This window comes from Streptomyces sp. NPDC087845 (genome assembly GCF_044742755.1).
GTDB lineage: Bacteria > Actinomycetota > Actinomycetes > Streptomycetales > Streptomycetaceae > Streptomyces.
The window spans coordinates 171814-287156 of the sequence record NZ_JBIUVC010000006.1 but is presented as its reverse complement, the minus strand read 5'-3'; the positions used below and the strand labels follow the sequence as shown (position 1 = coordinate 287156).

The following is a 115343-nucleotide window of genomic DNA, read 5'->3' as shown; positions in this document are numbered from 1 at the left end:
CCCCGGCCGCGACCAGCACACCGAGCCACCGCAGCAGTCGGTCCCCGGACAGGAGCAGCGAGCCCACCGTGGCCAGCAGGTATCCGCCGACGAGCAGTCCGGAATGGGGCAGGTCGAGGACGTAGCCGAGGGTGTGTCCGCGGATCCCGGCGGTCACGGACCGGGTCGCCAGCGCGTAGGCGAGCAAAACGGCGGTCGCGATCCCGGCCGCGAGGGGCACCGACAACCGGCGTCGGGCATTCGGCGGTGCGGCGCACAGCACACCCAGTGGAACCCACAACGGCAGCAGTGGCAGGGCGATGACGGCCCAGGCCAGGGTGGCGGGTCCGGCACCGCCGCCCGAGCCCCAGATCACGGACTCGATGATCTGATGGGCGCCGAGGAGCAGTGGCAGCGCCGCGAGCGGCAGGTCGCGGACCCGGCGCACCCGCGCGACACACGCCATGCCCACGACGGCGATGCCGGTGCCCGCGACGAGATCGGCGGTCGCGCTCCAGCACATGGCGCCCCCTGGCCCCGGCATCGTGGGATCGGTCTCTTCCGTGCGCGACGCTACGGCTTTTCGGGCAGGCGCCCGAGGTGACACGGCCGGTGCGCTCCACCGCGGTGGCAGCGGCGGGCGAGGACCGCGGCCGGTGCGGCGAGCGCGGGCACGGCAACGGCTCCCACGCCCTCACGGAGTCCGTGGCGGTGCCGCCGTCGAAGTCCTCCACAGCCGCCCGGCAGCCGGTGCGCGGCGCGTTCACCTGCCGGGGCGGGCGGAGTGGAGGTGTCCGGCGGCCGTGTCAGCCGGTCGCGGGGCGCGGCCGGTGGATCGCCCCGGACGTTTCCGCGAGGGGGCTGCCGGTGCCGCCCCAGCGCAGTGCGACGATCTCCGCCGCGATCGAGACGGCCACCTCCTCGGGGGTACGCGCGCCGAGGTCGAGGCCGATGGGCGAGCGCAGCCGGGCCAGTTCCGTGCCGTCGAGACCGGCCTCGCGCAGCCGGGCCAGGCGGTCCTCGTGGGTTCGCCGGCTGCCCATCACCCCGATGTACGCGGCCGGGGTGCGCAGGGCCACCTCCAGCAGCGGTACGTCGAACTTCGGGTCGTGGGTGAGGACGCACATCACGGTTCGCCCGTCGGTCTCGGTGGTGCGCAGATACCGGTGCGGCCAGTCGACGACCACCTCCGCACCGTCCGGGAAGCGGCGGGGGTCGGCGAAGACGGGGCGGGCGTCGCAGACGGTGACGCGGTAGCCGAGGAACACGCCGATCCTCGCCACCGCCGCGGCGAAGTCGATCGCGCCGAAGACCAGCATCCTGGGCGGCGGGGCGAACGACTGGAGGAACACGGTGACGTCGTCCTCGCGGCGTTCGCCGTCGGGGCCGTAGTGCCGCAAGCCGGTCGCACCCTGGGCGAGTTCGCCTCGCGCGTCGGCGGTGACGGCGGCGTCGAGCCCCCTCGCGCCCAGCGTGCCGGAGACGGTGTCCGGCCGGACGGCGAGGGCGGCCCCGCGCGGGGCGGGGCCGCCGGTCACGGTGGCGACCACCACCGGACGGTGCGCGGCGACCGACGCGGCGGCCTCGCCGAAGGCGGCGTCGTGCGCGGGCGTCACCGGACGTACGAGAAGTGTGATCTCGCCGCCGCAGGTGAGGCCGACGGCGAAGGCGTCCTCGTCGCTGTAGCCGAAGGTGCGGAGCTGGGCACGGCCGGTCTCCACCACCTCCTTGGCCAGTTCGAAGACCGCGCCCTCGACGCAACCGCCGGAGACGCTGCCCACGACCTCGTCGTCCGGGCCCACGGCCATCGCCGCGCCGGGGCCGCGCGGTGCGCTGCGGCTGACCGCGACGACGGTGGCGAGCCCGAACGGCTGCCCGGCGGCGTACCAGCGGCTGAGCGCCGGAAGGATCTCACGCATCGGCCGCCTCCGGGAGGGCCGGGGTGGGCGCGGTCCGGCCCACGTGCAATTCGCCCCTGCGGAGCAGCGGCCGGTGCGGTGCCCATGGCAGGAAGCGGGCGGGGGCGGGGCGCTCGCCGACGGCGTACCCCGTCCGCTCCGGGCGGGCGCCCCGCTCGCCTGGTCCGTCCTGCGGCCCGTCCACGCCGATCGCCCCGGTCGCCGGGTCCCTCATCCGTCGCTCCTCCCGGCCCCGGAGCTCAGGCCGTGGTGTCGGACCACGCGTACGGCGGTGCGACAGGACCGGTCGCAGGTCCGGCTCCGACCGATTCCAGTTCCTGGTCGGCGGCCCTCATCAGCTGCGCGGCGATGTCCTTCATGGCGCGGCTCGCCGCGAGTTCGTCGCCGATGGCGGGGACGTCCACGTCCTGCGGATTGCAGCGGGCGACCCCGTGTCCCACGAGCGTGTCCGAGCCGGTGTCCAGCACCGCCTCCGCCCTGGTCGTACCGTCCTCCTCGGACAGACCGACACGGACCTTCCATTCCAGCGTGCGCGTCATCGCCCACCTCCTGCGGCCGCGCGCGGTCTCGGTACGCCGCCACGACGCGGTCCTGCCCCCAGGATCCCTCCGGGCGGGCCCGTCCGCGCGTTCCGGTTCGTCCCGCCCGGGTCAGGGCACCGGAACTCGTCCTGCGGGGATCGCAGCGCCGAAATAGGATGCGGGGAGTCATTTCCCCCCAGTGCGGAGCCGCCCATGAACCGGCGTCGTCCTCCCCGTGCGGCGAGCGCCGGCGAACTGCTCACCACCCTTCAACAGCTCACCTCACGGGCGCGCCGAGAGGTGGAGCTGCAGCGGGCGCGGGTGGAACTGGCGGAGGCGCTGCAGCGGGAGATGCTCCCTTCGGCGCTGCCCGCCCTCCCGGGTCTGCAGACAGCCGCCCGGTACACGCCGGCCCGCAGCGGACTGGACATCGGCGGCGACTGGTACGACGGATTCGTGCTGCCGGACGGCGCGCTGGCGTTCGCCATCGGGGACGTGCAGGGCCACGATGTCGAGGCCGCCGCTTTCATGGGCCAGATCCGCATCGCCATGCGGGCGATAGCCGCGACCGCCGCGGACCCCGGCGAGGTCGTGGGCCGGACCAACGACCTGCTGCTCTCGGTGGACTCCGGCCTCTTCGCGACCTGCACCTTCGCCCGCCTCGACCCGGTCACCCGGGAGCTCCACAGTGCCCGCGCCGGGCACGTCGCCGCCGTGTGGGCCACCGCCGACGGACGCTCCGGTCTCACCGATGACGAAGGGGGCCTGCCCCTGGGGATCCGGGCGGGTGAGCACTACCCGGTCACCCGGCGGCGCCTGACGAGCCCCGGCGCGTTCGTCCTGGTCACCGACGGGGTGGTCGAGGGTCCCTCGTTCCCGATCGACGAAGGGCTGGCCGCGGTGACGCGGCTGGTGGTCTCCCGGGTCGCCGCCGGCGCCGACGAGCTGGCCGACGCGGTCCTGCGGGCGGCGGAGCGGACCGGGCACGAGGACGACGCCGCCGTTCTCGTGCTGCGCCACGGAGCGGCCCCCGGCGGGGAGTGACGGCCGGGTCCGGGCCCAGCGTGTCAAACAGCCGCCACCCGTCCGGGTCGGTGTCTGATGAGATGTGTGATCCGCAGCAAGGGAAGCAGCAGCGAGAGAACCATACGGGCGGTCTCGGCCGCACTGCCCGTCCTGGCCGTAGCCGCCGTCTACTACTTGGCCGGCGGGCTCGGTCTGATCCGCGGGGTGTATGTCCAGGGGGCGGTCGTCACCCCGCTCTGGCCGCCGACCGGCATCGCGCTGGGCGCCCTGATCTACCTGGGGCCGCGTGCCTGGCCCGGTATCGCGCTCGGCTCCCTGTTCGTCATCGTCACACTGAGCGACTCGGTCTCGCTGCTCACCGCCGTCGTCGTGGCGGGCAACACCCTGGCTCCCGTCTGTTCGTACCTGATACTCCGCAAGGCCGGGTTCCGCAGGGAGCTGGACCGGCTGCGCGACGGCGTCGTACTGGTCTTCCTCGGCGCGCTGGGGGGCATGGCCATCAGTGCGACCGTGGGCACCTGCATGCTGGTGGTCGACGACCATCTGCCGCTGAGCGGCTTCTGGCCGGTCTGGACGGCCTGGTGGTCGGGGGACGCGATGGGTGTACTCGTGGTCACTCCGCTGCTGCTGGTGCTGCGCAGGGTGCGGATGCCGCGGGCCACCGACCGGTGGATCGAGGCGAGTGCGCTGGCAGTCGCCTCCGTGGCGGTCTCCCTGGTGGCCACCAGGACCTCACTGGCGATGATCTACCTGGTGTTCCCACTGATCATCTGGGCGGCGCTGCGTTTCCAGCTGGCGGGGAGCGCGCCGTGTGCCTTTCTGGTGTCGGTCCTGGCGGTCGTCGCGGGTACGCAGGGCGTGGGGCCGTTCGAGGGCCACACCATCCTCCATGTGATGGTGAACCTCGCCGTGTTCAACGGCTCCGTTGCCCTGACCGCGCTGCTGCTCGCGGCCGTCGTCACCGAGCAGAGCAACATCCGCCGGAGAATCCAGCGTGCCTGCGAGGAACTGGCCGATGTGGTGGACCGGCTGACGCCGCGCAGAACACCGGGCAGCTGGCCTCCCCGGCCCGAGGACGAACTCGACGGCCTCTGACCCGCTCCCCCGGAGGCGGGTCACCGTCACGGAAACGACCGCGGAACGTGGGGCACCTCTCCGGAGGCGGGGCGGACCACCTCCGGAAGTGGCGCGCCAGGACGTCGTTGCGGAACACGCCCTCCGGGTCGAACCGGGCAGCCGGCCGTTCGATGTGCGGCAACGAACCCGGGTTGCGCAGTGCGTAGCCGTGCGTGTGCGGCACGTCGCCGGACCCCCCGAAGCGCAGCCCCGCGGCGACGGTGGCGGTCCCGGTCTTCCGGTCGATCTCGATCCTGCTCGGCAGCCCGGCCACGGACACCCGATCGCCCCGGGCACCGGCGACGGTATGGAAGGACTGCCGGGGGCCGGGCGTGTGCACCGCGGTCGAGGCGGACGCCGTTTCCCGCAGTTCGGCCTCGGAACGGGGCACGCTCAGCCGTCGCGCTCCGAAGGCGATGTCTGCGGCCCGGTTCCGGTCCGCGGGAGTCACCGCGCGTCCCCTCTTTCGTTCCCGGCCGACTGTCCTGATCCCGATGGTGCATCCTCCTGGACGAACCTGTTGGTGGAACCATGCAACCGGTGACCTACATGTCCGCACACCATCCGATTCCGGAACCCTCCAAATGTGAACAGTCACCCACAGACCAAGCGATCCAGCGCGGAACGGGACGAGTTCCGAGTCAGTGCGCATGTCTGAACTTCACTGGAACTCCAGCGAAATGGCACGTGTGTGGATATCGTGCACCGAGCGAGGGCGCATCCGTCAGTCCATGGGATCGGCGGATGCGCCCCGTTTGTGGCGATGCAACTGTGACTGGGGGGTTCATGGGGCATGTCGAGCTACCCGATTCGGACAGATCAGGACCTGTGGGACTGGCGGGGGCGCCGCGTCCACGCACTGTTTCACATCGGCCCCGCGGCAAGGCACTTGACGACCCGTGGAGGGCGCCGACCGTACAGCGTGAACGTTCGGGACCGGTCGCGGCGAAGAGAAGGGCGGGCCGGCGTCTGCCGGTTGTCGTCGGCGCCGAGCTTCTCGGCCTGGGGCTTCCGGCGTGGCTGGTCCTGCGGGCCGGTGGACAGCCGCGGGCCGCGGTCGCCGCGGCGGTGGCCGCACTGGTGTGGTCCGGCGTGCGGGCCGCGCGCGGCCGGTACGCGGACCTGCCTCCGGACGATCCACCGGGGGTACTGAGCACGGCCGGCGACTGGCTGCTGCTCGTCGGTGTGCTCGCGGTGCTGCGGACCATGACGGGTGATGTGGTCGATCCCGCGACGGCTGCCGTGGCATTGCTGCCCGGCCTGCTGGCGGGCGTAGCGGCCCTGGGGGTACGGCGGTTGCCGTGGCCGGGACGGCGGCAGCGGACCGTCCGGCGGGTACTGGTGGTCGGGGAGGCCTCGAAGGTGGAACGCGCGGTGCGGCTGCTGGGTTCCCGCGCGGACCATCCTTACCAGGTCGTGGCCGCCATACCGGTGGGGGCCGCCCCGCTGGAGTGCGAGGTCCAGGTGCCGGGCCGGCTCGCACCGGCACCGGCCGACGACGACGCGTCGACGGTGCTGGGCGGAGCGTTCGCCCATGATGCGGACCTGGCCCTGGTGGTACCCGGGCCGCAGCTCTCCGAGGAGCGGCTGCACCGGCTCTCCTGGGGGTTGCACGACGGCGGGCTCGCCCTGTCCGTGCTGACGGAGCTCTCGGGCATCGCGGCCGGCCGGGTACGGCCTGCCGCCGCTGCCGGGCTGACGCTGCTGCACATCGCACCCCCGCTGCGAGGGGGGCCGCAGATGGCCATGAAGGCCGCGGTGGACCGCGTCGGCGCCGCACTCGGTCTGCTGGTTCTGGCACCCCTGCTGCTGCTGATCGGGGCGGCGGTGCGGCTCGGCTCCCACGGGCCGGCGTTCCACCGCCAGATCCGCCACGGGCAGCACAACCGGCCGTTCACGATGTGGAAGTTCAGGACGATGGTGGTGGACGCCGAGAGCCGCAAGCAGCAGCTGACCGCCGCGAACGAGAACGACGGTCCGATGTTCAAGATGCGCCGCGACCCCCGGGTGACCGGTATCGGCCGTCTGCTGCGCCGGACGTCGCTCGACGAGCTGCCGCAACTGCTCAATGTGCTCCGGGGCGACATGTCACTGGTCGGTCCACGGCCTCCACTGCCGGAGGAAGTGTCCCGCTACGACGAACGCGAACTGAGGCGGCTGGCGGTCAGGCCGGGGCTGACCGGTTTGTGGCAGGTCAGCGGGCGTTCGGACCTGTCCTGGCAGGAGACCGTCTCGCTCGACCTGTGGTACGTCGACAACTGGTCGGTACTCACGGACATGGGGCTCATGGCCCGGACGCTGCGTGCCGTCGCCGACGGCCGTGGGGCGTACTGAGAGCGGCGGCCGTCGATGCGAAGGGTGCGGGGCAACCGGCCGTGCGGGGCCGGAGGGGCGGGCGGCCGTCGCGTTGCGGCGGCCGGCCCGTGCCGGCGGATCCGTCGGGTCCGCTCAGACCTGTGCGGTCCGCCGCTCCAACCACCACGCGTACGTGCGGGCGATCCCGTCGTGCAGCGCGATCCGAGGTGCGAAGCCGAGAGAAGTGAGCCGGGAGACGTCGAGCAGCTTGCGCGGGGTGCCGTCGGGCTTCGCCGTGTCCCATTCGATGGTTCCCTGAAACCCTGTCACTTTCTGCACGATTTCGGCGAGTTCACGGATCGTCAGGTCTTCGCCACAGCCGATGTTGACGGGCTCGTCGCCGTCGTAGCGCTCCAGCAGCAGCAGGCACGCGGCGGCCAGATCGTCGACGTGCAGGAACTCGCGGCGCGGGCCGCCGGAGCCCCAGAGTGTGACCGCGGGCGCCCCGTCCCGCCGCGCTTCGTGGAAGCGGCGGATCAGCGCGGGCAGTACGTGCGAGGACTCCAGGTCGAAGTTGTCGCCCGGACCGTAGAGATTGGTCGGCATGGCACTGATGTACGCGACGCCGTACTGCCGGCGGTAGGACTGGATCTGCACGATTCCGGCGATCTTGGCCAGCGCGTACGCCTCGTTGGTCGGCTCCAACGGACCGGTGAGCAGGGCGCTTTCGGGGATCGGCTGCGGGGAACGCCTGGGGTAGATGCAGGACGAGCCGAGGAAGAGCAACCGCTCGACACCGGCGGTGTGCGCTCCGGCGACGACACTCAGCTGGATGCGCAGGTTGTCCTCCAGGAACTGCACCGGGTACGTGTTGTTGGCCATGATTCCGCCGACCTTGGCGGCGGCCAGCACCACGGCGTCCGGTCGGACCTCGCGGAGAAATTCCCCGGTCCGTGCGGCATCGCGCAGATCGAGGTGGTCGCGATCGCGGGTGATCACCTCGTGTCCGGCGGCGGTGAGGCGGCGCACCACCGCCGAGCCGACCAGACCGCGGTGGCCCGCGACGAATACGCGGGCGCCGGGCCGTAGGAGGGGGCGGACGGATTCCTGGGGAGGGCCGGAGAGATCAGTCGTCATGGCTCGGATTGTGCCAGCAGCCACAGATCACGGTGACGTTTTGCCGCAGATCGCTCAATTCCGATATTTCGGTGGGAACCAACAGCCTTTCAGGCGAACACAGAGGGGGTAGTCGTGGCGAAGACCGCGCTCATCACCGGCGTGACCGGACAGGACGGTTCGTACCTGTCCGAGCTGCTGCTCGACAAGGGGTACACGGTCCATGGGCTGATACGCCGCTCGTCGAGCTTCAACACCGAGCGGATCGACCACATCTACCAGGGCCCGGAGGAAGAGAACCGCTCGTTCGTCCTGCATCACGCCGACCTCGCCGACGGGGTCGCGCTGGTGAATCTGCTGCGCGACATCCGGCCGGACGAGGTCTACAACCTGGGCGCGCAGTCGCACGTCCGCGTCTCGTTCGACGCCCCGCTGTACACGGGTGACATCACAGGTCTCGGCACCATCCGGTTGCTGGAGGCCGTCCGCGCGAGCGGTATCGACACCCGGATCTACCAGGCGTCGTCGTCGGAGATGTTCGGCGCGAGCCCGCCGCCGCAGAATGAGAAGACGCCGTTCCATCCGCGGAGCCCGTACAGCGTCGCCAAGGTGTATTCCTACTGGGCGACCGTCAACTACCGTGAGGCGTATGGGATGTTCGCGGTGAACGGGATTCTCTTCAACCATGAGTCCCCGCGCCGCGGCGAGACCTTCGTGACCCGGAAGATCACGCGCGGGGTGGCCAGGATCAAGGCGGGTCTGCAGACCCACCTCCATCTGGGCAACCTCGACGCGGTGCGCGACTGGGGCTACGCCCCCGAGTATGTCGACGCGATGTGGCGGATGCTGCAGTGCGACAGTCCGGACGACTATGTGGTGGCCACCGGGGAGGGGGTCAGCGTCCGGCAGTTCCTGGAGCACGCCTTCGCGCACGCGGACCTGGACTGGCGGGAGCACGTCCGCTACGACGCCAAGTACGAGCGGCCCAGCGAGGTCGACGCGCTGATCGGTGACGCCGCCAAGGCCGAGGAACTGCTCGGCTGGAAACCGGCGGTGAGGTCGCAGGAGCTCGCCAGGATCATGGTCGAGGCCGACATCCGCCAGCTCTCCGACCAACTCGCCGGAGCAGCCGTGCGGGTGGACCGATGAGACGTCCGGCCCCCGCACGCGGGGGGACCGTCGTGCCGGTCACCGGCGCGCGGACCGCTCCGGCACTCCCCCGCGAGACCCGGCCGTCGCCGCCGGCCGCGGCCGCGCCGGGGACCGCCCCGGGCGCGCTCTCCGGCTCCACCGGCCTCCCGGTGGACCCGTGCGCGCCCGCACCGGTCCGGGCCCCCGGCCCGGACCACTCACTCGCCCTCACCGGCAGCGGGGCGGACCGTCTCCGCCGCCGGTCGGACGAGGCAGGAACCGCGGCCTTCCGGCCGCTGCTCGTTCTCACCTTCGGAGCTGAATGATGAACGGAAGTACGGGGCGCAGACGCATCGGACGCGTCCGGGCACGGGCTGCGGCCGCCGCGCTCTGCCTGCTCGCCGGAGCGCTGACCGCCGCCGCGTCCGGGGGTTCCCCGGCCGCGGCCCTCACCCCGCCGGTCTCGCTGACCGCGGACGATCTCACCACCTGGCAGACCAACGGCATCGTCTGGTCGATGGCCGCGTCGGACGCCGGTGTCGTCTACACCGGCGGCACCTTCTCCACCGTCCGGCCACCGGACGCGGCCGCCGGCACCTCCGAGCAGCCCTCGGTGAACTTCGCCGCGTTCGACGCGGCGACCGGTGCGCCGACCGACTGCAAGCTGTCGTTCACCCTCTCGTCGGGGACGGCGACCGTACGTGCGCTGGCGCTTTCGCCCGACCAGAAGACCCTTTATGTCGGCGGGCAGTTCGGAGCGGTGAGCGGGGTCGGAGTGAGCAACATCGCCGCCATCGACACCGCGACCTGCACCCCGCGCCAGGATTTCAAGTTCTCCGTCTCCGCGACAGTGCGGGCCCTGGCCGTCACGGCCGACACCGTCTATCTGGGTGGTGACTTCAACAACGTGGCGGGGCAGACCCGGAACAAGTTCGCCGCGGTCACCACGGGCGCCGTGCTGAAGCCGTGGAAGGCCAACACCGACGAGGTGGGCCGGGCCGTGGAGCTGACGCCCGACGGCAAGCACGTACTGATCGGCGGTGACTTCTTCACCGTCAACGGCACCACCTCGCACGCGCTGGCCGTGGTGGACGCCACCACGGGGGCCGTCACCAAGAGCTATCCGGCCGGGTTCATTCCGAACACCTCCACGGTGCAGGACCTGACGACGGACGCCACCGGCTTCTACACCGCCAACGAGGGCACCGGAGGGGGTGTCTTCGACGGCCGGATCGCGCTGAACCTCAGCAACTTCGAGCAGCGCTGGCGGGACACCTGCCTGGGCGCCACGCAGGCCGTCCTCGTCCACAACGGCGTTCTGTACAGCGGGAGTCACGCGCACGACTGCGCGAGCATGGGCGAGTTCCCGGACCAGCCGCGCAAGCATCTGCTGGCCCAGTCCGTCGACGACCCGAAGCTGCTCCCCTGGTTCCCCGACACCAACGACGGCATCGGGGAGCCGGTCGGGCCCCGGGTGATGGCGCAGACGGACAAGGGAGGCCACCACTATCTGTGGGTGGGCGGCGAGTTCACCACCGTCAACGGCGCCGCGCAGCAAGGCCTGACCCGGTTCGCCGACGGTCCCGACACCGGGGCGCCGTGGGTTCCGAACGTCAGCCTGTCCACGGTCGCCCCGGGCAAGGTGGAGGTCAACTGGCAGACGAGCTACGACGCCGACGACGGGGAACTCACGTACCGGATCTACAAGGACGGCGCGAGCACTCCGGTGTACACCACGACGGGCCACTCGCTGTTCTGGGACCGGCCGCAGCTGAGGTGGACCGATACCGATGTCGCCCCGGGTGAGACCCACTCGTACCGGATCAGTGCCGGCGACGGCACCAACACCAGCGCCAAGTCGCCCGCCCTGTCCGCCACCGTGACGTCCGCCGCCGAGAAGTACCCCGCGAAGGTGCTGGCCGACGGCGCCTCGCTGTACTGGCGGTACGACGAAGGCACGTCGACGTTCGCCGGTGACACCGGCAAGGGGCTGGACAACGGGTTCCTCCGCAACTCCCCCGCCTACCGGCGGACTCCGGCCGCCGTCGCGGGTCCGTCGACCGCGATCGGCTTCAACGGGACGAACCAGTACGCGTACAGCAACAAGCGGCATCCGCAGCCGGCCAGGTTCTCGGTCGAGACCTGGATCAAGACGACGACCACCAAGGGAGGGAAGATCATCGGCTTCGGCAATGTGACCATGCAGAACAGCACGCAGTTCGACAAGCATGTATACATGCGCGACGACGGGCGGCTGGTCTTCGGGGTCTACAGCGGCGGCACCAGGACCATCACCACGCCGGCGGCCTACAACAACGGCGCCTGGCACCATGTCGTCGCGACGCAGGGCACCGGCGGCATGGCGCTGTACGTCGACGGGCAGCTGCGCGCCTCCAGCACCCAGTACACCGGCAACGAGAACTACAGCGGATACTGGCGGGTCGGCGGGGACAACCTGAACAACTGGCCGAGCAAGCCGACGAGCAACTTCTTCGCCGGGCAGATCGACGAGACCGCCGTCTACCCGACCGCGCTGAGCGGCTCGCAGGTCAGCGCCCACTACGCCCTGAGGACGGGTGGATGAGGAACCCGTTCCGGGCCGGTGCCGCCGTCGTCGTACTGACGGCGGCACTGGCCGCCTGCGGCTCGTCCTCCGACGGGCACCGGGGGGCGAGCAGTGCCGGGCCGTCGGCCACGCGGGCCCCTGCCGCCGCCCCGCCGGCCGGTCCCGGCACCACCGCGTCCAGCGGCCCGCCGGCTCAGCGGGCGAGCGAACCGCCGAAACTGCCCACCGATGAACTCACCCCGGCCACGGGCTCGTTCACCAAGAAGCAGAAGGAGTACCTGGTCGACCGGGTGCCCAGGGGCATCGACCCGGCGGCCGTGCTCCAGACCGGCCAGGAGACCTGCGACAGGCTCACCTATCTCGTGAAGGCCGACCGCGACGTGGCGGTCGCCGCGATCGTGACCGGCGAGATCGCCGACGCGAAACCCGCCGTCGAGCATCTCTGCACCCAGCACGGGGAGTTGGTACAGGAAGCGGCGCGGGGGTACGCGGACGGCACCTACGAGAACAAGCAGATCCGGCCGGGCCGCTACCACGACGTCTCCCCCACCGCGAACTGCACCTGGCAGATCACCGGGGCGAACGGCAGGAGTCTGGGATCGGGCTCCGCCGCCGCCGGGAAGCGGGCCGGGATCACCCTCCCGGAGGCGGCCCGCACCTTCACCTCCACAGGCTGCTACGCCTGGCTGCCCGAAGGAGGGCACGGATGAGCAAGCTGCCGATAGCCGTGGCGATCCCCACGAAGAACGAGGGGCTCAACATCGCCGAGGCGGTGAAGTCCGTGCTCGGCCACTTCGAGGCGGTCGTCGTCGTCGACTCGCACAGTACGGACGACACGGCGAAGATCGCCGAGGAGTGCGGAGCCGAGGTGGTCACGTACACCTGGGACGGCGGTCACCCGCGCAAGAAGCAGTGGTGTCTGGACCATGTCCGCACGGATCTGGACTGGATTCTGCTGCTCGACGGGGACGAGCGGCTCAGCCCCGGGCTGCTGGCCGAGCTGCGGCAGATCTTCGCCGGTCCCGGCACGCCGAAACCCGCCGCGTACGACATACCGCTGGGTTACTGGTTCTCCGGGAAGCGGCTCCGGCACGGGTACACCATCCGCAAGCGGTCGCTGACCGACCGCACGCGCTGCCGGTACCCGGAGGTGGGGGATCTCGAAGCGCCGGGCATCGGCGAGGTCGAGGGGCACTACCAGCCGGTCGCCGAGTCGGCCGGCTCGCTCCGCAATCCGATCGAGCACCAGGATCTCGACCCGGTCACGGCCTGGTTCGAGCGGCACAACCGCTACTCGGACTGGGAGGCGTGGCTGGAGCACCACCCCGAGGTCAAGGAGCAGGTGCGGAGGGTGAAGTCCCGCCAGGGGCAGCTGTTCCACAAGGCACCCTTCAAGCCCCTGGTGTCGTTCGTGTACATGTATCTGTACCGGCGGGGCTTTCTCGACGGGCGTGCGGGGTTCGACTTCGCGCTGGCGATGAGCTTCTACCGCTGGCAGATCGCGCTCAAGTCCCGTGAGGGGAAGACCGTGTGACGCGGTGGCCCTTCCGGCGGACCACGTCCTCGTAGGTCCGCCGGAGGCTCCGGGTCACGGTCTCGATGGTGAAGTCCTCATTGACCAGGTCCCAAGCAGCCTTGCCGGCCAGCGCATTGGCCTCGGGATCGAGGAGTTCCAGGACGGCCCGGGCCACCTTGAGCGCGTTCTTCCCGTCCTCGCCGACCCGGCTGTCGATCACCCGGCCCGCTCCGGCCCGTGCCACATCGGGGCCGAGCCCGCAGGTACGGGTGATGACGACCGGGGTGCCGACCGACATCGCTTCGAGGACGGATACGCCCAGGGGTTCCTCGATCGACGGCAGTACGTACACATCGGCCTGCCGGCCCGCCGCCAGAACCTCTTCACGGCCGAGCGGTCCCACATGGTCGAGGGAGTCCCTCACCCCGAGTCTGCGGGCGAGTTCGAGGGTTGCGGGCAGCGCTCCGGTATCGGGTCCGGCCAGCACGAACCGGGCGTCCGGGTGCTCTGCGAGGACCGCCGGCATTGCGGCGACGAAGTCCTCGGGACGTTTGCGCTCCTGGATGCGGGCCAGGAAGAGGACCGTCGGCGGCCGCCCCGGTTCGCGGGCCGCCTTGCGTTCCTGCGGGCGTACGCCGTTGACCAGCCGCACGGTCCTCAACGGCACCGGTGCGGCGACGGCGTGCACATCGAGGCGTTCCCTCTCGGTGAGGTGCAGCACGGCGTCGGCTCCGCGCAGCACCTTGCGCACCCCGAGCAGATCGGTCAGCTGGGCGACCCGCTTCTCGGTGGGGTCGACCATGCCGTGCGTCTGGACGACCAGGGGCGTGCGGGAGGCCAGCGCGAGCAGTGCGGCGGGCAGCGTCACCAGGTCGCGCATCAGGTGGACATGGACGAGGTCGGCACCGCGCATCATGCGACGGGCGGCGAGCAGGAGCGCACCGGAGGTGATGCCGCTGACCTCGAACACGGGAAGCAGATGGCGGGCCTGGAAGAGGTGGACCGGCACCCCCTCGACCGTGCGCGGCAGCCGGCCTGCGAAGCCGTCGCCCAGTGCCATCACGCGGGCGTCGTCGCCCCCGGCCCGCTGGACCTTCGACAGGTTGAGCGCCACCCTTGTCGGGCCACCGAACGCATGGTCCGGGGTGTGCAGTGTGACGATGTGCAGGATCTTCACCAGGGTTCCCCTCAACCTCGGCCGGCCTTTTAGAGACTAGCCATCCAAACCTCTCAAGTGGGTTGATTCGTTAGAGTGTTCACAGGTCCACGGAACGGGGAGCACATGACGTCCGCGCGTGAGGCGGCGTCGTCCGCGCCCGTACCGGAGCACGGCCCGCAGGACCTGGTCCAGCCTCCGGCGAAGCCCATGTCGTGGGCCATGCTGTCGCGTGCCCTGGCCGTTCCCCTCATCCTCGGGCTGGTCTGCTTCCTGCCCGCGGTGATCGCCGCGCAGCCGGAAGCGGGGGTCCGGGACACCGCGTACTGGCTGCAGCTCGTGCTGACCTGCTACGCGGGGGCCCGGCTCGCCACGATGGTTCTTTCCACGCGGCGGCGTCTGCTGCAGGGCGTGTTCTGGATGTTCGTGTACATCGCTATGGGGGTGGCGCCGTTCGCGCAGGCGGTCATCGGGCAGACCCCCACCCCGGTGGTCGGGCCGCGGTCGGATCTGGTGACGGCCGTCGCGCTGATCCTGGTGGGGTGTGCCGCGTTCGACCTCGGGGCGCTGCTGGCTTCCCGGCGCCCGCTGCACCGCCGGACCTCCGCACGTTCCGGGAGCGGTCCGGCCACCGCGCACCGGGTGCGGCTCAGGCTGCTGGTGGTGCTGGCCTTCGCTGCGAGCGGCTACTACATCCTGAAGCTCGGCGGGCCCGCCGTCTTCTTCACCAGCAGGCAGGAGATCAGCGCCTCGGTCGCGGTCAGCGGGGTGGCGTCGGGCCAGTCCAATGTGGGCTCGGCCTTCCTCAAGGGCTTCGGTACGGTACCCGCGCTGCTGGGGCTGCTCTTCTACACGCGTCGGCTGGTGACCTCGCGCAGGGCCCGGCGCTCGCCCTCGACGGCACTGGTCTGGTGTGCGCTGCTGGTCCTCAATGCCATCGTGAACAACCCGTTCTCCAACGCCCGTTACTGGTTCCTGACCGTACTGGTCTCGCTCCTTTTCACCGCGTTTCCGAGCAGTGCGGCGATGTACCGGTCGGTGCTCGCCATGGGAGTGGTCGGGGCACTGGTGCTGTTCCCGTACGCGGACCGGTTCCGCTACGACAGCGCCGGGTACCGGCCGGTGGATTCGTCGTCGGTCTTCGAGCCGCTCGCCACCAAGGACTACGACCAGACGGTGATGTTCGCCAACACGATCACCTGGGTCGACACCCGCGGCCACACCTACGGGCGCCAACTGGCGGGCTCCGCGCTCTTCTTCGTGCCCCGGTCGGTGTGGAGCGGCAAGCCGGAGGACACGGGGGTGCGCGTCGGTCAGTGGATGGGGATGAAGATGACCAACCTGTCGGCGCCGCTGTGGACCGAGCTCTGGGTCGACTTCGGAACACCGGGCATGGTCGGCGCGTTCGCACTGATCGGATACGCCGCCGCACGCACCGACCGGCGCTACGCGCGCGCGGTCTCCCGGGACGGCCCCGGCCCCGGCAGCGTTCTGGCCGTCGCCGCTCCGCTGATCGCCGGGTACACCTTCATTCTGTTGCGCGGACCGCTGTTGCAGGCCGTCGGGAAGCTGGCGATCGCGGCCCTCTGCCTGCTGCTGATCACCAGTTTCAGAAGCCGGAGCGGACGGCGTTCGCACTGACGGGTGGCCGCTCCGCCATGGTGCGGCGTCTCAGCCGTGCCACTCTGGTCCAGGTGGCCACCGCCTTGCAGACGGACCCCAGACACAGGCCCCAGGCCGCGCCCGGCACCCCGCCGAGCACATAGCCGCCGGTGAGGAAGGCCACGGCGGCGAGCGAGAAGACCACCTGGATGGAGAGGGTGGTACGGGGGTCGAGCATCCGGAGGGCCAGCAGTCCGCAGGTGCCCACGGCCATCGCCACGTACTGGCTGCCGGTCGCCGGGAGCAGGGCGGACGCCGTCGGCCAGGTGTCGCCGAGCAGACGGCGGCCGATTCCGTCGGACAGCAGGGCGAGTGCGGTGGCCCAGGCGGCGGCCGTGGCGGCCAGGACCGCGGCGAGCGTCGCCGTGGCGCGTACCCTGCGTCGTTCGGAGGCGAGCCGTCCGAGGAGCGGCGGGCCGAAACCGGTGGCCGAGGTGAACAGCACGTTCAGCGGTCCGAAGAGGGTCGTCGCGCCGCGCAGCGCCCCGACCACCAGGGGGTTGCCGACCGCGCCGAGCCCGAGTACGGAGAGCTGGCTGGTGGCGTTGCCCACGCCGAACTCCACCACGAAGCGCCGCCCCAGATGCCCTCGTCGCAGGAGGACCATGAGCCGCAGGGGCGTTCCGGCCACTCTGCGGTGCAGCAGGACGGCCGACAGCAGCAGGGCCGGCAGCGCGGACAGCCCCCAGGCCGCGACAAGCCGGGCAGCCGGGGCGCCATGGGGCTGCACGGCCAGTGCGCCCAGCACACAGGCCAGTCTGAGCAGGTCGCCCGCCAGTGCCAGGTGCGGCAGGTGCAGGGTGGAGAAGGCGTAGCGCATGGTGTCCTGGCCCAGGACCACCGGCAGGACGAGTCCCAGCATCAGCAGGGCACGTGCGGTGGCACCCGGCAGTGCCAGGCAGACGGCGGCGAGCGGGGCGCCGAGCCCGGCCGCGGCGAGCAGGGTGAAGGCGACCGCCGACCGGCAGGCGCCGCGTATCTCGTCGCTCCCGCCGCGCCGCAGGACGAGCGGTTGACCGGTGTAGGCGCCGAAGACCCCGAGCAGCACGGTGAAGACGAGGTAGACCGCCGAGAAGCGGGCGAAGTCGGCCGCGGTGGAGAGCCGGGCGGCAGCCACCAGCACCAGGATGTTGGTGAGCGCCGCCACGCCCTGGTCCGCGACCGAGCAGACGATCGCGGTACCTGCCTTCATCTGTGTCCCGCGGTGGAGTCGAAGGGACGCAGGCCGAGGGTCTCGGCGGGGTCACCGGTGCGCTCCGGGCCGCTGCCCGCGTCGTCGCGGCCGGGTCGGCCACCGCGCGCGCGGCGCCTGGCGGCCTTCTTCCGGGCCCGGCGCTCGTAGCGGTTCCGGCCGGGGTGGAGCAGGGCGCCGAGCACGGTGCCGCCGGCCGCTCCGATGATCTCCCGGATCCGTTCCAGGTCGCTGCGGTGCACCTCGCGCGGGTCGCAGACCACCACGACGCCTTCCACCCGGTCGATCAGCGCGACGGCGTCGGCGTACGACAGCACGGGCGGGGCCAGCACGATGACGACGGCGCCCGGCCCGTCGCCCTCGGCCACGATCCGTCCGACGGGCGCGGACGTCAGGGCGCGCGGCACGTTGTCCGTGCGCCGGCCCGCTATCAGGGTGAAGGCGCCCGAACCGGGTACGTCGACATTCATCCGGCTGTCCGCCGGCCAGGCCCGTTCGCCCTCCGCCGCCCAGCGCCGCCGGGCTCCCTGCACGGCGGGGCCGAGGTCTCTGGCCAGGGAAGGGGTGCGCAGATCGGCCTCGACCAGGAGTACGTGGCGCCCCATCTCGGCGAAGGCCGCGGCCAGGTTGACCGCGGCGGCGGCGGCCGTGTCGCCGGCCCCGCGCGGGGCCGTGACCAGGAGTCTGCGGCGTTGGGCGAACGACGGGTCGTAGGCGAGCCGGAAGGCGACCGCCCGGTACTCCTCGGCGAGCCGGCTGCCGCTCCGTCCGATGGCGAGCAGTGCGCCCGCGGACGCCCGCTCCCTGGGCAGGGTCCCGAGCAGCGGGGCCCCGAGCGAGCGGACCAGCTCCCGGGTGGAACGCACGGCCGGGTCGAAGACGAGGCGCACCCAGGACAGCAGCAGTCCGAGCGCGAGTCCGACGGCACCACCGAGTCCCAGCAGCAGGGGAAGCCCCGCGCCGGTGGGCTCCGTGGGCGCGACGGGCTTCTTCGTCAGATAGCCGGGGGTCGTGTCCAGGGCGCGCAACTCGGAGATCTTCCGGGTCAGTTCGGAGATCGAGACCACGAGGTTGGCCCGCGCGCTGGTCACATCGTTGCCTCCGCCGGTCTGCTCCGCGAGTTGGTCGCGCTGTTCGGTGAGCGGCGCCAGCTGAGCACGGTAGCCGTCGACCATGTTGGCGATGCTGTCCTCGGTGCGCTGTCTGCGGATCTCCAGATAGGCGTCGGCCAGCGCCTGTGCCCGCCCCTTCGCCAGGGCGGGGGTGCGGCCGGTGTACGCGAAGCGGAGCACGAGGGTGTTCGGCGGGTTGGTGACCTGGAGGCCGGACATCAGCGTCCCGAGCTCCACCCGGTCGCCGGCCCTGGCCAGGGAGCCGACGGCCAGAGTACCCACGGTGTCGCTGACGGCGGTCTGCCGCTCGGAGCCGATGTTGATGCCCTTGTCGGCGGAGGCGCCCGCGGCGAAGGGGTCGGACGCGGCGGAGCGTACGACGACCTCGCCCGTCGAGGTGTAGCTCTCCTCGCCGCTGAGGGCGAGCCAGCCGCCGCCCAGCAGTCCGAGGACCACGCCGCAGGCGAGCAGTGCCCGGTAGCGCAGGAGCTGGCGGAACTGGTCCCTCAGCAGCGCGGGTTCGTCCTGGTCCTCCAGGGCGCGGATCGGGTGGGTCATCGGCGTGGTCTCCCTTGTGCGTCCGCGAGGACCTCGGTGAGCAGTGCGTCGAAGCGGGCCAGGCCCGCCTCCCTGCTCAGGTGGCGTGCGACGTACCGCGGTCCGTTGGCGCCGAGCCGGGCCGCCTCGGCCGGCGCCTCGACGAGTTTGCGTACGGCTGACAGCAGCGCCGCGGGGTCCTCCGGTGTGACGAGGATCCCGGCGCCGGACCGGTGGATCTCCTGCGCGGTGCCTCCCCCGTCGGCCACCGAGGCGACGACCGGGCGGCCCGAGACGAAGTACGAGGTGAGCTTGGACGGGACGCTCATGTCGAGCACGGACGCCCGCTGGGTCACCGCGAGCACATCGGCGGCGGCGAGGATGTCCGTGAACTCCTCGGATCCGGCCGGCGGCAGGAAGTCGAGGTTGCGCAGGCCCGGCGCACGCGCCAGCAGCGCCTCGCGCTGGTTTCCGTCCCCCATCAGGACGAAGCGTATCCCCGGGGCGATCCGGGCCGCGTCGACGAGGACCTCCAGGCCCTGTTTGAGTCCCATGTTCCCGGAATGCAGGACCACGGGAATGCCCTCGCCCCAGCCGAGCCGCGCCCGGGTCCGGGCGCGGTCGGCCGAAGACGCCCGCACATGCGACCAGTTGGGGACGAGACGAATGCGCCCCGGGTCCACGCCGTACGCGGTGACGCGCGGAACGAAGGTCTCGTGGATGACGCCGACGAGGGCGGCGCCGAGCAGCGCGTACCGTTCGGCCCGGGAGGCGACGGCCGCCGCCCGTCCCCCGCCCCGGATACCGCTCTGCGCGGCGGCCGCGCCCATCAGATCCTGCACGACCGGTACGTACGGGACGCGGTGGCGGCGGGCCAGCCGGGCCCCCAGGACGCCGCCTGCGAGGCTGGGCATCTGGGAGACCACCGCGTCGGGCGGGGGCGAGAGGGGCGGCGACAGCAGGCCGTGCCCAAGGACCGTCGCCTCGAACGCGGCTCTGCGCAAAGCACTCTGACGGGGCGGCACATAGTGTCTCCGTCGATGGACGCTGACCCCGGCCCGCTTCTCGGTGACCCGCCACACGCCCCGGTAATCTGCCTCGGTCCGCCAGGACGGGTAGTGCGGCATGCCGGTCAGTACGTGGGTCTCGGCCCCCGATGCGGCCCAGTGCTCGGCGAGCTGCGCGGCGTACGGGCCGATGCCCGTCAGCTCCGGCGCGTAGTTCGTCGACACGACCAGCAGCGTGCGGCCCTCGAACGGTTTGTGACGGTCGGCATCGGACATGGACGCTCGCCTTCCCCCCGGAACATCTGTGTTCCCCCCAAGGAACAGCCCCAAAAGTGAGCTTATCCGTTCACGTGATGCGCAAGTGGTCTTCACAGTAAGGTCGTTGCACCATCAACACCGATACCGATATCCCGCTCCACCGGACGCCATGTCCGGACAACTGACGCGGGACACGGACATCACGTTCACCGTGGGGGGAGAGAACGGATGGTGCACAGGGTCGGCTACGCGCCGGGGGTCTACGACCTGTTCCACATAGGGCATCTCAATATCCTGCGGCATGCCCGCAGTCAGTGCGACTACCTCGTCGCCGGGGTTGTCTCGGACGAGATGGCCGCGCTCGCCAAAGGCCACAAGCCGGTGATTCCGCTGCCGGAGCGGCTGGAGATCGTCCGCAGTGTCCGCTACGTGGATGCGGCGTTCGTCGAGACGGTCCCCGACAAGATCGAGACCTGGCAACAGGTCAGATTCGACGTCATCTTCAAGGGGGACGACTGGCGGGACACGGAGAAGGGCAAGCGCCTGGAGCGCGACTTCGCCGAGGTCGGCGTGGAGGTGGTCTACTTCCCGTACACCGTGCACACCTCCAGCACCCAGCTGCGCCGGGTGCTGGACACGCTCGTCAGTCCGCAGTCCGGAGCGCTTTCAGCTCCCTGAACCACTTGGCGAGGAACGCGATCAGGAACAGCGCGTGCACAACGGCGAGCACCGCGTAGCCGATACGGAAGGCGGTCGGGTCGCCGAGCAGCAGGAACACCAGGCAGAACACCCCGTAGTCGGCGGGCAGCAGCGCCACGGCCCGCACCCGGGACACCGGGCCCGGGCCGGCGGCGCCCACTGCGGGCCGGACCGCCGCCCTGCCCAGTTGCTCGCGCAACAGCCCGGCGCAGAAGGTCAGCACGGCGGTGAACAGGAAGCCCAGCGGCAGGAGCAGCCAGCCCTCGGACGGCAGATCGAAGAACCGCTGGAACGCGATCAGCACGGCGGTGTGTACGAGGATCATCTTGGCGCAGTCCACGACATGGTCCAGCCATTCGCCGTCCGGGCCTCCCCGCCCGGTGAGCCTGGCCAGCTGCCCGTCGGCCGAATCGAGGGCGAAGCCGACGGCGAGGCCCGCGTACACGGCACCCGCGAGCCCCCAGGACGGCCGGACGAGCGCCACCGAGGCGATGGCCGCGAAGGTGAACGCCGCGCTGATCGAGGTGACTTGATTGGGTGTCAGTCCGAGGCGGTACGCGCCCGCCGCGAAGAACCGGCCGGCCGGGCGATTCACGTACCGCGAGTAGAGCGACACCCCCTTGGCCGTCTTCTGCGCACCGCGCAACTCGCGCAGAACCGTGCCTGTGCTTCCCATACGCCCCCCAGCGTGCCGCGGTCTCCCCCGCGGCGTCGGCGGAGCGCCGCGGACGCCGCCGGTCGGAGCCGCATCATGGCACGCGGGCCGTGTTTCGCGCGGCCACTCCCCCACTCCGGCCGACGAGCGGCGTCCGCCGGACCCGCACCGTGCGCGGGCCCGACGGACAAACACCTCAGGCGGACGCGGTGCGGCACTCCGGGTGGCCCCAGCCGTTCGGGGTCTTGGCGATCATCTCCTGTGCCGCATAAGGCTTTCCGCAAGGGCAGCGACCGGCGAACCTCGCCCGGATCGTGGCGCCGGAGCGCGCCGGGCGCGCCGCTCCCCCCGCCTTCTTCGGCGAAACGTTCTTGCTCCGGCCCTCCGTGGCCCGTGCGGGAGCGGGCGTCGGCAGCTGCGAACCGTGCACGGTGCCGGCCGGTCGCTGCGCCACCGCGGCCTCACTCGCCGCCTGATCGGCGAGGGCGTTGAGCGGGTCCCCGTCCACCTGGTGGGCGGGGACGTAGACGAAGTTCACGGCCCGGCCGGTCAGCAGCGCGTCGATGCGGGTCACCAGGTCGCGGTTGGCCACCGGCTTTCCGGCCGATGTCTTCCAGCCGTTGCGCTTCCACCCCGGCAGCCACTTCGTCACCGCGTTCATCGCGTACTGCGAATCCATCCGCACCTCGATCGGCACGGCCGGGTCCGTGGACTCCAACAGCTCCTGCAGCGCCGTGAGTTCGGCGACGTTGTTGGTGGCGGACCCGAGCGGCCCCGCCTCCCAGCGCTCCGGTCGCCCCTGCGCGTCGGCCACGACCCACGCCCAGGCCGCAGGCCCCGGATTGCCCTTCGATGCCCCGTCACACGCGGCGATGATGCTTTCGTTCATGCCCCCGATCATGCCAGCGCCGCACCACCTCCACGGCACACCGTGACGCTGAGTGACGATTCGAGGTGCGGTGAACCGGCGGCGCTGGTTCTCTGATGGAGCCCGCTCTTCCCAACCGCACAAGGAGCGATGATGAGCGTTGCACGTGAATCCGGTGACCGTGCGCAGCAGCTGCGCGACAAGGCCCGGCAGATGAACGAGGCCGCAGAGCGCACCACCGACCCTGAGCAGCGCCAGCGGCTCCAGGACAAGGCCCGGAAGCTGCAGGAGCAGATCGAGCAGCAGGGCAACATGGGCAGCGGGAACACCCGTCCGCCCAAGTAGTACCGGCCTCACGTAGTACCTGTCTCACGCGAACGGCCGACGTCCTGCCGCTCTTCCATGAGTGAGTGGCAACGCCGTCGGCCGCTTCGCTGTGCTCTGTCGCGGCCTGAAGCCGGCCCCGCTCCCGCGCGACCCTCTCGACGCCGGTCGAGCCACCACCCTGTGCCTATGGGCTGTCCCGGAACCACCGAATCCACCTGCACGCCGCCCGGTGAACGGCCCGACATCATCCGATCAAGGCCAGCACACCCATGCCCGCCGTCTCCGCTACGCGATCACGCAGGCAACCACATGGTTTCGGATCAATGGCGGCCTTGCAGATCACCATGTCCAGTCCACTGGATCGCATCATGCGATTCGGTAAATCGAAATAATCAGCTTGACCGTGCCAACGGGATCGTCAATAGTGGTCCTGACATTTCCGCGCCGACGCCATCAGTTGGAGTGGAACTCCCATTTTGAGCCGCAGCAGGAGAAGCGCTTTCCGTCGCCGATACGTGTCGCGGATATTGTTGAGCCTTTCAAAGTGAGCGGACAGCGAGAACCGTCGGCAGCCGACGAGGAACGTCAACTTCCCCGTTGCCGTCCGGCTCAATTCCACACCCTTGCCGCGCCCGCGCACGAGTGATGGCGGCCTGCTCATTGCTCACACCTCGTCGGATCGCCATCATTTCTCCTCACCCGATGGTCCTGCACCATACCGCCGCCAAGTCCGCACTCAAGGTGTACTGCAAGGCGCTCGTGGTCGATTCGGCGCCGAAGGGGAACGGTCATGCAGACGCTGGAACCGCCCGCTCGTTCGAGCCGTCTGCCGTCATTGACCGGCATGCGGTTCATCGCGGCCTTCGCCGTACTGGTCTCTCACATGGCCGGTCAAATCACAGGAACAATGCATCCTGGCCTGCCGTATCTGATCACGACCCTCGGACCGGTCGGAGTGGCTTTCTTCTTCGTGCTCAGCGGATTCATTCTCACCTGGGTCGCCGACCCGGATGACACCGCGATGCTGTTCTGGCGTCGACGTCTGGTGAAGATATTTCCCAACCATGTGACGACCTTTGCGGCCACGTTGGTGCTGATGTTCGCCGCCGGCGTGCCGATCATGGTGATAAACACGATTCCGCCGCTCCTGCTGATCGAGCCCTGGATTCCCAACTTTGACGCCCTCGGCGGGTTGACCGGTATCAACGTGCCGAGTTGGACCCTCGGCTGTGAGATGGTGTTCTACTTCGCGTTTCCTTGGCTGATCCGCTACATCGGGCGTATCCGCCCACCACGGTTGTGGTCGTGGGTGGCGGTCGTTGCCACGGCGATCGTCGCTGTCCCGTTCGCTGCTCTGCTGCTGCCGACCCAGCCGGCCACGTCATGGGACCCGACGGTTCCGGAGTTGCAGTCCTGGTTCGCGTACAGCCTCCCCTTCACCAGGATGCTCGAATTCGTTCTCGGCATCCTGATGGCACGAATCGTGATCACAGGGAAATGGATCCGCCTGGGCATGGCACCGGCGTTTCTCCTGGCGATCATCTGTGTGGTGATCCAGTCCTGCCTGCCCGGCATATTCCGTCTCTGCGCGGGGCCGACCGCGTTTGCGCTCGCCCTGGTGATCGCAGCCGGCGCCGGCGCCGACATCCGCGCTGCGCGCACGCCTTTCAGCGGCCGAATCATGGTGTGGCTGGGAGAGATCTCGTTCGCCCTCTATCTCGTGCACTACCTCGTCATCCAGTACGGCCCGATCGATGCCCTGCACGCCACGGGCGAAGCGGTGACCGCCTCCCCGACGACGAGGCTGGTCCATATTCTGCTTACCGTCGTGATCAGCATCGCTCTCGCGGCGGCCCTCTACATGACGGTCGAACGTCCCTCGGTTCGACGCTTCAGCCGCCCGGCCAGAAAGCAGGGGAGGCCGATTACCGTCCCTGACATGGTGGAAAGACAGTGACGTTCCGCCACTCCGTGCGCTGCCGCAAGCAACCTGGCCGACCCTCATGAAAGATCGAGGTTGAATTGCACAAGGCGATCCAGTGCATCGACACAATCAGCTTGACTGAATCGACGTGACCGTCGACAGTGGTTCCAACGATTCCGTGGAGCGGACATCGCCGTCAACAAGCCTATTTGATCTCACGCATGAGATTTAGATTGTTGATTTCCGTGTTGTGACTCATTGGTGCGATGCGCGTCTCTCCCGCCGGCCTGGAGATGTCCCCCATGGCGAACACCGGCCTTGCCTCCGGTACCGAAGTCCCCGAATTTCCGGTCACCCGGCCGGATTCCTGCCCCTTCGACCCCGACGAGACCTACACCCGGCTGCGCGCCGACCAACCCGTGTCGCCGGTGCGCTGCCCGGCCGGGATGAACGCATGGCTGGTCAGCCGGTACGAAGACATCCGGGACGTGCTCACGGATCCGCGGCTGAGCTCCCGCGGCGCAGGTTCGATGCACATGCTGCCGTCCTACGACATGCGCGACCCGTTGCCGGGATCGATGATCCAGTTGGACGGCGAGGAACACGCGCGGCTGCGGCGGCTGCTGATCGGCGAGTTCACCGTGCGGCGGATGGAGGCACTGCGGCCGTACATCCAGATGATCGCCGACGAGCACATCGACGCGATGCTCGCCGGGCCGAGCGGCGACTTGGTGCAGGACTTCGCGTTGCCGATCCCGTCGCTGGTGATCTGCGAGATGCTCGGGGTGCCTTACGAGGACCACGAGGTGTTCCAACGCGACAGCGAGCTGCTGATGGGCTTCGAGGCGGACGAGGCCGCCCGCGACGCGGCCAGCCGGCGGCTGGAGGGCTGCCTCGGTGAGCTGATCGGGCAACGGCTCACCGAGCCGGGAGACGACCTGCTGAGCCGGCTGATCGCCCGCGGCAACGAGACCGACCGGCCGCTGACCGTGGAGGAGTTGGCCACGCTCGGCGTGCTGCTGCTGGTCGCCGGGCACGAGACGACCGCCAACATGATCGCCCTGAGCACGTTGGTGCTGTTGGAGGATCCGGCGCGGATGGCCGCGCTGCAGGCCGCGCCGGACACGGTCGGCACCGCCGTGGAAGAGCTGCTGCGCTATCTGTCGGTAATCCAGTTCGGGCTGTTCCGGTACGCCACCGAGGACGTCACCGTCGGCGGCACCGCGGTGAAGGCAGGAGAGTGGCTGGTCGCCGCGATCCCCTCCGGCAACCGGGACGAGAGCGTGTTCTCGGCTCCGGACACCGTCGATCTCGGGCGGCAGGCCCGCACACACCTGGCATTGGGCTTCGGCGCGCACCAGTGCATCGGCCAGCAGCTGGCCCGGATCGAGCTGCAGGTCGCGCTGACCACGCTGCTGCGCCGCATGCCGGGGCTTCGGCTGGCGATGCCATTGGCGCAGTCCGAGTTCAAGCGCAACGACATCGTCTACGGTCTGCGGAGCATGCCGGTCGTCTGGTGACGCCCGAGCCGCGCCGGCGCGCCGGTGCGCTGCGGGCCCGGCGCGTGGACGCTCCGGAACCGATGGCGTCCCGGCCGCCGCAGGCGCGCGGCGAGGCGCTGGTCCGCGTGCTCGCGTGCGGCCGGTGCCGGACCGATGCGCACCTGTCGCGGGGCGCCCCGGACATGCACCGGTCCGGCGTGCCGCAGCGCCACGCGAGCCACATCGGGCAACCTGCAGCTTCCCTCAGGTGGCGGGTGGCGCTGGCCCCCTTCACAGCTGGCGGGCCTGCCGGATGGGACGCCGCCGCCCATGGAAGCAAAATCGACGAGGGCCTGCCCGAAGTCTTCGGACAGGGGATCCTTGGAGACCGGGGAGCGGTATGCGGGCGCGATGGGTCATCTGTCTGGTTGCGGCGCTGGCCGCCCTTGTGGGGGCATGCGGGACGGCCATGGCGAAGCCGGCCGGGCAGGGCAGCGAGCACGGCGTGGAATTCCGCAGCGGGGACGTGACGCTGCGCGGCACGGTGACGGTGCCCACCGGGCCGACCGGACGACGGCCCGGGATCGTGCTGGTACACGGTGCAGGCCCGGAGACACGGGCGAAATACCAGGCCGAGGCCCGGGCAATGGCGCGCACCGGATTCGTGGTACTCAGCTACGACAAACGCTCCGCGGGCTATTCGCTCACCCAGCGGTCCTACACCCGACTCGCCGACGATGCCCTGGCAGGTGTCCGGGTGCTGAGCAGGCGCGCCGATGTGGACCCCGGCAGGATCGGGCTCTGGGGATTCAGCGAGGGCGGCTGGGTCGCTCCGCTGGCCGCCTCGCGCTCGACGCAGGTCTCGTACGTGGTGCTGGTCGGCGCATCCGGGGTGCCCCCGGCCCGGCAGCAAGCGTGGTACCTGGACAACAAGCTCCGGTATGAAGGTGCTTCGGGATCACTGCTGCGGACCGTACCGGTCACCGGTACGCGCCTCCTCAGGGACGCCGGACTGTTCCCCGAGGCGGACTACGACCCACTGCCGACACTGCGGCGGCTGCGCCAGCCCGTGCTCGCCATGTGGGGCAACGACCAGCAGTCACCTCCCGCGGAAAGCGCCAGTGCCATCGAGACGGCACTGCGCGACGGCGGCAATACCGATGTGACCCTCCGTTTCTTCCCGCGCGCAGATCACAAGCTGCATGCCTCACCCGACGGCTTCAGACGGGGCGGGCAACTCGTACCCGGCTACGTCGAGACCATGGCGTCCTGGGTAGCAGGACAAGGCCACCGGGCCGACGACGTCCTGCCGCGCCAGGCCCGGCGGAGCCATGCTCTGGCCCCGCTCCCCGGATATGAGGCATCCGGGGTGCAGGCCGCAGTCTTCTTGTTCATGGCCGCCTCGTTCGCCGCATACCTGCTGGTGGAACTGGCCCGGCGACTGCGCGGGCGCCCCTGTGCTCCCGGTGCGGGCCGGGCACCGCGATGGCTGGCCGCGACAGGACTCGCCACCGTGCTCGGCTTCCTGGGCTACTTCGGGTGTGTGACGATGACGCTGACCACCGGCCCGGTCCTCGGTGGCCGTCCGGTGCTCTGGCTTGCCCTGCAACTCCTCACGGTCGGGGTGGTGCTGGCGGCCGCGGCCACAGGAACGGGCTGGTGGCAGGCCCGGTCTTCGGTAACGGGCCGGACCCGCGCCCGTCTCGGGCTGCTGGGTCTCACAAGCGCAGTGTTCGTTCCCTGGGCACTGTTCTGGGGCCTGATGATGCCGTAGTCGACGCCCTCCGGGACAGCTCGGCAGGCAGCACAAGTGCACGCCACCCCGCCCGGCACAGGACTTGATCGTCTGGAAACGTCGCATCGGCCCCGATACTCAGCCGGATCAACTCAAGCGCTCACGGGCCAACTCGGCCGCTCAGTCTCGATGGAGCACCCCGTGAGAGCTTCGGCCCCGGCGACGCCCGGACGTAGTGCTGGGCAACCGCAGCTACGACCACGACAAGTAGCGCCGCCTCGTCCGCGAACTCGGCGTGAAGCCGCTGATCGCCCGCCGCTGCACCGAGCACGGCTCCGGCCTGGGCACCCAACGCCGGTTGGTGGAGCGAGCCTTCGCCCACCTGCACCGGTTCCGCCGCCTGCGGATCCGCTGGGAGATCCGCGACGACATCCACGAGGCCTTCCTCACCCTCGGATGCGCACTCATCTGCTGGCGCCGCCTGCAGTCATTCCGTCAGGAGTTCTCACTCCCGCCCCCTACAGGACTACCTTGAAGAGAGGTCCAAGGGAGACGGCTCCCCACCTCGCCGTCCCAAAGGACGCTCAGTCGAGACAGAACTCGTTGCCCTCGACGTCCTGCATCGCGATGCACGACTCATTGACGCCATCGGCACGCAGCAGCCGCACGCGCACCGCGCCGAGCGCGACCAGGCGTGCGCACTCGGCCTCAAGTACGGCGAGGCGCTCTTCACCCACGAGCCCGGTGCCGGCCCGCACGTCAAGATGCACCCGATTCTTGGCGACCTTGCCTTCGGGAACGCGCTGGAAGTACATGCGCGGGCCCACGCCTGAGGGATCCTGGCAGACGGACCATGAACCCTGATCCTCAGGCGGCAGCGAGCGATTGAAATCGTCCCAAGTGGTGAACCCCTCCGGTGGCGGCGGTACGACGTACCCCAACACCTCGCACCAGAAACGAGCGACGCGCTCAGGTTCTGCGCAGTCGAAGGTGACTTGGAACTGCTTGATCGATGACATCGGCGCACCATAGCAGGGGGACTCTGTTGCTCATTTCCCGGTATGGATCAGCATGTTGCCGGGAGGACGGCCCCTGCTGGCCGCTGCCGTGTCGTGCGGTCGCAGGGGGTGAACCGATGTCGATGCCTCCAAGGGGTTGCCCGCCGTTCCGGACCAGACCGCGGCCACGGCTCTCGCCGCGTTTCCCGACGGCAGCCTGCCGACCCGGGTCCGCACCTACGGAGAAGGCGCCTCCCGAATGAGGGCCGGAACGAGCCATGACCGCCGTCAGAACCGGGCCATCGGCCCCCGGCTCACCGGCCGCACCAGCATCGCCGACGGCCTCTGCCACCACGCCCGCAACCCCGCCAGACCCTTGGCCGGCGCGGCCTGCCCCCCCGGGGATGGTTCGCACCGGGAATTTCGCGGGTTTCGCGGGTGGAGAGCGCGCGGCGGGTACGCGCGTGGGACATCGGTCCGTTCGCCCTCTTGTTGACGGTCGCCCGGCGGAGGCCCTAGGTTTCGGTAAGCGCTTTCCAGACGCACTCGGGAGACTTGGGACATGAGCGGTCCACTGCGCATCACGCACGCCCACGGAGACCGGATCACGGTCACGGAGGAGCGGGGCGGCATCGATCTGATCAGCTATGTCTACCGCCCGGAAGCGGCGTGGGAGGCCCCGAAGCCCTACGTCCATCCCCTGCGCACGCTGGCTGATAACGTTGTCAGCGACTATCGGCCCAACGACCACCGCTGGCACAAGGGCCTCCAGATGACGGCCTCTCATCTCTCCGGGCAGAACCTGTGGGGAGGCAACACCTATGTGCACGGCCAGGACTACCAGCCGCTGCCCGAACGCGTCGGATCGATGGCGCACACCGGGTTCGACGAGGTGGCGGCGGAGGCCGGGCGCGCGGTGATCGCGGAGCGGCTGAGCTGGCGCCACCACGACGGCACACACTGGGCGGACGAGCAGCGACGCATCGAGCTCCACGACGTGGAACACGCCGGTTCCGGCACCGACACGGCGAGCGCCGGAGGCAGCTGGACACTGACCTGGTCGAGCGCCATCACCAATCGGCGTACCGAGCCGCTGCGCTTCGGCAGCCCCACGACGCACGGGCGGGAGGCGGCGGGCTACACCGGTCTCTTCTGGCGCGGGCCGCGCGCCTTCCGGGGCGGGCGGATCCTCGGGCCGGACCGCGCGGGCCCCGGGCTGATGGGAACGCAGGCACCCTGGCTCGCCTACAGCGGTGAGCACGACGGCGCCGACGGGCACGCCACGCTGATCTTCCAGCACGCCCCGGGAAACGATCACACCGGAGAGGGCGGCGCCCACCCGGCGCACTGGTTCGTCCGCAATGAACCCTTCGCGGCCGTCGCCCCCTCCTTCGCCTTCTACGACGAACTGGAGCTCGCCCCGGGCGACACCCTGTCCCGTCGCTACCGGGTCACCGTCGCGGACGGGGCCTGGGACCGGGAGCGGATCGCCGAGTATCTCGCGAAGCATCCGTGGTGAACGGGAACACGGACCGTCTCAGCCTGTACGTGGGGCTGCCGCTCGACGATTCCGGCCGTGCCCGCCTGCGCGGTCCCGGGTCCGGGCCCGTGTGGATCGCCGAGCCGGGGACCACCTCCGCGGCGGACGCCCGCGCCCTCGCCAACGCCGACCTCGCGCTCGGCAATCCCCGGGCGGACCGGGTGGCCGAAGCCCCCGGCTGCGGTGGCCGCAGCTCGCCCCGGTCGGGATCGACCGCCGTCTCGGCCTCGACCGGCCGGTCCTCGGCCGATGGCCGGCCGTCACCGACCTGGGCGACGTCTTCGCGGACCCGGTGGCCGAGTCGTGCCTGGCGGGAGTCCTCGCGCCGCACCGCGGCATCGACGAGCTCTCCGGACTGCGCTCCCGCGGCACCTGGGCGAAGTCCGTCGTCCGGCTGCGGCCGCGGCTGCTGTCCGGGGCGCGGGTCCTCGTGCTGGGCCGGGGGTCCACCGCCCGGAGGTTCGCCGAACTGCTCGGCCCGTTCGGCTGCCCGGTGTCGCACTTCGCCTGCGGGCCATCTGCTCGCCCCGCAGATGCCGGGGCTCGGCATTCGGCTCACTCCGGAGACCGGGCAGCGGTAGCCTTCCGTAACGATGTCGTCCACCGCTGTCCGGCCGCGATGCCGCCGACCGCGCCGGGCCGGTGGAGCGCGGACTGACCCGGGGACGGGGAGACGGCGTCGGCGGCGGGGCCGGATCCTCTCGCGTACGCAATGGGAAAACGCTTTCAGTGCAGCTATCGTAGCCCTATGCAGAGCCAGGTCAATCGACGTTCCGCCCGTCCCCGCCCACCGTCCGCCGTGACGCTCCAGCAGGTCGCGCAGGACGCCGGGGTCTCTCTCGCCACGGCGTCGCGCGTCCTCAGCGACAGCGACCGCAACGTCACCCGGGAGCTGCAGGAGCGCGTCCTGGAGGCGGCCGCCCGGCTCCGCTACGTCTCCAACGCGCCGGCCCGCGCGCTCGTGCAGTCCACGACGTCCATCATCGGCCTGATCGTGCACGACGTGAACGACGCCTACTACTCCGCGATCGCGGCCGGGGTCATGGAGGTCGCCCGCGACCACAAGCTCCTCGTGATGCTGGCCGGCACCTTCCATGAGCCCGGGCTCCAGGCGGAGTACGTGGCACGGCTGCGGGCGCAGCGGGCCCGCGCCGTCGTTCTCGCCGGTTCGGGTTTCACCGGCGGCAGCCCCGCCCTCACTCAGGAGCTGGAGGCCTTCGCGGCGCAGGGCGGCCGGGTGACCGCGGTCGCGCACCAGGGTCTGCCGGTGGACACGATCATGCCGGGAAACCGCGAGGGCGGCCGGGCGGTCGCCGAGCACCTCGCCCTGCTGGGGCACACGGAGATCGGCGTGATCTGCGGACCGCTGACGCTGGTCTCCGTCCAGGACCGGCTGCACGGTTTCCTGGAGCGGGCGGCGGAGCTGGGCATCTCCGTACAGGAACGCCACCGTGTCGAGGCCGACTTCACCCGGGACGGCGGACGGGCCGCGGCGGTGCGGCTGTTCCGCGGCTCCCCCGGCATCACCGCGCTCTTCGCGCTCAACGACGCCATGGCTCTCGGGGCGCTCGCTGCACTCCGTGACGACCTCGGGCGGAGCGTGCCCGCCGATGTCTCCGTCGTCGGCTTCGACGACCTGCCGGTGGCGTGCGACGTCACACCCGCGCTGACCACCGTACGGCTGCCGCTCGAAGAGATCGGACGCCGCGCGCTGCTGCTGGCCCTCGGCGACGCGACGGCGTCGCCGCGCACGCTCGCCGTGCCGTCGCGCCTGGTCGTGCGGGCCAGCACGGCGCCGCCGCCCCGTACGACCGGCTGAGGACGACACCGGCCCCCGCGCCCGCCTCCCCGGCCGGACACCGTCCCGTGAGCCGAGGAGCGGCACCGGCACCGCGTCCGTCGCCCCGCGTCCGTCGCCGCACGCCCCGCCTCCCCGGGACCGGCCGGGAGGCCGGACCGAGTCGCCGGATTGACGCGTTGAAGTCACAAGCCGCCCACTTGACGCACTAATTGCCGATTATTTCGCTGCAACCCTCTTGAAATAACGCGTTAACCGCCACCACACTGAGATCAACGCTGATTGACGCGTCAAATCCGAGAGGGTGGTGGCTGGATGGGTACGTCCGGACCCAAGTACCAGCGAATCAAGGACGAGTTGCGGGCCGAAGTGGCACGTGACGAGTACGAGGCCGGCGCTCCTTTCATCACCCAGAACCAGCTGCGCGAGCGTTTCGGCGTCAGCTCCACCACCGCTGTCCGGGCGCTCAACGACCTCGTCGCGGAGGGGTTGTTGGTGCGACGCCGTGGTCTGGGCACCTTCGTCGCCGATCCCTCGGACCGTACCGCGGAGCCTTCCCCGGGCAACAGGTCCGGTGTGGTCGCCTGCATCATCAGCGGCCAGGGCCCTTACCAGTCCGAGGTGCTGCGCGGGGTCGAGTCCGGTTGTTCGGACCGTGGACTGCGGCTGTTCTTCTCCGACTCCGTGATCCACATGACGGAAACGGGGCACGCCGACCACGCCGCGTCCGTGGCCCGTCAGGACCAGGCGCTGCGCCAGGCCGTCGAGGACCGGGTCGACGGGATCATCCTCTACCCCGTCCAGGGGGCGCCCAACGTCGAGGTGCTGGACGAAATCCGGCGCCTGCACCTCCCCATGGTCCTGGTCGACCGGTATTTTCCCGGCCTCGCCATCGACGCGGTCACCGCCGACAACTACAACGCCGGCTACCGGCTCACCGAGCACCTGCTGGCCGACGGCCACGAGCGCATAGCGACGCTCTGGGGCGAGACGCAGTGCACCAGCGTCCACGACCGGATGACCGGGCACAAGCAGGCGCTGCGCGCCCATGGCCAGCCCCTGCTCCCCCAGTTGACGGCGTTGCGCTCCTACACGGCGCTGCCCGAGAGCGACCGTCGGCAGCTGCTGTCCGAGCTCCTCGCCGCGCCCGAGCCGCCGACCGCCCTGTTGTGTGCGCATGGCTTCGCCGTCGCCACCGCCGCCTCCGATCTGGCCTCGCTCGGCATCGCCGTGCCCGACGAGATCGTCCTGGCCGGCATGGACGACGTGGGCCCCTACGATCTGCTGCCGCTCACCAGCTTCGCCGCCCGGCTGCCCGCCAGGGAGATCGGCAGCCGGGCGGTCGAGCAACTGGTCACCCGGATCGCGGAGCGCACGGCGGGCGAGGACCCGTACCGCAGCGCCGAGCAGATCGTGCTCCCCGTCCGGATCAGGACGCGCGAGTCCGTGCCGGTCCGGCTCCGTACCGTCGCCGCCCGTCGGCCCTGAGGGAGGAGACTCCTGTGTTCGCCGCCCCCGCACCCCGTACCCGCGAACTCGGGACCGACGTCCTGGTGGTCGGTGCCGGTCTCGGTGGTCTCGCCGCCGCGCTGACCGCCGCCCGGTTCGGACACCGCGTCGTGCTCACCGAGGCGACCGACTGGCCCGGTGGCCTGTTCACCGCCCAGGCGGTCCCGCTCGCCGACGGCCACCGCATCGAACTGGACCCCGTCTCCCCCGGATACCGCGATCTGCGCGAACGGATACGCGACTTCTACCGGCGCAACTACCCGCTGTGCCCGGAGCCGTTCTCCGACCCGCTGCTCGACCCCGGCCTCAGTACCACCGGCCATCTCAGCCACGAGCCGCGCGCCGCGCTCGCCGTCGTCCAGGAGCTGCTCACCCCGCATCTCGCCTCGGGCCGGCTCACCCTGCTGCTCCGCCACCGCCCGGTGGCGGCCCAGGCGGACGGGGACCGGATCGCCGCGGTCACCCTGGAGGCCGCGGACGGCGAGCTGCTGACGGTCAGCGCCCCGTACGTCGTCGACGCGACGGACCTGGGCGAGCTGCTCGACCTCGCGGGCGTCGAACACGTCACCGGCGCCGAGTCCCGCGAGGAGACCGGCGAACCGCACGCGGCCGCCGTCGCCGATCCGCTGGACCAGCAGCCGGTCTCCTGGGTCTTCGCACTGGACCACCGCCCGGGCGAGGACCACACTGTCGACCGGCCGGCCGGCTACGACCGGTGGTCCGACGCCTTCTCCTGGGACACCAGGGAACCGGGCGGCGCCCACGCCCGCTCCGTGCCGCTCTTCCTGCACGAGCCGGACGAGGTCCCGCCGTGGGCCGCACCGCCCAACGACCGCTGGCACCAGCTGCGGGCGCTCGCCCGGAGCCGGTACCTGCCCGGCACCTTCGACAGCGACATCACCCTCGTCGACTGGGAGCAGACGGCCTACACACGGCTCCCGCTCGCCGGACGCGGGGACGAGGTACGCGCCCGTGCCGAGCAGGAGGCCCGCGAGCAGGCGCTGTCCTTTCTCTACTGGATGCAGACGCGGGCGCCCCGGCACGACGGCGGGCACGGCTACCCCGAGCTGCGCCTGCGGCCGGATGCGACCGGCACCGCCGACGGGTTCGCCAAGACACCGCATGTACGCGAATCACGGCGCATCCGGGCCGAGTTCACCCTGCTGGAGCACCATCTGACCGCTGCCGCACGGGCCGGGACGCCGGGCGCCGAGACCTTCACGGACAGCGTGGGCACCCTGCGTTCCCGGATCACCCTGCACCCGGGCAGCGGTGGCGGCGCGGGCCTGGATCTGGAGTGCCTGCCGTTCCAGCTGCCGCTGGGCGCGCTGCTGCCGGTGCGGGTGGAGAACCTGCTCCCGGCCGGGCGCAACATCGGCGCGACGCATCTCAGTGCGCCGGCGCTCGGCGAACACGCGGGCCAGTGGAGCATCGGCGAGGCCGTCGGCGCGCTGGTGTCGTACTGCCTGGAGCACCGGCTGCCGCCGCGCGCGGTCCGCGGGACCGAGCACCGGCTCGCTTCCTTCCAGAGCCGGTTGAGCGATTCACTCGGCCTCGCCCTCGACTGGCCGGACCGGCTCCGCACCGGACCCGTGACCAGTGCCCGGGCGCTCTACGCCACTCTCTGAGACCCACTGCCCTTCCTTCGGGAAGGGCACTACCCCGACCTGCTGGAAAACGCTTACCAATCTCGGCGGCTCACGCCCTCAGCCTGGACGGCCCTCTGTGACTGCGACTCCCTACCGTGTCCTGTTCGTCGGCGCGGGCAACATCGCCCGCGCCGTCCATATGCCCGCGTTCCTCGAACTCCCCTCGGACTTCTCGGTGGCCGGTGCCGTCGACGCCGATGCCACCGCGGCCCGCTCCTTCGCCACCGACTTCAGGCTCCCCCACCACTCCACCGATCTCTCCGCGTCCCTGAGCAAGATCCGCCCCGACCTCGTCGTCATCGCCTCGCCGCCCGTCGCCCACCGCGAACAGGTCGTCGCCGCCCTCGGGGCCGGGTCCTGGGTGTGGTGCGAGAAGCCGCCCGCGCTGAGTCTCGCCGAGTACGACGCCATGACCGCTGCCGAGCGCGAAGGGGGTCCGTACGCCCCGATCGTCTTCCAGCACCGGTTCGGATCGGGTGCCAAGCACGCCAAGGCCCTCATCGCCGCCGGCGAACTGGGGGCGCCGCTGGTCGCCCACTGCCAGACCACCTGGTACCGCGACGACGCCTACTACGCGGTCCCGTGGCGCGGGAAGTGGGCCACCGAGGGCGCGGGCCCCGCCATGGGGCTCGGCATCCACCAGATCGATCTGCTGCTGGAACTGCTCGGGGACTGGGCGGAGATCCGGGCCATGGCGGGCCGGCTGGCCCGCGATGTCGAGACCGACGATGTCACCACCGCCACCGTCCGCTTCGCCTCGGGCGCCCTCGCCACCGTGGTCAACAGCGCCCTTTCACCGCGTCAGCTGAGCCATCTGCGGATCGACCTGCGGGACGCCACGATCGAGCTCAACCATCTGTACGGGTACGGCAACGGCGACTGGACCTACACCCCGGCGCCGGGGGTCGAACCCGGCCGGGCGGCCGGCTGGGCCTCCCCCGCCGAGGACGTCCCCAGCTCGCACAGCGCGCAGCTGCGTTCGCTCCTGGCCGACATGCGGGCGGGCCGGCGGCCCAGGGCGAGCGCCGGGGACGGCCGCCGTTCCCTGGAGCTGATCACCTCGATGTACAAGGCGGCCCTCACCGGCCGCCCGGTCCTGGCCGGTGAGATCGGGCCGGGCGACCCGTTCTACACGGCACTGCACGGCTCCGTGCCCGGCTGGGCGCCCGAGGAGCCGGGGCGATGACAGACCGCGGGGACCACCATGTCGACCGCGCCCTGCTGCTCACCTTCGACGACCGGCATGTGCGCGAGTGGGCCGCCGCGGCACCGCTGTTCACGCTCTACGACGCCCGTGTCACCTTCTTCGTCTGTGAGCCCGACCGGCTCGACCGGGACGACCTGCGGCTGCTGCGCCGGCTCGCGGACGACGGCCACACCATCGGCTGCCACGGTCTGCGGCACGAGCGGGCGCCCGAGTTCATCGCCGCGCACGGCGCGGGCGCCTATCTCGACCGGGAGGTGGTGCCCGCCCTGGAGTCGCTGCGCCGCCTCGGCTTCCCGGCCCGGAGCTTCGCCTATCCGTGCAGTGCCCGTGACGAGAGCACCGACCGGCTGCTCCTCGCGCTCTTCGAGCGGCTGCGCGGCGGTGTGTCCGCCGACCGCCGCGCCGATCCGTCCCTCGCCGCCGAACTGCACGTCCCGGCAGCCGACATCCCCGCCCGGCGGGTCCTGCTGGGGTGCTCGGTGGACTCCGGGCGCGGGACCGTCGCGTACGGGGACGATCTGACCGGCGTGGAGACGGCCCTGCGCCGGACCGCCGATGACGGCGGCGTCACCACGCTCTACGCCCACAGCGTCGCCGACGCCCACGAGGCCAACCATGTGACCCCGGCCCGCCTGGAGAAACTCCTGGCCCTGGCCGACGGGATGTCACTGCCCTGCGTGGGCTTCGACGAGCTCCCGTGAACCACCACCCCGTCGCACACATTCATCCAGAGGGGCCCTTTCACCCATGCATGACGACCGCACACTGACCGAGGAACGGCTCGACCGTGCCCTGCGCGAGCGCATCCGCCCCGCCGTCCATCCCCGTACGGCACCCCTGGAATTCGAGGTCTGGCACGCCCCCGGCGAACCGGTGCCGTTCGCCGAGGCGGTGGCCGGCCCCTACAAGCCCGGCGCGCTCGGCGACGACTGGGGACCGGCCTGGGGCACCAGCTGGTTCCGGGTGACCGGCCGCGTCCCGGCCGACTGGGCCGGTGAGACCGTCGAAGCGGTCATCGATCTCGGTTTCGCCCGGGACCGGCCCGGGTTCTCCGCGGAGGCGCTGGCCCACCGGCCGGACGGCAGCGTGGTCAAGGCGCTCAACCCGCGCAACACCTGGCTGCGCGTCGGCGAACCGGTCGCGGGCGGCGAGGAGTTCACCTACTACCTGGAGGCGGCCGCCAATCCGGAGATCCTGGAGGGAGTCAGTGCGCTCGGCGACCGGGAGACCGCGGGCAGCGAACCGCTGTACCGCGTCGAGCGGATGGACGTCGCGGTCTTCGACCGGCAGGTCTGGGAACTGGTCCAGGACCTGGAGGTGCTCGACCAGCTGATGCGGCAGCTGCCGCTCGGCTCCGCGCGCCGCTGGGAGATCCTGCGCGCGGTGGAAGGCTGTCTGGACTCGCTGGACCTGGACGCCGTGGGCGCGAGCGCGACCGCCGCCCGGGAACGGCTCCGCCCCGTGCTCTCCTCCCCCGCGCACGCCTCCGCCCACCGTCTGTCGGCGGTGGGTCATGCGCACATCGACTCGGCGTGGCTGTGGCCGCTGCGCGAGACGGTGCGCAAGGTCACCCGCACCACCTCCAATGTCGTCGCGCTGATGGACGACCATCCGGAGTTCGTCTTCGCGATGTCGCAGGCGCAGCAGCTGGACTGGCTGCGGGAGCATCAGCCGGCGCTGTACGCGCGGGTCAAGGAGAAGGCGGCCGCCGGGCAGTTCGTGCCGGTGGGCGGGATGTGGGTGGAGTCGGACACCAACATGCCGGGCTCCGAGGCGCTGGCCAGGCAGTTCGTGTACGGCAAGCGGTTCTTCCTGGAGGAGTTCGGGGTCGAGACAGAGGAGGTGTGGCTGCCCGACTCGTTCGGCTACTCGGCGGCCCTGCCGCAGTTGGTGGCGCTCTCCGGCTCGCGCTGGTTCCTCACCCAGAAGATCTCGTGGAACACGACCAACCCGTTCCCGCACCACTCCTTCCTGTGGGAGGGGCTGGACGGCACCCGGGTCTTCACGCACTTCCCGCCGGTGGACACCTATGTGGCGGAGCTGTCCGGCGAGGAACTCGCGCACGCCGAGAGGAACTTCCGGGACAAGGGGCACGCGACGCGCTCGCTCGTCCCGTTCGGCTGGGGGGACGGGGGCGGTGGCCCCACCCGCGAGATGCTCGCGCGCGCCGGGCGGCTCGCGGATCTGGAGGGATCGCCCCGGGTGACGGTCGAGAGGCCCGCGGACTTCTTCGCCGCCGCCGAGGCCGAGTACGACCGGCCGCCGGTGTGGCTGGGTGAGCTGTATCTGGAACTGCACCGCGGTACGTACACCTCCCAGGCGCGGACCAAGCAGGGCAACCGGCGCAGCGAGCATCTGCTGCGGGAGGCGGAGCTCTGGGCGGCCACCGCGGCGGTGCGGACCGGGTTCCCGTATCCGTACGAGGAGCTGGACCGGATCTGGAAGAGCGTGCTGCTGCACCAGTTCCACGACATCCTGCCCGGCTCGTCCATCGCGTGGGTGCACCGTGAGGCGGAGGAGACGTACGCCCGGATCGCCGGGGAGCTCGAAGCGGTGATCGACGCCGCGCAGCGGGCCCTGGCCGGCGCGCCGGGCAGCGGTGGCACGGTCGTCTTCAACTCCGCCCCGCACGGGCGCGCCGGCGTGGTGGCGGGGGGCGCGGCGCTCGCGCCGGAGCAGCGGAAGCGGCCGGTGGAGGCGGAGGCGTTCGACGGTGGCTTCCGGCTGGACAACGGAGTGCTCCGGGTGACCGTGGACGCGCGGGGTCTGGTGGTCTCGGTCGTCGATCTGGTGGCCGGACGTGAGACGGTCGCCCCGGGCTGCGCAGCGAATCTGCTCCAGGTCCATCCGGATCTGCCGAACCGCTGGGACGCCTGGGACGTCGATGCGTTCTACCGCAACACGGTGACCGACCTGACCGAGGCGGACGTGGTGCGCCGCAGCGGTGACGGCGTCGAAGTGGTGCGGACCTTCGGTTCGTCCCGTGTCACCCAGCTCCTGACGCTGCGGCCCGGGGCCCGGCGCCTGGACATCGACACCGAGGTCGACTGGCACGAGCAGGAAAAGTTCCTCAAGGCGGCGTTCCCGATCGATGTGCGCGCCGATCACTCCACGGCGGAGACCCAGTTCGGGCACGTCCAGCGGCCGACGCACACCAACACCACGTGGGAGGCGGCGAAGTTCGAGATCTGCGCCCACCGCTTCCTGCACGTCGGCGAGCCGGGCTGGGGCGCGGCACTGATCAACGATTCGACCTACGGGCACGATGTGACCCGTACGGTCCGCGAGGACGGTTCCACCACGACCACGGTGCGGCTGTCGCTGCTGCGGGCGCCCCGCTACCCCGACCCGGCGACCGACCAGGGTGTGCACCGGCTGCGGTACGCGCTGCTGCCGGGGGCGACGATCGGTGACGCGGTGCGTGAGGGCTGGCAGTTCAGCCTCCCCGAGCGCCGGGTGCCGGGCAGTGCCGCGGTGGCCCCGCTGGTCTCGGTGGACGACGACGCGGTGGTCGTGACCGCGGTGAAGCTCGCCGACGACGGCAGCGGGGATGTGGTGGTCCGGCTCCACGAGGCCCACGGCGGACGGGCCTCGGCCCGCCTGACGGCAGGTTTCGCGCTGGCCGGGGCGAGCGTCACGGACCTGCTGGAGCGCCCGCTCGCCGACGAGCCGGCCGAGGTGGCGGGCGACGCGGTGCGGCTGCGGCTGCGGCCGTTCCAGATCGTGACGCTGCGGCTCACGCCGAACGACGACGTGTGAGGCGTGCGGGGTGGGTGCGCACTGCTGCGGACCCGCCCCGTACCCTCTTTTCCATGACTGCTGGGGGGCCTGTGCGCCGTGTGATCGACGACCGCTTCGAGCTGGTGAGCAGGCTCGGCAGCGGTGGTATGGGCATGGTGTGGCGGGCCCACGACCTCGCGCTGCACCGCGATGTGGCGCTCAAGGAGGTACGGCCCCCGGACCCGGCGCTCGCCGAGAACGATCCGGAGTCGGCCAGGCAGCTGCGCGAGCGGGTGCTGCGCGAGGCCCGCGCACTGGCCCGGCTCGACCACCCGGGCGTCGTCACGGTCCACCACATCGTCGACGGCGGCGACCACGCGTACCCGTGGATCGTGATGGAGCTGGTGCCCGGCGCCTCGCTCGCGGAACGCCTCGCCGGGGGAACGCTCACCCCCGTCGAGGCCGCCGAGCTGGGCCGCGGGGTGCTGTCCGCGCTGCGCGCCGCCCATGCCGCCGGAATCCTCCACCGCGATGTGAAGCCGGCCAACGTACTGCTGCGGGCCGACGGCAGCCCCGTACTCACCGACTTCGGCATCGCGGCGATCCGTGAGTCCACCAGTCTGACGGCGACCGGTTCCCTCATCGGCTCCCCCGACTACATGGCCCCCGAGCGGATCCGCGGCGCGGAGGGCGACCCGTCGTCGGACCTGTGGTCGCTCGGCATGATGCTGTACGTCGCCGTGGAGGGCGTGCATCCGCTGCGCCGGGCCACCACGCTGGCGACGCTGGCGGCCGTGCTCGACGGGGAGATCCCGCCGCCCCGGCAGGCCGGTCCGCTGACTCCCGTACTGAACGCGTTGCTGACCCGGGACACCTCGGCGAGGCCCGGTCCCGAGGAACTGGACCGGATGCTGGCGTCGGTGGGCGAGCCGGGGAGCGGGCCGGCCGGAACGCCCCGGCAGAGCCCGGCGGCCCCGCAGGACGCCGTACCGCGCGGCCAGGAACCGCCCACCCGGCAGGACGCGGTGCCGCCCGGCCACGGCCCGGTCGGCCCGACCACCGTCCTGCCCACCGCCCCCGTCCGGCGCCCGGCCGCCGCGCCCGGGACCGGTCGTCGGCCCGTCGCCGCGCCCGTACGTCCCGAGCCCGCGACGCTGGGGGCCCAGGAGGTCCGCCGCCGGGTCCGGCGGGGCCGTGCCGTCGCGATCACCACCACTCTCGCGGGGACCGCCCTGACCGGGGTCCTGGTGTGGTCGCTGCTGCCCGCCCCGGACACCGGCGCGTCCGGCGGCAAGCCGCCGGCGGCGGGCCGTTCCGCCGACGGCGCGGCGGCCGCCGGGGGGAAGGAGAGCACGCGGAAGGCGGAGGCACCGCCCAGGAATCTCCTGACGCCCGCCGGGGCACGGTCCGTCATCGCCGCGCTCAAGCCGGTGATGGGCGGCACCCGGGTCACCTCGTTCACGCTGTACGAGGAGCGCGCTCGCATCGAAGCCCCGGTCGCGAAGAACAAGAGCCTGTACGACGTCTACGCGTACGAGGACGGGAAGGCCACCCGCGACCGGGCGGGCGGCACCCTCATGTCGGGCGCCAAGTCCGTGGACCTGGAGAAGTTCGACTGGGACGCCCTCCCGGGCCTGATCCGCCGGGCGGACAAGGAGCTCGGCGTCACCGAACCCACCAGCCACTACGTGGACATCGATCCGGCGTCCCCGTTCGACGACTACCAGCCGACCCTCAGCGTCTATGTCTCGGACGAGTACGGCGGCGCCTATCTGCGGACCGACATCAACGGCAAGGTGCTCAAGAAGTATCCGCGCAACGGCTGAACCGGGCGCGGGTCAGCCGAGCAGCCGCACCAGCACCAGCAGCACGGCCGCGAGGACCGCGCCCGTCACCAGCGTCCGGAATCCGGCCGGGAACCCGTCGGCGCGCTTCTTGACCTCGGCCGGCGGGGAGGCGCTGTTCGCGCGGGCCAGCCATTCGCGCGGCGGGTCGGCGGGGATGGCGACCCGCCAGGGCTGCTCGGGGTCGTACTCGACGACGGCCCTGGACCGGTGCAGCAGGCCCTGCAGGTCGAGGGGGTGAATGACCTGGACCCGGTACGCGGGGAGCCCGTCGGGCATCACGGTCAGGTCGAAGGCGAACACCGACTCCACCGACCGCCCGTCGAGGACCGGCCGGCCGGTCTTCTTGTCGACGGTCCTCACCCCGTTGACCACGGCGGGCGCGAAGGCCCGCGGCCCGCCGGAGCGCAGCCCCGACATCGCGATGTTCGTCCGCAACGGCTCGGCCACACCACCGAGAATCGTCAGGACCAGGGCCGTCGCGGGGACGCCGGTCAGCAGCAGCCAGCGGGGGCCGTCCATGGCGCCCTGGGCCAGCGCGGCGAAGGAGAGTCCGGCAAGGAGGGCGGCCGCCAGCCGGAGCGAGGAGAAGAGCCTGCGCAGGGTCGGTGTCGATCGGTTCATGAGAGGCGCAGCAGCTTTCGGTGGGGAACCGCGACCCGGGTGAGGGCGGGGTCGCCGGGGCGGTCGGCGTCGTACACGGCGAGGACGTCTCGTCGCAGGGCGATGCGTTCCACGACGGCCGGGACCTCGTGGCGTACCCCGGCCTTGTCGTCGAACACCACGGTGACCTCGCCGTACTTGCGGCCCACCGGCCGCCAGCCCTCCAGCACGGCGTCGGCCGTGGTGGAGCGGCGGGACAGCCTGCGCAGTCCCGCGGTGCGCCGCAGGCTCACTGCCGCGCCCCACCAGGCGACGAGGCAGCCCACGCCCGCGGCGGACCACAGGAAGGTGAGCCATTGGGAGACGGAGAACTGGCCGAGCGGCAGGAAGATGTGGAAGCTGGTGACGGTGCTGTACTCGACCTTGCCGTCCGCCACCGCGTCGTACCAGCCGGCGGCGGCCGCGACGGCGGAGAGTGCGACCATCGCGCCCGGTGCCGCGCGGTGCAGGTAGCGGGCGGAGAGCAGACCGAGGGCGACGGCACAGACGATTCCGAGCATCGGGGACATGGACGCGAACTGGTCGCTGGCGCAGCCCCCGGTCATGTCGCAGGCCCATTGCACGCCTGACGCCTCGTAGCTGGAGATGTACCACATCGTCCAGACCTGCCACACCATCAGCGCGCAGGCGATGGCACGCATCGCCTGCGCATAGGCTCTCTGCCGCACTGTCCGTCCTCGTCCTTGCACGTCACGGGGGCATGACGTGCCCCGGCGGACCATATACACGGTGTCCACACTCTGTCCGTGATCCACACCACCCGGCCGGACCCCGGCACCGCTCAGACGGCGCTCTCCAGCGCCTTCGGAACCCAGCGGAGCTGAGCGGCCTCCTGGAACATGGCGCCGCCTTCGTGCCCGTTGAACCGGTAGACCTCGATCTCCTTCTCACCGCGGTACGCGTTGTGGGCGGCGAAGACCGTGGACGGCGGGCAGACCTGGTCCATCAGCGCGACGGAGAAGAGCGCGGGGGCGCTGCCGCGCGCGGCGAACGAGACCCCGTCGAAGTAGGACAGGGTGCGCAGGACGGCCTCCTCCTTGCCGCGGTGCATCTTGAGGTAGCGGGCGATCTCCGAGTACGGGTCGGCGTCGGTGAGGGTGACGGCCCGTCCGAAGTGGCAGAGGAAGGGTACGTCGGCGGCGATGGCCGCCAGGTCGGGGACGAGTCCGCCGACCGCGAGCGCGAGGCCGCCGCCCTGGCTGCCGCCGAGCGCGACGGTCCGGGCGGGGTCGGCGAGCGGGTGGGAGCGGGCCGCTTCCACGGCGCGTACGGCATCGGCGTAGACCCGGCGGTAGTAGTACGTCTCCGGGTCCTCGATGCCGCGGGTCATGAAGCCCGCGAGGGAGGGGCCCGAGCCGACCGGGTCGGGGGTGTCGCCGACGTTGCCGCCGCTGCCCTGGCCGCGAACGTCCATGATGAAGTGGGCGAAGCCGGCCAGCGGCCACATGCCCCAGCAGTGCGGGAGGCTGCGGCCGCCGTTGTAGCCGTGGAACTGGACGATGAGCGGCAGCGGGCCCTCGGCGTGCGCGGGGGCGCTGAACCAGCCCTTCACGGGGTGGCCGCCGAAGCCCGCGAAGGTGGTGTCCCAGGTGCGCATGCCGGTCAGTCCGGTATCGACGGGTTCGAAGGAGACCGCGGGGTCGTGGGAGCGGGTCTCGGCCAGGGTCTTCGACCAGAAGGCGTCGAAGTCCTCCGGCTCGTCGATCTGCGGCCGGTAGTCGCGGAGTTCGTGGAGCGGCAGGTCGAACAGGGCCATGGTGCTGGTCTCCTCGCGGTGGTAAGCGCAACGGTGTGGCGTGCTGTGGTGTGGCATGGAGCGGCGGGGCCGGGTGCTGTCAGGTGCACCCGGCCCCGCCAGTTCATGGGTGGGTCAGTCGGTCAGTTGGACGGCCCGCAGGCCGGTGGCGCTCTTGGAGTTGTTGGTGATTCCCGAACCCCACTCGGACCAGCCGCGCGCCCGGCCGTCGTTGTCGACGTCGTTGACGGCGATGCCGAGTCCGATGGACGCGGTCGGCTTGCCGCTGAGGCCGAGCGAGGCCCACGGCACCGTCACCGTGTAGCTGGTGGTGGTGCCGTCCCGGGTGATCCGGGCGGTGGCACCCGGGGTCGGCCCGGCGGTCTGGCCGGACGGCGGCCGCCAGGTGTAGATCTGCGGCTTGCCGCCCACCAGCGAGGCGCCGGCCTCGACGTACTGCCGGCTGCGGCCGGGCAGTTGGGGGGTGACGGCGAACTGGATGCTGTCGCCCTGCCACATGTTCTCGGCGGTGGTGGCGGGCTGGGCCAGGACGTTGTCGGTGATCTCGCCCTTCAGCACGAGCCCGGCGTCGGTGTACTGGGGCCGGATGGTGCCGGAGAGGTCGGCCGCGCCCTGGTAGCCGCCCGCGAAGTACACGTTGCCCTGAGCGGCGATGTCGATGGGCGTGGTGGTGTCCGTACCGGCGGGCTGCACGGCGCCCCAGCCGTTCCAGGCGCCCACGGGGGTCCTGGTGCCGTCGGGGGTGCTGATGTAGGCGGCCGTCCAGTAGCGGTTCCAGGGCTTGATGTTGCGCGCGTCCACGGTGTACGAGGTGCTGGACTCGGTGCCGACCTTGATCGGCCCGTCGATGGTGCCCCGGTCCACATAGGCGGTGCCCTCGTTCACCTGCCACTCCAGCTTGGTGAGGTCGAGCGCGGAGCGGGCGCGGTTGTTGGTGACGGTGACCTTGAGCCCGGCGGCGAACGGCGCCGCCTTCTTCACCACCGGGTCGAAGGTGACCTCGGTCGGGGCCACCACGTCGGTGTCGGTGGTGATCCGGCCGAGGGTGAGCGGTCCGAATCCGACCGTGCCGCTGATCGAGCGCGGCCCCGTCAGGGCGGACGTGGGCAGCTCGACGGTCTTGCGGGTGACCTGGCCGGGCTTGGCCGTCAGGCCATAGGTCTTCCCCGCCACGCGGAACTGCAGGGGCCACGGCACCGGGAGGTGCCCCTTCGTGCGGTCGACCTTGAGCACCGCCGTGACGGGCTCCTCCGTGTTGGTGCGCCGGGGGAGTTCGAGGGAGTAGGCGGGAGCGGCGACGGACTTGACGCCGGTCACCGTGCCCTTGACGTACAGCACCTTGCCGTCGACCCCGAGCTGCACCTTGCCGCCGGACGGGGTGTAGGTCTTCGCGTGGCCCAGCTGGTCGGTGACGGTGAGCGGGCCGGTGGCCGAGAGCTCCACGGTTCCGGGTGCCGTCGCGGTCGTGTACAGCGCCCGGACGGTGTCGGCGCCGGTGCCGAAGCGGTACGAGCGGACGGCGTCGGAACCGGCGTCGTCACGGCCGGTGTACGCACGGCCCGCGATCTGGCGGATCAGGACGCCCTCGGTGACGACGGACGGCTTGGGCTGCCAGGCCTGGACGTCGGCGGTGGGGCGCTTGAACCCACCGAAGTTGTGTTCCTTGTTGGTGGCGTCGGTGCCGTCGTTGGTGAGGTCGTACCAGTAGTAGCGGTTGGCCCCCGAGGCGAACGAGAAGATCTGGGCACGCGGCAGGTACTCGGCCTGCAGGGCCGGGGTGACGCCGTCGCTGTGGGTGGGGTACCCGTTCTCCGTGATCCACAACGGGAAGTTCTTGCCGCCCGCCGCGTCCAGATCGGCACGCACCTGCGGAAGCTTCGCCAGAGCTTCCTCGGGCGGCCTCGGGTAGCCGTATTCGTGGACGCTGAGCGCGTCCATGCAGTCCAGCCCGCCGATCGCGTACAGCCGCTTGAGCCAGTCGGTCTGGAGACCGGCCAGGGCGCCGCCCACGACGGTGGCGTCCGGCACCTTGGCGTGCACCTTGCCGAAGCTCGCCTTGAGCAGCTTGAGGTAGCAGTCGGCGGTGATGCCGCAGGTGCCGTTGTTGAAGCCGGTCGAGTTGTACTCGTTGTAGATCTCGACCTCCTTCGTGGACTGCTGGTACTTGTCCACGATGGCGGCGGTGTACTTCCCGTAGGCCTCCAGCGCCGCGTCGGATGCCGGCGTCCGGTTGTTGTCGTACAGGGGGTTGCGGTAGGCGGAGATGGGCAGGGCGGTCAGCCCCTGCGTCTTGGCGTACGGGATGTGCTGGTCGGTGGAGTATCCGCTCCAGGTGTACTCGCCGGCAGTCTTCTCGATGGCGCTCCAGTTGATGTCGGAGCGTATCCCGTGCATGCCCATCAGCTTGACCGAACGCAGCAGCTTCTGGTCGTCGCCGCCGTTCCACCCGTAGTGGATGCCGGTGCCGAAGCGGGGGTCCTTCTGCTCGTGGCCGGCCAGTGCGGTCAGCACGCCGAAATTGGCGGTACGGGTGGTGGCACCCGCGGTCGCCGTGAGCGTGTAGTAGCCGCTGCCGAGCTGGGTGACGTCGACGGTGGCCGTGCCGCCCGAGACCGGTGCGGTGCCCGACGCGACGGTCAGGCCCTGGTCGTCGACGGCCTTCCAGGCCACCGAGGCCTCGTCGGAGGCCAGGGTGATCTTCGCCTGCCCCTTGACGAAGATCAGGTCGGGCGAGGTGACGGTGAGGGTGCCGGCCGCGTGGGCGGCCGGAGCCGTACCGGGCAGCGGCGCCACCACCAGCAGGCAGCCGAGCAGGGCGGCGGCGCTGCCCCATGCTGCGGGCCGTCTGGAGCGGCCCGTTACTCTGGCCGGAACCAGTGGACCTGGCCGGATCGTGCCGTTCTTTTCCATCGAGGCATCCTCTCGATCGGATCGGCGCGGTGCGTATCGGTGGTTCCCGGGTGGTGGTGTGCTCCGTCGGCTGTACCCCGGCGGAGCGCACCGGCCCGTGTGCCGTCGGCGCGCACCGCTGCCGCCGTCGGCCGCGCGGACCGGGTCCGCGCGTGTGCCCGGGTGGAACTCATCCCTTGAGGCCGGTGAAGCCTCCCCCGCCGCGTACGATCTGCCGCTGGAAGATCAGGAACAGCACGACCGGGGGCAGGATGGCGAGCAGCATCCCGGCGATGAGCAGCGACTGTTCCGCCGTTTCCGCGAGGCGCGGCAGCGCGGCGGAGATGGGCTGCTTCTCGGTGTCCGGGATGACGATCAGGGGCCAGAGGAAGTCCTTCCAGGAGTTCATGACCGTCAGCAGGGTCACCACCGCGAGGATCGGCCGCGACATGGGCAGCACGATCCGGCGGAAGATGATGAACGGGCCCGCGCCGTCCACCTTGGCGGCCTCGAAGAGTTCGCGCGGAATGCCGTCGAAGAACTTCATCACGATCAGCACGGTGAAGGCGCTGGCGGCGTGCGGCAGCCAGACGCCCCACGGGCTGTTGGCGAGCGAGATGCCGAGGCCCGGCAGGTCGAGCACGGTGAGGTAGAGCGCGACCAGGGAGATGGAGCCCGGGATGAAGAGGGTGGCGAGCACCATCCACCGCACGGGCGCCGCCCACTTGGGGCGCAGCACGGACAGGACGTAACCGCCGGTGGTGGCGACGACGAGGTGTGCGACGACCGATCCGGTGACCAGGACCACGGTGTTCCAGAGGTACTGGCCGACCTGGAGTTCGTTCCAGGCGCGGGAGAGGTTGTCCCATTGCGCGTGGTCGGGCCAGAGCGCCAGCGGGTCGCGCAGCAGCTCCTGGGTCGGTGAGACGGCGCCCTTGAACGTCCAGTAGAGGGGGGCTGCGCCGAAGGCGAGCAGCAGCAGGAGCGAGAGGGTCTGCACGGAGCGGAGCGAGAGGCGTACGGAGGTCCGCCGCCGGTCGGCGTTGGATATGAGTCCGCGTCCGCCCTCCTCGGAGCGGTTCCTGCGGCGGGTGCGAAGGGGGGTCTGTACGGCCATCAGTTGCTCCAGCTCCTCGTCGCCCGCAGATAGATCGCCGAGAGCACGCCGAGCACGAGGGCCAGCATCACACTGAGCGCGGTCGCGGCTCCGAAGTCGCCGTTCTGGAAGGCGTAGTTGTAGATCAGCATCAGGACGGTGAGAGTGGAGTCCTCCGGGCCGCCGTCCGTCATCACGAAGGGTTCGGTGAAGATCTGCAGGGTGCCGATGATCTGGAGCAGCAGCATGATCAGGACGACCCCGCGCAGCGACGGCAGGGTGATGTGCCAGACCCGGCGCCAGATGCCCGCCGCGTCGATCTCGGCTGCCTCGTACAGTTCGGTCGGTACGGAGCCGAGCGCCGCCAGATAGATGATCACCGTGGAGCCGAAGCCCGCCCAGGTCGCTTCCAGGACGATCGACAGCATGGCGGTGTCGGTGGACTGCAGCCAGGGGTACGGGCCGAGGCCCACATGGGCCAGCAGCTGGTTGAACAGGCCGGCGTCCGGGTCGTAGAACACCTTCCAGAGCAGGACGGAGACGACCGGGGGAATCGCCACCGGCAGGTAGGCGAGGATACGGAACAGCGTGCCGCCGCGCCGCAGTTCGGCGATGAGCACCGCGAGGAAGAGCGGCACCGGGAAGCCGATCACCAGCGCGAGCAGCGCGAAGAGCGCGGTGTTCTTGACGGCCGTCCACAGCAGCGGGTCGTCCAGCACGTGCTGGAAGTTGTCCAGGCCCACCCAGGTGGCGGGGCCGACCAGATTGGTCTGCTGGAAGCTGAGCTGCACGCTCTGGACGATCGGCCACCAGGAGAAGTACGCGAAGCACAGCACCATCGGCAGGCCGAACAGGAGGGTGGTGACGCCTCCTTGCCTGACCCAGCGGACGATGCGTTCCACGGGGCCGCCGCGACGCGGGGAGGCGGTGCGCGGCGGCCCGTCCGGTGTCCGCGGCGGGGCCGCGGAGGGGTCGGCGGAACGCTGTTTCTGCGTCCGGTTCTTCTGGGTGCGGTTCCCGGCGGGCGCCGCAGGCGCGTGTGACCTGCTCATTGACGTCTCCTCGCCTCTCCTCGTGCTGTACTCATGCCTGATGTGCCGGACACGCTCCAGTGCCGTGACCGGCAACGTTTGCCCGGTGAGGAGCGGTGTCCGGTGCGTGCGGTCGCAAGGCGGACGAAAGTCCTTGTAGCGGAGCTGCCAGGGCTTTTGGCCAACGCTGCGAGCGTGCGTGCCGGGCCACGCGACGGGGCAAACATTGCCGGTCACGGCACCTAGTTCTGCGCGCGCTCCACCTGGGACTTGACCTGCGAGGCGGCCTTCTTCAGCTGCTCGGCCGGGTCGGCGTCCTGGCGCGTCAGTACGGCCTGCACGGCGCTGTCGAGGGCCTTGTAGACGTTCTGTGCCTCGACGCGCGGCTCGATGACCAGTTCGTACTCGTTGAGCGCCTTGGTGTACGGGGCGAAGTGCGCGACCGGCACATTGGCCAGCTTGTCGACCGCGGCCTGGACGGGGTCGGCGATGGCCGGCTTGTAGAACGGGACGGTCGGCGCACCGATGACGGCGCCGTCCTTCTTCTTGGCCGCCGCGTCCTTCTCGCCGAGCGCGACGTCGTACTTGGGGGCGAGGTAGTAGAAGTCGATGAACTTCGCCGCGGCCTCGCGCTGTTGCGGGGTGGCCCTGGGGCTGATCACGGCGATGGTGCCGCCGGCCAGGGTCCGCTTGCTGCTGCCGTCCGTGGGCATGGCGGAGAGCGCGATGTTCTCCGGGTCGCCCTTGTACTGATCGATGTAGTGGCCGATGATGCTGGGCCCGGCGATCGTCATGCCGATCTTTCCGGCGGAGAAGTCCTTCTCCATGTCGGTGATGTTGCGCATCTGGTTCTTGCCCATCGACTGATCCGTCCAGCGCATCTCCTTGAGCGCCTTGAGGGACTTCTCGGCACCGCTGCCGGACCGGTCGAAGGAGTTGGCCCACTTGCCGCCGGACTCCTCCTGCATGGTGTCGCCGAAGGAGTACGCCATGGCGGTGAGCATCCAGCCGCCGGCGTTCTCCTTGGTCATCTGGGCGTAACCGGTGGTACCGGTCTTCTCCGAGATCGCCCTGGCCGCCGCACGGACCTCCGGCCAGGTGGTCGGCGGCTTGTCGGGGTCGAGCCCGGCCTTCTCGAACAGGTCCCGGTTGTAGACCAGTCCGAGGGCGTACTCCTCGGTGGGAATGCCGTAGATCTTGCCGTCCAGGCCCTTCGCCGCCCCGAGCGCGACCTGGTTGAAGTCCTCGCTGTGCCGGAGCCCCTTGAAGTCCGCGGTGAGATCCGCGATCTGCTTGCGCTTGATCAGGCCGGACATCTCGGTGAGCGGCACCCGGACGATCGTCTCCAGGCTGCCGCCGCCCACCTTGGTCTGGAAGCTCTGCTGGTCGTACTGGTACTCGTTCGTCTTGACCTTGATCTTGGGATTGGCCTTCTCGAACTCCGCCACCCGCGCTTCGAAGATCTTGAGCGCGGCGGCGTTGGTGGCCGGCGGGCGCCCGGAGACCGTGATGGTCACCGTGCCGTCCCCGGCGGTGTCACTGCCGGAACCGGAACACGAGGCAAGCACGCAGACGAGCGCACCTGCGGTGACGCCCGTCAGGGCGATGCGCAGGGAGGGTCTCATCGGGGACTCCATTCAAGGGCAGACCGGAACGTGGCTGGAAAGCGTTTTCCAGCCGGGGTCACCTTGCACCGCCCGATATCGTCACGTCAATGGGTGCGGGGCGGACTTCCGACCCGGAGGTTTACCGTATGCCCCTTGCCGGAGCGTTGACGTCGGCTTAGCCTCTGGAAAACGTTTCCCAAGCGTTGCCGAAGATCGTCGGTCCGACGATCGCGAGCTGGAGGACATCCCGTGCACCCTGCCTGGTCGGTCGCCGAGTACGACCGTGCCCTGCTGCGAGCAGCCCTTGCCGAGGGCGACCGCTGCTGGGACCCCGAGGCGAACCTGCTGCAGGTCGAAGCCCCGTACAACCCCATCCACACCCGTATCAAGGGCGGTCTCGCGCACCCCACCCGCAACTCCCTGCAGTACGCGCTGCTCCTGCTGGAACGGGGCGGCGCGGGCGACGACAAGCGCGCCCACGACGTGATCCTGCGGATCGCCGAGCTCCAGGACCGGTCCACGGACAGTCCCACCTACGGCATCTGGGGCTACTACGCCGAGGAGCCGGCGGCGAAGATGGAACCGGCCGACTGGAACTGGGCGGACTTCCTCGGCATCCATCTGCTGCTGGTGCACGCCCGGCACGGCGACCGCCTGCCGCCCGCGGTGCTGCGTGAACTCCTGGAGTCGGTGCGGCACGCGGCGGCGTCGATCGTCCGCCGGAACGTCCCCATGACGTACACCAACGTCGCCGTGATGGGCACCTTCGTCACGCTCGCCGCCGGGCGGCTCCTCGACGACGAGGCGCTGTTCGTCTACGGCAAGGACCGCGTGGTGCGGCTGTGCGAGGCGATCGACAGCACCGGCAGTTTCACCGAGTTCAACAGCCCGGCCTACTGGGGAGTCGTGCTCCAGACGCTGACCCTGATCAGGGAGCACGTCCGGGACGAGGAGGTGCTGGAACTCAACGACCGGCTGCACGACCGGCTCTGGCTGCACTTCCTGGCCCGCTGGCACCCGCCGACCCGCCAGCTCTCCGGCCCCATGGCCCGCTGCTACAGCAACGATCTGGGCGTGCCGCCGTTTCTTGTGAAGGCGGTACGGGGGGTACTGGGCACCCCGGAGATCGGCCCCGTCGGGGGGGAGATGTCCATCGGCGTCCATGCCTGTGTGGACTACCGCATGCCCGACTGGGTGCTGCCGCGGCTGCTGGAGCTGGACGGTGAGCGCGAGCACCGGGAGCTCTTCGTCGAGGGCCCGTCCCCGGAGACGGGAACGACCTGGCTGGACGCGGTCACCACGCTGGGCAGCGTCAACCACCAGGACACCTGGCTGCAACGGCGTCCGCTGTTCGGCCACTGGGTGCGCCCCGACGGATCCGCCGGGCATCTGCACATCCATCTGGTGAAGGACGACGGGGCGGAGGACTTCGACTTCGCGTCGGGCGTCCTCTCCACCGTGCAGAGCGGCCCGCACGTGGCCTGGCTGACGGGCTTCGCCTGCCCGGCGGGCGACCGGCACCACCACCTCGACATGATCGAACCGGGTGACACGTTCCGCGCACGGTCGCTGCGCCTGGTGGTCGACGCGATCGGGGCCCCGCCCGTGGCGGAGACGTCCGCGGTCGACGGTGGTGCCGACCTCGACCTGGGTACGGCACGGCTGGGCTTCAGGCTGGCCGGGGGCGGCTTCGGCGGCCGTACACCGACGGTCCGGCTGGTTCCGCTCGCCGACGGGGTGCGGATCGAGGTCGTCCTCTTCGAGAGCGCGACCCCGGTCGAGCTGGACTGGGCGACGCTCGGCGACGCGTTCGCAGGCGGATCGCTCTCCCTCGTCCCGGCCGGTGCGGAGCAGGACGGGAAGCCCGCGCCGGCTCCGGAGGTGGACACCTCCGGCGACTGCGCCGAGGTGCGCTGGACGACCCCGCGGGGGCACCGGCTCACCCTGCGCGGTGGCCGGTCGGTGGTCTCCCGCGAGGAGCACGCCGCGTTGTACGGCGCGACGCTGGACGGCGCGGCAGTGCCCTCGCCCCGCCTGTCGGAGTCCCGGCTGGTTCCGTAGACCACTGGATCCGTGGATCTCTTGGTGATCAGCCACGGATCGACGGATCCCTGGCTGATCACCGGCGTAATCGTGTCAGAGGGCCGTGCCGGTCCCGCCGCCGGTGGCGCGGCGCCTGCGGGCCGCCGCCACGAGGCCCGCGCCGGTCAGGACGGTCACGCCCGCGAGTCCGCCGAGAACGGCCAGGAACAGGGCGTTGGTGCCGGTCGGGGCCATGCCCGACTTCGCCGGTGACGGGTCTCCGGCGGCCTGCCGGATCAGATCGGCGACGACGTCGGGGTGCGAGATCATCGCGGCGTGGGAGGAGTCGACCTCGACCGTATGCGCGCGGGCGCGCTTTGCCTCGAAGCGTTCGAGATCCGGGGCGATCGCCTTGTCCCGGGTCGCGACCAGCGCCCAGGACGGGATGGTCCTCCAGGCCGCCGCCGTCGCCTTTTCCATGAACGCGGCTCCGCTGATGGGACGTTGGGAGGCCGCCAGCACGTCCGTGGTCTCCGACGGCACGTCCGCCGCGAAGACGTTGTGGAACTCGGCGGGCCGGATGTACAGGTCGATGCCCTCCGTGCCGTCGGATTTCCGGAACGGCACCGGCTTCAGCGCCGTGTTGAGGTCGCTGCCCGCGAACTTCGCCCCCAGATCCGCCAGCCCCTCCCCCTTGTCCGGCATGAACGCGGACACGTACACCAGCGACTTCACCTGCGGATTCCCGGCGGCCGCGGTGCCGATCACCGCGCCGCCGTAGGAATGCCCGGCCAGCACGATCGGGCCCCTGATGCTCTTCAGCACGTCGGCCAGGTACGCGGAGTCACTGGCCGGCCCGCGCAGGGGATTGGCCGGAGCCATGACCGTGTACCCGTCACGCTGCAGGCGTTCCACCACGCCGTTCCAGCCCGAGGCATCGGCGAACGCGCCGTGTACGAGCACCACCGTGGGCCTGGCGTCGGCCGGACCGGCGCCGCCGTCGGCTACGGCGGATACGGGGGCGGTGGCAAGGGTGGCCGCGGTGAGCGCTGCGGCGAGGGCCTGCGCGCGACGCCCGCGTATCCGTTTCCGCGGGGCGGGGAAGGTGGAGGGGGGCATGCTGTTCTCTCTTCGTCGTGGGCCGGTTGCTGGGCTCAGCGTCGCCAGGCCCGGCCCGAACAGCGCGACACGCAAAGCAGAGGAGTGAAGACGCCCGACCGTCCGGGTGAGCAGTGCACCACACACAGTGACGGTGTGTACCGGCCGGGCCGGAAGGGGCCGGCCTGATCGGACGTATGCCCCGGTGACCGGTCGTACGAGGGGCGGCGGCGGACCGGGTGAGGTATCCCGGAAGCATGGCTTTCCGGCGATTCCTGCAATCGTTCCGCGAGTCCGGAAGGCGCAGGAACGCACTCGTGGTGATGCCGTTCGCGCTGATCACCCTCGTCACGGTGGTGGACATCAAAGTGCCACCGGATGTCCATCTCGGCCCGTTCCTGGTGGCGGCACCCGCGATGGCGGCCTCGTTCACCGGACCGCGCATGACGGCCTTCGTCGGCGCGGTCGCTGTGCTGGCCCAGGCCCTGGTGGCTGCCGCGCGCACCGATCTCACCGACCTCAACCACACCTACCAGATCATCGCGCTCACCCTCATCTCGGCCTTCGTCACCCTCTTCGCCCACCTGAGAGAGCGGAACGAGAAGGCGGTGACACAACTGCGTTCGGTGGCCGAGGCGGCGCAGCGCGTGGTGCTGCGGCCGCTGCCCGTCCGAAGCGGCCCGCTGCGCATCGCCTCGGTCTATCTGGCCGCGGAGGCGGAGGCGCAGATCGGGGGCGATCTCTACGCGGCCGCCCGCACCACCGACGGAACCCGCCTGATCATCGGTGACGTACGCGGCAAGGGGCTGGCAGCGATCGGTGAGGCGGCCAGTGTCCTGGGCGCCTTCCACGCCCTTTCCCGCCAGGAGTGGCGACTGCCGGATCTGGTGGCGCATCTGGAGGTGAGCGTCGCACCGGACCAGAACTGCGCCTTTCACGAAGGCGAGGACGGGAACGGCGCCGACGCCCAGGAGATCGCGGAGTCGTTCGTCACCGCCGCCGTTCTCGACATCCCCGACGGAGCCGCCGAGCTCCGCCTGGTCAGCTGCGGTCATCCGCCACCGCTGCTGCTGCGCGCGGGCGAGGCGATCCCGCTCCGGGTGCGGGCGCCCGCCCCTCCGCTCGGTCTGGCGCACCTGCTGGTCACCGATCACACGGCGGAGACGTTCGCCTTCGGCGTCGGCGACACCCTGCTCCTGTACACGGACGGTGTCATCGAGTCCCGGAACCGGTCGGGGGAGTTCTATCCGCTCCCGGAACGGGCCGCCTCGCGCTGCGGTCAGGCCCCGGACTCCCTGCTGAAGTCGCTCTGCGCCGACCTGGTCCGCCACGCCGGCGGCCGCCTGGGCGACGACGCGGCACTGGTCGCCATCGAACGGCTCCCGGCCCCCGGGGGCGACACCCGCGTGACCACCGCCGGGTGACGGCCGCCGGTCCGCGCCGTCTCAGCTCCGGCGTCCTCGCAGACGGCGCGACACGGCACGCAGCCAGGGATGGCGTTCGTGCACCTGCGCCGAACGCCGGTCGAGCTCCTTGCCCAGGCGTTCCGTGCGCTTGTCGATGTCGAGTTCGTCCAGAATCCGGTCGACTTCGGCGAGCAGGGCTCCGTGCAGCTGCCACTGCCGGGGGTGTTCCTGGACGCCCGCCAGGAGCAGGTCCGCCACCCGGTCCCTGGTCGCGCGGCTGGCGGCGAGTGCGCGGGCCAGCCGGTCCTCCGCCCCCTCGGCGTTCTCCGCGACCGGAGTGGTGATCAACTCCGAGAAGCTCTCGATGGCGCCGGCCATCTGTCCGAACAGTTCTTTCAGGGAAGCGGCCACGTCTCCGGGGAACAGGGTCTCCTCGGTACGGGCCTTGGCCAGGTCGGTCAGGGTGCGTGACAGCACTCGCAGCACCACGGCGCAGATCTCCAGAGTGTCCAGGCCGGTACGGAGCACGACCCGGTACAGCAGCCCCTGCCGGACGCGTGGATTGAGCGTGAGTCCTTCCTCGGCCTGCCGGAGCGAGGCATCGACCTCGACGATGTCGTGGTCCAGCCGACGGGCCTCGTGGAGCCGGTCGGCCGCCCGCCGGACCGGGATGTGCCCCGTCACGTCCTCCCCCATCGCGCGGAACATGTGGCCCATCGCACGGGCCAGACTGTCGATGGAGGCGCCCGCGGACTGCACCCACACGGGCGGTGCGAAGAGCAGGTTGAACAGCAGTCCCACGCCGGCGCCGATGAGTGTCTCCAGCACGCGGTCCCATGCCGTGGAGGCGACCTGGGAGACGCCCAGGACGAGCATCGCGCTGATCGCCACCTCGGGTACGAACTCGTCGACCCGCACCAGCCGCCCGATGATCAGCGAGGCGAAGATCGTCAGTCCGAGGCTCCACCAGCTGAGGCCGACCAGCGCGCTGAGCGCGGTGGCGATGAGCACCCCGACGACGACCGAGTTAACCCGGCGAATCCCCGTGGTGAGGGTCGCGTAGAGGGTGACCTGTACGACGAGGAGCGCGGTGAGCGGTGCCGTGAGCGGTGCCGGATGCGGCAGGGTCCACACCGCCACGGCATAGGCGATGACGGCGGCCGCCGTGGAGCGCAGGGTCTGCGCCCCGACGGGTTCGGTCGTGCGCCGGACGAGCTTGATCACGGGCTCGGATACGGATACTCCTGGCATCTCTGTCCCATGCCCACCCGTACTGCGTCGCAGCGCCTCGGCGAACCGAACCCCACCGTACGGGCGTGCCGGTGCGCGTCGAATGCGCCGGAGGCACGGCCCGCGCGGCCCCGGGTTCAGGAACGCGGATCGAGGGCGTCGATCAGCTCCCCGCACGTGGCGGTGGCCCGCGCCTCGTCGGCCAGGCACTCGGCCCGCGCCCGGTACGAGGGTTCCTTGAGCACGAGTTCGGCGGCCGACCGGATCCGGGAGACGTCGTCGGTGCCGAGCTCCGGCGCATCGTCCGCCGGACCACCGGTCGGGGTGACGGCGAGTCCCGCACCCGCCTCGGTCACCAGCCGGGCGTTCGTCGGCTGGTCGGCGAAGAGGGGGACGCAGACCAGCGGGACGCCCGCCGCCAGGGCTCCGAAGGTCGTTCCCGACCCACCGTGGCAGACCACGAGCGAGGCGTGGTGCAGCACGTCGGCCTGCGGCACCCACGCCTCCACACGGGCGTTGGGCGGAATCGGCCCGAGGCCCGACACATCGGTACCGTGTCCCGCCGTGAGCAGCACCCGTACCGGCAGTCCGCTCAGCGCCTCCAGTGCGGCCCGGTACAGGCCGGTGGCGGTCGGCAGGGCGCCCGCCACGGTGCCGAGGCTGAGGTAGACCAGCGGCTCCTCGGATCCGCCCCACCAGTCCGGCAGCACCCCCGGCTCCGGGGTTTCGTGATAGCGGTGGGTCACGGCGTACGGCGAGGGGTCCAGGGAGGCGGGCAGGCGCGTCAGGTACGGGGACTCCCGGAGCCGTTCCGCGATGCGGGGACCGTACGGGTCGAGCACGGGGCGCAGCAGCGCGTCGGTGGACCCGGTGAACCGCGCGGCGGAGACCGCGACCCGGGCGTGCGGGATCCCCTGCCGCTCGGCGGCCACCACCGACGCGAACTCGAACGCCTCGTGCAGCACGAGGTCGGGCCGCCATTCGCGGCACGCCTCCTCCATTGCGGGCAGCATCGCGGCGACGCCCAGCCGGCCGAACACCTCCCCGACCATCAGGGAGGCTCCGTCGCCCGGGGGCAGCGCCAGGATGCGTTTCATCACCGGCATCACCTCGTCGTCCTTCGGCTGCCCGCCGATGCGGTACGGCTGTTCCCGGGCCGCCAGGGACGCTTCGAGTCTCGGCGGTGCGACGACGAGGACATCGTCGCCGCGTGCCGTGCACGCGTCGATGAGGGGGACGAGTGGGTGGAAGTGGCCCGAGCCGTTGGTCGAGGCGAAAAGTACGCGCATGGCCCGAGCCTAGGGAGGCCCGCCCCGTACCCACAGGACCACTTTCCGCCTGTTTCCCGGCACGTCAGCCGGCGAATCCCACGTGCACATGGTCGTGGTGGGTGTCGTCGGTGAAGAACTGATGCGCCGTCGCGCCCCCGGAGAGCTGGATCGGTCCGCCGACGTTGTACGAGCCGGCCGCCGCCGCGTCGCGCATGAACGCTTCGGTCAGCCGGCGCGGGGTGGCCGGATCGACGACCCGGTGCCCGTCGATCCGCCATACGTCGAAGGCCCGGCCCGGCGGGTGGTCGCTGGGCCGGTCGGTGCCGAACACGTACAGCGGATGCCCGGAACGGAACACGGTGATGTCCATCCGGTACGCACCTGCCAGTCGCAGCAGGGCCCGCAGCACGGTGGGGTGGATGTGCCCGCTGCGGACGTCGGCCTCCGCCGCGGGCGGCAGGCCGATCCGCGGGCTGTCCAGCACCTGCCGTGCCGCGGCGGGCAGCGGTGCGACGGCGGCGCCGGGGCGGCCCGGGTGCAGCGCCGTGACGTCCCAGCGGGGCCGCGCCCGGCTCAGTCGTACGTCGACGGTCGTGCCGCCCGTGTGCCCGGGGGTCCATTGACGGCACACCACCATCACGCTGGCCGTGTCCGCCAGAATCCCGCCGTACTGCGCCTCGATCACCTGGAGCGCGGCCTCGTCGGCGTCGGGCCGCAGCGGGCCCGCCCGGTCCACCAGTGACGGTGCCGCCCCGAGAGCGGCCACCCGTCTCCTCGCCGCGGCCGTGCTCCCCTGCCCGGCGGGCCACGCGCCGATCGCCTCCACCACCTGTGCGGCGCGCAGCTTCACGGCGGGGTCCACGTCGCCGCGGTCGGGCTGCCAGGCCGTGGTCGCGGGCAGCGGCGAGGGCCGGGACGGGGGCGGGGGTTCCGATGGGGACGGGCCGGACGCTGTCCGGGAGGTCGCCGAGCAGGCCGTGGTTCCCACGAGCAGGGCGCCGGTGCCAAGCAGCAGGGAGCGTCGGCCGAGTGGTTGTCGCATGAGCTGCCCCGTTCCCGTTCTGGGTCCTCGTCACGGGGACCGGGACCCGCAGCTTTTCGATGCCCGTCGTTCTCTGCGCTGCGGGGGGGGCACTCGCGCCCGGCGGCCGTGACGCGTCGTCACAGTGTCGTGACGAGCCCTCCGTCGATGACGAAGTCCGATCCGGTGACGTTTCCGGAGCGGCCGCTCGCCAGCAGCAGCACGAGGTCGGCCACTTCCTCCGGCCGGCTGAACCTCCCGGTGGCCGCCCGGTCCGCGGCCTCCTGCGCGACGGTGTCCGGTGCGGTGGCGCCGCCCGCCGCGAACGTGTCCGCGATGCCTCCCTCCCCCAGCCAGAGGTCGGTGGCCACGGGCCCGGGGCTGACGGTGTTCACCCGTACCCCGTGCGGGCCGACCTCCTTGGACAGGGCCCTGCAGAAGTTGGTCAGGGCAGCCTTGCTCGCGCAGTAGTCGATGACCGAGGGGTCGGGCAGAAAGGCGGTGACCGAACTGACCGTCACGATCGAGCCGGAACCGCCCTCGATCAGGTGCGGCAGCGCGGCGCGGGTGGTGCGGACCGCAGAGAGGAAGTTGATCGTCAGCGCCCACATCCAGTCGTCGTCGCCGAGGGACGCGAAGCCGCCCGTTCGCGGACGTACCGCCCCTACGTTGTTGACCAGGATGTCCAGCCCGCCGAACCGGGCGACCGCTTCCTCGACCGGTTCCTCGGAGCCGTCGGGCCCGGCGAGGTCCACCTTGACGAAGTGGACCTCCTGGGCCGCCACCAGCTCGGACAGGGGTTCGGTGAGGGTGCGGGAGGCCGCGACCACACACGCGCCCTCGTCGGCGAGCGCCTGTGTCACGGCAAGGCCGATGCCCCGGCCCGCGCCGGTGACCACGGCCACCTTGCCTTCGAGATGCAGATCCACCACGGTCTCCTAGCGTTGAACAGCACCGACGGCGGCGGATGCAGGCTCCCCGGACGAGGACGAGCCGCCGGACTCAGCGTTGCCGGAGCCGGCGGTGACGGCGCGGCCCGGACAGCAGCGGAGTGACGCGGCCCGACTGTCCGGGTGAACGCCGTGCGCGGTCGGCCGAGCGGGGCTCCGCCACGGAGTTGCCTCACGTCCCGTCAACCGCCGCCGACGGGATCCCCGGACTGGAGCGCACCACGCGGCGCACGGTAGCCGCCGGGTACGTCACCGAGGAAGGGGGTGCGGAGCCGGCTGGCTGGCGGACGGCCTGGCGGGCTGGGCCTCCTCGCAGGCGGCCCCCTTCCCCGCGGCGGTGACTCCCTGCATCGTGGTGGCCGAATCGTGAACCGCTCCCGCCTCCCGGAGCCGCGCCGCACTGCGGAGGGCCGCCGGCGTGACACAGCTCACGACTGTTCATGAGTTGCGCAACCATTAAAGTGTGAGCATGGATGCCGACAACGCCGACACCCGGGCGAACCAGCAGACCGCGATGCTCGACGGCGGCCCCGCACACGGGCTGCGGATGCGGGTCACCAGCCCACCGCCGGTCCTCCAGGTCACCTGGCCGTGCGACGTCGAGGCCCCGCCCGAAGGAATGCGCGTCGACGCGCTGTTCGTATACCGGCTCGACCCCCGGTCGAAGGGCGAACCACTGCTGCGCTACGGCTTCGACGGGGCCAGCCCCTGAAGGTCCGGCCCGAGGCGATCGCCCGCACCACCGGTTCGGGGACCGGGGCGGGGGACGCCGTCCACCCACCCGACGAGGTCGGCGAAGGCCGCTGCCGCCTCATGGATCCGGGCCGGCCGGGCTTGAGCCGAACGGCGCATGCCCCACCCATGACCGCGGCGCGGTGGCCGGCCTGTGGTCATATGGCCTGAGGCTGGATGTTGACGACAGGCGCCCGCGCCGGACGCCCGAGGCGAGCGGGAGGGGAGGCCGGTGCCGCAGGATCCGCAGGACGCGTCCGCCGATGAACCGGGGCACGTTCCCTACGTGTCGCTGCTCAACCTGCCGCTCAGTTCCGATCTGGACCGTATCGGCGAGCAGACGCACACCCCGGCCCGCGCCCAGCGCAGTCTGCAGGGAGTCGGGAGCCTGATCCGGTGACGGGGTACGGCGGTCGGCCGCGGGAGACGGATCCGATGCGTGCGGCGGGGAAGTGCGCGCATTCCACGCATCGACGGTCGCCCTGACCCCCCTCCTCGCTCGGCGCGGCCAGCCGGGACGGCACCCCGGTTCTCGTGGCAGCCGCGCTGCTCGCGGCCGTCGAGACCAAGGCACCGGGCACGAGGCGGCGCCGGACGCAACACGGTCACCGGCACCGATCCGGCGGTTGCCGACCGGCCCGGCCCACCGCGAACTCCCGGCGGCGGTCGGCCAGTCCGCCCCGGTCACGGGTGCCATGGACGGACATCCGGTGTCCGCCCCGCCGCCTCCCACCACCAGGGCGTTGTGTTCCGTGCTGCTACGGGACCGCCGTTCCACCTCTGCTCTTCCCGTCGGCCGTCACGGAGTCCCGAGACCGTCCATGACCAGGTCGGCCAGGATCCGCGGCAGGTCTTCGTCGAGGGGCTCCCGGGTCAGCAGCACCCTGCTGTGAAGGGGGGCGATCAGGGCTTCGAGGGCCACACGCGGATTCACCCCGGGCCGGAGTTCACCCCGGTCGATGCCCCGTTCGACCATCGTGGCCGCCAGCTGGATCCTCGACTGCCAGAACGCCTCCCGTGCCGCGGCCAGTTCGGTGTCCTCCACCGTGATCACCGCCGCGCGGGCGAGGGCCCGGCCGAGGGGGCTGTTGAGGTACCCCACCACCGATGCGGCGAAGAGGTACAGATCCTCACGCACCGAGCCGGTGTCGGGGATCGGTACCTGCCGGTCACTGACGGCGAGCAGCGCGTCGGTGATCAGATTCTCCCGCGTACGCCAACGCCGGTACACGGAGGTCTCGTTCACCTCGGCACGGGCGGCGACGTCGGCAAAGCTGAACTTGGTCACGCCGTTCTCGACCAGCGCGTCCACGGCGGCGTCGAGTACAGCTCGGCGGACCCGCGCGCCCCGGCCTCCGGGGCGGCGCCGGATCTCGTCCTCGGTCATGTGCATCACTCCTCGCACCCATACTAACGCCAAGATTCTTGCTTTTATCGCCACAGTGGTCCATGGTTTCTAACGCAAAGATTCATGCTTTTAGCGTCGCTCACGGTGACGCTGCCGCGTTAGGAGTTCGATATGTCGTACGTATGGCCGCTGGACCCGCGTGACCTGTTCGCCGAGCGGTATCCGCAGATGCTCGGCTTCGGGCTGCCTGCCGAGGACGTCGACGCGGCCCGTGCCGCGATCAGCGACATGTGGCCGGACGCACCGGCCGGCTGGGTCCACGAGTGGTCGCGGCTCGCGGCCCGCTACGCCGACGCGGGCCGGCACGACCTGGCGGCGCTCGCCTACGGCTGGGCGAAGTTCCCCACGCTGGCCGACGAGCCCAAGCGGAGCGCGCTGGCCCGGCAGGCCGAGCACTACGAGCTCGCCTCCCCGGGCTTCCCGGTGGACTTCGAGCGCCGGATCATCACGGTCCCCCACCAGGGCGGCACGGCCCGGGTCGCGATCCACATCCTGGCCGCGCCCGGCCTGCCCGCCGACGCGCCCGTCACACTCGCGAGCGGAGGAGTGGACTCCTGGAAGATGGATCTTCACCCGCTGTGGGTGGATCTCGCGCTCCAGTCCCGTACCCGGATCGTCGCCTTCGACATCGCGGGCACGGGTGAGACCAGCCACGTCCCGATGACTCACGACGGCGGCACCGAGATCATCGAGGGCCTGATCGCCGAAGCCCGCAGGCTCGGCAACGGCAAGGTGGCGCACTTCGGCGTCTCGATGGGCGGCTACTACGCCGCTCGCACCGGGCTCTCCGGCGCGGTGGACGCCGCGGTGGTGCTCGGCGGCCCCGTGGAAGCCTCGTTCGCGCCCGGCCGCGGCTTCGCGTTCGGCATGGAGGGAATCGTGGGCAACGCCCTCGGCTTCGACCGGCCCCCGAACCCGCAGGAGCAGTCCGACGCGTTCGCCCGTTTCAATCTGCGCCCGCTCCTCGACCAGGACGTCCACGCCCCGATGCTCGTCATCAACGGCACCGACGACGTCCATGTCCCCGAGCACGACACCCTCGTCTTCCGGCACCGTCGTGACACCCGTGTCGAGCTCGTTCCCGGCACGGGGCACTGCGCCATCTCCAAGCTGCCCGAGGTCCTGCCCGTCGTCGTCGACTGGCTCGGGCAGAGCCTGAAGGCCTGAACCCGTGAGGGAACGAGCGCCCCGGCGGGCGGTGTGCCGGGGCGCTCGTTCCCGCGCCTCGCTGTTGTTCCCGCGATTCCCGTCGTTCCTGCGATTCCCGTTGTTTCCGCGATTCCCCGTCGTCCCTACGGTTCGCCGTCCGGCGTTGTTCCTACGGTTCGCCGTCCGGCCGGGCTCGGCCGGAGACGATGGCTCCGGTGCGTTTGAGGGTGCGGATGATCGGGGCCGTCTCGACCGTGTCGATGCCCGGGAGCGCGCCGATGCGGTCGGCGAGGTAGTCGTAGAGGTGCTCGTCGTCCTGGCACAGGACGGTGGCGAGAAGGTTGGTCCGTCCCGTGGTGGCAGCGGCGTACGCCACCTCGGGGTGCTGGGCCAACGCGGCACCGGCGGCGGCGAGCCGCGCGGGCCGCACCGACATCCACAGGGCGGTGCCGGCCGGGTTGCCGAGTGTGCGCTCGTCGACGTCCAGGACGAAGAAGAGCGCCCCGGCCGTCCGCAGGTGTGCGATGCGGCGCCGCACCGTCGACTCGTGGCAGCGGGCCTCGACGGCGAGCGCGGCGTGCGAGGTGCGGCCGTCACGGGCCAGCACGGCGAGCAGGACGCGGTCGAGGTCGGTGAGGTCCACCGGCGGCGCCTGGGCGTCGGGCGCCGGGTACGAGGGGGCGAGCGCGTCCTTCTGCTCCTGGCTCAGCACGGACGCGGGGCCGTCCCAGGTGGTCGGTCCGCCCTTGAAGAGCCTCAGCAGCCGGTGGGCGGCCACCGAGGTGACCCCGCGGCTCGCGGGGATCCGGTTCATCAGGAGTGTGTCGCGGTCGTGGTCGCTGCGTACCGCGAGATGGCAGATGACCTCCGTTCCGCCGGAGGCGAGCTTGACCCAGCGGGTGTCCTCCCGCCGGGCCAGCGCCCGAGCGAGACCGAGCGCGGCGCTGGGGACGCACTGGAGCCGCAGCGCCCACACGGACTCCCCGACGGGTCTGGGGTTGAGCCGGCCGACGACGCGCAGACCGGCCGTTTCGCGCAGTCCGGCATAGCGGCGGGCGACCATCTGGTCCGAGACGCCCAGTACCGAGGCAATCCGGCGCAACGGCGCACGGCCGTCAATCTTCAGTGCGTGAATGAGCTGCAGATCGATGGATTCCACGCATCCGGAGTCTATCCGGCGGGAAAACCGGCATGCGGCAGCGGACTCGTTGCGCCCGGTCGGGGCCGATCCGGATCCTCGGTGTTGCAGGCCCGCGCGCCCACCGAGGGCGCGCAGCCGCATCCCTGTGGCGCTGCTCCAGGCGCAGCTGCCGCTGTCGACGAAGAGGAGGACGGGAGGCGCCGGCACAACGCCCGCGCCCCCGACGGCACATGAGCACATTCCGTGACCTTCGGCACTACATCGAAAACATGACCGAGACGCTCGGGAAGGACGAGGTTCTCCGGATCGACGGCGCGGACCGGGATCTGGACATCGGTGGCATCACCGAACTGATGGCGGAGAAGGAAGGCCCCGCCCTGATGTTCGACAACATTCCCGGCTTCCCGGCGGGGTACCGGGTGTTCACCAACTTCATGGGGACGGCGGCCCGGACCGCGGTGGCGCTCGGGCTGCCGCCCGGCACCGCGAAGCTGGACATCGTGCGGGCCTGGAAGGACCTGAGCAAGCGGATCGAACCGATCCCGCCGGTCGAGGTCTTCACCGGACCGGTCCTGGAGAACGTCCTGACCGGCGACGACGTGGATCTCGGTGTCTTCCCGGCGCCCCGGTGGCACGAAGGTGACGGCGGCCGCTACATCGGCACCGCCTGCATGGTCATCGCCCGGGACCCCGACAGCGGCTGGGTGAACATCGGCACCTACCGGGCCTGCGTCCAGGGTCGCGACCGGCTCTCGCTGTGGATGCTCGGCAACCGGCACGCCAGGGCCATCGCCGAGAAGTACTGGGAGCGCGGCCGGTCCTGCCCGATCGCGGTGGTGGTGGGCCAGGACCCGATCCTCTCGACCGCCGCGGCGATCGCCGCACCGTCGGGGATGTCGGAGTACGACCTGGCCGGCGGACTCCGCGGAGAGGCAGTCGAGGTGCTGTACCCCCAGGGCAGCGACCTTCCGGTGCCGGCGCACGCGGAGATCGTGATCGAGGGCGAGATGCCGCCGGTCGAGGAGGAGTCCGTACTGGAGGGGCCCTTCGGGGAGTGGACCGGCTACTACACGCACTCGGGCCAGGAGACGGTGGTCCGGGTGACCCGGATCCTGCACCGGAACGATCCGATCATCCTGGGCGCCCCGCCGATGCTCCCGACCGTCCCGGCCGGTGACCAGGCCGTACCCCTGTACTCGGCGTCGGTGACCTGGGACCACCTGGAGGCCTCCGGTGTGCAGAACATCAAGGGGGTGTGGGCCTACGCCCGGCAGCTCCTGATGGTCGTCTCCATCGAACAGACCGGTGCGGGGGACGCCATGCACGCGCTCCTGGCGGCGGCGGGGCGCAAGCGCACCGGCGGCATGGAGCGGTACTTCGTCGTGGTCGACGAGGACATCGACATCACCGACATCAACCACGTCCTGTGGGCGGTGTTCACCCGGGTCGACCCGTCCGAGTCCCTCCAGGTACTGCGCGCGCCCACGACCGCCATCGATCCGCGGCTCTCGCCCGAACGGCGTGCCGCCGGTGACCTGTCGATGGGGATCGTGCTGATCGACGCGACCAAGCCGTTCGCGTGGAAGGACCGGTACCCGGCGGCCAACCGCTTCGACGACGAGGCCCGTGAGGAGCTGCGCAGGCGTTGGGAGGACGTCCTGTCGCTCTGACCCGACACCGCGAGGAGGAGAGGGGAGGCAGTGCTGACGCCCCTCTCCCCCTCGCCACCGGGAGAGAAGCCGGCCCTGATCCCCTCTTCTCCCTCCCTCATCCCCGGGAGGCGGACGCGCCGCCGGTCCCTCCGTCTCCCCCGCCACCGCGCGGGGAGACGGGGCCGTGTCCCCTCCCGGGTGGTCCGTCCCAGTCCCGCCGCAACAGGAGTCCGCAGTGACCACCACACCTCCCACTCGCCTCGTCGTCGGAGTAACCGGCGCGACAGGGGCACCGATCGCCGTCCGCCTGCTGGAAGTCCTGCGGGAGGTGCCGGGGGTGGAGACCCACCTCGTGCTGAGCACCTGGGCCCGCTCGACCATCGAGGTGGAGACCCCCTACACCGGCAGGCAGTTCGCCGAACTCGCCGATGTGAACCACAAGTTCGGTGAGCTGGGCGCCACGATCTCGTCGGGCTCGTATCCGGCCGCCGGCATGGTCGTCGTCCCGTGCAGCATGAAGACGCTCGCGGCGGTACGGCACGGCATCGCCGACAACCTCATCTCCCGCGCGGCGGACGTCACCCTCAAGGAGCGGCGCCCGCTGGTCCTCGTACCCCGGGAAACGCCGCTCAGCGAGATCCATCTGGAGAACATGCTCGCCCTCTCCCGCATGGGGGCCCGCATCGTCCCGCCGATGCCGTCCTTCTACGACGCCCCGGCCTGCATCGACGACCTCGTGAACCACATCGTGATGCGGATCCTCGACCAGTTCCCTCTCCCGGTCGCCGCCGCGGACATCGCTGAGAGGTGGCCGGGTCTGGCCGATGCCCGAGGCCGGAGGGGCCATCGGGGGGAAGCGGACGAAGGGGGTGAAGAGGGCGAGGTGCGGAACCGCTCAGGAGTGCACGGGAGTTGCTGAGGCGCTCTGGTCAAGTGTGCACGCGTGGTCTATTCCTTTCCCCATGGATGGTGTGGTGTGGCTCGTCCTGAGCACGGGCGGACTCCTGGTGCTTCTGAACCTGGGCATCGGCGTCCTCGCTCTGTGGAGTCACCGCGAGTCTCTGCGGGCGACGGAGCGGCTGATCGCGTCGGGCGAGCTGGATGTGTATCACGCGGCATGGCTGACCGGGCCCGGATACGAGCGGTCGGCGCCCTGGGGCAGAGAGTGTGAGGCGGCCGAGACGTCCCTGCGGTCGTTGGCCGGGGCGGGGCTCGTACGGCTCGACGAGGGTGACTCACGGTTCGTACCGGTCGCCGAGGCGGACGAGAAGGGCGCCCCGCCTCCGGAGCATCCGCTGACCCTGGAGGCCTGGCAGTTCACCTTCGGTTCGTGGTCCACCGGACACGCTGTGACGGTACGGGCGCTGGCCACCCATCCCGCGTTCCAAGCGGCCTGCGCGGCCCATGCGGAACGGCTGTCCGGCTATCTGCCGCCGCACCGCACGAGCCGTGACGACCGTGCCCGGCGCGCGCCGCCGGCCGCGGGACTGATCGCGGCGGGATGGGTCACGCTCAATACCTTCCTGGTGCTGGTGCGGAGCGTTTTCGGCGAGGCCGGCACCGGGACCGGATGGGACCCGGAGCGTGTCGTCGGCGTGATCGCGGCAACCCTGGCCACCGCCGCCCTCGCCGTGATCGTCCTGATGTCTTCGCACGTCTTCGTCTGGCAGGGGTGGCAGGACCGGTGGCCCCGAAGGCTGCGCGCACACTGCCGGAGCGTGATCGAGCGGGAATCCCGCGGCCGGGTCCCTCCGTCACGCCTCCCACGGGGCGACGACGACCACTGAGATGTACGCGGGAGGAGCTCAGGCGACCAGGGGCCTGTCATGGGGGCCGACAGGGGCCGGGAGCACAGTGGAACCGGTCAGACAGCGGTCCGCCGCGGCCGCGGCGGACCGTCCCTCCGCGATGGCCCACACCACGAGGGACTGGCCGCGCCCCGCGTCACCGGCGATGAACACCCTGCCCGTCCTGGCGCGGGCCACCTGCTTCGCCCACGCGGCCGACTCCTCCGGCTCCGCCCCCTCGGCCCCCTCGGCCGTTTCAGTCGTGCCGGCCGTATCGGCCGTTTCAGCGGCGAAGCCGGCATCGCGGGCGAAGTTCCCCCGGTCGTCCAGCGTGAGCCCGAGCTGGCGCATGAGGCCGGTGTCCCGTTCGGGACCGAAGAAGCCGAGGGCGATCAGGATCAGATCTGCCGGGATCACGTGCTCCGTTTCCAGCCGCGGACTTCTGCTCCCGGTCTCCGCTTCCGCCAGGCGCAGCGCGCGCACACGGCCCGTCCGGTCGCCTTCGAAGCTGAGGGTGGTGGAGGAGAACAGTCTCGGGTCCGCGCCGTCCCGCCCCCGGGCCTCCTCATGGGCGTGGGACACGCGATAGACCTTCGGGTACACGGGCCAGGGCTCGGCCTCCGGCCGGGCGGCGCCGGGTTCCGGATTGATGTCGACCTGCACGACGGAGGCGGCTCCCTGGCGCAGGACGGTGCCCAGACAGTCCGAACCGGTGTCCCCGCCGCCGATGATCACCACGTGTCTGCCCTCGGCGCTGACGATCGGCACGTCGCGGTCGCCCTCCGCGACCCGGTTCGCCAGGGTCAGGTAGTCCATGGCCTGGTGGATGCCGCACAGCTCCCGCCCCGGGACGGGCAGTTCCCGACGTCCTGTGGCTCCGACGGCGATGACGACCGCGTCGTATCGTTCCGCGAGCTCGGCGGCGTCGAGGTCGCCGCCGACGTCCACCCCCGTACGGAACTTGGTGCCCTCCGCCCGCATCTGGTCGATGCGTCGGTCGAGGTGGCACTTCTCCATCTTGAACGCGGGGATGCCGTAGCGCAGCAGGCCGCCGATGCGGTCGGCGCGCTCGAAGACGGCGACGGTGTGCCCGGCCCGGGTGAGCTGTTGCGCCGCCGCCAGTCCGGCGGGGCCGGAACCGACGACGGCGACGGTCTTCCCGCTGAGCCGCTCGGGCGGCTGCGGCGGAGCGTACCCGCGCGCCCAGCTCTGGTCGGCGATCGCCTGCTCGACATTCTTGATCGTCACCGGATCGGCGTTGATGGTCAGCACACAGGCGTCCTCGCACGGCGCCGGGCACAGCCGCCCGGTGAACTCCGGAAAGTTGTTCGTCGCGTGCAGTCGCTCGGCCGCCGCCCTCCAGTCGCCCTTCCTCGCGTACGCGTTCCACTCGGGAATGAGGTTTCCCAGCGGGCAACCGCTGTGGCAGAACGGAAGGCCGCAGTCCATGCAACGCCCCGCCTGCTCGGACACGAGCGGAAGCCGGGCCTGCCCCGCATAGACCTCGTTCCAGTCGCTCAGCCGTTCCTCTACCGGGCGCGCCGGGACAGGCCGGCGGGGGGTTCTGAGGAAGCCGTAGGGGTCGGTCATGCGCCGCCTCCGTCGCTCACTCGCGGTGCACAGGCGTTACGGCCAGACTACGCCCGCAGTCAATTGCGACCACCGCTCCGGGGCCGCTCGGCCACGGCATCGAACGCCGTGCAGGACCGGTCGCCACCGCCGGGAGAGACCCCTGGTTTCCTCTCGCTCGCGGCTTCTCACCCGGGGCGGCCCGGCCCGAGGTGTCCCAGCTCCCGAGGTGTCCTAGCTTGGGAAGAGAGGTTTCGTCCACTCAGGGAGTCGCAATGGCGCACGGAAGCGGCAAGGACAAGATCAAGGGCAAGGCCAAGGAAGCCATGGGCAAAATGACCGGCGACCGCCGCAAGCAGGCCGAGGGAAAGGCCGACCAGGCAAAGGGTGAGGTCAAGAAGCAGATGGGCGAAGCCCGTGAGCGGACCGCACCTCAAGAGCCCCCTGACTAGCAACGGCGGCGAGCAACCGTAGCCCCGAGCCCCTGTCCGAGCGGCGGGGGCTCGGCCACGCCCGCAGCCGGGCCGCCGCCCGGACCACGCGATACGCTCGTCTTGTAGGTACGCGTTCCGACCACGGAGGCGGCCATGAGCGAGACCGACGAATACCCGACGCCGTCGCAAGCAGAGGGCGAGAGGCTGGAAGAGGACATGAATCCGGCCGAGGAGCGGCACCCCGCCACGGTGCGGACCCAGCCGTCCCAGGCCGAGGGTGAGCGCGCGACGGAGGAGATCGAGAGCTGACAGGGGCGGCGGCCGTACGGTATCGGCTCCCTGCCGGTTCACTCCGAAGAGAGCACCCCACGTACAGCCGCCGCGTTCAGCGCCTGCGCGAAGGCGACCGGAGTCGGATGCACGGGTAGGCATGGGCATACGCCACTGGGGTTCCGTACGCGCTTCGTGCAGGCGCTTCGTACGCGAAGGAGGGCCACGCGCTATGGATGGCGAACGCGCCCGTCGCCTGGTGGCAGCGCTTCGGGACCGTAACGTGATGGCCCATCTCGTGGAGGCGGGTGTCTACGAGTTCGGAATCCGGGTCGTCCTCGACGAGGGGGTCGAGGCGCTGTGGGACATCGACGGGGCCTCGGGGCTCGACGCGGAGATCGTCGGCGACGGGGTGCTCATCGGCTTCGTCCCTCATGTGCCCGGCTCGGAGGGCTTCACGGAAGAGCAGCTCGTGGCGAGCATCGCGACGACGCGGTACTCGGCGGAGGGCCTCCGCCCGCCCGCCGACACTCCGGTATCCAGCGGCTCTCCTGCCCCGCCCGCCGACGCTCCGGTACCCGACGGCACCCCTGCCCCGGCTGCCGAGGCCACGGCCCCCGCCGCCGGCACTCCGGCGCCCAGTGCCCCCGTCACGCCACCGGTCGCCCGTTTCCAGCGCCGGGCCCACTGGATCCGGCGGGGAAAGGACGGCGGCGCTCGGCGCTGATCGCGCGCCCGCCGCACCGCCCGGCACGCCGGGCGCGCGATCGGCGCCGCAGAACCGGACGGGTACGCCGTCGCCCAACCGTCAGACGCCCGCGGCTCGCGCCGCCTCGTACACCTCGGTCGCCACGTCGATCAGTTCCGCCGCGTCGCGCATCGTTCCCTGGAGGTCCACGATGAACTCCGGTACGCCCGTTTCGGCGTGTGCCACCAGGTCCTCGACGATCTGCGCCACGCTCCCGTGGAAGGGCGGCCGGCCCGCGCCTTCGAACGGTTTGGCGCTGTACCGCGCGTTGGCGCGGGCGCAGACGTCGATGGGACGCTCCCGGCCGCGCTCGGCGGCCGCGTCCTGGACCCGCTGCCACTGCTCGGCCAGCTGAGCGGCGCCCGCGGCGACGGGAATCCAGCCGTCCGCCCGGTCCACCAGACGGCGGATGGTGCGCGCTCCGCTCGCGGGCAGGTGGACCGGGATGGGGCGCACCGGTTTGGGGCCGACCACGGACGGGACGATGGTGGTCAGCTCGCCCTCGTACGAGACGGGGTCCGGGCCCCAGACGGCCGCGCACACGTCCAGCAGCTCGTCCAGGACCGCGCCACGCCTCTCGAACGGCGCGACGGAGGCGGCCGCGTACTCGTCGAGCGACCATCCCGTGCCGAAACCGGCGATCATCCGGCCACCGCTCGCGACGTCCAGCGAGGCCAGTGAGCGGGCCAGCTGGAACGGCACGTGCAACGGCGCGACCAGGACGCTGGTGCCGAGCCGCGCTCTGCCGGTGGCCGCGGCGGCCAGTGCGAGCGTGACCAGCGGGTCGGCGACACTGCGGTACTGGTCGGGCCACGGCAGCCCCGGTACGTTGTACAGCCCCTGGGTGGCGGGCTCAGGAAACAGGACGCGCTCGAACACCCACAGGCTCGCGTATCCGGTCTCCTCCGCCGCACGTGCCACGGAGGCCACATCGCGGCCGATGTCGTACTGCTTCATCTGCGGGAGACCGAGACCGAGAGAGACCGGCATGTATGCACTCCTTCACGACGACTGCGTGGCAACCACCGTAAGGCACGTCGCTGTTGCCCACCCGGTGTGAGCGGGTGCGGCGGCACAGGACCCGATCGCCTCGCCGCCCTTGGTAAGGTCCCCCGATGCGATTCGACTGGACCGGACTCGAAGCGGCCATCCGGGAGCAGATCGTCGGCTTCGTCCAGCGGGTTCGCGCGGACCATCCCGACGAGCGCGTATACGGCGCGGCCGTCCATGAGTTCTACGCGGAGTCCGGCGGCACCATAGCCTGGACGCTCGTCGGTGTGGCGAGCGAGGAGAGGATCGCCCTGGCCGCCACCGGCACGCTCGATGCCCAGGAGTTGCGATGGAGCCCCGCCGACTGGCCGTGGCAGCTCGATCCGGGCGAGACGGAGGACGAGTGGGCCGGCCGGCTGGAGGCCGCCGCGACGGCCGACGGCGGACGGCGCTGGGATGCGGTCCACGCGCGCTACCTGCGTACGGTTGCCAAGGCCTGCAAGGCGGCACGGAAGCGGTTGGTCGCCGATGGGGTCGTGGACCGGGATTTCGTCGTCGTGGCGATGGACGAGGCGTGGGAGCTCGTTCCGTTGAGCCTGACACCAGCCCAGATTCGGCGTCACTTCCCCGAGTTGGACGCCGAGCAACGCGAGGTGGACCGGCTGGCCGCGCTGCCGTCGGAGCTGCAGGTGAGCGAGCTCGTCGCCGTTGTCGAGTCGCCCGCCTCGCCGTTGCCCTCCGAGCGGGCCGTGGAGTGGCTCCGCACACTCGGTGCGGTCGCCGTCCCCGCCGCGCTGGAGCGTCTGGACCGTTCGCGTGAGAAGTGGCGCTGGGCGAAACTCCTGGCCGACCTGGGCATCGCCTCGGCCGAGGTGTCCGAAGCGCTGGAACGAACCATGACGAGCAGGCGCCTGAGCGAGCCGGACCGCGCCTGGGCCGCGGCGGCGCTCGCCCGCCTCGGCCGGATGGACCTGGTGGCCGCGCGGCTCGACAGCCTTCCGGAGGAGGTGGCGGCACGGGGCCTGGCCGCCCCGTACACGTCCTTCCGCGACCACGGCGCCCACGGCCTCCTCGACTACACGCCGCTGGAGAACGCCCTGGCGGCGCACCGGCATTGGCATGACGCCGTCCTGCGGCAGCTCTCCCCGGGGCGGGGCTTGTGCGCGCTCGGTCCGGACGAGGTCGAGACCGCGCTCGCCGGACTGGCCTCGGCTCTGCCCGTCGTCCGGCGCCACGCGCTCGTCGCGCTGGCGGACGCACCGCTGGACGCGGAGCGGCGCAAACGCTACGCCGCCGAGGTGGCACGCCTGCGCCGGGACGATCCGGATCCCCTGGTGCGCGACGCCGCGGCCCTTGTCGGTGGGTGACCGCGTACGCGGCGTGCGGGACGTTGTCGTCGGGGGCGACCGCGGCAGGTCGTGCGGGATCGGTTCAGGCCGGTCGCGCAAGGGCCTCAAGGGGCAGCACCCCCACTCCGGAGAACAGCCCGCGGGCCACGCCGACACGCCGTTCGCGCGCGGACCCCGGGGCGGTGAGGCGGTCCAGGGCCCGGACCAGTGCCCAGGGGTCTGCTGCGCAGTCGGTGAGACCGTGCTCCGCCATCCGACGGACCCCCTCCTTGCCGTGCCCCGGAATGGCCCGATAGCTGACCACGGGCACCCCGACGGCCATTGCTTCGAGCGCCGTCTGACCTGCCGCGTTGTCGATGAGAGCGCGGGAGGCGCCCATGAGGCCCGGCATGTCGTCGACCCAGCCGGCCGCGCGCACATGCGCGATGCCCGACAGGTCCCGCCGCAGGCGGGTGTTCGCCCCGCAGAGCACGACCGGTCCGTATCCCGCCGAGGCCACCAGGCGCGCGGTCCCGGCCACGCGGGAGCCGGCCCCCCAGGCCCCCGTCGAGATCAGCACGGGCGGACGGCCCGGCGAGTCGAGGCGTTGCCGCCAGTCCGCTGCCGTCGGCACCGGGGCGTGGAACCGGGGTGCCACCATGGCGCCCGAAACGACCGCCGGACGCCGGACCGCCCGCCGTACCTGATGCGCGAGATCGGCCGTGAGGCACAGATGGAGATCGTTGCCCGGGTGCAGCCATTGGCGGTGAACGGCGAAATCGGTGATGACGACAGCGCTCGGGACCGAGAGCGCGCCGCGTGCGCGGAGTCTGCCGGTGAGCTGGGCGGCGAGGTGGAAGACGGAGACGATCACGTCCGGCCGCTCTTGCGCGACGAGGCCGAGCAGCCGTTGCCGCGCGAGGGCCGCCAAGGGGGAACTGCCGGGCCGGGGGCCGCCTCCGGTCCGGAAGAAGGCCGCGTACAGCGCGGAATAGGCGACGGGCATGCGGCAGATGACCGTCCGGTAGAAGGAGGACAGTCCGCCCCCGACGCCCGGTGGCAGCAGGTCGAGGACGTCGATCGTCGTCGTCCGCCCGCCGCCGGTCTCCAGTCTGCGGGCCAGTTCGGCGGCCACCGCATGGTGACCGGAGCCCATACCGGCGCTCAGGATCAGGAAGCGTGCCGGCGCCGCGTTCATCGGCCGTACGCTCCGGGGCGCCCCTGTTCGCCGCCCGGAGCCGGGCCGCTTGCAGGGGGCCTGCCCCCGCAGCACCAGGGGAACTCCGCGCGGCAGGGGTCTCCGCACGGGTCCGGTGGCCCAGTCGGACGAGCAGCGGGCACGTGATCACCTCCGGGGTCGGCAGCTCTCGGAGTATCCGTCGGAACGGGCGCGGAACGCGGTTCTTTCATCCTGTCGGTGCGTTCGGTGCAGTGAGGTATGGGCTTCGACGGTTTTACGGGAGCACCCCCGGGCTACCCCTATCCCGACCCGGCGCCCCGAGGCCCCGCGTCTTTGACCTCTGAGGGGTGGGCCACCGTGCCGCACAGTACTGAGACAGGGAGAGGCCATGTCACGTGTTCCGCGCGTCGCACGCCGCAGCGTGCCGGGGGGCGACGCGCCGGACGGTCGGGACGTCCGGGCCCGGGTGGCCCTGGTGACGGGGGCGTCTTCGGGGATCGGGGCCGCGGTGTCACGCCGGATCGCGGCCGAAGGGGACTGGCGGCTCCTGGTCAGCGGCCGGGACCGGAAGCGGCTTGACGGGGTCGCGGCGACAACGTCCTCGACGGCGCTGTACGCGGACCTGATGTCGCTCGACAGTACGGAGCAGCTGGTCAGGGAGGCCCTCGACACCGCCGGCCGGGTGGACCTGCTCGTCGCGGCGGCGGGGGTCGGCTGGGCCGGCCCCTTCCCCGCCATGCCGGCGTCCGCCGCCGACCGGGTCCTCACCGTGGATCTGGTGTCCGTCGTCCATCTGGTGCGGCTGCTGCTGCCGCACATGCTCGCGGCGGGGCGCGGGCACATCATGCTGATCGGATCGGTGGCGGGATCCACCGGGGTCCGCAGTGAGGCCGTCTACTCGGCGGCGAAGGCGGCACTCGCCACCTTCGCCGATGCCCTGCGCTACGAATTGAAGGGAACCGGAGTGCACATCACCCATATGGTCCCCGGTGTGGTGGACACGCCGTTCTTCGAACGGCGAGGGATGCCCTACGCCCGTTCGTGGCCCCGGCCGATGGCGCCGGAACGGCTCGCCGACGCGGTCTGGGATGCCTTCACGGCGGGCCGTGACGAGGTGTACGTCCCCGGTTGGCTCCGCCTGCCGGGTTGTGTGCGCTCCGTGGCCCCCGGGCTCTACCACCGGCTTGCCGCCCGCTTCGGCTGATCGGCGACATGAACGTCCTCGCCGTGATGCTGGCGCTGTCGGCGGCTCTCGCCAATGGCGCGGCGTCCGTGCTGCAGCGGCGGGCCGCCATGGAGCAGGCCGCGTCCGAGACCGCGGGCGGCAGGCCGGCGGTGTGGCAGGGGCTGCGCGGTCTGGCGCGGTTGGCACGCCGTCCCTTCTGGCTGGCCGGCGCGACGGCGCTCGGGCTGTCCGCCGCCCTCCAGGCGGGGGCGCTGGCGTTCGGGAGCCTGTCGGTGGTCCAGCCGCTGATGGTGAGCGAACTTCTCTTCACGCTCCTGCTCGGCACCGTGGTCTTCCACCACCGTCCGGGCGGCGGGACCTGGCTGTCGTTCCTGATGCTCGCCTCGGGTCTGGCCCTTTTCCTGGCCGCCGCCGGCCCGGCGGCCGGGGAGGAGACCGGGAAGGCCGGTACGTGGCTGCTGGTCGGAATCTCCGCCGCCGCGGTGGTGCTCGTGCTGGTCCTGACGGCCCGTACGCTCGCCGGTTCCGCCGCCGCCGCGGTGCTGGGGTGTGCCACCGCCATCTCCTTCGCCTGCACGGCCGCTCTGCTCAAGGAGATCACCGGCCGGGTCCCGGAGGGGGCGGCCGAGGTCTTCACCACGGGCTACGTGTACGCGATGTGCTGCGCCGGTCTGCTGAGCCTGTTGCTGTTGCAGAGCACTCTGCGCGCCGGAACACTGGCCGCTTCCCAGCCGGCGCTCACGCTCGGGGACGCGCTGGTGAGCGTGGTGCTCGGGAAGGCGCTGTTCGACGAGCGGATCGCGCTGGGCGTTCATCTGCTGCCGGCGATGTCCGCTGCGTGTCTGGTGGCTGCCGGAACGGTGGGCCTGTCGCTCTCCCCGGCGGTCGCGGGTCACTGGGATTCCACCGGAACGACGCCGCGGGACAGTCGGCCCGACCGGCTGCCGACGGCCGGTGACGACGGAGGAACGGAAGCCCGATGAACCCCCGCCCCCTCAGGATCCCCGCCGCGCTCCGTGGACCGCTGGCCGTGTCGGCGCTGGCGCTGGCCGCTCACGTCGTCCCCGCCGGAACATGGCTGCCGGGCCTGCGCCGAACGTGTTTCCCCTCCCTGGCCGGCCTCGGGGACTCCCGCCATGTTGCCCTGACCTTCGATGACGGCCCGGACCCCCGCTCCACTCCGCTCTTCCTCCACGCGCTGGACCGGTCGTCCGCACGCGCCACGTTCTTCGTGCTCGGGGAGAGCCTTCTGCGCCACCCCGAACTCGGCCGCGACATCGTCCGCCGCGGCCATGAACTCGCCGTTCACGGGTGGACGCACAGCCGCCCGTGGCTTCCCGCCCCCAGCCGGGACCTGCGCGAGGTATCCCGCGCCGCCGAGGCGGTACGAGGCGTCTCGGGCGTCCGGCCGCTGTGGTACCGGCCGCCGTACGGAATCCTGACCGGCGGCCGGTGGACCGCCGCCCTGGCCTGCGGGCTGCGGCCGGTCCTGTGGTCGGCCTGGGGCCGGGAGTGGGTCGACGGGTCGACGGCCGAGGGGGTACTGGCGACCGTACGCAGCGGGCTCGGCGGTGGCGGCACGGTCCTCCTGCACGATGCCGACCTGTCGGCATCGTGCAGGTGGCGGCCCGTACTCGCGACGCTGCCGGAGCTGATCAACGGCCTGCGGGCCGCCGGGCTGACCGTCGGCCCACTCGCCGACCACGGCCTTGCGCCGCTCCGGCAAGGGAGTTGAGACGGGGACGATCGACTCCCGTGGTGGAGTCCGCGGAACCGTCCTGTCCGCTCGGTTGTGGAGGCACTCCCGGCGGCGACCGGGATCGCCGAGTCCTCAGCCGGGCACGCCGCGCCACATCCGAATCGACGGAGGTGACTCCATGCACTCCGGCCGTACGATCCCCGGCGACCAGGCCCAGCCGATCCGCTCGGGCAGGTTTCTAGTCCTCCTCTGCCCCGGCCTGTGCCCACGCCTGGAGTTCCGGATCGGCCAGGGTGCGAACCCACAGGTCGGCCCGGTCCGCCCCGGTTCCGGCCGGCCGGGGTCCCACGCCGAGCACGCGCATGCCCGCGCTCCGGGCCGACTCGATGCCCGTGACCGAGTCCTCCACGGCCAACGCGTCCTCCGGCCGCACGCCGCACAGGCGGACCGCGGTGGCATAGACGTCCGGACGGGGTTTCGGCGACAGCCCGTTGCCCGCGACGACGACATGGGCGAAGTAGCCGAGCAGACCGGCCCGCGCAAGGCTGTACTCGACCACCTCCAGCGGGCAGTTGCTGGCGACGGCGAGCGGGAGGTGGCGGGCGGTGACCCGGACCAGTGCCGCCGCACCCGGCATGGTCACCGGGTCCTCGGCGACGAGTGCCGTGAAGTGCTTCAGGAGCGATTGCGTCATGTCGTCGGCGAGGTCCGGCTTCCCGGACTCCCTGGCCATGAGGCTGCCGCACTCGGTGTAGTGGACGCCCTTGGCCCGCTCGGCGAATCCGGCACGCGGCTTCAGCCCGAACTCTCTGAAGACCCGGCTGCGCGCGTCCTGCCAGTGCCGCTCGGTATCCATCAGGGTTCCGTCGCAGTCGAAGACGATGGCAGCCGGGGACCAGGAGAAGATGCGATGAGGTGTCATTTTCCTGCCGTTCTCGAAGAGCGCGCCGCCCCGCGCCGTCGGCGGTCGCAGTGAGAAGCAGGGCCGCGGAGGGGCTCACTCGGCTACAGAAGATGCGGTGTCGAACGAACCCCGTCGACCGCGCGTGAAGGCGGTTGGATCGCCCCCGGGGTCTACAGCGACGGACATCGTCCGGTCTTTTCGGATGACCCGAGAAACATCGTGGTGACTACGTTAATTTCGTGACAGAGAAGGGCGCAATCACCATTTCGAGTGTTTGACGGCGCGCCCGTTACGCAGTACTCGCGAGGCACACGCGGCGTTCGGAGCGGGCCGAAGAGACCTCATCACCTCGTCAACTCCGTTGAAAACACGGCAATTTGACGGACCGCATCATGCACCGGCGGTCGACGGCCGCGTTCGAAAGCGCCAGACGCAGCGCGAATTTCCTCAATCGGCCGCACCGGCACCCGGCCGAAGAATAATAATAATCTCCGCGCATTAACGGCGCGTGGCCCCGCCAGTGCGCCCGGCGCACGACTCTCCCGGACAAAAAACGAGGGCACTGTCGAACGAAGGTGGAACATACGTGCAGGAAAGGGCACGTGCGACCCGAAGGTCTCTGCTGGAAGCAGCAGCACGCCTTTTCGTTGAACAAGGGTACGCACGGACAAGCATCAATGAGATCAGCGACCTTTCGGGACGCACCAGCGGAGCCGTCTACTTCCACTACTCCAGCAAGGAGAAGCTCGCACTGGCCGTCGTGCGCGAACAGTTCGCCGCCTGGCCGTTGTTGGCCGCCCGCTACGCCGCCCCCGGGATCCCGCCGCTGGAGAAGCTGGTCGCCCTCAGCTTCGACATCGCCACGGCACTGCGCGACGACGTCATGACCCGGGCCGGCGCGCGTCTGTGGGCCGAGCGCCGCACCATCGACGCCGACATACCCACCCCCTTCGCCGCCTGGACGGCTGCCGTCACGCGTCTTCTGGCCGAGGCCCGCGCCAAGGGCGAACTGGCGGGAGATGTCGAACCGTCGGGCGCCGCCACGACCTTGGTGTGCGCGTTCTTCGGGCTGTACAACCTCACGGACGAGATGGCGGAGCACGAGGAGCTCACCGACCGTGTGCACCGCTGGTGGCTGCTGATCCTGAAGGCGTTGCAGGCACGCCCCGAACCCGCCGCTCTGGTGGCGCGGGCCCGGGCACACAGCCGGCCGGCGTCCACCGGATGAACCTCCTGGCCGAACCGTCCGGTCCGCCGAACCGCCCGGTCCGCGGACGCGGTGTCCTTTCATTGTTCCCGGCACCGGGCGGACGACGGCTGATCAGGCCGTCCGGCCCGTGTACGCCGACGGCAGGCGGTCCGTACGGCTTCCGGTAACTGCGATCCGCCTACTTCCCCCGTCCTCCGTACGGGACCGCAGGCGTTCCACCGACCTGGCCGGTGACACGCTCATCTCGTCGGCAGTTGCCCCGGTGGCCGACGGAGCACACAGTGAAGAGGGAGCACACATACGAGATCGGAGCACGTCGTGATCGTTCTCGGAGTCATCTTGCTTGTCATCGGTTTCGTGACCGGTATCTCGATCCTCTGGACGATCGGGATCATCCTCGCCGTGGTGGGTCTGATCCTGTGGGTCCTCGGAGCGATGGGACACGCGGTCGCCGGTCGAAAGCACTACTGGTAGAGCGGCGGCGGCACTCGTTCGTCAGCTCCCGGGAGTACCCGGCGTCGTCGGCCGCGGAGTCTCCGGGACGTGGCGGAACAGTGGCGTGACCGTGGAAGACCGCGGGAATATCTCTCGCCATTCTTCGTTTCTCGGCAATCGGCGAGCGGAGGAGACATGTCAACTGGGACCCTCGTGGCGATCATCGTCGTGGTGGTGGTCGTGCTGGTGGTGTGTGCACTCGTGGCGTGGAGGCTCACGCGCAGACGCCACCTGAAGAAGCAGTTCGGCCCGGAGTACGAGCGTGCGGTGGAGGAGAAGCAGAGCCGCCCTGCCGCGGAACGAGAGCTGCGTGAACGGGAACAGCGCCATGACGCGCTGGAGATCAAACCGCTTTCGGCAGCGGACCGGGAAAGGTACACCGAAGGCTGGAACCGGGCGCAGGAGCGCTTCGTGGACCACCCCGACGACGCGGTCCACGAAGCCGACCGGCTCGTGACGGCACTCATGAGCGACCGCGGCTATCCGACCAAGGGGTTCGAGCAGCAGGCCAGCGATCTGTCCGTCGAGCACGGCCGCACGCTGGAGAGCTACCGCACCGCCCATGAGGTCAGTGACCGCAGCAGCCGCCAGCGGGCGACCACAGAAGAGCTGCGGGGCGCGATGGTCCACTACCGGACTCTGTTCGACGAACTGCTTCACGACGGCGGGCGGCCGCAGGAGTAACGCAAGGGAGCACGAACGCACCTCCGGCCGGAGGGCCGGACGGAGGATCGGACGGAGGCAGAGAGATGGCCATGGGACACCGGGACCCGCAGGGGTCCGAGGCGAGCAGCCTGTCCACTGATGATCTGACCGGTGCGGGCGCCTCGGGGGCAACCCGCGAACGCCCCGCCGAAGCTCCACCGACCTTCCCGGGGGAAGCCGCCACCCCGGCCGGCCGGGGCCCAGGGCCGGGCGGTGCGAACGAGGCGGAACGCCCGGCGTCGGCCGACGCCGGGCCGGACGCCGCTGGAGGCGAGGACGGCGACGAGCCTCTTCTCGGCAGCGAGCAGGAGGAGTTCCGCAGGAGGTGGCAGCGGATCCAGGGCGCGTTCGTCGACGATCCCCGGGAGGCGGTCGGCGCGGCGGACACCCTGGTCGCGGAGGTGATGCAGGCACTCGCGCGGACCTTCTCCGACCACAAGCAGGGGCTCGAAGGCCAGTGGCAGCGGGGCGAGGAAGTGGCGACCGAGGAACTGCGCGTCGCGCTGCAACGCTACCGTTCGTTCTTCAACCGGCTGCTGAAAACCTGAGCGGCTCGCCCGGTGGCGGGCGCGGGCCCCCGGGGCCGCGGCACCGGGGCCCGGCCCGTGGACAGCCGGCCGTCATCCGCCTCCGGGCAGAAGGCCGTCGTCCCCCTCCGGGCAGAAGGCCGGCGCCCGCGTCCGAGGAATGCCGAGGCTCTCTCGAAAGGACCCGGGAATGTCTGACGACGACGTGAGCAAGCGCAAGGTACTGGCCATCGTCACGAATTACGGCGTCGAGCAGGACGAGCTCCTGGTGCCCCTGGAACACCTGCGCGGCTGGGGTGCCGAAGTGGACGTGGCCGCCGTGTCGACGGACGACGTCCAGACGCTGGTGGGCGACAAGGCCCCCGGGAAGACGATCCGGCCCGAACTCACTCTGGCCGACGTGGACCCGGCCGGTTACGACCTGCTGCTCGTCCCGGGGGGCACCTTGAACGCCGACACTCTGCGTGGGCAGGACTCCGCCACCGGCATCGTTCGCTCCTTCACCTCGACCGGCCGGCCCGTGGCGGCCATCTGCCACGGACCGTGGGCCTTGGTCGAAGCCGGTGTCGTGGACGGAAAGAAGCTGACCTCCTACCCCTCGCTGCGGACCGACATCCGCAATGCCGGCGGCGAATGGGCCGACGAGCCGGTCGTCACGGACGACACCCGGGACTGGACCCTCATCACCTCGCGCAATCCGGGTGATCTGGAGGATTTCCTCCGTGAAGTGGATGCGGCACTCGCTGTGAGCGCTCAGTGAGCGCGACGGGTCCGCCGGTCCGGCGCCGCCGCGTGCCCACGGGGCGGCGCCGGTAGGCCGACCGGGCCCTTGCAGCGGTCCACTCAGGTGCTGTCCCCGCGGTCGGGCGTGAAAGGGCCCGCGGCGTGGTGCACATGAAAGCGGGTAGACCCTCACTCAGCACAGGAGCCTCATGTCCCCCAGCGACACCACTCCGCGCTATACCGTCCCGGGCCTCGGCGCCAGACAGGGCGGACAGGTTATCGACTTGTTGAAGTTGCGTCTGCACGCACTCAACGATCTCTCCCTGACCCTCAAGCACATCCACTGGAATGTGGTCGGCCCCCACTTCATCGCGGTGCACGAAATGCTCGACCCGCAGGCAGCCGCGGTGCGCGGCATGGTCGACAGCACCGCCGAGCGCATCTCCACGCTCGGGGGCGAGCCGCACGGCACCCCCGGAGTCCTCGTCTCCGAGCGCACCTGGGACGACTACGGCCTCGGCCGGGCGGATGCCCTGGTGCATCTCGGTGCGCTCGACCTCGTCTACTCCGGTGTCATCGAGGACCACCGGAAAGCCGCCGCGAAGGCCGCCTCGGTCGATCCCGTCACCGAGGACCTGCTCATCGAGCACCTGCGCGCCCTGGAGCAGTGCCAGTGGTTCGTCCGCGCGCATCTGGAGGACAGCTCCGGCACCCTGTCCCGGTCCGGTGCGCGTGCCGGGAAAGAGACCGCCGAGGCGGCGGCGCCGGCACCCAAGGCGGCGGGCAAGAAGGCCACGGGCACGAAGCGGGCAGCCAAGAAGACGGCGTCGGGCAAGCGCGCACGTTGACGTGCGCACGCGTTTCCCGCTCACACGCGTCCACCGGCGCGTGTGAGCCTGCGGCCCGTCGGTCCGGCGCAGTCGTACGCCGGTCACCCGCCAGGGCGGACGCGCGCCGAGCCCACACGCGTCACGGTGGATTTCGATGCCGCTCCTCCCCGTGTCCCGGACGGAGGAACCACTGGCACGCTGCGTCGGCGACGGCTTCCAGAGCGCCGGGTTCCGCGAACAGGTGCGTGGCACCGGGGACCACATGGAGCCCGTGCGGCACCCTCAGGTGTTCGGCCGCCTCCTGGTTCAACCGCAGTACCTCCCGGTCGGCTCCGCCCACGATCAGCAGCACCGGGGACCGCACCCGGCTCAGCACCTCACCGGCCAGGTCGGGACGGCCACCGCGGGACACGACGGACCGGACCCGGCCGGGCCGCTCCGCTGCCGCCACCAGCGCCGCAGCGGCTCCGGTGCTCGCGCCGAAGAGCCCGAGGGGCAGCTCCGCGGTGGCCGGCCGATCGCCGAGCCAGTCGACCGCGGACACCAGACGTCGGCCGAGCAGGCCGATGTCGAAACGGTGCTGCCCCGTCACCGCGTCCACCCGCTCCTCCGGCTCGGTGAGCAGATCCAGCAGCAGCGTGCCCAGCCCTGCCTGCCGCAGGGTCGCGGCCACGGCTCTGTTGCGTGGGCTGTGGCGCGAGCTGCCACTGCCGTGGGCGAAGAGCACCACCCCCGCGGCCTGCGCGGGAATCACCAGGTCGCCGACGATCGCCGATCCGTCGGCAGGTATGGAAACCTCTTCGGAGTTCACCACCGTGATCGCCTCCTTCCCGGAATGCGCCGCAGTGCGGTCGGCCCACACCCCGTTCGGGGCGCGCCCGGCCTTCCGCCCGGGGCGCCCGCACCGGGATCACAGCCCGGACTTCCGGATCCGGCCGGACAGCCGGACCCGGCCGAGGGCCCGGAGCGCCCTTCGCCCTTCGCCCTTCGCCCTTCGCCCTTCGCCGGCGGACTTTGCCGGGTGGGCGCAGCGGCTGAACGGCTGAGCCGCGCCCTCGGTCCGTCCTGCTTGCGTCCGGCTCGTTCCATCATGCCTGGCCCCGGCTCCACCGGCGCTCCCCCGAGCGGTCTGCGGCCGACGCGGCGGGCACAGGGCCCCTCGGCGTGTCCGGGCCCGCCGCGACCGGTGCCCCGGCGAGCCTCAGCTCTTGGGAGAGAAGCGCAGCCGCGTAGCGGCCAGCGCGCCGAGGGCCAGCAGGACGACGGACACCCACAGGCCGGACAGGTGGTTGCCGGTGGCGTCCTCGGCGTAGCCCATGATGTAGGGGCCGACGAAGCCGCCGGTGATGCCGATGGTGTTGAGCAGGGCCAGGCCGCCCGCGAGGGTCTTGCCCGCGAGCCGGGTGGCGGGGAAGTTGAACAGCAGGGGCTGGACGACGAAGAACGCCAGGCCGGTGAAGCAGAAGCCGAGCAGGGCGATGACAGGACCGGCGACGGCGGCGACGATGAGGCCGGTGAACATCATCAGCAGACCGGTCACCACGAAGTTGCGGGAGCGCCGGGGTGTGGTCGCGCGGGGCGGCACCAGTACGGCACCGACGGCCGCGGTGAGCCAGGGCAGTCCGGTCAGCAGGCCGATGGTGAACGGCGAGAGGTCGCCCCAGCCGCCGATGATGCCGGGCAGGAAGTAGACGACGGAGTACAGGGCGACCTGGTGGGTCCAGTTGGCGAAGATGGCCAGCAGCATCTGCTTGTCGCGCAGCACCGTCAGCAGGGAGCCGGATCCGGAGCCGTTGCCGGCCGCCTCGGCGCCCTCGGTCTGTTCGCGGGTGACCGCGTCCTGGACCAGCTGGGCCTCCTGCGCCGTCAGCCACGGCGCCCTGGCCGGGCCGTCGGGCAGGAACCGGAAGATGGCGAACGCCAGGAAGAGGCAGGGAATCCCCTCGATGAGGAACATCCATTGCCAGCCGTGCCAGCCGCCGAACCCGTCCATCTCCATGAGCAGTCCGCCGAGCGGGTTTCCGACGACGCTGGCGATGGAGGCGCCGAGCAGGAGCAGTCCGATGGCCCTGCCGCGGATCTCGGAGCGGAACCAGTAGGTGAAGTAGAGCAGGATCCCCGGCAGCAGCCCGGCCTCGGCGGCGCCGAGCAGCAGCCGCATGGCGTAGAAGGACTTCTCACCCTGCACGAAGGCCATGCAGGCGGAGATGACGCCCCAGGTCAGCATGATCCGGGTGATCCACCAGCGGGCGCCCACGCGGTGCATGATCAGGTTGCTGGGCACCTCGGAGATCGCGTAGGTGAGGAAGAACAGCCCCGCGCCCAGCCCGTAGGCCGCGGCGGAGATGCCGAGGTCGACCTCCAGGCGTTCCTTGGCCAGGCCGATGTTGGTCCGGTCCAGGAACGACATGATGTAGGCGGCCAGCAGCAGCGGCATCAGGCGCCGCAGATTGCGCTGGTCCAGCTCGCCGAGCGCATCGCGCGGGGTTTCGTTCGGTGTGGCCGCACCGGGGGTGCGGGAACCGCGGATCAAAGACATCGGTGTCCTCTTGGAGTGCTCTGGCAGCCGCCGGGCGCGGACTGCGGCCTAGGGTCTTTCGTCTGGATCGGGCCGGATCAGGGAGCGGGGTCCGGTGCGTGCGATCGCAAGGCGGAGGAGGGAGTCGGATGGGGCCTCCCCTGATCGAGCGGAGCCGAGAGCTCGGGGAAGGAGCGTCGGCGACCGACGACAACGCCGCGAGCGTGCGTGCCGGACCCCGCGAGCCCGGCGTGATCCAAACGAGAGGCCCCAGGGGGTGGGGCCGGGCGGCCTGCGACGGTGACGCCGCGGGCCGCCCGGCCGCCGGGGTGGGTTCAGACGACGAGCCGGACCGGGTTCTCCACGGCCTCGGTGAAGGCCGCGAGCCAGCGCGCCGCCACGGCGCCGTCCACCGGACGGTGATCCACGGACAGGATCACGCCCAGCACCTTGGCCACGGTGACCGCACCGTCGCGGACCACCGCCTCGTCGCGTGCGGCGCCGACGGCCAGAATCGCGGCCTGCGGCGGGTTGATGATGGCGGCGAACTCCTCGACCCCGTACATGCCGAGGTTCGACACGGTGATCGAGCCGCCTTCGAGGTCGGCGGGCCGGAGCGCCCCGGAGCGCGCCTGCTCCGCGAACGCGCGGGTCCGCGTGGCGATCGCCGACACCGACAGGTTCTCGGCACCGCGCAGCACCGGGGTCACCAGGCCCGTGTCGGTGGCGACGGCGACCGAGATGTCGACCGTGCCGAACCTGCGGACGGCGTCCGGCCGCCATACCGCGTTCATCTCCGGCACCTGCGTGTGTGCCGTCGCGACGGCCTTGATCAGCAGATCGTTGACCGAGACCTTGACGGGGCTGACGGCGTTGATCCGCTGCCGCAGGGCGAGCAGCTCGTCCACGGCGCAGGTCGCCCGCAGGTAGAAGTGCGGGGTGTGCTGCTTGCTCTCGGTCAGGCGCCTGGCAATGGCCCGGCGCATCCGGCTGTGCGGGATGTCCTCGTGGTCGCCGGTGTCGTCGGGGGCGGACGTCTGCGGCGCGGGGGTGGCCTCCCGAAGGACCGGGACCGGCGCCGCCGCCTGTGTCCGACGGCCCGCGACCGCTGCCTCGACGTCCCGCCTGACGACGCGGCCGCCCGGCCCGGTGCCGGTGAGGACCTCGATGTCCAGGTCCGCTTCCCGGGCCAGCCTGCGGGCCAACGGGCTGCTGAAGACGCGGCCGCCGCGATCCGGGCCGCTGGAGGACGGCGCGGCGGAGGACGCAGCGGTGGAGGACGGCGCGGGCACGGGAGCCGGGGTCGCCGGGGATTCCGGGGACGCCGGGCGCTCCGTGACCGGCTCCTCCGGCACGTCCCGGCGCACCGCCTGCCGGGCCTCGCCGGGCGCGGTGACGCCGACGCCCAGCTCCGCCAGCAGTGCGCCGAGGTCGCCGACCTGCTCGCCGACGGCGCCGAGCACCGCGATCGGGTCGCCGACCTCGACCTCCGCGCCGGCCTCGTAGAGCGTCTTGAGCAGCACGCCGTCCCGCTCGGCGGCGACGTCCACCTCCGCCTTGTCCGTCTCGATGGAGACCAGCGCGTCGTCCTTCGCGAACGGCGCGCGTTCCGCCACTTGCCAGGCGGACAGCACCGCCGCTGCCGCGTCCGCGGCCACGGCGGGCATTCGGAACAGTTCTGCCATGATCAACCCTCCTGGGTGTTCGGTCGTACGGGGAGGGTCAGTTCTCGGTGACCCGCTGGAGCGCGGCCACGACCTCTTCGGTGCGTGCGATGGCCGCCCGTTCCAGCACCTTGCTGATGCTGGGCGAGGATTCCCCGGCCTGGACGCGCTGGACCGGCTGGTCGAGCCAGTCGAAGTAGCGGCGCTGGATCTCGTCGGACAGCCACCCGCCGTAGGAGGTGCCGATGGGGCCCTGTTCGGCGATGAGCACGTTGTTGGTCTTGCGGATGCTCTCGCCGAGGGTGTCCCAGTCGAGACTGGCGCGGTCCAGCCAGCGCAGGTCGACGACCTCGGCGTCCAGGCCCAGTTGCTCGACGGCGTCCAGGACGTAGCCGGTCATCGCGAGGTACGTCACGATCGTGATCCGCGATCCGGTACGGCGCACGGCCGCTCTGCCCACGGGCAGGCAGTAGTCGAAGTCGTCGGCCGGGCCGGGACCGACCGAGTTGTACAGGTCGGTGTGCTCCAGCACGACGACCGGGTCCTTGCAGGTCAGCGCGCTGTTCATCAGGCCCACGTAGTCGAAGGGCGTGGACGGTGCGACGATCCGCCAGCCGGGGGCCGTGGCGAGGATTCCGGCCGGGTCCATGGAGTGCTGTGAGCCGTACCCGGTGCCCATGGCAACCTTGCTGCGCAGGACGAGGGGGACGCCGGAACCCTGTCCGTCACCGCCGAACATGTGCCGGGCCTTGCCGATCTGGTTGAAGATCTGGTCGGCCGCGACCCACATGAAGTCGGCGTACATGAACTCCACCACCGGCTTGTACCGGCCGTCGAGCGCGATGCCGCCGGCGAGCCCGGCGAACGCGTTCTCGCTGATGGGCGTGCCCAGGACCCGGTCCGGGTGGGCTTCGGCCAGGCCCTTGGTCGCGCCGTTGGTGCCGCCCTTGAGGCGGTGCACGTCCTCGCCCATGACGACGACCGACGCGTCCTCGGCCATGCGGCGGCTCATCACCTCGGCCACGACGTCGATGAACTTCCGCTGTTCCAGGCGCCCTTGGAAGGCGTCCGGCCCGGTGCCGGTGTCGGCGAGGCGTACGCCGTCGAACTCGCTGAGGTCGCCCCGTACGCCGACGTCGCGGAAGGACGGGTCGGGCCATTCGGCGGGCTTGATGCGGCGGGTGCCCGGCTTGCCCTCGGGGTCCGGTTCCAGCAGTTCGTCGCTGATGGCGGCCATGACCGCCTTGGCGCGCGCGGTGCACTCCTCGATCTCGTCGGCGCTCAGGATGCCGTTCTCGACGAGCTGCCGGGAGACGAGGGCCAGCGGGTCGCGGGCCCGCCACTCCTTCTCCTCGTCCTTGGTGCGGTAGCCGAAGGCGCTGCCCGGGAACGGGCCGTTCTGGTGGAAGTAGCGGTAGACCTCGGCCTCGACGATCGTGGGGCCCCGGCCGGCGCGCATGTGGTCCACGGCCTCGCTCATGGCCAGGTACACGGCGAGCGGGTCCATGCCGTCCACGCGCCAGCTGGGGATGTTGAAGCCCAGGCCGCGCGCCGAGAGCCGGGGTTCGGCCGTCGCCTCGTCCACGTGGGTGGAGACGGCGTACTTGTTGTTCTCGATGAAGAAGCAGACCGGCAGCTTCCAGGCCGCCGCGAGGTTCATCGTCTCCAGCACGGAGCCGATGTTGACCGCACCGTCCCCGAAGTAGCTGACCGAGACGGCGTCAGTGCCGGCCTGCCGCGCCGACCAGGCGAACCCGGCGGCCTGGGGCACGCCGCCGCCGACGATCGCGTTGGTGCCCATGGCTCCGGCGTCGCGCCACTGCAGATGCATGGATCCGCCCCGCCCCTGGCAGAAACCCCTGGCCAGGCCGCAGATCTCGGCCAGGCTGCGCAGCAGGACGGTGCGTACCTCGCCGTCGACGGGCCGGCGCAGGTCGATGCCGCCGGGCGCGACATATCCCAACGCCTTGGCCAGGAACTGGTGGTGTCCCCGGTGCGAGCCGCCGACGAAGTCGGCGCCGGTCAGGGGGAGTACGGAACCGACGGCGCCGCCCTCCTGGCCGATGCTGGAGTGCGCCGGTCCGTGGACCAGCCCCTGGCCCGCGAGGTCGAGGACGGACTCCTCGAAGGTCCTGATCAGCAGGGTCTGGGTGAACATCGAGGTCAGCAGCTGCGGGTCCGCGCCGTGCCAGTCCTTCTTGGTCGCCGTCACCTCGGTCCAGGGTGAGGCGGGGGCCAGTTTCCGGTGTGTGGGCATGAGCACTCTCCTGTGTGATTCGGTGAGCACTGTCGCAGCGAATGGATCCATAGCCAATACCTCGTTACCGGAACGTTACGTTCAGATTTCGCGAGTCCCCATTGACTGCGGCCCTTCTGGCGGCGCACTGTGAGAGACATGGCGGATAGATGGATCCATTCCAAAAGTGACCCGGGGCGTGGGCTTCCCGGTCTGGCCGGTGTCGAACACGTCGGCTTCACCGTTCCCGACCTCGAAGAGGCGACCCGGTTCTTCGTCGAGGTGATCGGCTGCGAGCAGGTCTACTCGCTCGGCCCGTTCCGCTCCGACGGCACCTGGATGAGCGACCACCTCGGCGTCCACCCGCGCGCCGTCATGCGCGAGCTGCGATTCTTCCGCTGCGCCGGCGGCCCGAACTTCGAGATCTTCGAGTACGAGGCCCCCGGACAGGAGAAGCGGCCGCCGCGCAACAGCGATGCCGGCGGTCACCATCTCGCCTTCTACGTCACCGACCTCGATGCCGCCCTCGCGCATCTGCGGCAGCACGGCGTACGGATCCTGGGCGAGCCCACGGCCAGCTCGGGCCCGAGCGAGGGGCAGCGGTGGGTCTACTTCCTCACACCCTGGGGGATGCAGTTGGAGCTGGTCTCCTACCCCGGCGGAAAGCAGTACGAAGCCGACTCGCCGGTACGGCTGTGGCAGCCTTCCGTCTGAACACGCTGCCGTACCGCCGCACCAGGGAGAGCCATGTCACGGAAGCCCACCACCGAGTCCGACACGTCCTCGCCCGGCGCGTCCGGCCCCAGCGCCGCCGTCGCCAGCCAGCGCGTCGCGGACCATCTGCGTGCCGCCATCCTGAACGGTGAACTGCGCCCCGGCGCACGGATCATGCAGGAGCAGGTCGCCGCGCAGCTCGGCGCCAGCCGACTGCCGGTGCGCGAGGCCCTGCGGATACTGGCGGCCGAGGGCCTGACGGTCGTGAAGTCCAACAGCGGCGCCTGGGTCTCCAGAATGGACATGGCGGAGTGCGAGGGCGTCTACAAGATCCGCGAGCGCCTAGAACCGCTCGCCCTCGGCGAGAGCATTCCGCACCTGTCCGCCGACCAGGTCGCCGAACTGGAGACGATCGCGCGGCAGATCGAGCTCACCACCGATGTGGACCGCTTCCTGGCCCTCGACCGCCGCCTGCACCTGCTCACCTACGCCGGATGCCGTGTCGCCCAGATCACCGCCATGGTCGACCGCTTCTGGAACACCACACAGCACTACCGGCGCGCCTTCGCCCGGCTCGCGGGCGACAGCGGCTGGGAGCTGATCCACGCCGAACACCGCCTGATCATCGAAGCGATCAAGCGAGCCGACACCGTCGACGCCGAACGCTTCCTCACCGGCCACATCCGCCGTACACGGCTGGAACTGACCCAACACCCCGAACTGTTCACCGAGGACGACCATGACACCGACCACACAGCAGACGCAGCAGACTCCGCGGGCTGACGCCCGCCCCTTCGAGGGCCGGACCCTCCTCCTGTCGGGCGCGGGCGGCGGCATCGCCCGCGAGGTGGCCCGGCAGTTCCACGCCGCCGGCGCCAACCTGGTGCTCGGCGACCTGGACGCCGGAACGCTGGAGGAGTTCGCCGCGACGCTCGACCCCACCGGTACGACCGTGATCACCCGCACCCTGGACGCGGCGTCGCCGGAGAGCAACAACGCCTTCGTCGCCGCCGCGGTCGAGACGTTCGGCTCGGTCGACTTCCTCGTACCCGCCGCCGGGATCTATCCCGAGCAGGCCGTCGCCGACATGACCGACGAGCAGTGGAACGCCGTCATCTCGGTCAACCTCAACGGCGTCTTCTACCTCACCCGCGCCGTCCTGCCCCACCTCAACGAGGGTGGCAGCATCGTCAATCTGACCTCCATGGCCGGCCACCGCGGCAGCGTCCGGCACGCGCACTACGCGGCGACCAAGGGCGCGCTGCTCGCCTTCTCGCGCAGCCTCGCGTGGGAACTCGGCTCCAGGGCACGGATCAACATGGTCTCGCCCGGAATCATCGAGACCTCCATGACCCGCGACTACGTCGCCACCCGCGGCGACACCGCGCTCTCCACCACTCCCCTGGGCCGCCTGGGCAGGCCGGAGGAGGTGGCCTCCGTCGTCACCTTCCTGTGCTCGCCCGCGGCGAGCTTCGTGCAGGGCGAGGTCATCCATGTCAACGGCGGCATGCACATGGTCTGAGCACGCACGAGAACACCGGTGGAGAACACGGGAGAAGGAACGGAACGGAACATGAAGACCGAAGCGGCGATCTATCCCGACCTGCGCGGCAGGTCCGTGTGCGTCACCGGCGCCGCGCGCGGCCTGGGCCTGGCGGCGGCCGACGCCTTCGTGCACGCCGGATGCCATGTGCTGCTGCTCGACATCGACGGCGCCGAACTGGACCGGGTGCGGCCCGCACTGGCGGCGGGCCGCCCGGACCAGGTGATCGCGACGGCCACGGCCCCGGTGAGCGACCAGGACGCGGTGACGGCCGCGCTCGCCGGCTTCACCGCCCGGACAGGCGGGCTGTCCATCATGGTCGCCAACGCCGGTGTGTCCGCCAACGCCCCCTCCCTCGACCTCGAACTGGACCGCTGGAACACCGCATTGGACGTCAACCTCACCGGCGTCTTCGTCTGCGCGCGCGCCGCGGCCCGCATCATGCGCGAGGGCGACGGAGGGGTCGTCCTCACCACCTCGTCGATGTACGGGGTGACCGCCGGACCCGAGCGCGCGGCGTACTGCGCGACCAAGGCCGCCGTCGCCGCCCTCACCAAAGTCCTGGCCGTCGAGTGGGCCCCGTACGGTATCCGCGTCAACGCACTCGCGCCCGGGTACGTCGAGACCGGCCTGGTCGCCCAGCTCTCCGCCGCCGGGCGGCTGGACACGGAGGCCCTGCGTCGCCGCACTCCGCGCGGCCGCCTCGGCCGCCCGGAGGACATCGCGCATCTCGCCCTCTTCCTGTCCTCCGGGGTGTCCGCGAACATCACGGGCCAGGTCGTGGTCAGCGACGGCGGCTGGACGGCCGACGGCTATGCGGTGGTGCCGGGCTGAGGTGCCCGGCCCGGCATTGCCGGCGGCGGCCGGACATACCGCGCACCGCCTCCTCCGTGCCACGGTCGCGAGGTACGCGGAAGACCCTCCGCGGATCCGGTGCGGCATGCCCGGGTCATCCCTCAGGTGTCGACAGCGGCGACCCACTGACGCTATTTTCCTTACGTGTATAAAAACGCGGGGCGCCCCGGATCGGTGGTGACGACGGCGGCCGTCGCCCGGTTCGCCGTCGCCCCGGCCCGGTCGGTGGTCGACGCCGTACCGCCCGGTCGTCGTCGGCGGTCCGTGCCGGGCCTTGCCGTCTTCGGGCCGTGCTCACCGGCGGGCAAGCCGGCCCAGGCACCCCGGCAACTGGCCGCCCCTACCGCGTCGGCGATGCTCACCACCCCGTTCACCGAGGGACCGCAGGGCGTGCGCACTCGGGGTGCGGAGCGGGATGTTGCCCCGCCGACGGGCCACCACACCTGTCCCGCGATCCGCCGCCCCACAGAGAACCGACCGGAAGGAATACCGTCATGACGGCAACCCCCATCACGGCAACCCCCATCGACATGTTCGCCTCGGCGTTGCATTTCCACCCCGACGGCGGTGTCCGAGCCGCCGAACGGCAGATGACGAACAGTGACTCCGGCGCCTGGCAGATCGCGACCTTCCACGTGGAGACCGACGCCGACGTCCACGCCGACCACTGGGAGATGCACCCGGAGGCCGAGGAGGCGGTGTGCTGCCTGACCGGTGGCATCCGCCTCCACTTCCGTCCCACCGGGCCCGACGGCACCGAGGAGATGGTTCAGTTGCAGGCAGGCACCGCCGTGATCGTTCCTCGCGGCCGTTGGCACCGCCTGGAACTGGACGCCCCCAGCGACCTGATGTCGATCACCCTTCGCCACGGCACCCGCCTCGAAAAGCGCACCGTCACCCGCTGACCGGAAGGCGGCCCGGCAGACCCGCTGCCGGGACACCACCGGCCTCGCCCGCTCCTCACGGCGTTCCGGCGCGCCGCCGGCGGCCGTGCACCGAGCGACCGGGCCGCCGAACGCACCCGGATTCCCGCCCCGAAGGGGCGTGTCCGTCGGCTCTGCCCGATGGCGTGCAGACATATCCTGAGCGCGTCCGCGGGGGACAAACCGGACCCGTCCCACCCCGGTCGGCACGCATCGGGCCGTTTCCTTCTCGTCTCTCTTTCTCGTCTTCCGCCGCGGCGCCCGGACCGCCTCACGAGGATTTGCCATGACCATCCGGCCGAGGCCGCGCACCTGGGCGGACCGGGTCGGCCGCCGCACCGTACAGTCCCATGTCCTGTTCGGCGGAGTGTACGGAACAGTCCTGGCCAGCTCGTTGGTCGCCGCCCTCGCACCGCACGGCACCGGTCGCTCCTTCAGCTACCTCTACGACGCCGCGTGGCTCCTCATCACGGCGCTCGCCTCCGCGCTCGCCCACGGGTACGCGCATCTGGTCGCCGCACGCGGCGCATACGTCACTCACGGCCCACTCACAGCCCTTCGCTCCATGGTCGACGAGTGGCCCCTGCTCGTGGCGACGCTGCCGTCCCTCATCCTGCTCGTCGGGGCGGGTATGCGGTGGTGGCCGTCGGGCGGTATCGAATACGTGATTCTGACGGTGAACACCGTGCTGCTCTTCTCCTGGGGGCTGGCGGCGGGCCGGGCGGGCGGACGCAACTGGCCCACCTCGGTGCGCACCGGCATCGCCGACGCTCTCCTCGGCGTCGCCGTCATCGTCGCCAACACGGTGATCAAATGAGCCTTCGGTCACGGCAGCCTCAAGCGCGGACTCCGGTTGCCCCCCGCTCCCGGCCTGCCGACGGTCGGCGACATCAGGGCTTCACCCGTTGCGGACATGCCCGCACAGCCACTGATGCACTGCGAACGCCGTCGGCGCGGAGTGCTCCTCAAGCATGGAGAAGTGGTCGCCCGCCACCTCCAGCCGCTCGTGTTCCAGCGGCCAGCCGACGCGCGTCCCGTCGCCGAGCAGGCCGGACAGGGCCCTGACGTCCGCGGCCCCCACCAGCACGGTCCGGGTGGCCACCGGCCGGGGCCGCCAGCCTTCGAGCAGCTGCCCGTACCATGCCATCGCCGTGAACTGCTCGTCGACGACGGGCAATTGCGGGAACCGTTCGAGCAGGCGCCGTGTGATCACCGACATCCCGCGGGCCATGGCAGGACCGGTCGACCTGGGTGTGTCGAGCAGCACCAGCGCGGCGGGCGGGGCCTCGGCGGTCTCCAGCCGTCGTACGAGTTCATGGGCGAGCCAGCCTCCGGAGGAGTACGCCGCGAGCGCGAACGGGCGGTCCCGGAATCGCTTGAGCAGCGTCGTCGCCAGTGCGTCCGCGGCCGCTTCCAGGTTCAGGGGCAGTGGCTCCCCGGCCGCGTATCCGGGGGCGGAGGCCGTCCACACCTGACGGCGGTCGCGGAGCGCGGAGGCGAACTTCACGTACTGGTACGCCCCGGTGGGGGCGACGAGGGACGGCAGGCAGACCAGCGGTGGTTCCTGCTCGCCGTCCGACAACCGCAGGGTCTCCGTCGCGGGTCCGTTTCCGGCCGCGAAGGTCGGCCGGAGTCGTGCGGCGGCTGACAGCAGGTCACCGGCCTGTTCCGGCGTGCCGGTCTCCACCGCCGTGCGGAAGAGCTGGGCGACGGGGTGTGCCGACGCCCGTGACGTGTCCGCCCCAGGTGTCCGGGAGGCGGTGGCGGCGGGGGCCGGTTCGGCCGTCTCGGGCCGCAGACGCGCGATGAGGGCGTCCACGCGGGGACCGCCGGTCTCGATGAAGTGGGCGGTGAGTTCTCCGACCGACTCGGCGTCGAAGAGCAGGGTCGACGAGACGTCGCCGAGATCCTCGCGCAAGGCGTTCGTCAGCTGGAGGACGAGGATGGAATCCATCCCGTAGTCACTGAGCGGGGCCGAGAGAGCGATCCGGTCCGCCGGAATACCGAGGGTCCGCGCCGCCTGTTCACGGAGGTACCCCGCCATCGTCCCGGAGCGGCTCTCCGCGGCGGGAACGGGCGTGCTCCCCGTCCGGGCCTCGGCCTGCCCTGTCCGGGCCGGCACGGGTTCCGGAGCAGGTTCCGGAGCGGGTTCCCGCCCCGGCACGGGTTCCGGGGCGCGAACCGGTTGCGACGGTGCTCCGGCGTCGGGCTCCGGCCGGGGGCGCGATCGCCGCGTCGCGGATGTCCGGCGTCCTGGCGCCGTCTCCGCCTGGCACACGATTCCGTCGCTCTCGGCGGCGATGATCTGCTGCCCGAGCTCATGGGCCTGCGGCAGCACGAAGACGGACGACCGGAACCCTTCGCCCTCCAGCACCTCGCGCCAGTTGTCGGGCGACAGCGCCGGTGAGCCGGGTACGCGCAGCGAGTCGTCCTCGAAGAGCCACCAGCCCTCCAGCAGTCCGAAGGTGAGATGGCTGAAGATGTCGAACGCGGCGAGTTCGTTCAGCAGCAGCCAGCCTCCGTCGCGCATGGCCGCCTTCGCGTTGCGGATCGTGTTGCGGGTGTCGCGCGTCGCGTGCAGCACGTTGGCGGCGATGACCAGGTCGTAGCTCCCGCCCTCCACGCCCTGTCCCGCGAGCGGCCGTTCGGCGTCGAAGCGGGCGTACGAGAGGTACGGCGTCCGTGGCCCGTACGCGGTCCGGGCGTGGTTCAGGAACGCCTTCGAGACGTCGGTGTACGTGTAGGTCTCGATGTGCTCCTGGAAGGGACGCAGCGCGGCGAACATGCCGACGCTGGTGCCGCCCGTGCCCGCGCCGATCTCCAGGATGCGCAGGCGCGCGCCCGGATCCAGCCGCAGCCGCTCGGCGACGACGGCGGTGGCCGCGTCGGCCATGGCCCGGTTGTACATGTCGGCGACCCGGTTGTTCCGGTACGTGCCTTCGACGAGGGCGACGGAGCCCCGCGGGAACAGGATGTCGGTGGGCCGGGTCCTGCCGGTGAGGATGTCGGGCAGTGCCCGCAACGTGGCGTCGAGGAGGGCGGCTTCGGCCTTCTTGTCGGGGTCCGCGGACCACTCCGCGCGGTACCGGTCCCACTCGCGTCGGACGTCCTCCAGCGGCGGGGCCGACGCCGGCACGACGCGGAGCGCGTGATCGAGCCACGTGTCGTACCTCGTCAGGATTCCGGCGCGGTCACGGAGTTCCGTGACCCGGGTGTCATGACCGCGGGTGTCCGGAGTTCCGGGACCGGGCAGGCCGCCGAGTGCTTCGAGATGTGCACGGAGCAGGCGTGCGAGGAGCGGATCGCGTTCGGTCCTGCGCCATGCGGCGACCGCGCGCAGGACCTCGCGCTCGGCGGGCGCCCCGACTCCGGCCACGACCGCGTCGGGTGCGACGCGGGTCCGCGCCCGCTCGTACACGGTCACCCGTGCGGCCGGATCGATGCCCGTGAGGGCGTCGGGCCGCCTCGACCTGATGAAGCCCACCTGCCGCTGGGGACCGCCGAGGAGCGTTTCGAGCGCCCGCATCGCCTCGGGCGGCTCGATCGAGACGAGCCCCCAGCGCGCCATGCTCTCCCGGTGGCGTTCCGACGAGGCGCTGCCGGTACTCCCCCACCATCCCCAGTTCATCACCTTCACCGGGTGGGTCCGGTGCCGGGAGAGGTGGTGGGCGTAGGCGTCGCTGAAGGTGCATCCCGCCGCGTAATTGCTCTGCCCGGCGGCCGTCGTGAACGACTGGACCGACGAGAAGAACAGCAGGAAGTCGAGGGCGTCCTCCGCGAAGGCCTCGGCGGTGGCGACGCCGGCGTCGATCTTCGCCGTGAGACCTGCGCGGAGTGTCGCTTCGTCCATCCTGGCCAGGCTCTGGTCCCGCAGCACGAGCGCTGCCTGGATCACGCCGTGGATCCGCGGGTGGTGCTCCTTGATCTGTGCGCGGGCGCGGCGCAGCGAGGCGGGGTCCGCGGCGTCCGCGGACACGTAGCGCACATCACCGCGGCAGCTGCGCAGCTTCGCGTCGATCTCGGCGTCCTGCGGGCGCCGCCCGATCCAGATGACGTGCGCGCCGTAGCGTTCCACGACGTACTGGGTCCATACGGTGCCCAGACCGCCCGCGCCGCCGATCACGACGTAGACGCCGCCCTCCCGGTACGCCTGTTCCTCGGCGTTCCCCGGCTCGTCGGGCACCCAGCGTCGCACCAGCCACTGGCCCGCGCGGCGCACCAGGGTGTCGCCCGCCGCATGCTCGGGGAGGGCCAGGAGATCCGCGGGCGGGGTGGCGGTGTCGAGGTCGGTCCGGTGGACCGACCAGTGGGCGTACTCGTGCGCGAGTGATCCGAAGAGGCCGTGCAGCCCCGCGTGGGCAGGCGCTGTCGGCTCCGTGTCGTGCGTGGCCAAAGCGCGCCGCGTGACCAGTGTGATGGCGAGCGGGCGTGCGTCGTGCCCGGTACGGATGAGCGCCTTGATCATGCGGAAGGCCGCGATCACACCCTCCTCCTGGGCCGCGACGAAGCCGGCGGTGTCCGTCGGTGCGAGGGCCGAGGGGGTGCCCGGTTCCGCGTCGGGCGCCATCCAGACGAGGTGGCTGACCGGAGCGGTGGTCCGGAGCCGGCCGGCCAGCTCGTCCGTCGATGCTCCGGGGGCGGGGTCCCATGCCGTGACGCGCGGGTACCGGTGGGCGAGCACGGCCCGTTGGCCGGCCGTTCCTCCCACCACCAGGACGTGGTCCGGGTCCGGGGCGCGTCCGCCGGCCGGGGGCCCGGGTACGGGTTCCCACACCGGTGCGAACAGGTCCGGCACCGGTTCCTTGGCCCTGCGCGAGGTGTAACCGGTCATGCGGACGCAGACCTCGCCGTCCTTGTCGACGAGGTCCACGTCGAGTCTGCTCAGCGGGGTCACCGTCCGCGCCGCGTCGGCGACCCGGACGACGGCCCACACCGAGGCCGGGCACGGGGCCAGGAGCTCAAGGCGGTCGAGCGCGAAGGGCACCACCGTCTCCGGAGGTTCCGCGCCGTCGGTGAGGTGGAGCGCGATCGAAGCCTGGACGGCCGAGTCCGTCAGAGCCGGGTGCAGGACGTACGGTGCGGCCGGGTCCGCCTCGGAGGGCAGGTCGAGTCCGGCGAGGACGGTAGCGTCACCGACGTATGCCTCGCGGACGGCACGGAGCGACGGTCCGTGGACGATCCCCATCGAGGCCAGTGCCTCGCGGATGCGTTCGGCGGATACGGTTCGCGCGCCGTTCGCGCGAAGCGGCGCGAGTGCGACGCGGGCGGGGCGGGGCGTGCCGGAGACCGATACGCGCCCTGTGGAGCACACGACGGAGTCTGCGGCTCCCTCGGTCCGCGAGCTGATCTCGAAGGTGAGGTCGTCGCTCTCCGCCGCCGCCTTCACCAGGACTTCGACGCTCAGGGGTGCTCCGTCCTGGACAATCGGCCGCATCCAGGCGATGTCGCTCATCCGCAGGGGCGTCGTCGCGTCGATGCCCAGCGCACGGACCGCGGTCTCCCGTGCCATTTCGAGGTGGACGACGCCCGGGAGGACGCGCTGTCCGCGCACGGTGTGGTCGCGCAGGACGGACTCGTCGCCCTTGAAGACGGTGGTGGCACGCAGCGTGCCCGGCACGTCCGCCCTGTTCTCCACGGCGGACGACTCGTGGATCAGCGGATGCGCCACCACCGGCCGGTGCAGCGCGGCACGGAGCGGCGCGGGCGGGGCGGCCGGGGGCAGGGGTCCTGCCCAGTGGCTCTCCTGGGCGAAGGGGTAGGCCGGCAGCGGCACCCGCAGATGGGTTCCCGCCGCGAACACCGCGCCGTAGTCGAGTTCCGCTCCCTGGGTGAAGTACCCGGCGAGCGCGGTGAGATCCGCGCGGTGGGAATCGGCGGAGGAGGCCCGTACCGGGTCCGCGCAGCGGCGCAGGCACTCGTCGCCCCCACTCGGTTCCGGGCCCGCCCCGGTCCGGCCCCTCGGCGCCGCGCAGCCGGTGAACGCGTCCGTTCCGTCGAGCCCTGCGTCGAGGATCCTCAGCAGCTCGGTGCGGTCCCGCACCACGCAGGCGAACCGGTGGGCGAATCGGGCCCTGCCGACCGCGAGCGTGTGGGCGAGGTCCCCCAGATCCGGGGAGTCCGCACGGCGGCAGTGTGCCGACAGCCGGGCGACCTGCTGGGCCAGTTGCTCGCGTGAGCGGGCCGAGAGGAGGACGAGGTGGGCGGGGCGGGGCGTACGGGTGCGGGAGGAGGCCGGCGCCTCCTCGATCACGAGGTGCGCGTTCGTACCGCTCGCGCCGAAGGAGCTGACGGCACCGCGTCGGGGGCCGCCGTCGGAGGGAGTCTCCCAACGGTGGTCGCGCGTGCTCACGTAGAAGGGGCTGCCGTCGAGGCCGATGGCGGCGTTCGCGGTCTCGAAGTGGAGCGAGGCGGGGATCCGTTCGTGCCGCATGGCGAGGAGGACCTTGAACACGCCGGCGATGCCCGCGGCGAACTGGGTGTGGCCGATGTTGGTCTTGATCGAGCCCAGCGCGCAGTATCCGGTCTTCCCGGTGCCCGCCCGGAACGCCCGGTCGAGCGCCGAGAATTCGATGGGGTCGCCGAGCGGGGTTCCCGTTCCGTGCGCCTCGACGAGCCGGATGGTCCCGGCGTCGACGCCGAAGGACGCGTAGGTGTCCCGGAGCAGGCGCTCCTGCGAGACGGAGCTGGGCGCCGTGATCCCGTTGGTCGCACCGTCGTGGTTGCTGCCCGTGGCGCGGATCACCCCGTGGATGTGGTCGCCGTCGGCCAGGGCGTCTTCGAGCCGCTTGAGTACGAGAACGCCCACGCCTTCGCCCGGCACGAAACCGTCGGCGCGGTGATCGAAGGTGTGGCACCGTCCGGTCGCCGAGAGCATTCCGGCGCGTCCGGCCAGTTCGTAGAGACGGGGCGTCGACTGGACGAAGACTCCGCCCGCCAGGGCCGTGTCCATCTCGCCCGACCAGAGCCCGCGGCACGCCAGGTCGATTGCGACGAGTGAGCTGGAGCACGAGGTGTCGACGGCCAGCGCGGAACCTCTCAGGTTGAGGAAGTACGAGACCCGGGCCGGGATGAGGGACGCGTTGTTCCCCCAGAACGCATGTGCGGGCCCGTCGTCCCCGACGACCTCCCGGTAGTCCCCGTTCCAGCAGCCCACGTACACGCCGCAACGGGCTTCGTCCAGTTGCCCGCCGGCGTATCCCGCGTCCTCCAGCGCCTTCCACGCCTCTTCGAGGAGCAGACGCTGCTGCGGGTCCATGGCCGCGGCCTCGACTCCCGAGATCCCGAAGAACTGCGGGTCGAATGCGTCGATCCGGTCCAGGAATCCGCCGCTCGTGCAGCGCGGCGATCCGTCGGTGCCGGTGCCGGTGCCCCGGAGATTCCAGCGGGTCGCCTCGGTGACGAGGTCGTCGCCGTTCACGAGGTGTGTCCAGAGGTCGTCGAGGGTGTCGGATCCGGGAAACCGCCCGCTCATTCCGACGATGGCGACCGGCGACCGGTCGGCGGCCGGACGGGAGGAGCCCGGGGCGGGCGCGGTCCCGGGACGGGCCGCGACGGCGGCGTTCGGGGCCGGGGCCGGGACGCCGATGGCGCCGTACTCCGCGAGCAGATGCGCGACGAGGCGATCGGGCGAACTGTGATCGAAGACGACACCGGTCGAGAGGTCGAGTCCGAACGCCTCGTTGAGCAGATGCACGAGACGGACCGCGAGGATGGAGTCGAGTCCGTGGTCGGCGAATGCGAGCGCGCCGTCGATCTCGTCCTGCGGCATGGCCAGCACTTCCGCGATCTTCGCACGCACGGTGCGGGCGACGCTCTCGTCACGCGTGGGATCACCCGTGGTGCGGGCTCCGCCGTGAGGGGTGCCGTTCCGGGGCTGGGGTACGGCGGCTGCCGCGGCGCCGACGGTTTCAGCACCCCGAACCGGCGCCAGGTCCCCGATCCAGAACCGTTCCTTCGCGAACGGGTACGTCGGCAGTGACACCCGGCGGAGCAGCGGCGCCGGGTGCAGCTTCCCCCAGTCCAGCTCCACGCCGTCGACCCAGAGAGCAGCCAGCTTGTCGAGCCTCCCCGCTCCGGCCCACCGCTCGACGAGGAGCTCCCGCAGGTCTTCGTCGGCGGCGATCTCGGCGACGGTGCCCCGGGCGGGCCCGGCATCGCCCCGGTGGAGGCCCGGTATCGCCGCCCCGTCCCCCGCCGTCGCGTACTCACGCAGTACGCGACGGAGCTCGGAGAGGGAGGACACGGTCGACGCCAGGCGTTCCTTCATCGCCTGACGTCCGGTCTGCAGGGTGAAAGCGAGATCGGCCAGACCGACGTCCTCGCGTTCCGGATCGCTGCGTTCGAGGAATGCCACCAGGCGCGCGGCGGCCTGCCGAAGCCGCTCCGGTGTCCGCGCCGAGAGCACGACCAGGTGCTCGGCCCCCTCGTCGCGAACCACCTGGTGTGCGGCGTCCTTCGCCACGTATTCCTCGATGATGACGTGCGCGTTCGACCCGCCCGCTCCGAAGGACGAGACCGCCGCGATCCGCGGGCCCTTCGACTCCCAGGGCGCGAGGGTCCGCTGGACGAAGAACGGCGTCTCCTCGAACCGGATGCCCGGGTTCAGTTCCTCGCTGTGCAGGCTCGGTACGAGTGTCCGGTGCCGGAGCTGAAGCACGGTCTTGGTGACGCCCGCGATGCCCGCGGCGGCCTCCAGGTGCCCGATCGCCGACTTCACGGATCCGATCGCGCAGAACTGCTTCTCCCGCGTCGACTGTCCGAAGGCGAGCGAGAGCCCCTGTACCTCGATCGGATCGCCCAGTTCCGTGCCCGTGCCGTGCGCCTCGACGTAGCTCAGCTCCCGCGCCGGTACCCCGGCCCGGGTCAGCGCGTCGCTGATCAGCTCCGCCTGGGCGGTCGGGCTGGGCACCGTGTAGCCGTTGGACCGGCCGCCGTGGTTGATGCTCGTCCCGCGGACCACGGCCAGGATCCGGTCCCCGTCCGCGAGGGCCCGGCCGAGTGGCTTCAGGAGCACCGCGCCGACGCCCTCGCCGGGCACGAAGCCGTCACCGCCGCTGCCGAAGCTCCGTACGTGCGCCTGCGACGACAGCATGGTGGAACGGCACAGTTCGACGTAGTCGGACGGGTGCAGATAGAGGTTCACCCCACCGGCGACGGCCAGCTCGCAGGCGCCCCGGCGCAGATGTTCGCATGCCTCGTGAATCGCCGTGAGCGACGACGAGCACATCGTGTCGACCGTGAGGCTCGGTCCTCGGAGGTCCAGGACGTACGAAGCCCGTGCGCTGAGCGAGGCGAAGGAGAGCGACGGCACGATCGTCTCGCCCGACGGCAGGAGCGCCGCGCCGTGCCGGGCGTGGCCGGACTTGGTCACGCCGGCGAAGACGCCGACCCGCCGCTGGTGGCGGCGCGCCAGCTCCTCGGGGGTGTAGCCCGCGTCCTCGATCACTTCCCAGGCGGCCTGGAGGAAGAGGCGCTCCTGCGGGTCCATCGCATAGGCGTCGCGCGGGGCGATCCGGAAGAAGCGCGGATCGAACGCGTCGAAGTCGTCCAGGAATCCGCCCCACTTGCTGTAGCTGCGGCCCGTGGCGACGGCTGTGGCACGATCCGGTTCGTAGAAACCGTCGAGCGGCCATCGGCCGGCCGGGATCTCGGTGACGCAGTCGCGCCCCGCCTTGAGGTTCTCCCAGAACTCCTCGGTGTTCCCGGCCTGCGGATAGCGCCCGCTCATTCCGATGATCGCGATCGCGTCGTCCCGGCCGGGACGGCCGACGGCATCGGGCGCGGTCGGCGAGTGCCGTGGTGCCGGCGCGGTGACCGCTTCGGCCGGTTCGTCCGTCCTTTCGGAAACGGGCGCGGAAGCGGAAGCGGGCACGGGCGCGGAAGCGGGCACGGCGTGTTCCCCGGCGAGTCGCCCTGCGACGGCGCGCAGCGTCGGGAATTCGTAGAAGAGGGTGGTCGGGACCTCGCCGTACAGCGCGGACAGTTCCCTGTTGAGCTGCACGACCATGACTGAGTCGAGCGCGAGGTCGGCGAGCGGCCCATCGGCGTCGACGACGTCGACGGGGAGCTTGGTGACCCGGGCGAAGAGCTCGACGACGGACCGGAGCGTCTCCCGTGCACGGCCCGCGGTTGCCGTCCTCCGTGGAAGAGCGGGCGACGGGGAGGACGCGGACACGTCCTTCGCCGTCTTCGCAGACGCGGGCACGGCCTTCGCCGTCTCGCCGTGATGGACCCATACCCGGTCCTCGCCGGCCTCGCCGAGCCGCCAGGCGCGCAGGAGGGCCTCGACCCCCTCGTCCGACTCCATGGGAACCAGGCCCCGGTCCTGTCGGAGGCGGGCGCGTGCCGCGTCGTCCACGGTCATCCCGCCGTCCTTCCAGAGGGGCCAGGCGATCGCCGTCGTGCGGCCCGCGCGCTCGCCCGCGGCCACGCGTGTGTTGCGCACGGCGGCGTACGCGTCGAGGTAGGCGTTCGCGGTGGCGTAGTCGGACTGACCGGGGTTTCCGGTGACGGCGGCACCGGAGGAGAAGAGGAGGAGGAAATCGAGCGCCAGGTGCGCCGTGGCCCGGTCCAGGTGGACCGTGCCGTCGACCTTGGGGGCGAGCACCTCGTCCCACTGCTGGGCGGTCTTGTTCACCAGGCGGGCGTCCTGGATCACGCCTGCGGCGTGGACGATTCCGTGGATGCCGCCGGATTCCTCGTCCACGCGCGCGACGAGGTGCCGCACCTCCTCCCAGCGGGAGACGTCCGCGACGGCGTACCGGGCCGCGGCGCCGGCTTCCCGCAGTTCGGCGAGCAGCCGGTCCACGCGTGCGTCCTGCGGGGACCTGCCGACGAGGACGAGCGTCGGGCCGACGGCGTCCCGTGCGATCCGTCGCGCCACGAGGGCACCGATGCCGCCGGCGCCGCCCGTGATCAGGTACACGCCCCCGGCTCGCCAGGGCGTGCGCGTGCCGTCGGACGTCTTCGGCTCCCAGGTCCGCACCTGGCGTTCGGCGCCGCGGTGGAGCACGAGTTCGTCTTCCGCGTGTCGCGCGTTCATCACGACGATCGCCGCGATCTCGTCCGCGCCGTGTTCACCTTCGAGTCCGAGAACCTGCCCGGCGACCGGGTGTTCGAGCGACGCCGTGCGCAGGAGTCCCGTGAGGGCCAGGCCGACCGCTTCCGCGCCCCCCGCCGGTGTCACCACCTGCACGAACGCGGGTCGGTCGGGCGTCTCCGGGGCGATGTCGCGGATGATCTCGAACACCTGCCGCGAGAGGTCGGTGAAGCGGCTCTCCGGGCGCGTCTTCGTCGTCGTGACGGTATGGCAGCGCGCGTGGGGCAGGCGGCGTCCGACGCTGTCGCGCGCGGTCGCCGCGGCACCGCACAGGATGACGACATGGCGCCGGTACGGGTCCTCGCCGGACCGGCCGGCCGTCGCGGGCTTCGACGTCCAGCGCGGGACCAGGAGTGTCGTCCCGATCGATGGACCGGGGTCCTGCGCCGCGCCGGTGCCGGCAACGCCGGTCCCCGCACCGCCGGCCGGGATCCAGTACCTGTCCCGTGCGAACGGGTACGTGGGCAGATGGGTGCGCCGCGGCCGGGCGGAACCGGCTGCGCGGTCGTACAGCGCCTGCCAGTCGACATCGGCGCCCGCGCTCCAGCGGGCGAGCACGTCGGCGGATTCCGTACCCCGGCCCGGCCCCGTGCCGTCCTGCGGACCGGACGTTCTGCCCCCGGCGAACGCGCGGAGCCTCTCCGCGAGTTCGTCGTGCGATGCGACGGTCCAGCCCACTCGTTCGGCCATGGCCTCGCGCCCGACCTGGAGCGTCCAGCCGATCGAGCCGAGCGGGGCGGGACGGGGCGTCCTCTCCAGGTGGGCGAGCAGCATCCGCGCCCGCTCGCGGAGTTGCTCCCGGGTACGTGCGGAGAGGGGGACGGCGACGCTGTTCCCCGCGCTGCCGGTGTCCTCGTCGCGACCGGTGTCCGGCGTGCCCGGCCCGGTGTATTCCTCGATGACGACGTGGCAGTTCGCACCGCCGAACCCGAAGCTGCTCACCCCCGCCCGCCGCGGCGCGAGCACGCCGTCGCGGCCGCGGGGCCGCTCCCACGCCTCGCGTTCGCGCACGATGCGGAACGGGCTGCCGTCGAGTGGGACGAACGGGTTGATCTCGTCGCAGTTCCGGGTCGCCGGCAGGGTGGCGTGCTCCATCGCGAGGAGCACCTTGAGGAGCCCGGCGATGCCCGCGGCGGCCTCCAGATGGCCGATGTTGGTCTTCACCGAACCCAGTCCGCAGGTGCCCCGGCCGGTGCTTCCCAGCCGCTGGAAGGCGGTCCGGAGGGCGCGCACCTCGACGGGGTCGCCCAGGGCCGTGCCGGTGCCGTGGGCTTCCACATAACCGACCGTGCCGGGGTCGACGGCCCCCATCGCCTGCACCACGAGATCGGACTGTGCGGCGCCGTTCGGCGCGGTGAGGGAGTTGGCCCGCCCGCCGTGGTTCTCGGCGCTGCCGACGATGACGCCGAGGATCGCGTCGCCGTCGCGCTCGGCGTCGGCCAGGGGCTTGAGAACGACGGCGCCGACGCCCTCGCCCCGGACGTAGCCGTCCGCGTCGCTCGCGAAGGTCTTGCACCGCCCGTCCGGGCTCAGCATGCCGGCCCGCCCCGCGCTGACGAACGTGTCGACGCTGAGGAGAAGGTTCACCCCGCCCGCTATCGCCGCGTCGCAGGCCCCGGAGCGGATCGCTTCGACGGCCCGGTGGACTGCGACGAGCGAGCTCGAACAGGCCGTGTCGACCGGCTCGCTCGGGCCGTGGATGTCGAGCACGTAGGAAATGCGGTTGGCGAGCATGGAGTGCGCGTTCCCGGTGGAGGTGAACGCGTCGGGCGGAGTGCCGTGCGCGGCGAGGAGGGTCGCGTAGTCGGTTCCCGAGACACCGAAGAAGAGCCCGGTGTTCCTCGGCAGGCCGGAGGGGGCGTACCCGCTGTGTTCCAGCGCGTTCCAGACCGTTTGGAGCGCCAGTCGGTGCTGGGGGTCCATCAGCTCGGCCTCGCGCGGCAGGATCCGGAAGAAGGCGGCGTCGAAGGCGTCCACATCGTCGAGGACGCCCGCGTGGCGCGGGAAGTCGGAGGACTCCACGACGCGCGCGTAGGCGGCGTCGTAGCGGTGGAGGGGGAACGCCGTGACGCTGTCCCTCCCTTCGGCCAGGTTCGACCAGTACGCGTCCAGATCGGGGGCGCCGGGAAAGCGCCCCGCGGCTCCGACGACGGCGACCGGCAGGGGCGGTGCCCCGGGCGCCGGGCGCCCGGGAACGGCCTCCTCGGCCGCATGCCGCCGGACCGCCGCGGATCGCGGCAGGTTGCCGGGGGCGGGGGCGGGGCCGGGCTCCTCGGGCGGGGCCGCCGGACGCGACCGCTCGTAGGCCGAGCGCAGGGGTTCCTCGTACTCCGCGGCGAGGTGCCGGCCCAGCGAGTCGAACGTATTCAGGTCGAAGAAGACCGCGGGGGTCAGATCGATGCCGAGCCGGTCGCGCACCTGTCCGGCCAGGGCGACGAGCGAGATCGAGTCGAAGCCGAACGCGTCGAAGCCTGTACGGGCGTCGAGCTCGCCCGCGTCGAACTTGAGGATGCCGCTCGCCATGTCACGCAGTTCGTCCGCCGCGTAGGAGGCGAGGTCGCCGCAGACCTCTCCCGCCGCCTCCGCCGTTTCCTCCGTCTCCGTGCCGGTGCCCGCCGCTCCGTCCGACGCTCGCGCCCTCACGTCCGGGCCGGTCCGCGGTGCTTCACCGTCGCCGCACCACAGGTCCGAGAGCACCGCGACCACCCCGCCGTTCCGGTCCAGCAGACCCACACGCCCGCCGAGACCGTCCGGCTCGGCGGTCAGGTCGAAGACGACGTACTTCACCGCCTCCGCGGCACCGCTCCCGTCGGCGAAGAGCCGGATCTCGTCGATCCGGCGGGGTGCGGTCCGTGCCCAGTGCGGTGAGCCCGTCCGCTTCGCTTCGAACTGGAGGCCCTGCGCGACGGCCGCGAGGGTGTGCGGGGCGAGGGTGACGTTCGGCCCCACATGGTCCCGCCGGAGTTCGGGCGGGCCGACTTCGAGCACCAGCCGCCCGTCCGCCAGGCGGTACGCCTTCTCGGTGCCGCTGAGTTCCGGTGTGTAGCCGAGGGCGCCCTCGGCCAGTTCCATGAGGAACTCGGCGCGGGAGAGCGGGGCCGCGGCGCCGGTCGCGGGTGCTCCGGCCGGGAATCCGGCGAACGGTTCGGCCGGGGACGAATGGGCCGACGGCGCCCCGGCGGCGCCACCGGCCCGCACGTCGAACTCCGCCACCGCCACCCGCGCTCCCGAGGCCTCCTCCACGAACACCGCGCCGGAGGCCGTCGTGCGGTCGGCGGCGTCGAAGACCGTCACCAGGCGCGCGGCAGCCGTCCAGGCGACCGGCGCGAGGAGGCGAAGGCGGCGCACGAAGGCGCCGTCGGCGAATCCGGAGACCCTGGTGACGGCGATCGCCAGCTCTATGGCGAACGTCGGTACGATCCCGGGCGTCCGGTCCTGCCGCTCTCCCGATGTGTACCCGTAGTCGAGGAGGTCGTCGAGGTGTACGTCGAGTACGTACCGCAGCCCGCTCACGTCCGATTCGTTCCTGCCGAGCAGCGGGTGGAGCTTCTCGCGGAGGGCCAGCGGTGCGACCACGGACGGTGCTCCCTTCTCCGGGGCGACCCAGCAGCGCACCCGCTCGAAGGGGTACGGGGGGAGCGAGACCCGCCGGGGCCTGGGTGAACCCCCCTCCACGTCGCGCCAGTCGACGTTCTTCCCGTCGACCCACGCGGTCGCCAGTTCGCGCGGACCCTCGGACCTCGGGTCGGTGCTCGTGAGCGCCGACCCGAGGTCGCGGTCTCCCGCCAGATAGCGGTCCACGGCGGCGACGGCCTTCTCGGAGGTCTTCGCGAGGAATGCCCAGCGGCGCGGGAGCTCGTTCCTGCCCACGCGGAGCGTGAAGGCGATCGACGCGAGATCCGCCTCCGGGCCGGCTGCGAGATACGCCCGGAAACGGGCGAGCCACGCTTCCAGGGCGGCATCGTTCGTCCCGGAGAAGACGAAGAGCTCCTCGCGCCCGTCGCTCCCGCCGTGCGGACCGCCGTCCGTACGCACGTACTCCTCCACGATGATGTGCGAGTTCATCCCGCCCGCACCGATCGATGTGATTCCCGCGCGTCGTGGATGGGTGATCCGCCGTCCGTCGACCGTCGTCACCACGGGCTCCCAGGCGGCGAGCTGCCGCTGCAGACGGAACGGCGTACGGGAGAAGTCGATGTCCGGATTCGTCACGTCGCTGTGCAGCGAGGGCGCGATCCTCCCCTTCTGGAGCTGGAGGAGCACCTTCGTGATGCCGATCATCCCGGCGGCGTGCAGGAGATGTCCCATGTTCGACTTGACCGAGCCGATCGCACAGAACTCGGTGTCCTGCGTGTACTTCCGGAAGGCCGTCGTCAGTGCCCTGGCCTCGATCGGGTCGCCCAGCGACGTTCCCGATCCGTGCGCCTCGACATAGCTGATGGTCCGTGGATCGACGCCCGCGTCGTCGATCGCCTTCTCGATCGCCCGTGCCTGCATACGCGGGCTGGGGACGGTGAACCCGTTGCGCACTCCCGCGTTGGCCAGGGCGGTTCCCTTGATGACCCCGTACACATGGTCGCCGTCGCGCTCGGCCTCGACGAGCGGCTTGAGGACGAGGGCCCCGACGCCTTCCCCGAGGATCGTCCCGTCCGCGCCCAGGCCGAAGCTCCGGATCACGTCCGAGGTCGTCGTCGTGAAGTGCTCGTGCGACGAGGTGATGAGGTTGTACGGGTGCAGGAGGAGGTTCACCCCGCCCGCGACGGCCATCCTGCACTCGCCTGCCCGCAGCATCTGCACGGCCTGGTGCACACAGGTCGAGGACCCCGAGCACATCGTGTCCACGAAGATCGAGGGGCCGGTGAATCCGTAGAAGTACGACAGCATGTTGGGGAGCGTCGCCGTGTAGCTGCCACTCGCCGCGGAGCCGCGCACGAGGCTGTTCTGGAATCCGTACAGGCCGTAGTGGTTGCTCATCGACCCGGCGAGGACGCCCACGTCGCCGTCGTACTGCCGCTGGATCGTCTCCCGCGAATAGCCCGCGTCCTCCAGCGCGTCCACCGCCGTCCGCAGGAACAGCCGGACCTCGGGCGACATGTTCTCCGCATCGCGCCTGGAGATGCGGAAGTACCGGGGATCGAACATGTCGATGTCCCGGAGGAATGTTCCGGTACGGATGGAACTCTTGCCGAGGACGCTCCGGTCGCGGCTGTAGAGCGCGTCGTGGTCCCAGCGTTCACGCGGTACTTCCCGGAATTCGTGGCGGCCTTCCTCAAGCATCGACCAGAGGTCGCCGAGTGTCTCCGCGCCGGGGTAGGCCCCCGCCACGCCGATGATCGCGATGTCGTGGTGGTCGTCGCGCCGCGCCCGTGGGTCGTCGGCGTCCGGCGCGGGGGTGGCCGGCGGTTCGCCGGCCGTTCGGGCTCCGGGTGCGCACCGTGGTGGCGCGGCGGGGGCCGGTGTGCCGCGCGGAGCGTCCGGTGCGGGGGGCGCGGACACCGGCGGGTCCTCGGTGTCGAGGATCGCCCGCAGCCTCTCGCCGTGTTCCGCGACGAAGTGGCCGGCGACGCCTTCGAGGGTGGTGTGCTCGAAGAAGATGGTCTTGGGGAGCGGGCCGAAGAGCACTTCGAGCGACGCGGTCGTCTCCAGGATGGCGAGCGAGTCGATCCCGTACTCGATGAGATTGACCGTCGCGTCGATGGTCCGGGGATCACGGTGCAGCACCTCGCCCAGGACACGGCACAGCAGAGCCGTCGTACGCTCCGTCAGCTCTTCCCCGGCGACGGCGGGAGTGGCGTGGACCGGTGCGGGGACGGGCGCGGCCGGGGGTGTGCGGTCGGGAGCGGCCGTGAGTGTCGCGGAGGCTCCGTACGCCACCACCACATGCGACGGCCCGTCGCTGAGGGTGCGGCCGAGTAGACGGAGTCCGGCCTCGGTGGGGAGCGGTTCCCAGCCGCGCTCCCTGCGCATCGCCTCCCTCGTCACATGATCCGCGGACATACCTCCGTCGGCCCACAGCGGCCAGCTGACGGCAACGGTCCTGCCGGTCCGCTCACCGGCGTCGACCAGCGCCTGACGGTGGCGGGCGAAGGCGTCCAGGAAGGCGTTGGCCGCCGCGTAGTCCGACTGCCCGGAGTTGCCGAACACCCCGGCCACCGAGGAGAAGACGACGAAGAAGTCGAGCGCGAGGTCGCGCGAGGCCGCGTCGAGGTTGAGCACTCCGTCGACCTTCGGTTCCAGCACCGCCCGGAGGTCGGCCGCGTCCTTGGTGAAGATGTAGGCGTCGCGCAGGACGCCTGCCGCGTGGACGATGCCGTCGACCCGCCCGTGCTCCCGTACGAGGGTGTCGACGGCGCGCTGCACGTCACCCTTCACGCCCACGTCGACGGGGAGGTAGTGGGCGTCGACGCCCGACTCGCGCAGTTCTCGCAGGGCCGCCTCACTCGCCGCCCCGGGCGCCGACCGGCCGCTCAGGACGACGGTGACGCCGGCGCGGCGTCCGAAGTACCGTGCGGTGTGCAGCCCCAGGCCGCCCAGACCGCCCGTGATCCAGTACACCCCGCCCTTCTTCAGCGGCGGGGTCCTGGGGCCCTCGTCCAGGTCGATGCCGACGGTGCGTGCCACGTGGCGTGTTCCGTCCGGGGCGTGGCGGACCTCGCAGTCGGCGCTCCGGTCCGCCGCCTCCGCACGGAGGGTCTTCTCGATACGTTCCGGCGGGGCGGCGTCGAGTTCCGCGACGCGCACGACGCGGCCGGAGATGCGCGGGTTCTCCAGGACGACGGTTCTGAACAGCCCGGTGAGCGGCGCGTGCACGTGCCGCGGCACCCGGTCGTCCACCAGGACGACGAACCGGTGCGCCTTCTTGGGGCTCGACCTGACCAGCTCCGCGACGTGCCCGAAGACCAGGTCGGCGGTGGAACCGACGCCGTCGGCGACGTGTCCCGGTGCGGCGTCGGGAAGGCGTGCGGCCGTGAAGCCTGTCATACCTTCGACGACGGCCAGGTGCGCGGCGGCCTTCCCACCCAGGTACACGTGCACGGACGGAGCGGCCGCCACGTCGTCCTCCTGCGGGGCGAGCGGCGACGGCGTCCAGTGGACGGCGGCGGTGACGACGTCCGCGGCGGTCCCGGGATCCTGCTTCGAGGCGTGCGTCCGCTGGACCAGCCCACGCAGGCGGGCGCTCACGACGCCCTCGGCGTCGCAGAGATCGATGTCGAACACGTCGAGCGTGCTGTGCTGTCCGCGACGCCGCACCCACGCCCATGTCTCGGACGCGCAGGGACCGTGCACCGACAGTTCCTCGCACACGAAGGGCATCGCCGGACCACCGGACCGCTCGCCCCCGCTCTCCGCCAGGAGCACGAGCGAGGACTGAAAGGCCGCGTCCAGGACGCTCGGGGGCAGGACGAAGCCCGCCTCCGTGCCCTGGCCGGCGTGCGGCTTCTCGATGCGGGCGATCAGCTCCCGTGCCCCCAGGCGGATCTCCCTCAGCCCGCGCATCGCGGGTCCGTACTCCAGACCCCGGTCCCGGAACGCCGCGTACACGTCCGCCGGCCTGCGCTCCCCCGGGCAGGCGGCCCGCAGCATGTCGAGATCGAGCCGTTCCGGTTCCTCGGGCCCCTGGATCTCCGCCGTGCCGGAACTGTGCACCACGGCCGTGCCCGTACCGGTGGAGACCTCGAAGGCGAATGCGCCGCCGTCCCGCGGGACGAGGCCCACGCCGACGTCGACGGGTGAGTCCCCCACGACGAGCGGGCGCCGCCAGGCGACGTTCCGCAGCCGGACGACCGCCGGCCACGCCGCGTCGCGCCCCGCCGCACGCACCACCGCGGCGCGGACCATTTCCACATGGGCGGCCGCGGGCAGCACCCGTTGGCCTCCTACCACGTGCGCCGCGAGGAACGGCTCCTGCCCGCTGAAGGTCGACCCGTAGCGTCCGCCGGTGCGGTCGGCGTCGCCGGTGTGCAGGAGCGGGTGGGGCACGCCGCCGACGCGCGCCGGCGACGACGCGACCGCCGTCCCCGCGTCCTGCGGCGGGGTCCAGAACCAGTGGCGCTCACGGGCGAAGGGATACCCGGGCAGGCGCACACGTCGTGGCGCCGTCCGTGCGGCACCCCGGCCACCGGCCTGCTCCGCCCGGTCCACCGTCCCGCCCCGCACCCAGTCGTCCGCTGCCCTCCTCAGCCCGGCCGGGTCCTCGCCCGCGCTTCGCACCGTCTCCCCCAGGTGGACCTGCCCGGCCTCGCCGGCTCCGTCCACGAACGCCCCCAGCAATGTGTCCAGTTCCGCGCGGTCGGCCACCACGAACGCGACCCTCGCGGCCATCTGCTCACGGCCGACGCGCAGGGTGTGGGCGATGTCCGGGAGCTTCTGCGAGGGCTGCTCGCGCAGATGGACGCGCAGGTTGCGCGCGACGGCCAGCAGTCGTTCCGGAGTCTTCGCCGAAAGGGGTACGAACTGGGCGCCCCGGTCGGGTGCGCCACTCGCGCCGTCGCCGGTGAGGTGCTCCTCGAGCACCAGGTGCGCGTTCGTGCCGCCGAAGCCGAACGAGCTGACCCCGGCACGGCGCGGCGGGATGCTCCCGTCCGCCGTCGCCGAAGGCGCGGCCCAGGGCTGGGTGTCCCGGACGACGTGGAACGGGCTGTCCTCCAGCCGGATGAGTCTGTTCTGCTTCTCGAAGTGGACCGTCGCGGGCAGCACCCCGCGCGCGAACGAGCTGATCACCTTGGCGATTCCGGCCACCCCCGCGGCCCCTTCGAGATGCCCGATGTTGGTCTTGACCGAGCCGATGCCGCAGCTGGCGGGCCGGGCGACCGTGCCCTGTGCCGCGTGCAGGTTCCGGAAGGCGCGCTTCAGGGCCATGATCTCGATCGGATCGCCCACGGGTGTCCCCGGGCCGTGGGCCTCGATATAGCTCACCGTCTCGGGACGGATTCCGGCGCGGGTGTAGAGGCGCTCGATGAGATTGGCCTGTGCGGTCGGGTTGGTGACGGTGAGGGAATTCGTCCGGCCGCCGTGATTCGTCGCGACGCCCTTGACGACCGCGTGTACGGGGTCGCCGTCTTCGACGGCCCGCGCCAGAGGTTTCAGGAGGAGGACGCCTCCCCCTTCACCGCGGACGTAGCCGTCGGCGTGCTCGTCGAATGCCCTCGCGCGACCGGTGCGCGACAGCATGCCCGCCTGGCTGAAGGCGACGAAGTGCTTCGGCGACCAGATCAGGTTGACTCCGCCGGCCAGCGCGAGAGCGCACTCTCCGTTCCGGAGGGCGCGGACGGCTTCGTACACCGACACGAGCGAACTCGAACAGGCCGTGTCGTTGGTGATGCTGGGGCCCTGGAAATCGAAGTGGTAGGAAATGCGGTTGGCAATGATCGAGTAGGCCGTGCCGGTGGGAAAGTAGACGTCCGTCCTGGTTCCTTCGCGTTCCATCAGCTCCGCGTAGTCCGCGTGGCAGACCCCCATGAAGACGCCGGTGTCCGTCCCCGCCAGTTCGCCCGCCGCGTATCCGGCGTTCTCTACGGCCTGCCACGCGAGTTCGAGGGCGATGCGCTGCTGCGGATCCATGCTCTCCGCCTCACGCGGCGAGATGTTGAAGAAATCTGCGTCGAAGCAGTCCGCGTGCTCGATGAAGCCTCCCCAGATGCTGTTCGTCTTCTGGGCGCCTCTCCTCGGATCCCCGAAGTAGTGCTCCTTGGACCAGCGTTCGGGGGGAACCTCCGAGATGAGCGATCGGCCGGCGACGAGGTGCTCGCCGAGTTCCTCCAGTGTGTCGGCGCCCGGAAGCCGCAGGGCGAGCCCGATGATCGCGACGTCCTCGGTCGCGGGGGCCGGTTCGACCGTACTCATCGGATTCCTCCTGCCTGGGGGAAGACCTGCCGGAAGGGCTCCGGCCTCCGGCCCTTCCGGTGGTCATGGATGGTCCGGATCTTCAGGCCGGGCTCCGCCGAAGTGCTCCGGTGGCTTCCCCGTCCCCTCACGAACCGGTGGTCGAGGACGGCGGTCGAGAGCAGGTAGAGGAAGGCCTGGTCTTCTTTCGTACTGATCTGCCGATCGGGTGCGGCCATGACTTTCGCCACCAGTTTCCGCGCGAATACGGGGTCGATGCAGTCGATCTTCTTCAACTCGGAGTCCGAGAGGATCAGGTCCAGATAGTCCGGCCGCTGCTGCTTGAAGACGGTCGCGCCGGGTGCGCGGTACGGCTGCTTCCGTCGTTTCAGGCTCGATTCCGGCAGCTCACCGCGGAATGCCTTCTTGAGGATCGCCTTCTCCTCCGAGCCGTCGTCGAACCTCAGGTTCACCGAAGCGGCCGCGCGCACCACGGCCGGATCGAGGAACGGGCAGCGGTTCTCGACACCGTGCGCCAGGCTCATTCGCTCTCCCTGCGTCGAGAGGAGATAGCCCGGGAGAAGGGTCTTGTATTCGAGCCACTGGGCCTTCTGGACCGGGCTCAGCGCGGCGTATCCGGGGGTCGCTCCCGTGAGTGCGAGGAGGTCCGCGAACGGATCGTCACGGCGTTTCAGCAGGCGTGCCGCGAAACGGCCGTTCTGGTAGCGGAGTTCGTGCGAGAAGAGGCCCGGCAGCCGTTCCACCGCGAACTGCTCGAAGAGGCCCGCCAGCCGTGCCCGGTTCGCGGGATCGAAGTGGCTCAGCTCCGGGTGCAGACTGCCGATCCTCGTCATCCGCTCGGCGTCCGTCAGTTCGTTCCACGACGCGCGCAGCAGTGTCTCGCGGAAGAGCGAATAGCCGAGGAACGCCTCGTCGGCGCCCTCGCCGCTGAGAACCACCCGAATTCCGGCGTCCCGGACGTGGCGGGAGAGGAGATACATGGGCACGAACGCGGTGCGGAATGCGGGGACTTCGGCGTGGTACACGGCCGCCGGGAAGTTCTCCACGATGTCGGCACTCGACACGGCGATGGACGAGTGCCGTGTCCGGAGATGCGACGCGACGACATGCTGGCTGCTCGACTCGTCGAAGGCCGTCTCCTCGAACTCCACGGAAAAGGTGCGCACCTCGCGCGGGGAG

General features: G+C 71.3%; 87 protein-coding genes (2 of these 87 only partly in view). 51 read left to right on the top strand and 36 right to left on the bottom strand.

Features of this window, described 5'->3' with window-relative positions:
• The 4 genes from ACIOMQ_RS18065 to ACIOMQ_RS18050 all read right to left on the bottom strand — a co-directional run.
• Positions 1-502 carry the 5' portion of a DUF6629 family protein gene (locus tag ACIOMQ_RS18065; protein WP_401756544.1) on the bottom strand. It extends 119 nt beyond the left edge of the window, so the window shows 502 of its 621 coding nt (coding positions 1-502); its start codon is at positions 500-502; the stop codon falls past the left edge of the window.
• Positions 503-785: 283 nt separating this feature from the next.
• The gene (locus ACIOMQ_RS18060; RefSeq protein WP_401756546.1) at positions 786-1898 is read right to left on the bottom strand and encodes an XdhC family protein; all 1113 of its coding nucleotides are present in this window, start codon (positions 1896-1898) and stop codon (positions 786-788) included.
• On the bottom strand, positions 1891-2112 hold the full coding sequence (locus tag ACIOMQ_RS18055; RefSeq protein ID WP_401268667.1) for a hypothetical protein: 222 nt from the start codon (positions 2110-2112) through the stop codon (positions 1891-1893). The genes ACIOMQ_RS18060 and ACIOMQ_RS18055 overlap by 8 nt, the downstream gene beginning before the upstream one ends.
• A gap of 25 nt (positions 2113-2137) precedes the next feature.
• Positions 2138-2437 (bottom strand): DUF1876 domain-containing protein, encoded by a 300-nt coding sequence (locus ACIOMQ_RS18050; RefSeq protein WP_362198492.1) that lies wholly within the window; start codon positions 2435-2437, stop codon positions 2138-2140.
• A gap of 195 nt (positions 2438-2632) precedes the next feature.
• On the opposite strand from ACIOMQ_RS18050, the gene ACIOMQ_RS18045 reads away from it, so the two are divergent.
• The 3 genes from ACIOMQ_RS18045 (at position 2633) to ACIOMQ_RS18035 (ending at position 6895) form a co-directional block, all read left to right on the top strand.
• The gene (locus ACIOMQ_RS18045; RefSeq protein ID WP_401268669.1) at positions 2633-3463 is read left to right on the top strand and encodes a PP2C family protein-serine/threonine phosphatase; all 831 of its coding nucleotides are present in this window, start codon (positions 2633-2635) and stop codon (positions 3461-3463) included.
• 57 nt (positions 3464-3520) lie between these two features.
• A complete protein-coding gene (locus ACIOMQ_RS18040; RefSeq protein WP_401756548.1) occupies positions 3521-4540 on the top strand; it encodes an MASE1 domain-containing protein in 1020 nt (339 codons plus the stop codon).
• A gap of 807 nt (positions 4541-5347) precedes the next feature.
• The gene (locus ACIOMQ_RS18035) at positions 5348-6895 is read left to right on the top strand and encodes an exopolysaccharide biosynthesis polyprenyl glycosylphosphotransferase (protein ID WP_401268674.1); all 1548 of its coding nucleotides are present in this window, start codon (positions 5348-5350) and stop codon (positions 6893-6895) included.
• A gap of 114 nt (positions 6896-7009) precedes the next feature.
• Here ACIOMQ_RS18035 and ACIOMQ_RS18030 read toward each other — a convergent pair whose 3' ends face one another.
• On the bottom strand, positions 7010-7993 hold the full coding sequence (locus ACIOMQ_RS18030) for a GDP-L-fucose synthase family protein (RefSeq protein WP_401268676.1): 984 nt from the start codon (positions 7991-7993) through the stop codon (positions 7010-7012).
• Positions 7994-8107: 114 nt separating this feature from the next.
• On the opposite strand from ACIOMQ_RS18030, the gene gmd reads away from it, so the two are divergent.
• From gmd to ACIOMQ_RS18005, 5 genes are read left to right on the top strand one after another with little or no spacing between them, the layout of a single operon-like run.
• On the top strand, positions 8108-9121 hold the full coding sequence (gene gmd / locus ACIOMQ_RS18025) for a GDP-mannose 4,6-dehydratase (protein WP_362198475.1): 1014 nt from the start codon (positions 8108-8110) through the stop codon (positions 9119-9121).
• Complete coding sequence (locus ACIOMQ_RS18020; protein WP_401756552.1) at positions 9118-9429, top strand: hypothetical protein; 312 nt, start codon at positions 9118-9120, stop codon at positions 9427-9429. The genes gmd and ACIOMQ_RS18020 overlap by 4 nt, the downstream gene beginning before the upstream one ends.
• Positions 9429-11687, top strand: a complete 2259-nt coding sequence (locus ACIOMQ_RS18015; protein WP_401756554.1) for a LamG-like jellyroll fold domain-containing protein — start codon at positions 9429-9431, stop codon at positions 11685-11687. Before ACIOMQ_RS18020 ends, ACIOMQ_RS18015 begins: the two co-directional genes overlap by 1 nt.
• Positions 11684-12379: a hypothetical protein gene (locus tag ACIOMQ_RS18010; protein ID WP_362198466.1), complete on the top strand. Its 696-nt coding sequence runs from the start codon at positions 11684-11686 to the stop codon at positions 12377-12379. Before ACIOMQ_RS18015 ends, ACIOMQ_RS18010 begins: the two co-directional genes overlap by 4 nt.
• A complete protein-coding gene (locus tag ACIOMQ_RS18005; RefSeq protein WP_401268682.1) occupies positions 12376-13203 on the top strand; it encodes a glycosyltransferase family 2 protein in 828 nt (275 codons plus the stop codon). Before ACIOMQ_RS18010 ends, ACIOMQ_RS18005 begins: the two co-directional genes overlap by 4 nt.
• Here the strand turns inward: ACIOMQ_RS18005 and ACIOMQ_RS18000 are convergent.
• Positions 13175-14362, bottom strand: a complete 1188-nt coding sequence (locus ACIOMQ_RS18000) for a glycosyltransferase (protein ID WP_362198460.1) — start codon at positions 14360-14362, stop codon at positions 13175-13177. The genes ACIOMQ_RS18005 and ACIOMQ_RS18000 overlap by 29 nt on opposite strands.
• 105 nt (positions 14363-14467) lie before the next feature.
• On the opposite strand from ACIOMQ_RS18000, the gene ACIOMQ_RS17995 reads away from it, so the two are divergent.
• Positions 14468-15982: a hypothetical protein gene (locus ACIOMQ_RS17995; RefSeq protein WP_402189466.1), complete on the top strand. Its 1515-nt coding sequence runs from the start codon at positions 14468-14470 to the stop codon at positions 15980-15982.
• Here the strand turns inward: ACIOMQ_RS17995 and ACIOMQ_RS17990 are convergent.
• Genes ACIOMQ_RS17990 through ACIOMQ_RS17980 form a run of 3 tightly spaced genes read right to left on the bottom strand, consistent with a single transcriptional unit; the run spans position 15951 to position 20127 of the window.
• A complete protein-coding gene (locus ACIOMQ_RS17990; protein ID WP_402189464.1) occupies positions 15951-17195 on the bottom strand; it encodes a hypothetical protein in 1245 nt (414 codons plus the stop codon). The genes ACIOMQ_RS17995 and ACIOMQ_RS17990 overlap by 32 nt on opposite strands.
• Entirely contained in the window at positions 17192-18865 is a 1674-nt protein-coding gene (locus tag ACIOMQ_RS17985) for a lipopolysaccharide biosynthesis protein (RefSeq protein WP_402189461.1), read from the bottom strand. Before ACIOMQ_RS17985 ends, ACIOMQ_RS17990 begins: the two co-directional genes overlap by 4 nt.
• The gene (locus ACIOMQ_RS17980; RefSeq protein ID WP_362198448.1) at positions 18862-20127 is read right to left on the bottom strand and encodes a glycosyltransferase; all 1266 of its coding nucleotides are present in this window, start codon (positions 20125-20127) and stop codon (positions 18862-18864) included. The genes ACIOMQ_RS17985 and ACIOMQ_RS17980 overlap by 4 nt, the downstream gene beginning before the upstream one ends.
• A gap of 210 nt (positions 20128-20337) precedes the next feature.
• On the opposite strand from ACIOMQ_RS17980, the gene ACIOMQ_RS17975 reads away from it, so the two are divergent.
• Positions 20338-20787 (top strand): adenylyltransferase/cytidyltransferase family protein, encoded by a 450-nt coding sequence (locus ACIOMQ_RS17975; RefSeq protein ID WP_362198445.1) that lies wholly within the window; start codon positions 20338-20340, stop codon positions 20785-20787.
• Here ACIOMQ_RS17975 and ACIOMQ_RS17970 read toward each other — a convergent pair.
• Positions 20753-21484, bottom strand: a complete 732-nt coding sequence (locus tag ACIOMQ_RS17970) for a CDP-alcohol phosphatidyltransferase family protein (protein WP_401268695.1) — start codon at positions 21482-21484, stop codon at positions 20753-20755. The genes ACIOMQ_RS17975 and ACIOMQ_RS17970 overlap by 35 nt on opposite strands.
• A gap of 175 nt (positions 21485-21659) precedes the next feature.
• The gene (locus tag ACIOMQ_RS17965; protein ID WP_401756562.1) at positions 21660-22352 is read right to left on the bottom strand and encodes a ribonuclease H; all 693 of its coding nucleotides are present in this window, start codon (positions 22350-22352) and stop codon (positions 21660-21662) included.
• Between the two features lie 132 nt (positions 22353-22484).
• On the opposite strand from ACIOMQ_RS17965, the gene ACIOMQ_RS17960 reads away from it, so the two are divergent.
• The 5 genes from ACIOMQ_RS17960 (at position 22485) to ACIOMQ_RS17940 (ending at position 28333) form a co-directional block, all read left to right on the top strand.
• The gene (locus tag ACIOMQ_RS17960; protein WP_362198436.1) at positions 22485-22676 is read left to right on the top strand and encodes a DUF6381 family protein; all 192 of its coding nucleotides are present in this window, start codon (positions 22485-22487) and stop codon (positions 22674-22676) included.
• Between the two features lie 772 nt (positions 22677-23448).
• On the top strand, positions 23449-24615 hold the full coding sequence (locus ACIOMQ_RS17955) for an acyltransferase family protein (RefSeq protein WP_401940388.1): 1167 nt from the start codon (positions 23449-23451) through the stop codon (positions 24613-24615).
• A gap of 233 nt (positions 24616-24848) precedes the next feature.
• Positions 24849-26102: a cytochrome P450 gene (locus ACIOMQ_RS17950; RefSeq protein ID WP_362198427.1), complete on the top strand. Its 1254-nt coding sequence runs from the start codon at positions 24849-24851 to the stop codon at positions 26100-26102.
• A 430-nt stretch (positions 26103-26532) separates the two neighbouring features.
• Positions 26533-27837 carry an alpha/beta hydrolase family protein gene (locus ACIOMQ_RS17945; RefSeq protein WP_402189457.1) on the top strand — a complete coding sequence of 435 codons (1305 nt, stop codon included), beginning with the start codon at positions 26533-26535 and terminating at the stop codon, positions 27835-27837.
• Between the two features lie 256 nt (positions 27838-28093).
• Positions 28094-28333, top strand: coding sequence for a hypothetical protein (locus ACIOMQ_RS17940; RefSeq protein ID WP_401268704.1), 240 nt, complete (start codon positions 28094-28096; stop codon positions 28331-28333).
• Between the two features lie 49 nt (positions 28334-28382).
• On the opposite strand, the gene ACIOMQ_RS17935 is transcribed toward ACIOMQ_RS17940, so the two are convergent.
• Positions 28383-28817, bottom strand: a complete 435-nt coding sequence (locus ACIOMQ_RS17935; protein WP_401268706.1) for a VOC family protein — start codon at positions 28815-28817, stop codon at positions 28383-28385.
• A gap of 541 nt (positions 28818-29358) precedes the next feature.
• On the opposite strand from ACIOMQ_RS17935, the gene ACIOMQ_RS17930 reads away from it, so the two are divergent.
• The 9 genes from ACIOMQ_RS17930 (at position 29359) to ACIOMQ_RS17890 (ending at position 42045) form a co-directional block, all read left to right on the top strand.
• Positions 29359-30315 (top strand): PmoA family protein, encoded by a 957-nt coding sequence (locus ACIOMQ_RS17930; RefSeq protein ID WP_401268709.1) that lies wholly within the window; start codon positions 29359-29361, stop codon positions 30313-30315.
• A gap of 313 nt (positions 30316-30628) precedes the next feature.
• On the top strand, positions 30629-30994 hold the full coding sequence (locus ACIOMQ_RS17925) for a hypothetical protein (RefSeq protein ID WP_401268712.1): 366 nt from the start codon (positions 30629-30631) through the stop codon (positions 30992-30994).
• 90 nt (positions 30995-31084) lie between these two features.
• On the top strand, positions 31085-32155 hold the full coding sequence (locus tag ACIOMQ_RS17920) for a LacI family DNA-binding transcriptional regulator (protein ID WP_401268714.1): 1071 nt from the start codon (positions 31085-31087) through the stop codon (positions 32153-32155).
• A gap of 294 nt (positions 32156-32449) precedes the next feature.
• Positions 32450-33622, top strand: coding sequence for a GntR family transcriptional regulator (locus ACIOMQ_RS17915; RefSeq protein WP_362198409.1), 1173 nt, complete (start codon positions 32450-32452; stop codon positions 33620-33622).
• A gap of 14 nt (positions 33623-33636) precedes the next feature.
• The gene (locus tag ACIOMQ_RS17910; RefSeq protein WP_362198406.1) at positions 33637-35271 is read left to right on the top strand and encodes an FAD-dependent oxidoreductase; all 1635 of its coding nucleotides are present in this window, start codon (positions 33637-33639) and stop codon (positions 35269-35271) included.
• Between the two features lie 97 nt (positions 35272-35368).
• Positions 35369-36478, top strand: a complete 1110-nt coding sequence (locus ACIOMQ_RS17905) for a Gfo/Idh/MocA family protein (protein WP_402189453.1) — start codon at positions 35369-35371, stop codon at positions 36476-36478.
• On the top strand, positions 36475-37200 hold the full coding sequence (locus ACIOMQ_RS17900) for a polysaccharide deacetylase family protein (RefSeq protein ID WP_401268717.1): 726 nt from the start codon (positions 36475-36477) through the stop codon (positions 37198-37200). Before ACIOMQ_RS17905 ends, ACIOMQ_RS17900 begins: the two co-directional genes overlap by 4 nt.
• A gap of 46 nt (positions 37201-37246) precedes the next feature.
• Entirely contained in the window at positions 37247-40258 is a 3012-nt protein-coding gene (locus ACIOMQ_RS17895; RefSeq protein ID WP_402189450.1) for an alpha-mannosidase, read from the top strand.
• 53 nt (positions 40259-40311) lie between these two features.
• A complete protein-coding gene (locus ACIOMQ_RS17890; RefSeq protein WP_401756571.1) occupies positions 40312-42045 on the top strand; it encodes a protein kinase in 1734 nt (577 codons plus the stop codon).
• A gap of 12 nt (positions 42046-42057) precedes the next feature.
• Here the strand turns inward: ACIOMQ_RS17890 and ACIOMQ_RS17885 are convergent, their stop codons facing one another.
• From ACIOMQ_RS17885 to ACIOMQ_RS17855, 7 genes are all read right to left on the bottom strand, one after another.
• Positions 42058-42687 carry a hypothetical protein gene (locus ACIOMQ_RS17885; RefSeq protein WP_402189448.1) on the bottom strand — a complete coding sequence of 210 codons (630 nt, stop codon included), beginning with the start codon at positions 42685-42687 and terminating at the stop codon, positions 42058-42060.
• Complete coding sequence (locus ACIOMQ_RS17880) at positions 42684-43394, bottom strand: hypothetical protein (RefSeq protein ID WP_402189446.1); 711 nt, start codon at positions 43392-43394, stop codon at positions 42684-42686. The genes ACIOMQ_RS17885 and ACIOMQ_RS17880 overlap by 4 nt, the downstream gene beginning before the upstream one ends.
• 113 nt (positions 43395-43507) lie before the next feature.
• The gene (locus tag ACIOMQ_RS17875; RefSeq protein ID WP_362198386.1) at positions 43508-44482 is read right to left on the bottom strand and encodes an acetylxylan esterase; all 975 of its coding nucleotides are present in this window, start codon (positions 44480-44482) and stop codon (positions 43508-43510) included.
• Between the two features lie 114 nt (positions 44483-44596).
• Positions 44597-47392, bottom strand: a complete 2796-nt coding sequence (locus tag ACIOMQ_RS17870) for a hypothetical protein (RefSeq protein ID WP_402189443.1) — start codon at positions 47390-47392, stop codon at positions 44597-44599.
• A 169-nt stretch (positions 47393-47561) separates the two neighbouring features.
• Entirely contained in the window at positions 47562-48488 is a 927-nt protein-coding gene (locus ACIOMQ_RS17865; RefSeq protein WP_362198380.1) for a carbohydrate ABC transporter permease, read from the bottom strand.
• A complete protein-coding gene (locus ACIOMQ_RS17860; RefSeq protein WP_401756577.1) occupies positions 48488-49519 on the bottom strand; it encodes a carbohydrate ABC transporter permease in 1032 nt (343 codons plus the stop codon). The genes ACIOMQ_RS17865 and ACIOMQ_RS17860 overlap by 1 nt, the downstream gene beginning before the upstream one ends.
• A gap of 221 nt (positions 49520-49740) precedes the next feature.
• The gene (locus ACIOMQ_RS17855) at positions 49741-51123 is read right to left on the bottom strand and encodes an extracellular solute-binding protein (protein WP_362198374.1); all 1383 of its coding nucleotides are present in this window, start codon (positions 51121-51123) and stop codon (positions 49741-49743) included.
• 231 nt (positions 51124-51354) lie between these two features.
• On the opposite strand from ACIOMQ_RS17855, the gene ACIOMQ_RS17850 reads away from it, so the two are divergent.
• Positions 51355-53166 (top strand): hypothetical protein, encoded by a 1812-nt coding sequence (locus ACIOMQ_RS17850; protein WP_402189441.1) that lies wholly within the window; start codon positions 51355-51357, stop codon positions 53164-53166.
• A 75-nt stretch (positions 53167-53241) separates the two neighbouring features.
• On the opposite strand, the gene ACIOMQ_RS17845 is transcribed toward ACIOMQ_RS17850, so the two are convergent.
• On the bottom strand, positions 53242-54246 hold the full coding sequence (locus ACIOMQ_RS17845; protein ID WP_362198368.1) for an alpha/beta hydrolase: 1005 nt from the start codon (positions 54244-54246) through the stop codon (positions 53242-53244).
• Positions 54247-54482: 236 nt separating this feature from the next.
• Between ACIOMQ_RS17845 and ACIOMQ_RS17840 the strand changes: the two genes are divergently transcribed.
• Positions 54483-55649 carry a PP2C family protein-serine/threonine phosphatase gene (locus ACIOMQ_RS17840; protein WP_362198365.1) on the top strand — a complete coding sequence of 389 codons (1167 nt, stop codon included), beginning with the start codon at positions 54483-54485 and terminating at the stop codon, positions 55647-55649.
• Between the two features lie 21 nt (positions 55650-55670).
• On the opposite strand, the gene ACIOMQ_RS17835 is transcribed toward ACIOMQ_RS17840, so the two are convergent.
• From ACIOMQ_RS17835 to ACIOMQ_RS17820, 4 genes are all read right to left on the bottom strand, one after another.
• Positions 55671-56882, bottom strand: coding sequence for an aromatic acid exporter family protein (locus ACIOMQ_RS17835; protein ID WP_362198362.1), 1212 nt, complete (start codon positions 56880-56882; stop codon positions 55671-55673).
• Positions 56883-56998: 116 nt separating this feature from the next.
• Entirely contained in the window at positions 56999-58150 is a 1152-nt protein-coding gene (locus ACIOMQ_RS17830; RefSeq protein ID WP_362198359.1) for a glycosyltransferase, read from the bottom strand.
• Positions 58151-58214: 64 nt separating this feature from the next.
• On the bottom strand, positions 58215-59174 hold the full coding sequence (locus tag ACIOMQ_RS17825; protein WP_401268741.1) for a hypothetical protein: 960 nt from the start codon (positions 59172-59174) through the stop codon (positions 58215-58217).
• Positions 59175-59293: 119 nt separating this feature from the next.
• The gene (locus ACIOMQ_RS17820; protein ID WP_362198991.1) at positions 59294-60082 is read right to left on the bottom strand and encodes an oxidoreductase; all 789 of its coding nucleotides are present in this window, start codon (positions 60080-60082) and stop codon (positions 59294-59296) included.
• 490 nt (positions 60083-60572) lie between these two features.
• Between ACIOMQ_RS17820 and ACIOMQ_RS17815 the strand changes: the two genes are divergently transcribed.
• Together ACIOMQ_RS17815 and ACIOMQ_RS17810 are read left to right on the top strand one after the other, a co-directional pair.
• The gene (locus ACIOMQ_RS17815; RefSeq protein WP_362198353.1) at positions 60573-60815 is read left to right on the top strand and encodes a hypothetical protein; all 243 of its coding nucleotides are present in this window, start codon (positions 60573-60575) and stop codon (positions 60813-60815) included.
• 252 nt (positions 60816-61067) lie between these two features.
• Positions 61068-61235, top strand: coding sequence for a hypothetical protein (locus ACIOMQ_RS17810; RefSeq protein ID WP_401987874.1), 168 nt, complete (start codon positions 61068-61070; stop codon positions 61233-61235).
• 399 nt (positions 61236-61634) lie between these two features.
• On the opposite strand, the gene ACIOMQ_RS17805 is transcribed toward ACIOMQ_RS17810, so the two are convergent.
• On the bottom strand, positions 61635-62222 hold the full coding sequence (locus ACIOMQ_RS17805; RefSeq protein ID WP_362198350.1) for a TetR/AcrR family transcriptional regulator: 588 nt from the start codon (positions 62220-62222) through the stop codon (positions 61635-61637).
• 132 nt (positions 62223-62354) lie between these two features.
• On the opposite strand from ACIOMQ_RS17805, the gene ACIOMQ_RS17800 reads away from it, so the two are divergent.
• On the top strand, positions 62355-63410 hold the full coding sequence (locus ACIOMQ_RS17800) for an alpha/beta fold hydrolase (RefSeq protein WP_401268750.1): 1056 nt from the start codon (positions 62355-62357) through the stop codon (positions 63408-63410).
• Between the two features lie 151 nt (positions 63411-63561).
• Here ACIOMQ_RS17800 and ACIOMQ_RS17795 read toward each other — a convergent pair whose 3' ends face one another.
• Positions 63562-64551, bottom strand: a complete 990-nt coding sequence (locus tag ACIOMQ_RS17795) for an Lrp/AsnC family transcriptional regulator (RefSeq protein ID WP_362198344.1) — start codon at positions 64549-64551, stop codon at positions 63562-63564.
• 251 nt (positions 64552-64802) lie between these two features.
• Between ACIOMQ_RS17795 and ACIOMQ_RS17790 the strand changes: the two genes are divergently transcribed.
• From ACIOMQ_RS17790 to ACIOMQ_RS17780, 3 genes are all read left to right on the top strand, one after another.
• Positions 64803-66203, top strand: coding sequence for a UbiD family decarboxylase (locus ACIOMQ_RS17790; RefSeq protein WP_402189436.1), 1401 nt, complete (start codon positions 64803-64805; stop codon positions 66201-66203).
• Positions 66204-66420: 217 nt separating this feature from the next.
• On the top strand, positions 66421-67104 hold the full coding sequence (locus ACIOMQ_RS17785) for a UbiX family flavin prenyltransferase (protein WP_401268756.1): 684 nt from the start codon (positions 66421-66423) through the stop codon (positions 67102-67104).
• Between the two features lie 43 nt (positions 67105-67147).
• A complete protein-coding gene (locus ACIOMQ_RS17780; RefSeq protein WP_362198336.1) occupies positions 67148-67972 on the top strand; it encodes a hypothetical protein in 825 nt (274 codons plus the stop codon).
• 18 nt (positions 67973-67990) lie between these two features.
• Here ACIOMQ_RS17780 and ACIOMQ_RS17775 read toward each other — a convergent pair whose 3' ends face one another.
• Positions 67991-69562 (bottom strand): glutamate synthase subunit beta, encoded by a 1572-nt coding sequence (locus ACIOMQ_RS17775; RefSeq protein ID WP_401268759.1) that lies wholly within the window; start codon positions 69560-69562, stop codon positions 67991-67993.
• A 254-nt stretch (positions 69563-69816) separates the two neighbouring features.
• Here ACIOMQ_RS17775 and ACIOMQ_RS17770 point away from each other — a divergent pair, with 254 nt between their 5' ends.
• The 3 genes from ACIOMQ_RS17770 to ACIOMQ_RS17760 all read left to right on the top strand — a co-directional run bounded on the left by ACIOMQ_RS17770 (position 69817) and on the right by ACIOMQ_RS17760 (position 70972).
• The gene (locus ACIOMQ_RS17770) at positions 69817-69993 is read left to right on the top strand and encodes a CsbD family protein (RefSeq protein ID WP_362198330.1); all 177 of its coding nucleotides are present in this window, start codon (positions 69817-69819) and stop codon (positions 69991-69993) included.
• Between the two features lie 135 nt (positions 69994-70128).
• Positions 70129-70284: a hypothetical protein gene (locus ACIOMQ_RS17765; protein ID WP_362198328.1), complete on the top strand. Its 156-nt coding sequence runs from the start codon at positions 70129-70131 to the stop codon at positions 70282-70284.
• Positions 70285-70477: 193 nt separating this feature from the next.
• Positions 70478-70972 carry a hypothetical protein gene (locus ACIOMQ_RS17760; RefSeq protein WP_362198325.1) on the top strand — a complete coding sequence of 165 codons (495 nt, stop codon included), beginning with the start codon at positions 70478-70480 and terminating at the stop codon, positions 70970-70972.
• Positions 70973-71053: 81 nt separating this feature from the next.
• On the opposite strand, the gene ACIOMQ_RS17755 is transcribed toward ACIOMQ_RS17760, so the two are convergent.
• Positions 71054-71983 carry a TIGR03619 family F420-dependent LLM class oxidoreductase gene (locus ACIOMQ_RS17755; RefSeq protein WP_362198322.1) on the bottom strand — a complete coding sequence of 310 codons (930 nt, stop codon included), beginning with the start codon at positions 71981-71983 and terminating at the stop codon, positions 71054-71056.
• Between the two features lie 125 nt (positions 71984-72108).
• Here ACIOMQ_RS17755 and ACIOMQ_RS17750 point away from each other — a divergent pair, with 125 nt between their 5' ends.
• The gene (locus ACIOMQ_RS17750) at positions 72109-73350 is read left to right on the top strand and encodes a DUF4303 domain-containing protein (protein WP_401268763.1); all 1242 of its coding nucleotides are present in this window, start codon (positions 72109-72111) and stop codon (positions 73348-73350) included.
• Between the two features lie 64 nt (positions 73351-73414).
• On the opposite strand, the gene ACIOMQ_RS17745 is transcribed toward ACIOMQ_RS17750, so the two are convergent.
• A complete protein-coding gene (locus ACIOMQ_RS17745) occupies positions 73415-74509 on the bottom strand; it encodes a glycosyltransferase (RefSeq protein ID WP_401268766.1) in 1095 nt (364 codons plus the stop codon).
• A gap of 370 nt (positions 74510-74879) precedes the next feature.
• On the opposite strand from ACIOMQ_RS17745, the gene ACIOMQ_RS17740 reads away from it, so the two are divergent.
• The 3 genes from ACIOMQ_RS17740 to ACIOMQ_RS17730 are packed head-to-tail and all read left to right on the top strand — an operon-like array spanning position 74880 to position 77412.
• Positions 74880-75695, top strand: a complete 816-nt coding sequence (locus ACIOMQ_RS17740; protein WP_362198313.1) for an SDR family NAD(P)-dependent oxidoreductase — start codon at positions 74880-74882, stop codon at positions 75693-75695.
• An 8-nt stretch (positions 75696-75703) separates the two neighbouring features.
• The gene (locus tag ACIOMQ_RS17735; protein WP_362198309.1) at positions 75704-76660 is read left to right on the top strand and encodes a DMT family transporter; all 957 of its coding nucleotides are present in this window, start codon (positions 75704-75706) and stop codon (positions 76658-76660) included.
• The gene (locus ACIOMQ_RS17730) at positions 76657-77412 is read left to right on the top strand and encodes a polysaccharide deacetylase family protein (protein ID WP_362198306.1); all 756 of its coding nucleotides are present in this window, start codon (positions 76657-76659) and stop codon (positions 77410-77412) included. Before ACIOMQ_RS17735 ends, ACIOMQ_RS17730 begins: the two co-directional genes overlap by 4 nt.
• 202 nt (positions 77413-77614) lie before the next feature.
• Here ACIOMQ_RS17730 and ACIOMQ_RS17725 read toward each other — a convergent pair whose 3' ends face one another.
• A complete protein-coding gene (locus ACIOMQ_RS17725; RefSeq protein ID WP_362198303.1) occupies positions 77615-78298 on the bottom strand; it encodes an HAD family phosphatase in 684 nt (227 codons plus the stop codon).
• Between the two features lie 568 nt (positions 78299-78866).
• Here ACIOMQ_RS17725 and ACIOMQ_RS17720 point away from each other — a divergent pair.
• From ACIOMQ_RS17720 to ACIOMQ_RS17695, 6 genes are all read left to right on the top strand, one after another.
• Entirely contained in the window at positions 78867-79508 is a 642-nt protein-coding gene (locus ACIOMQ_RS17720) for a ScbR family autoregulator-binding transcription factor (RefSeq protein ID WP_362198300.1), read from the top strand.
• 300 nt (positions 79509-79808) lie between these two features.
• The gene (locus ACIOMQ_RS17715; protein ID WP_362198297.1) at positions 79809-79964 is read left to right on the top strand and encodes a DUF6131 family protein; all 156 of its coding nucleotides are present in this window, start codon (positions 79809-79811) and stop codon (positions 79962-79964) included.
• 156 nt (positions 79965-80120) lie between these two features.
• Complete coding sequence (locus tag ACIOMQ_RS17710; protein ID WP_362198294.1) at positions 80121-80669, top strand: hypothetical protein; 549 nt, start codon at positions 80121-80123, stop codon at positions 80667-80669.
• Positions 80670-80734: 65 nt separating this feature from the next.
• A complete protein-coding gene (locus ACIOMQ_RS17705; protein ID WP_402189432.1) occupies positions 80735-81238 on the top strand; it encodes a hypothetical protein in 504 nt (167 codons plus the stop codon).
• A gap of 169 nt (positions 81239-81407) precedes the next feature.
• Entirely contained in the window at positions 81408-81977 is a 570-nt protein-coding gene (locus ACIOMQ_RS17700) for a type 1 glutamine amidotransferase domain-containing protein (RefSeq protein WP_401268781.1), read from the top strand.
• A 172-nt stretch (positions 81978-82149) separates the two neighbouring features.
• On the top strand, positions 82150-82788 hold the full coding sequence (locus ACIOMQ_RS17695) for a Dps family protein (RefSeq protein ID WP_402189428.1): 639 nt from the start codon (positions 82150-82152) through the stop codon (positions 82786-82788).
• A 121-nt stretch (positions 82789-82909) separates the two neighbouring features.
• Here the strand turns inward: ACIOMQ_RS17695 and ACIOMQ_RS17690 are convergent, their stop codons facing one another.
• From ACIOMQ_RS17690 to ACIOMQ_RS17675, 4 genes are all read right to left on the bottom strand, one after another.
• Entirely contained in the window at positions 82910-83581 is a 672-nt protein-coding gene (locus ACIOMQ_RS17690; RefSeq protein ID WP_362198988.1) for a dienelactone hydrolase family protein, read from the bottom strand.
• A gap of 390 nt (positions 83582-83971) precedes the next feature.
• Complete coding sequence (locus ACIOMQ_RS17685) at positions 83972-85309, bottom strand: MFS transporter (protein WP_362198282.1); 1338 nt, start codon at positions 85307-85309, stop codon at positions 83972-83974.
• 314 nt (positions 85310-85623) lie between these two features.
• Positions 85624-86973 carry a 2-oxo acid dehydrogenase subunit E2 gene (locus tag ACIOMQ_RS17680; protein ID WP_402189426.1) on the bottom strand — a complete coding sequence of 450 codons (1350 nt, stop codon included), beginning with the start codon at positions 86971-86973 and terminating at the stop codon, positions 85624-85626.
• 37 nt (positions 86974-87010) lie between these two features.
• Entirely contained in the window at positions 87011-89209 is a 2199-nt protein-coding gene (locus ACIOMQ_RS17675; RefSeq protein ID WP_401268793.1) for a thiamine pyrophosphate-dependent enzyme, read from the bottom strand.
• A gap of 138 nt (positions 89210-89347) precedes the next feature.
• Here ACIOMQ_RS17675 and ACIOMQ_RS17670 point away from each other — a divergent pair, with 138 nt between their 5' ends.
• The 6 genes from ACIOMQ_RS17670 to ACIOMQ_RS17645 all read left to right on the top strand — a co-directional run bounded on the left by ACIOMQ_RS17670 (position 89348) and on the right by ACIOMQ_RS17645 (position 94040).
• Positions 89348-89902, top strand: a complete 555-nt coding sequence (locus ACIOMQ_RS17670; RefSeq protein ID WP_362198273.1) for a VOC family protein — start codon at positions 89348-89350, stop codon at positions 89900-89902.
• 33 nt (positions 89903-89935) lie between these two features.
• Entirely contained in the window at positions 89936-90685 is a 750-nt protein-coding gene (locus ACIOMQ_RS17665) for a GntR family transcriptional regulator (protein WP_362198270.1), read from the top strand.
• Positions 90642-91424, top strand: a complete 783-nt coding sequence (locus tag ACIOMQ_RS17660; protein ID WP_362198267.1) for an SDR family NAD(P)-dependent oxidoreductase — start codon at positions 90642-90644, stop codon at positions 91422-91424. Before ACIOMQ_RS17665 ends, ACIOMQ_RS17660 begins: the two co-directional genes overlap by 44 nt.
• 51 nt (positions 91425-91475) lie before the next feature.
• Positions 91476-92279: an SDR family oxidoreductase gene (locus tag ACIOMQ_RS17655; RefSeq protein ID WP_362198264.1), complete on the top strand. Its 804-nt coding sequence runs from the start codon at positions 91476-91478 to the stop codon at positions 92277-92279.
• 515 nt (positions 92280-92794) lie between these two features.
• Positions 92795-93205: a cupin gene (locus ACIOMQ_RS17650; RefSeq protein WP_362198261.1), complete on the top strand. Its 411-nt coding sequence runs from the start codon at positions 92795-92797 to the stop codon at positions 93203-93205.
• 304 nt (positions 93206-93509) lie between these two features.
• Positions 93510-94040, top strand: coding sequence for a hypothetical protein (locus ACIOMQ_RS17645; protein WP_362198258.1), 531 nt, complete (start codon positions 93510-93512; stop codon positions 94038-94040).
• Positions 94041-94121: 81 nt separating this feature from the next.
• On the opposite strand, the gene ACIOMQ_RS17640 is transcribed toward ACIOMQ_RS17645, so the two are convergent.
• Entirely contained in the window at positions 94122-114164 is a 20043-nt protein-coding gene (locus ACIOMQ_RS17640) for an SDR family NAD(P)-dependent oxidoreductase (RefSeq protein ID WP_402189422.1), read from the bottom strand.
• Positions 114161-115343, bottom strand: partial view of an asparagine synthase (glutamine-hydrolyzing) gene (asnB, locus tag ACIOMQ_RS17635; protein ID WP_402189419.1) — the 3' portion only. The gene runs 863 nt beyond the window's last position; the window shows 1183 of its 2046 coding nt (coding positions 864-2046); its start codon lies off the right edge, out of view; it ends in the stop codon at positions 114161-114163. The genes ACIOMQ_RS17640 and asnB overlap by 4 nt, the downstream gene beginning before the upstream one ends.

Excerpts from the sequence above, each read along its gene's own strand:
- ACIOMQ_RS18060 (WP_401756546.1), bottom strand. The coding sequence starts at position 1,898 with ATGCGTGAGATCCTTCCGGCGCTCAGCCGCTGGTACGCCGCCGGGCAG.
- ACIOMQ_RS18055 (WP_401268667.1), bottom strand. The coding sequence starts at position 2,112 with ATGAGGGACCCGGCGACCGGGGCGATCGGCGTGGACGGGCCGCAGGAC.
- ACIOMQ_RS18050 (WP_362198492.1), bottom strand. The coding sequence starts at position 2,437 with ATGACGCGCACGCTGGAATGGAAGGTCCGTGTCGGTCTGTCCGAGGAG.
- ACIOMQ_RS18045 (WP_401268669.1), top strand. The coding sequence starts at position 2,633 with ATGAACCGGCGTCGTCCTCCCCGTGCGGCGAGCGCCGGCGAACTGCTC.
- ACIOMQ_RS18040 (WP_401756548.1), top strand. The coding sequence starts at position 3,521 with ATGAGATGTGTGATCCGCAGCAAGGGAAGCAGCAGCGAGAGAACCATA.
- ACIOMQ_RS18035 (WP_401268674.1), top strand. The coding sequence starts at position 5,348 with ATGGGGCATGTCGAGCTACCCGATTCGGACAGATCAGGACCTGTGGGA.
- ACIOMQ_RS18030 (WP_401268676.1), bottom strand. The coding sequence starts at position 7,993 with ATGACGACTGATCTCTCCGGCCCTCCCCAGGAATCCGTCCGCCCCCTC.
- ACIOMQ_RS18020 (WP_401756552.1), top strand. The coding sequence starts at position 9,118 with ATGAGACGTCCGGCCCCCGCACGCGGGGGGACCGTCGTGCCGGTCACC.
- ACIOMQ_RS18015 (WP_401756554.1), top strand. The coding sequence starts at position 9,429 with ATGAACGGAAGTACGGGGCGCAGACGCATCGGACGCGTCCGGGCACGG.
- ACIOMQ_RS18010 (WP_362198466.1), top strand. The coding sequence starts at position 11,684 with ATGAGGAACCCGTTCCGGGCCGGTGCCGCCGTCGTCGTACTGACGGCG.
- ACIOMQ_RS18005 (WP_401268682.1), top strand. The coding sequence starts at position 12,376 with ATGAGCAAGCTGCCGATAGCCGTGGCGATCCCCACGAAGAACGAGGGG.
- ACIOMQ_RS17995 (WP_402189466.1), top strand. The coding sequence starts at position 14,468 with ATGACGTCCGCGCGTGAGGCGGCGTCGTCCGCGCCCGTACCGGAGCAC.
- ACIOMQ_RS17990 (WP_402189464.1), bottom strand. The coding sequence starts at position 17,195 with ATGAAGGCAGGTACCGCGATCGTCTGCTCGGTCGCGGACCAGGGCGTG.
- ACIOMQ_RS17985 (WP_402189461.1), bottom strand. The coding sequence starts at position 18,865 with ATGACCCACCCGATCCGCGCCCTGGAGGACCAGGACGAACCCGCGCTG.
- ACIOMQ_RS17980 (WP_362198448.1), bottom strand. The coding sequence starts at position 20,127 with ATGTCCGATGCCGACCGTCACAAACCGTTCGAGGGCCGCACGCTGCTG.
- ACIOMQ_RS17975 (WP_362198445.1), top strand. The coding sequence starts at position 20,338 with ATGGTGCACAGGGTCGGCTACGCGCCGGGGGTCTACGACCTGTTCCAC.
- ACIOMQ_RS17970 (WP_401268695.1), bottom strand. The coding sequence starts at position 21,484 with ATGGGAAGCACAGGCACGGTTCTGCGCGAGTTGCGCGGTGCGCAGAAG.
- ACIOMQ_RS17965 (WP_401756562.1), bottom strand. The coding sequence starts at position 22,352 with ATGAACGAAAGCATCATCGCCGCGTGTGACGGGGCATCGAAGGGCAAT.
- ACIOMQ_RS17960 (WP_362198436.1), top strand. The coding sequence starts at position 22,485 with ATGAGCGTTGCACGTGAATCCGGTGACCGTGCGCAGCAGCTGCGCGAC.
- ACIOMQ_RS17955 (WP_401940388.1), top strand. The coding sequence starts at position 23,449 with ATGCAGACGCTGGAACCGCCCGCTCGTTCGAGCCGTCTGCCGTCATTG.
- ACIOMQ_RS17950 (WP_362198427.1), top strand. The coding sequence starts at position 24,849 with ATGCGCGTCTCTCCCGCCGGCCTGGAGATGTCCCCCATGGCGAACACC.
- ACIOMQ_RS17945 (WP_402189457.1), top strand. The coding sequence starts at position 26,533 with ATGGCGAAGCCGGCCGGGCAGGGCAGCGAGCACGGCGTGGAATTCCGC.
- ACIOMQ_RS17935 (WP_401268706.1), bottom strand. The coding sequence starts at position 28,817 with ATGTCATCGATCAAGCAGTTCCAAGTCACCTTCGACTGCGCAGAACCT.
- ACIOMQ_RS17930 (WP_401268709.1), top strand. The coding sequence starts at position 29,359 with ATGAGCGGTCCACTGCGCATCACGCACGCCCACGGAGACCGGATCACG.
- ACIOMQ_RS17920 (WP_401268714.1), top strand. The coding sequence starts at position 31,085 with ATGCAGAGCCAGGTCAATCGACGTTCCGCCCGTCCCCGCCCACCGTCC.
- ACIOMQ_RS17915 (WP_362198409.1), top strand. The coding sequence starts at position 32,450 with ATGGGTACGTCCGGACCCAAGTACCAGCGAATCAAGGACGAGTTGCGG.
- ACIOMQ_RS17900 (WP_401268717.1), top strand. The coding sequence starts at position 36,475 with ATGACAGACCGCGGGGACCACCATGTCGACCGCGCCCTGCTGCTCACC.
- ACIOMQ_RS17895 (WP_402189450.1), top strand. The coding sequence starts at position 37,247 with ATGCATGACGACCGCACACTGACCGAGGAACGGCTCGACCGTGCCCTG.
- ACIOMQ_RS17890 (WP_401756571.1), top strand. The coding sequence starts at position 40,312 with ATGACTGCTGGGGGGCCTGTGCGCCGTGTGATCGACGACCGCTTCGAG.
- ACIOMQ_RS17885 (WP_402189448.1), bottom strand. The coding sequence starts at position 42,687 with ATGAACCGATCGACACCGACCCTGCGCAGGCTCTTCTCCTCGCTCCGG.
- ACIOMQ_RS17875 (WP_362198386.1), bottom strand. The coding sequence starts at position 44,482 with ATGGCCCTGTTCGACCTGCCGCTCCACGAACTCCGCGACTACCGGCCG.
- ACIOMQ_RS17870 (WP_402189443.1), bottom strand. The coding sequence starts at position 47,392 with ATGGAAAAGAACGGCACGATCCGGCCAGGTCCACTGGTTCCGGCCAGA.
- ACIOMQ_RS17865 (WP_362198380.1), bottom strand. The coding sequence starts at position 48,488 with ATGGCCGTACAGACCCCCCTTCGCACCCGCCGCAGGAACCGCTCCGAG.
- ACIOMQ_RS17860 (WP_401756577.1), bottom strand. The coding sequence starts at position 49,519 with ATGAGCAGGTCACACGCGCCTGCGGCGCCCGCCGGGAACCGCACCCAG.
- ACIOMQ_RS17855 (WP_362198374.1), bottom strand. The coding sequence starts at position 51,123 with ATGAGACCCTCCCTGCGCATCGCCCTGACGGGCGTCACCGCAGGTGCG.
- ACIOMQ_RS17845 (WP_362198368.1), bottom strand. The coding sequence starts at position 54,246 with ATGCCCCCCTCCACCTTCCCCGCCCCGCGGAAACGGATACGCGGGCGT.
- ACIOMQ_RS17840 (WP_362198365.1), top strand. The coding sequence starts at position 54,483 with ATGGCTTTCCGGCGATTCCTGCAATCGTTCCGCGAGTCCGGAAGGCGC.
- ACIOMQ_RS17835 (WP_362198362.1), bottom strand. The coding sequence starts at position 56,882 with ATGCCAGGAGTATCCGTATCCGAGCCCGTGATCAAGCTCGTCCGGCGC.
- ACIOMQ_RS17830 (WP_362198359.1), bottom strand. The coding sequence starts at position 58,150 with ATGCGCGTACTTTTCGCCTCGACCAACGGCTCGGGCCACTTCCACCCA.
- ACIOMQ_RS17825 (WP_401268741.1), bottom strand. The coding sequence starts at position 59,174 with ATGCGACAACCACTCGGCCGACGCTCCCTGCTGCTTGGCACCGGCGCC.
- ACIOMQ_RS17815 (WP_362198353.1), top strand. The coding sequence starts at position 60,573 with ATGGATGCCGACAACGCCGACACCCGGGCGAACCAGCAGACCGCGATG.
- ACIOMQ_RS17805 (WP_362198350.1), bottom strand. The coding sequence starts at position 62,222 with ATGACCGAGGACGAGATCCGGCGCCGCCCCGGAGGCCGGGGCGCGCGG.
- ACIOMQ_RS17800 (WP_401268750.1), top strand. The coding sequence starts at position 62,355 with ATGTCGTACGTATGGCCGCTGGACCCGCGTGACCTGTTCGCCGAGCGG.
- ACIOMQ_RS17790 (WP_402189436.1), top strand. The coding sequence starts at position 64,803 with ATGACCGAGACGCTCGGGAAGGACGAGGTTCTCCGGATCGACGGCGCG.
- ACIOMQ_RS17780 (WP_362198336.1), top strand. The coding sequence starts at position 67,148 with ATGGATGGTGTGGTGTGGCTCGTCCTGAGCACGGGCGGACTCCTGGTG.
- ACIOMQ_RS17775 (WP_401268759.1), bottom strand. The coding sequence starts at position 69,562 with ATGACCGACCCCTACGGCTTCCTCAGAACCCCCCGCCGGCCTGTCCCG.
- ACIOMQ_RS17770 (WP_362198330.1), top strand. The coding sequence starts at position 69,817 with ATGGCGCACGGAAGCGGCAAGGACAAGATCAAGGGCAAGGCCAAGGAA.
- ACIOMQ_RS17765 (WP_362198328.1), top strand. The coding sequence starts at position 70,129 with ATGAGCGAGACCGACGAATACCCGACGCCGTCGCAAGCAGAGGGCGAG.
- ACIOMQ_RS17760 (WP_362198325.1), top strand. The coding sequence starts at position 70,478 with ATGGATGGCGAACGCGCCCGTCGCCTGGTGGCAGCGCTTCGGGACCGT.
- ACIOMQ_RS17755 (WP_362198322.1), bottom strand. The coding sequence starts at position 71,983 with ATGCCGGTCTCTCTCGGTCTCGGTCTCCCGCAGATGAAGCAGTACGAC.
- ACIOMQ_RS17750 (WP_401268763.1), top strand. The coding sequence starts at position 72,109 with ATGCGATTCGACTGGACCGGACTCGAAGCGGCCATCCGGGAGCAGATC.
- ACIOMQ_RS17745 (WP_401268766.1), bottom strand. The coding sequence starts at position 74,509 with ATGAACGCGGCGCCGGCACGCTTCCTGATCCTGAGCGCCGGTATGGGC.
- ACIOMQ_RS17740 (WP_362198313.1), top strand. The coding sequence starts at position 74,880 with ATGTCACGTGTTCCGCGCGTCGCACGCCGCAGCGTGCCGGGGGGCGAC.
- ACIOMQ_RS17735 (WP_362198309.1), top strand. The coding sequence starts at position 75,704 with ATGAACGTCCTCGCCGTGATGCTGGCGCTGTCGGCGGCTCTCGCCAAT.
- ACIOMQ_RS17730 (WP_362198306.1), top strand. The coding sequence starts at position 76,657 with ATGAACCCCCGCCCCCTCAGGATCCCCGCCGCGCTCCGTGGACCGCTG.
- ACIOMQ_RS17725 (WP_362198303.1), bottom strand. The coding sequence starts at position 78,298 with ATGACACCTCATCGCATCTTCTCCTGGTCCCCGGCTGCCATCGTCTTC.
- ACIOMQ_RS17710 (WP_362198294.1), top strand. The coding sequence starts at position 80,121 with ATGTCAACTGGGACCCTCGTGGCGATCATCGTCGTGGTGGTGGTCGTG.
- ACIOMQ_RS17705 (WP_402189432.1), top strand. The coding sequence starts at position 80,735 with ATGGCCATGGGACACCGGGACCCGCAGGGGTCCGAGGCGAGCAGCCTG.
- ACIOMQ_RS17700 (WP_401268781.1), top strand. The coding sequence starts at position 81,408 with ATGTCTGACGACGACGTGAGCAAGCGCAAGGTACTGGCCATCGTCACG.
- ACIOMQ_RS17695 (WP_402189428.1), top strand. The coding sequence starts at position 82,150 with ATGTCCCCCAGCGACACCACTCCGCGCTATACCGTCCCGGGCCTCGGC.
- ACIOMQ_RS17685 (WP_362198282.1), bottom strand. The coding sequence starts at position 85,309 with ATGTCTTTGATCCGCGGTTCCCGCACCCCCGGTGCGGCCACACCGAAC.
- ACIOMQ_RS17680 (WP_402189426.1), bottom strand. The coding sequence starts at position 86,973 with ATGGCAGAACTGTTCCGAATGCCCGCCGTGGCCGCGGACGCGGCAGCG.
- ACIOMQ_RS17675 (WP_401268793.1), bottom strand. The coding sequence starts at position 89,209 with ATGCCCACACACCGGAAACTGGCCCCCGCCTCACCCTGGACCGAGGTG.
- ACIOMQ_RS17670 (WP_362198273.1), top strand. The coding sequence starts at position 89,348 with ATGGCGGATAGATGGATCCATTCCAAAAGTGACCCGGGGCGTGGGCTT.
- ACIOMQ_RS17665 (WP_362198270.1), top strand. The coding sequence starts at position 89,936 with ATGTCACGGAAGCCCACCACCGAGTCCGACACGTCCTCGCCCGGCGCG.
- ACIOMQ_RS17660 (WP_362198267.1), top strand. The coding sequence starts at position 90,642 with ATGACACCGACCACACAGCAGACGCAGCAGACTCCGCGGGCTGACGCC.
- ACIOMQ_RS17655 (WP_362198264.1), top strand. The coding sequence starts at position 91,476 with ATGAAGACCGAAGCGGCGATCTATCCCGACCTGCGCGGCAGGTCCGTG.
- ACIOMQ_RS17650 (WP_362198261.1), top strand. The coding sequence starts at position 92,795 with ATGACGGCAACCCCCATCACGGCAACCCCCATCGACATGTTCGCCTCG.
- ACIOMQ_RS17645 (WP_362198258.1), top strand. The coding sequence starts at position 93,510 with ATGACCATCCGGCCGAGGCCGCGCACCTGGGCGGACCGGGTCGGCCGC.
- ACIOMQ_RS17640 (WP_402189422.1), bottom strand. The coding sequence starts at position 114,164 with ATGAGTACGGTCGAACCGGCCCCCGCGACCGAGGACGTCGCGATCATC.